The organism is Pseudomonas sp. TE31087 (assembly GCF_057284075.1).
The window spans coordinates 1-115,343 of the sequence record NZ_JBXVNN010000001.1; the positions used below are offsets into that span (position 1 = coordinate 1).

The 115,343-nt window shown below is 62.7% G+C and carries 93 protein-coding genes, 6 tRNA genes and 2 pseudogenes (1 of these 101 running past the window's edge); 88 read left to right on the forward strand and 13 right to left on the reverse strand.

What is annotated here, in order from left to right; translation table 11 throughout:
- From ACZ899_RS00005 to mgtE, 10 genes are all read left to right on the forward strand, one after another.
- Positions 1 to 696 (forward strand): succinylglutamate desuccinylase (locus ACZ899_RS00005; protein WP_485627100.1); only part of this gene is annotated, 696 nt, incomplete at its 5' end.
- Positions 697 to 1,129: 433 nt separating this feature from the next.
- On the forward strand, positions 1,130 to 3,754 hold the full coding sequence (gene alaS, locus ACZ899_RS00010; protein ID WP_234561799.1) for an alanine--tRNA ligase: 2,625 nt from the start codon (positions 1,130 to 1,132) through the stop codon (positions 3,752 to 3,754).
- An 83-nt stretch (positions 3,755 to 3,837) separates the two neighbouring features.
- Positions 3,838 to 5,073 (forward strand): aspartate kinase, encoded by a 1,236-nt coding sequence (locus tag ACZ899_RS00015; RefSeq protein ID WP_028691060.1) that lies wholly within the window; start codon positions 3,838 to 3,840, stop codon positions 5,071 to 5,073.
- 168 nt (positions 5,074 to 5,241) lie between these two features.
- Complete coding sequence (csrA, locus tag ACZ899_RS00020; RefSeq protein WP_003254503.1) at positions 5,242 to 5,430, forward strand: carbon storage regulator CsrA; 189 nt, start codon at positions 5,242 to 5,244, stop codon at positions 5,428 to 5,430.
- A gap of 72 nt (positions 5,431 to 5,502) precedes the next feature.
- Positions 5,503 to 5,593: transfer RNA gene (locus ACZ899_RS00025), tRNA-Ser, on the forward strand.
- A gap of 48 nt (positions 5,594 to 5,641) precedes the next feature.
- Positions 5,642 to 5,718: transfer RNA gene (locus ACZ899_RS00030), tRNA-Arg, on the forward strand.
- Between the two features lie 70 nt (positions 5,719 to 5,788).
- Positions 5,789 to 5,865, forward strand: a tRNA-Arg gene (locus ACZ899_RS00035).
- A gap of 72 nt (positions 5,866 to 5,937) precedes the next feature.
- A tRNA-Arg gene (locus ACZ899_RS00040) sits at positions 5,938 to 6,014 on the forward strand.
- Positions 6,015 to 6,085: 71 nt separating this feature from the next.
- Positions 6,086 to 6,162 (forward strand) — tRNA-Arg (locus ACZ899_RS00045).
- Positions 6,163 to 6,561: 399 nt separating this feature from the next.
- Positions 6,562 to 8,004 (forward strand): magnesium transporter, encoded by a 1,443-nt coding sequence (gene mgtE, locus ACZ899_RS00050; protein ID WP_110738608.1) that lies wholly within the window; start codon positions 6,562 to 6,564, stop codon positions 8,002 to 8,004.
- Positions 8,005 to 8,236: 232 nt separating this feature from the next.
- Here the strand turns inward: mgtE and ACZ899_RS00055 are convergent, their stop codons facing one another.
- Positions 8,237 to 8,563, reverse strand: a complete 327-nt coding sequence (locus tag ACZ899_RS00055) for an Arc family DNA-binding protein (protein ID WP_003254499.1) — start codon at positions 8,561 to 8,563, stop codon at positions 8,237 to 8,239.
- Between the two features lie 346 nt (positions 8,564 to 8,909).
- Between ACZ899_RS00055 and phnN the strand changes: the two genes are divergently transcribed.
- Both phnN and ACZ899_RS00065 read left to right on the forward strand, forming a co-directional pair.
- Positions 8,910 to 9,533, forward strand: coding sequence for a phosphonate metabolism protein/1,5-bisphosphokinase (PRPP-forming) PhnN (gene phnN, locus ACZ899_RS00060; protein ID WP_234561795.1), 624 nt, complete (start codon positions 8,910 to 8,912; stop codon positions 9,531 to 9,533).
- A gap of 74 nt (positions 9,534 to 9,607) precedes the next feature.
- A tRNA-Arg gene (locus ACZ899_RS00065) sits at positions 9,608 to 9,684 on the forward strand.
- 23 nt (positions 9,685 to 9,707) lie between these two features.
- Here ACZ899_RS00065 and ACZ899_RS00070 read toward each other — a convergent pair.
- Positions 9,708 to 10,910: a benzoate/H(+) symporter BenE family transporter gene (locus ACZ899_RS00070; protein ID WP_234561793.1), complete on the reverse strand. Its 1,203-nt coding sequence runs from the start codon at positions 10,908 to 10,910 to the stop codon at positions 9,708 to 9,710.
- 360 nt (positions 10,911 to 11,270) lie between these two features.
- Here ACZ899_RS00070 and ACZ899_RS00075 point away from each other — a divergent pair, with 360 nt between their 5' ends.
- Together ACZ899_RS00075 and ACZ899_RS00080 are read left to right on the forward strand one after the other, a co-directional pair.
- The gene (locus ACZ899_RS00075) at positions 11,271 to 12,662 is read left to right on the forward strand and encodes an aminotransferase-like domain-containing protein (RefSeq protein WP_234561791.1); all 1,392 of its coding nucleotides are present in this window, start codon (positions 11,271 to 11,273) and stop codon (positions 12,660 to 12,662) included.
- Positions 12,663 to 13,042: 380 nt separating this feature from the next.
- Positions 13,043 to 14,041 (forward strand): diguanylate cyclase domain-containing protein, encoded by a 999-nt coding sequence (locus ACZ899_RS00080; RefSeq protein ID WP_234561789.1) that lies wholly within the window; start codon positions 13,043 to 13,045, stop codon positions 14,039 to 14,041.
- Positions 14,042 to 14,106: 65 nt separating this feature from the next.
- Here ACZ899_RS00080 and lpdA read toward each other — a convergent pair whose 3' ends face one another.
- From lpdA to ACZ899_RS00100, 4 genes are read right to left on the reverse strand one after another with little or no spacing between them, the layout of a single operon-like run.
- Positions 14,107 to 15,486, reverse strand: a complete 1,380-nt coding sequence (lpdA, locus tag ACZ899_RS00085; RefSeq protein WP_203651566.1) for a dihydrolipoyl dehydrogenase — start codon at positions 15,484 to 15,486, stop codon at positions 14,107 to 14,109.
- Between the two features lie 2 nt (positions 15,487 to 15,488).
- Positions 15,489 to 16,757, reverse strand: coding sequence for a dihydrolipoamide acetyltransferase family protein (locus tag ACZ899_RS00090; protein ID WP_234561787.1), 1,269 nt, complete (start codon positions 16,755 to 16,757; stop codon positions 15,489 to 15,491).
- A complete protein-coding gene (locus tag ACZ899_RS00095; RefSeq protein WP_186714872.1) occupies positions 16,758 to 17,816 on the reverse strand; it encodes an alpha-ketoacid dehydrogenase subunit beta in 1,059 nt (352 codons plus the stop codon).
- A 1-nt stretch (position 17,817) separates the two neighbouring features.
- Complete coding sequence (locus ACZ899_RS00100) at positions 17,818 to 19,050, reverse strand: 3-methyl-2-oxobutanoate dehydrogenase (2-methylpropanoyl-transferring) subunit alpha (RefSeq protein ID WP_234561785.1); 1,233 nt, start codon at positions 19,048 to 19,050, stop codon at positions 17,818 to 17,820.
- A gap of 198 nt (positions 19,051 to 19,248) precedes the next feature.
- Between ACZ899_RS00100 and bkdR the strand changes: the two genes are divergently transcribed.
- The 3 genes from bkdR to ACZ899_RS00115 all read left to right on the forward strand — a co-directional run bounded on the left by bkdR (position 19,249) and on the right by ACZ899_RS00115 (position 22,636).
- Positions 19,249 to 19,737: an Lrp/AsnC family transcriptional regulator gene (gene bkdR, locus ACZ899_RS00105; RefSeq protein ID WP_203651586.1), complete on the forward strand. Its 489-nt coding sequence runs from the start codon at positions 19,249 to 19,251 to the stop codon at positions 19,735 to 19,737.
- 204 nt (positions 19,738 to 19,941) lie between these two features.
- Positions 19,942 to 21,183, forward strand: a complete 1,242-nt coding sequence (locus ACZ899_RS00110; RefSeq protein ID WP_234561817.1) for a glutamine synthetase family protein — start codon at positions 19,942 to 19,944, stop codon at positions 21,181 to 21,183.
- Positions 21,184 to 21,313: 130 nt separating this feature from the next.
- Complete coding sequence (locus ACZ899_RS00115; protein ID WP_203651588.1) at positions 21,314 to 22,636, forward strand: MFS transporter; 1,323 nt, start codon at positions 21,314 to 21,316, stop codon at positions 22,634 to 22,636.
- Positions 22,637 to 22,841: 205 nt separating this feature from the next.
- Here ACZ899_RS00115 and ACZ899_RS00120 read toward each other — a convergent pair whose 3' ends face one another.
- From ACZ899_RS00120 to flgA, 4 genes are all read right to left on the reverse strand, one after another.
- Positions 22,842 to 23,585, reverse strand: coding sequence for a flagellar brake protein (locus tag ACZ899_RS00120; protein WP_232857533.1), 744 nt, complete (start codon positions 23,583 to 23,585; stop codon positions 22,842 to 22,844).
- An 81-nt stretch (positions 23,586 to 23,666) separates the two neighbouring features.
- Positions 23,667 to 24,134: a flagella synthesis protein FlgN gene (locus ACZ899_RS00125; protein WP_186735519.1), complete on the reverse strand. Its 468-nt coding sequence runs from the start codon at positions 24,132 to 24,134 to the stop codon at positions 23,667 to 23,669.
- Positions 24,135 to 24,181: 47 nt separating this feature from the next.
- Entirely contained in the window at positions 24,182 to 24,496 is a 315-nt protein-coding gene (gene flgM, locus ACZ899_RS00130) for a flagellar biosynthesis anti-sigma factor FlgM (protein WP_203651596.1), read from the reverse strand.
- A 177-nt stretch (positions 24,497 to 24,673) separates the two neighbouring features.
- A complete protein-coding gene (gene flgA / locus ACZ899_RS00135; protein ID WP_186714868.1) occupies positions 24,674 to 25,423 on the reverse strand; it encodes a flagellar basal body P-ring formation chaperone FlgA in 750 nt (249 codons plus the stop codon).
- Positions 25,424 to 25,486: 63 nt separating this feature from the next.
- Here flgA and ACZ899_RS00140 point away from each other — a divergent pair, with 63 nt between their 5' ends.
- Complete coding sequence (locus ACZ899_RS00140) at positions 25,487 to 26,416, forward strand: chemotaxis protein CheV (protein ID WP_050706714.1); 930 nt, start codon at positions 25,487 to 25,489, stop codon at positions 26,414 to 26,416.
- A 51-nt stretch (positions 26,417 to 26,467) separates the two neighbouring features.
- The gene (cheR, locus tag ACZ899_RS00145) at positions 26,468 to 27,295 is read left to right on the forward strand and encodes a protein-glutamate O-methyltransferase CheR (protein ID WP_050706713.1); all 828 of its coding nucleotides are present in this window, start codon (positions 26,468 to 26,470) and stop codon (positions 27,293 to 27,295) included.
- Between the two features lie 76 nt (positions 27,296 to 27,371).
- On the opposite strand, the gene ACZ899_RS00150 is transcribed toward cheR, so the two are convergent.
- Complete coding sequence (locus ACZ899_RS00150) at positions 27,372 to 29,972, reverse strand: autotransporter family protein (protein WP_234561783.1); 2,601 nt, start codon at positions 29,970 to 29,972, stop codon at positions 27,372 to 27,374.
- Positions 29,973 to 30,306: 334 nt separating this feature from the next.
- Between ACZ899_RS00150 and flgB the strand changes: the two genes are divergently transcribed.
- The 69 genes and pseudogenes from flgB to ACZ899_RS00495 all read left to right on the forward strand — a co-directional run bounded on the left by flgB (position 30,307) and on the right by ACZ899_RS00495 (position 110,944).
- Positions 30,307 to 30,714 (forward strand): flagellar basal body rod protein FlgB, encoded by a 408-nt coding sequence (gene flgB, locus ACZ899_RS00155; protein ID WP_203651598.1) that lies wholly within the window; start codon positions 30,307 to 30,309, stop codon positions 30,712 to 30,714.
- 2 nt (positions 30,715 to 30,716) lie between these two features.
- Positions 30,717 to 31,160, forward strand: a complete 444-nt coding sequence (gene flgC, locus ACZ899_RS00160; protein ID WP_198743001.1) for a flagellar basal body rod protein FlgC — start codon at positions 30,717 to 30,719, stop codon at positions 31,158 to 31,160.
- 15 nt (positions 31,161 to 31,175) lie between these two features.
- A complete protein-coding gene (flgD, locus tag ACZ899_RS00165) occupies positions 31,176 to 31,874 on the forward strand; it encodes a flagellar hook assembly protein FlgD (protein WP_234561781.1) in 699 nt (232 codons plus the stop codon).
- 30 nt (positions 31,875 to 31,904) lie between these two features.
- Entirely contained in the window at positions 31,905 to 33,278 is a 1,374-nt protein-coding gene (flgE, locus tag ACZ899_RS00170) for a flagellar hook protein FlgE (protein WP_203651599.1), read from the forward strand.
- A gap of 72 nt (positions 33,279 to 33,350) precedes the next feature.
- Positions 33,351 to 33,536, forward strand: coding sequence for a hypothetical protein (locus ACZ899_RS00175; protein WP_050706708.1), 186 nt, complete (start codon positions 33,351 to 33,353; stop codon positions 33,534 to 33,536).
- A 118-nt stretch (positions 33,537 to 33,654) separates the two neighbouring features.
- Positions 33,655 to 35,385: a type I secretion system permease/ATPase gene (locus ACZ899_RS00180; protein ID WP_234561779.1), complete on the forward strand. Its 1,731-nt coding sequence runs from the start codon at positions 33,655 to 33,657 to the stop codon at positions 35,383 to 35,385.
- Entirely contained in the window at positions 35,382 to 36,695 is a 1,314-nt protein-coding gene (locus tag ACZ899_RS00185) for an HlyD family type I secretion periplasmic adaptor subunit (protein WP_234561777.1), read from the forward strand. Before ACZ899_RS00180 ends, ACZ899_RS00185 begins: the two co-directional genes overlap by 4 nt.
- Before the next feature lie 66 nt (positions 36,696 to 36,761).
- The gene (locus ACZ899_RS00190) at positions 36,762 to 41,165 is read left to right on the forward strand and encodes a beta strand repeat-containing protein (RefSeq protein WP_485627114.1); all 4,404 of its coding nucleotides are present in this window, start codon (positions 36,762 to 36,764) and stop codon (positions 41,163 to 41,165) included.
- 217 nt (positions 41,166 to 41,382) lie between these two features.
- Positions 41,383 to 42,123 (forward strand): flagellar basal body rod protein FlgF, encoded by a 741-nt coding sequence (locus ACZ899_RS00195; RefSeq protein ID WP_186714861.1) that lies wholly within the window; start codon positions 41,383 to 41,385, stop codon positions 42,121 to 42,123.
- A gap of 48 nt (positions 42,124 to 42,171) precedes the next feature.
- Positions 42,172 to 42,957 carry a flagellar basal-body rod protein FlgG gene (gene flgG / locus ACZ899_RS00200; RefSeq protein WP_050706704.1) on the forward strand — a complete coding sequence of 262 codons (786 nt, stop codon included), beginning with the start codon at positions 42,172 to 42,174 and terminating at the stop codon, positions 42,955 to 42,957.
- Positions 42,958 to 43,036: 79 nt separating this feature from the next.
- Positions 43,037 to 43,732, forward strand: coding sequence for a flagellar basal body L-ring protein FlgH (gene flgH, locus ACZ899_RS00205; protein ID WP_050706703.1), 696 nt, complete (start codon positions 43,037 to 43,039; stop codon positions 43,730 to 43,732).
- 12 nt (positions 43,733 to 43,744) lie between these two features.
- Positions 43,745 to 44,854 (forward strand): flagellar basal body P-ring protein FlgI, encoded by a 1,110-nt coding sequence (locus ACZ899_RS00210; protein ID WP_408005613.1) that lies wholly within the window; start codon positions 43,745 to 43,747, stop codon positions 44,852 to 44,854.
- An 11-nt stretch (positions 44,855 to 44,865) separates the two neighbouring features.
- A complete protein-coding gene (flgJ, locus tag ACZ899_RS00215) occupies positions 44,866 to 46,059 on the forward strand; it encodes a flagellar assembly peptidoglycan hydrolase FlgJ (protein ID WP_234560351.1) in 1,194 nt (397 codons plus the stop codon).
- A 12-nt stretch (positions 46,060 to 46,071) separates the two neighbouring features.
- A complete protein-coding gene (gene flgK, locus ACZ899_RS00220) occupies positions 46,072 to 48,120 on the forward strand; it encodes a flagellar hook-associated protein FlgK (RefSeq protein WP_232856516.1) in 2,049 nt (682 codons plus the stop codon).
- Between the two features lie 13 nt (positions 48,121 to 48,133).
- Positions 48,134 to 49,702, forward strand: a complete 1,569-nt coding sequence (locus ACZ899_RS00225) for a flagellar hook-associated protein 3 (protein WP_234560350.1) — start codon at positions 48,134 to 48,136, stop codon at positions 49,700 to 49,702.
- Positions 49,703 to 49,825: 123 nt separating this feature from the next.
- Positions 49,826 to 53,398, forward strand: coding sequence for a glycosyltransferase (locus tag ACZ899_RS00230; RefSeq protein WP_234560349.1), 3,573 nt, complete (start codon positions 49,826 to 49,828; stop codon positions 53,396 to 53,398).
- A gap of 54 nt (positions 53,399 to 53,452) precedes the next feature.
- Positions 53,453 to 56,191: a glycosyltransferase gene (locus tag ACZ899_RS00235; RefSeq protein ID WP_234560348.1), complete on the forward strand. Its 2,739-nt coding sequence runs from the start codon at positions 53,453 to 53,455 to the stop codon at positions 56,189 to 56,191.
- A 443-nt stretch (positions 56,192 to 56,634) separates the two neighbouring features.
- Entirely contained in the window at positions 56,635 to 57,063 is a 429-nt protein-coding gene (locus tag ACZ899_RS00240; protein ID WP_186714854.1) for a hypothetical protein, read from the forward strand.
- Between the two features lie 805 nt (positions 57,064 to 57,868).
- Positions 57,869 to 58,639, forward strand: coding sequence for a glucose-1-phosphate cytidylyltransferase (rfbF, locus tag ACZ899_RS00245; RefSeq protein ID WP_234560347.1), 771 nt, complete (start codon positions 57,869 to 57,871; stop codon positions 58,637 to 58,639).
- The gene (rfbG, locus tag ACZ899_RS00250; protein ID WP_234560346.1) at positions 58,621 to 59,697 is read left to right on the forward strand and encodes a CDP-glucose 4,6-dehydratase; all 1,077 of its coding nucleotides are present in this window, start codon (positions 58,621 to 58,623) and stop codon (positions 59,695 to 59,697) included. The genes rfbF and rfbG overlap by 19 nt, the downstream gene beginning before the upstream one ends.
- Positions 59,690 to 61,012: a lipopolysaccharide biosynthesis protein RfbH gene (gene rfbH, locus ACZ899_RS00255; protein ID WP_234560345.1), complete on the forward strand. Its 1,323-nt coding sequence runs from the start codon at positions 59,690 to 59,692 to the stop codon at positions 61,010 to 61,012. The genes rfbG and rfbH overlap by 8 nt, the downstream gene beginning before the upstream one ends.
- A 68-nt stretch (positions 61,013 to 61,080) precedes the next feature.
- Positions 61,081 to 64,593: a glycosyltransferase family 2 protein gene (locus ACZ899_RS00260; RefSeq protein WP_234560344.1), complete on the forward strand. Its 3,513-nt coding sequence runs from the start codon at positions 61,081 to 61,083 to the stop codon at positions 64,591 to 64,593.
- 149 nt (positions 64,594 to 64,742) lie between these two features.
- Positions 64,743 to 65,852 (forward strand): N-acetylneuraminate synthase family protein, encoded by a 1,110-nt coding sequence (locus ACZ899_RS00265; RefSeq protein ID WP_186714849.1) that lies wholly within the window; start codon positions 64,743 to 64,745, stop codon positions 65,850 to 65,852.
- 2 nt (positions 65,853 to 65,854) lie between these two features.
- A complete protein-coding gene (locus tag ACZ899_RS00270; RefSeq protein ID WP_234560343.1) occupies positions 65,855 to 67,699 on the forward strand; it encodes a thiamine pyrophosphate-binding protein in 1,845 nt (614 codons plus the stop codon).
- Positions 67,692 to 68,825, forward strand: coding sequence for an FkbM family methyltransferase (locus ACZ899_RS00275; RefSeq protein ID WP_234560342.1), 1,134 nt, complete (start codon positions 67,692 to 67,694; stop codon positions 68,823 to 68,825). The genes ACZ899_RS00270 and ACZ899_RS00275 overlap by 8 nt, the downstream gene beginning before the upstream one ends.
- Complete coding sequence (locus ACZ899_RS00280) at positions 68,822 to 69,787, forward strand: NAD-dependent epimerase/dehydratase family protein (RefSeq protein ID WP_234560341.1); 966 nt, start codon at positions 68,822 to 68,824, stop codon at positions 69,785 to 69,787. The genes ACZ899_RS00275 and ACZ899_RS00280 overlap by 4 nt, the downstream gene beginning before the upstream one ends.
- A 48-nt stretch (positions 69,788 to 69,835) precedes the next feature.
- The gene (locus tag ACZ899_RS00285) at positions 69,836 to 70,726 is read left to right on the forward strand and encodes a class I SAM-dependent methyltransferase (RefSeq protein ID WP_234560340.1); all 891 of its coding nucleotides are present in this window, start codon (positions 69,836 to 69,838) and stop codon (positions 70,724 to 70,726) included.
- A 271-nt stretch (positions 70,727 to 70,997) separates the two neighbouring features.
- Positions 70,998 to 71,934: pseudogene (locus ACZ899_RS00290) on the forward strand (ketoacyl-ACP synthase III).
- Between the two features lie 249 nt (positions 71,935 to 72,183).
- Positions 72,184 to 73,038 (forward strand): flagellin domain-containing protein, encoded by an 855-nt coding sequence (locus ACZ899_RS00295; protein WP_186714844.1) that lies wholly within the window; start codon positions 72,184 to 72,186, stop codon positions 73,036 to 73,038.
- Positions 73,039 to 73,110: 72 nt separating this feature from the next.
- Positions 73,111 to 73,470, forward strand: a complete 360-nt coding sequence (locus tag ACZ899_RS00300) for a flagellar protein FlaG (protein ID WP_234560338.1) — start codon at positions 73,111 to 73,113, stop codon at positions 73,468 to 73,470.
- 78 nt (positions 73,471 to 73,548) lie between these two features.
- Positions 73,549 to 74,958: a flagellar filament capping protein FliD gene (gene fliD / locus ACZ899_RS00305; protein WP_234560337.1), complete on the forward strand. Its 1,410-nt coding sequence runs from the start codon at positions 73,549 to 73,551 to the stop codon at positions 74,956 to 74,958.
- A 131-nt stretch (positions 74,959 to 75,089) separates the two neighbouring features.
- Positions 75,090 to 75,485, forward strand: coding sequence for a flagellar export chaperone FliS (gene fliS / locus ACZ899_RS00310; RefSeq protein ID WP_203651643.1), 396 nt, complete (start codon positions 75,090 to 75,092; stop codon positions 75,483 to 75,485).
- A gap of 14 nt (positions 75,486 to 75,499) precedes the next feature.
- Positions 75,500 to 75,796, forward strand: a complete 297-nt coding sequence (gene fliT / locus ACZ899_RS00315) for a flagellar protein FliT (protein WP_186714840.1) — start codon at positions 75,500 to 75,502, stop codon at positions 75,794 to 75,796.
- A 166-nt stretch (positions 75,797 to 75,962) separates the two neighbouring features.
- The gene (gene fleQ / locus ACZ899_RS00320; protein WP_186734750.1) at positions 75,963 to 77,438 is read left to right on the forward strand and encodes a transcriptional regulator FleQ; all 1,476 of its coding nucleotides are present in this window, start codon (positions 75,963 to 75,965) and stop codon (positions 77,436 to 77,438) included.
- Positions 77,439 to 77,598: 160 nt separating this feature from the next.
- Complete coding sequence (locus tag ACZ899_RS00325) at positions 77,599 to 78,816, forward strand: sensor histidine kinase (protein ID WP_050706676.1); 1,218 nt, start codon at positions 77,599 to 77,601, stop codon at positions 78,814 to 78,816.
- A complete protein-coding gene (locus tag ACZ899_RS00330; protein ID WP_234560336.1) occupies positions 78,813 to 80,189 on the forward strand; it encodes a sigma-54-dependent transcriptional regulator in 1,377 nt (458 codons plus the stop codon). The genes ACZ899_RS00325 and ACZ899_RS00330 overlap by 4 nt, the downstream gene beginning before the upstream one ends.
- A 107-nt stretch (positions 80,190 to 80,296) precedes the next feature.
- Positions 80,297 to 80,629 carry a flagellar hook-basal body complex protein FliE gene (gene fliE / locus ACZ899_RS00335; protein WP_234560335.1) on the forward strand — a complete coding sequence of 111 codons (333 nt, stop codon included), beginning with the start codon at positions 80,297 to 80,299 and terminating at the stop codon, positions 80,627 to 80,629.
- A 15-nt stretch (positions 80,630 to 80,644) separates the two neighbouring features.
- The gene (gene fliF, locus ACZ899_RS00340) at positions 80,645 to 82,423 is read left to right on the forward strand and encodes a flagellar basal-body MS-ring/collar protein FliF (RefSeq protein WP_050706673.1); all 1,779 of its coding nucleotides are present in this window, start codon (positions 80,645 to 80,647) and stop codon (positions 82,421 to 82,423) included.
- Positions 82,416 to 83,435, forward strand: a complete 1,020-nt coding sequence (fliG, locus tag ACZ899_RS00345) for a flagellar motor switch protein FliG (protein WP_023631000.1) — start codon at positions 82,416 to 82,418, stop codon at positions 83,433 to 83,435. Before fliF ends, fliG begins: the two co-directional genes overlap by 8 nt.
- 190 nt (positions 83,436 to 83,625) lie before the next feature.
- Positions 83,626 to 84,399: a flagellar assembly protein FliH gene (gene fliH, locus ACZ899_RS00350; RefSeq protein WP_203651645.1), complete on the forward strand. Its 774-nt coding sequence runs from the start codon at positions 83,626 to 83,628 to the stop codon at positions 84,397 to 84,399.
- Positions 84,389 to 85,744, forward strand: a complete 1,356-nt coding sequence (gene fliI, locus ACZ899_RS00355; protein ID WP_234560334.1) for a flagellar protein export ATPase FliI — start codon at positions 84,389 to 84,391, stop codon at positions 85,742 to 85,744. The genes fliH and fliI overlap by 11 nt, the downstream gene beginning before the upstream one ends.
- 6 nt (positions 85,745 to 85,750) lie before the next feature.
- Positions 85,751 to 86,203 (forward strand): flagellar export protein FliJ, encoded by a 453-nt coding sequence (gene fliJ, locus ACZ899_RS00360; RefSeq protein WP_203651649.1) that lies wholly within the window; start codon positions 85,751 to 85,753, stop codon positions 86,201 to 86,203.
- A gap of 84 nt (positions 86,204 to 86,287) precedes the next feature.
- The gene (locus ACZ899_RS00365) at positions 86,288 to 86,593 is read left to right on the forward strand and encodes an STAS domain-containing protein (protein ID WP_203651651.1); all 306 of its coding nucleotides are present in this window, start codon (positions 86,288 to 86,290) and stop codon (positions 86,591 to 86,593) included.
- 8 nt (positions 86,594 to 86,601) lie between these two features.
- On the forward strand, positions 86,602 to 88,293 hold the full coding sequence (locus ACZ899_RS00370) for a fused response regulator/phosphatase (protein ID WP_203651653.1): 1,692 nt from the start codon (positions 86,602 to 86,604) through the stop codon (positions 88,291 to 88,293).
- Between the two features lie 50 nt (positions 88,294 to 88,343).
- Positions 88,344 to 88,691: an Hpt domain-containing protein gene (locus ACZ899_RS00375; RefSeq protein WP_203651656.1), complete on the forward strand. Its 348-nt coding sequence runs from the start codon at positions 88,344 to 88,346 to the stop codon at positions 88,689 to 88,691.
- A 67-nt stretch (positions 88,692 to 88,758) separates the two neighbouring features.
- Positions 88,759 to 90,105, forward strand: a complete 1,347-nt coding sequence (locus ACZ899_RS00380; protein WP_234560333.1) for a flagellar hook-length control protein FliK — start codon at positions 88,759 to 88,761, stop codon at positions 90,103 to 90,105.
- Positions 90,106 to 90,253: 148 nt separating this feature from the next.
- The gene (gene fliL, locus ACZ899_RS00385) at positions 90,254 to 90,751 is read left to right on the forward strand and encodes a flagellar basal body-associated protein FliL (RefSeq protein ID WP_050706666.1); all 498 of its coding nucleotides are present in this window, start codon (positions 90,254 to 90,256) and stop codon (positions 90,749 to 90,751) included.
- Positions 90,752 to 90,761: 10 nt separating this feature from the next.
- Positions 90,762 to 91,730 carry a flagellar motor switch protein FliM gene (gene fliM / locus ACZ899_RS00390; RefSeq protein ID WP_050706665.1) on the forward strand — a complete coding sequence of 323 codons (969 nt, stop codon included), beginning with the start codon at positions 90,762 to 90,764 and terminating at the stop codon, positions 91,728 to 91,730.
- 46 nt (positions 91,731 to 91,776) lie between these two features.
- Entirely contained in the window at positions 91,777 to 92,241 is a 465-nt protein-coding gene (gene fliN / locus ACZ899_RS00395; protein ID WP_050706705.1) for a flagellar motor switch protein FliN, read from the forward strand.
- Between the two features lie 9 nt (positions 92,242 to 92,250).
- Positions 92,251 to 92,688: a flagellar biosynthetic protein FliO gene (gene fliO / locus ACZ899_RS00400; protein ID WP_267967042.1), complete on the forward strand. Its 438-nt coding sequence runs from the start codon at positions 92,251 to 92,253 to the stop codon at positions 92,686 to 92,688.
- Entirely contained in the window at positions 92,688 to 93,443 is a 756-nt protein-coding gene (fliP, locus tag ACZ899_RS00405) for a flagellar type III secretion system pore protein FliP (RefSeq protein WP_186714830.1), read from the forward strand. Before fliO ends, fliP begins: the two co-directional genes overlap by 1 nt.
- Before the next feature lie 21 nt (positions 93,444 to 93,464).
- Positions 93,465 to 93,734, forward strand: a complete 270-nt coding sequence (fliQ, locus tag ACZ899_RS00410; protein ID WP_050706662.1) for a flagellar biosynthesis protein FliQ — start codon at positions 93,465 to 93,467, stop codon at positions 93,732 to 93,734.
- A 7-nt stretch (positions 93,735 to 93,741) separates the two neighbouring features.
- Positions 93,742 to 94,518, forward strand: a complete 777-nt coding sequence (gene fliR, locus ACZ899_RS00415; RefSeq protein ID WP_198742974.1) for a flagellar biosynthetic protein FliR — start codon at positions 93,742 to 93,744, stop codon at positions 94,516 to 94,518.
- A gap of 2 nt (positions 94,519 to 94,520) precedes the next feature.
- Positions 94,521 to 95,663, forward strand: coding sequence for a flagellar biosynthesis protein FlhB (gene flhB, locus ACZ899_RS00420; protein ID WP_234560332.1), 1,143 nt, complete (start codon positions 94,521 to 94,523; stop codon positions 95,661 to 95,663).
- A 912-nt stretch (positions 95,664 to 96,575) separates the two neighbouring features.
- The gene (locus ACZ899_RS00425) at positions 96,576 to 96,794 is read left to right on the forward strand and encodes a hypothetical protein (RefSeq protein WP_234560331.1); all 219 of its coding nucleotides are present in this window, start codon (positions 96,576 to 96,578) and stop codon (positions 96,792 to 96,794) included.
- Positions 96,776 to 98,905, forward strand: a complete 2,130-nt coding sequence (gene flhA / locus ACZ899_RS00430) for a flagellar biosynthesis protein FlhA (protein ID WP_232856538.1) — start codon at positions 96,776 to 96,778, stop codon at positions 98,903 to 98,905. The genes ACZ899_RS00425 and flhA overlap by 19 nt, the downstream gene beginning before the upstream one ends.
- Before the next feature lie 11 nt (positions 98,906 to 98,916).
- Positions 98,917 to 100,230: a flagellar biosynthesis GTPase FlhF gene (gene flhF, locus ACZ899_RS00435; RefSeq protein WP_234560330.1), complete on the forward strand. Its 1,314-nt coding sequence runs from the start codon at positions 98,917 to 98,919 to the stop codon at positions 100,228 to 100,230.
- Between the two features lie 114 nt (positions 100,231 to 100,344).
- On the forward strand, positions 100,345 to 101,178 hold the full coding sequence (fleN, locus tag ACZ899_RS00440) for a flagellar synthesis regulator FleN (RefSeq protein WP_016393812.1): 834 nt from the start codon (positions 100,345 to 100,347) through the stop codon (positions 101,176 to 101,178).
- Positions 101,175 to 101,915 carry an RNA polymerase sigma factor FliA gene (gene fliA / locus ACZ899_RS00445; protein ID WP_050706656.1) on the forward strand — a complete coding sequence of 247 codons (741 nt, stop codon included), beginning with the start codon at positions 101,175 to 101,177 and terminating at the stop codon, positions 101,913 to 101,915. Before fleN ends, fliA begins: the two co-directional genes overlap by 4 nt.
- Before the next feature lie 104 nt (positions 101,916 to 102,019).
- Complete coding sequence (locus tag ACZ899_RS00450; protein WP_023630863.1) at positions 102,020 to 102,394, forward strand: chemotaxis response regulator CheY; 375 nt, start codon at positions 102,020 to 102,022, stop codon at positions 102,392 to 102,394.
- A 19-nt stretch (positions 102,395 to 102,413) separates the two neighbouring features.
- The gene (locus ACZ899_RS00455) at positions 102,414 to 103,202 is read left to right on the forward strand and encodes a protein phosphatase CheZ (RefSeq protein WP_203651664.1); all 789 of its coding nucleotides are present in this window, start codon (positions 102,414 to 102,416) and stop codon (positions 103,200 to 103,202) included.
- A 12-nt stretch (positions 103,203 to 103,214) separates the two neighbouring features.
- Positions 103,215 to 105,440 carry a chemotaxis protein CheA gene (locus tag ACZ899_RS00460; protein ID WP_234560329.1) on the forward strand — a complete coding sequence of 742 codons (2,226 nt, stop codon included), beginning with the start codon at positions 103,215 to 103,217 and terminating at the stop codon, positions 105,438 to 105,440.
- Positions 105,441 to 105,485: 45 nt separating this feature from the next.
- On the forward strand, positions 105,486 to 106,610 hold the full coding sequence (locus ACZ899_RS00465; RefSeq protein WP_234560328.1) for a protein-glutamate methylesterase/protein-glutamine glutaminase: 1,125 nt from the start codon (positions 105,486 to 105,488) through the stop codon (positions 106,608 to 106,610).
- A complete protein-coding gene (locus tag ACZ899_RS00470; RefSeq protein ID WP_186735477.1) occupies positions 106,610 to 107,350 on the forward strand; it encodes a flagellar motor protein in 741 nt (246 codons plus the stop codon). The genes ACZ899_RS00465 and ACZ899_RS00470 overlap by 1 nt, the downstream gene beginning before the upstream one ends.
- Before the next feature lie 3 nt (positions 107,351 to 107,353).
- Positions 107,354 to 108,211 (forward strand): flagellar motor protein MotD, encoded by an 858-nt coding sequence (gene motD / locus ACZ899_RS00475; RefSeq protein WP_203651670.1) that lies wholly within the window; start codon positions 107,354 to 107,356, stop codon positions 108,209 to 108,211.
- Between the two features lie 78 nt (positions 108,212 to 108,289).
- Positions 108,290 to 109,080: pseudogene (locus tag ACZ899_RS00480) on the forward strand (ParA family protein).
- Positions 109,080 to 110,000 (forward strand): CheW domain-containing protein, encoded by a 921-nt coding sequence (locus ACZ899_RS00485; protein ID WP_234560327.1) that lies wholly within the window; start codon positions 109,080 to 109,082, stop codon positions 109,998 to 110,000. The pseudogene ACZ899_RS00480 and the gene ACZ899_RS00485 overlap by 1 nt, the downstream one beginning before the upstream one ends.
- A 67-nt stretch (positions 110,001 to 110,067) precedes the next feature.
- Positions 110,068 to 110,547 (forward strand): chemotaxis protein CheW, encoded by a 480-nt coding sequence (locus ACZ899_RS00490; protein WP_003254393.1) that lies wholly within the window; start codon positions 110,068 to 110,070, stop codon positions 110,545 to 110,547.
- Between the two features lies 1 nt (position 110,548).
- Positions 110,549 to 110,944, forward strand: coding sequence for a DUF2802 domain-containing protein (locus ACZ899_RS00495; protein WP_023630608.1), 396 nt, complete (start codon positions 110,549 to 110,551; stop codon positions 110,942 to 110,944).
- 32 nt (positions 110,945 to 110,976) lie between these two features.
- Here ACZ899_RS00495 and ACZ899_RS00500 read toward each other — a convergent pair whose 3' ends face one another.
- Together ACZ899_RS00500 and ACZ899_RS00505 are read right to left on the reverse strand one after the other, a co-directional pair.
- Complete coding sequence (locus tag ACZ899_RS00500; protein ID WP_234560326.1) at positions 110,977 to 113,682, reverse strand: dermonecrotic toxin domain-containing protein; 2,706 nt, start codon at positions 113,680 to 113,682, stop codon at positions 110,977 to 110,979.
- Between the two features lie 117 nt (positions 113,683 to 113,799).
- Positions 113,800 to 115,343 carry the 3' portion of a dermonecrotic toxin domain-containing protein gene (locus ACZ899_RS00505; RefSeq protein ID WP_234560353.1) on the reverse strand. It continues 1,165 nt past the right edge of the window, so only the last 1,544 of its 2,709 coding nucleotides appear in the window; its start codon lies beyond the right edge, outside the window; its stop codon occupies positions 113,800 to 113,802.

Genomic DNA, 115,343 nt, shown 5'->3' on the forward strand with positions numbered 1-115,343 from the left:
GAGCAGGACATCAACCGCCTGTTCAATGGCCGCCACGAACTCTCCAGCGGCTTCGAGGCGCTGCGCGCCGCCGAGCTCGAGCAGTTCGCCCGGGTGTTCTTCAGCAAGCCTGAGCGCACCCGTCTGCATTACGACCTGCATACCGCCATTCGCGGGTCCAAGATCGAGCAGTTCGCCTTGTATCCCTACAAGGAGGGCCGCACGCATTCCCGGCGTGAACTGGCGCGCCTGGCTGCGGCAGGGATGGAGGCAGTGCTGCTGCAGAGCAAGCCTTCGATTACCTTCAGTGCCTTCACCTATGAGCAGCTGGAGGCCGAGGCCTTTACCCTTGAACTGGGCAAGGCGCGGCCATTTGGGCAGAACGAAGGCGTCAATCTCGACAAGCTCGAAGAACGCCTCATCCAGATCATCGAAGGTACCGAGCCTGAGACCGGCGACTCGCTCGACGGCCTGAAGCTGTTCAGCGTCGCCCGCGAGATCATCAAGCACAGCGACAGCTTCCACCTGCACCTGCCGGCGGACATCGAGAATTTCTCCGAGCTCAGCAAGGGCTACCTGCTGGCCGAAGACCTGGCCGAGACGCGCTGGGTGGTGGAGGAGGAGGGCGCGCGGATCATCTTCCCCAACCCCAAGGTGAAGAACGGGCTGCGCGCCGGCATCCTGATCGTGCCGGATTCGGGCCAACGGCTGGCTTGATGCTACCCTCAAGCCTTGCGCGATTTCTGTAGGAGCGGCCTTGTGTCGCGAAAGGGTCGCAAAGCGACCCCGGCGATCTTTGCTCACCATTGAAATCCCGGGGCTGCTACGCAGCCCTTTCGCGACACAAGGCCGCTCCTACAGTCGAGCTCTGCCCCGTCCTGTTTTGGATCCCTTTGGTGATGAAATTCTTTTAATTCACCAACCTGTTAATTTTCCCCGCCCCGGGACCGTAATTGGCTTGCCAGTAGCGAAACGCTGGCTTTAGCATCGCGGTCATGCCGTTTTCAATTGCTGTAGTCCGACAAACCGTCCATTCGACGGTTTCTATCGCATAAACACACTGCACCGAGACTGCAGGACCGATATAATGCGGCCCTTTGCCGTCGTTTCGTCGATTCGACGTGTGGCCGCCGTTTCCGTGGAAGAACCTATGAAAAGCGCAGAAATCCGTGAAGCCTTCCTCCGCTTCTTCGAAGAGCAGGGACATACTCGCGTTGCCTCCAGCTCCCTGATCCCGGGCAATGACCCGACCCTGCTGTTCACCAACGCCGGCATGAACCAGTTCAAGGACTGCTTCCTCGGCCAGGAAAAGCGCGCCTATACCCGCGCCGTGAGCAGCCAGAAGTGCGTACGCGCCGGTGGCAAGCACAACGACCTGGAAAACGTCGGCTACACCGCCCGTCACCACACCTTCTTCGAGATGCTGGGCAACTTCAGCTTCGGCGACTATTTCAAGCGCGATGCCATCACCTTCGCCTGGACCTTCCTGACTTCGGACAAGTGGCTGAATCTGCCGAAGGAAAAACTGTGGGTCACCGTCTACGCCAGCGACGACGAGGCCTACGACATCTGGACCAAGGAAGTCGGCGTGCCGGCCGAGCGCATGGTGCGCATCGGTGACAACAAGGGCGCCCCGTACGCCTCCGACAACTTCTGGACCATGGGCGACACCGGTCCGTGCGGCCCGTGCACCGAGATCTTCTACGACCACGGCGCCGACATCTGGGGCGGCCCACCCGGCTCGCCGGAAGAAGACGGCGATCGCTACATCGAGATCTGGAACAACGTCTTCATGCAGTTCAACCGCACCGCCGATGGCGTCCTGCACCCGCTGCCAGCGCCGTCGGTGGATACCGGCATGGGCCTGGAGCGCATCAGTGCGGTGATGCAGCACGTGCACTCGAACTACGAGATCGACCTGTTCCAGAGCCTGCTGGCCGCTGCCGCCAAAGCCATCGGTTGCGCCAATGACGACCAGCCATCGCTGAAAGTGGTTGCCGACCACATCCGTTCCTGCGGCTTCCTGATCGCCGACGGCGTGCTGCCGTCCAACGAAGGCCGCGGCTACGTGCTGCGCCGCATCATTCGTCGCGCCTGCCGCCACGGCAACAAACTGGGCGCCAAGGGCAGCTTCTTCCATAAGATCGTCGCCGCGCTGGTGGCCGAGATGGGCGAAGCCTTCCCTGAACTCAAGAGCCAGCAGGCGCATATCGAGCGCGTGCTCAAGACCGAGGAAGAGCAGTTCGCCAAGACCCTCGAGCAGGGCCTGCGCATCCTCGAGCAGGACCTGGCCCAGTTGCAGGGCCAGGTCGTGCCGGGCGACGTGGTGTTCAAGCTGTACGACACCTACGGCTTCCCCATGGACCTGACCGCCGACATCGCCCGCGAGCGCGAGCTGACCATCGATGAAGCCGGCTTCGAGCGCGAGATGGAAGCCCAGCGTGAGCGTGCCCGCTCCGCCAGCGCCTTCGGCATGGACTACAACAGCCTGGTCAAGGTCGACACCGCCACCGACTTCCTCGGCTATGACGCCACCGAAGGTCAGGGCAAGGTCATCGCCCTGTACAAGGACGGCCAGGCCGTCGAGCAACTGGCTGAGGGCGAGGAGGGCGTCGTGGTCCTCGACCGCACCCCGTTCTACGCCGAGTCCGGCGGCCAGGTCGGTGACTGCGGCTACCTGCAGGCCGGCGCCGTGCGCTTCGACGTGCGCGACACCACCAAGACCGGCGGTGCCTTCCTGCACCACGGCGTGGTCGCCAGCGGCGCGCTGACTGTCGGTGCCGCAGTTGATGCCCGCGTCGATGCCGAGGTGCAGCACGCCACCTCGCTGAACCACTCCGCCACCCACCTGCTGCACGAAGCCTTGCGCCAGGTGCTGGGCGAGCACGTGCAGCAGAAGGGCTCGCTGGTCGATAGCCAGCGCCTGCGTTTCGACTTCAGCCACTTCGAGGCGGTCAAGCCAGAACAGATCAAGGCCCTGGAAGACATCGTCAATCGCGAAGTGCGTCGCAACACCGAGGTACAGACCGAGCTGACCGACATCGAGACCGCCAAGGCCAAGGGTGCAATGGCGCTGTTCGGTGAGAAGTACGGCGACACCGTGCGCGTACTGAGCATGGGCGGTGACTTCTCCGTCGAGCTGTGCGGTGGCATCCACGCCAAGCGCACCGGCGACATCAGCCTGTTCAAGATCATCAGCGAAGGCGGCGTGGCCTCTGGCGTGCGCCGTATCGAAGCGATCACCGGCGCCGCCGCGCTGGCCTACCTGAACACTGCCGAAGAGCAGGTCAAGGAAGCCGCGCAGCTGGTCAAGGGCAATCGCGACAACCTGATCGACAAGCTGTCGGCTGTGCTCGAGCGCAACCGCCAGCTGGAAAAGCAGCTCGAGCAGCTGCAGGCCAAGGCCGCCAGCGCCGCCGGGGATGATCTCTCCAACGCGGCCGTTGAGGTCAAGGGTGCCAAGGTCCTCGCCGCCCGCCTGGATGGGCAGGATGGCAAGGCGCTGCTGGCGCTCGTCGATCAACTGAAGAACAAGCTCGGCCACGCAGTGATCCTGCTGGGCAGCGAGCATGAGGGCAAGGTCGTGCTGGTGGCTGGCGTGACCAAGGACCTCTCCAGCCAACTCAAGGCTGGCGACCTGATGAAACAAGCTGCTGCGGCGGTCGGTGGCAAGGGCGGCGGTCGTCCTGACATGGCCCAGGGCGGTGGCGTCGACGTCGCCGCGCTGGACCAGGCGCTGGCCCTGGCCGTGCCGTTCGCCGAGCAGGGACTTTGAGATGGAGGGGGCGCCGGTCTAGTCGGCGTCCCCGCCATGTTGGATTGTTTTTTGGGGCCCTTGAGGGCTGAGGCACCTTTGAAATGGCGTTGATCGTACAGAAATTTGGCGGTACCTCTGTCGGTTCCATCGAGCGGATCGAGCAGGTTGCCGACAAGGTCAAGAAATTCCGCGAGCAAGGCACCGACCTGGTGGTTGTGCTGTCGGCGATGAGCGGGGAAACCAATCGCCTGATCGACCTGGCGAAGCAGATCACCGACAAGCCCGAACCCCGCGAGCTGGACGTGATCGTCTCGACCGGCGAGCAGGTTACCATTGCCCTGTTGTCCATGGCCCTGATGAAGCGCGGCGTGCCGGCGGTGTCCTACACCGGCAACCAGGTGCGCATCCTCACCGACAGCGCGCACAACAAGGCGCGCATCCTGCAGATCGACGACCAGAAGATCCGCGCCGACCTCAAGGCCGGCCGTGTTGTGGTGGTCGCCGGTTTCCAGGGCGTCGACGAGCACGGCAACATCACCACCCTCGGCCGTGGCGGCTCCGACACCACCGGCGTGGCCCTGGCGGCGGCGCTGAAGGCCGACGAGTGCCAGATCTACACCGATGTCGATGGCGTCTACACCACCGACCCGCGTGTGGTGCCCCAGGCTCAGCGCCTGGAGAAGATCACCTTCGAGGAGATGCTGGAAATGGCCAGCCTCGGCTCCAAGGTGCTGCAGATCCGCTCGGTGGAGTTCGCCGGCAAGTACAACGTCCCGCTGCGCGTGCTGCACAGCTTCAAGGAGGGTCCGGGTACCCTCATTACCATTGATGAAGAGGAATCCATGGAACAGCCGATCATTTCCGGTATCGCCTTCAACCGTGATGAGGCCAAGCTGACCATTCGTGGCGTCCCGGATACCCCAGGTGTCGCCTTCAAGATCCTCGGCCCGATCAGCGCCGCCAACATCGAAGTCGACATGATCGTGCAGAACGTCTCGCACGATAACACCACCGACTTCACCTTCACCGTGCACCGCAACGAGTACGAGAAGGCGCTGAGCGTGCTGGAGAACACCGCCCGCGAAATCGGCGCGCGTGAAGTGATCGGCGACACCAAGATCGCCAAGGTGTCGATCGTCGGCGTCGGCATGCGCTCCCACGCGGGCGTTGCCAGCCGCATGTTCGAGGCCCTGGCCAAGGAGAGCATCAACATCCAGATGATCTCCACCTCCGAGATCAAGGTCTCGGTAGTGATCGAAGAGAAGTACCTGGAGCTGGCCGTACGCGCGCTGCACACCGCGTTCGAACTCGACGCTCCCGCCCGACAGGGTGAGTGACACGCTGCCTGGAGGGGCGCGGCTTGCCGCGCCCTTCGCGTTTCTGGCCGCTGCGGCTGTCCCTGTCCAGGCAGCCGTGGTGGTCGATCCGGGCCAGTGCCGTCGTCCCCGGCCAGGCCCTGCTTTTCAAAGACTGTTGTCCCTGAAGATTCATGTGAGGAGAAAACTATGCTGATTCTGACTCGTCGGTGCGCCGAGAGCCTGATCATTGGTGACGGTGAGATCACCGTGACGGTCCTGGGTGTCAAAGGCAACCAGGTGCGTATTGGCGTTAGCGCGCCCAAGGAAGTGGCTGTTCACCGCGAGGAAATCTACCTGCGGATCAAGAAAGAGAAGGACGAGGAGCCAAGCCTTTAATTTTTTTGAAGTTTTTTTCAAAAAAAGGGTTGCAAACGAGGAAGGGTGTGTTTAATATTCGCCTCGTGTTGCGGTGAGGTGGCCGAGTGGCCGAAGGCGCTCCCCTGCTAAGGGAGTATACCTCATAAGGGTATCGGGGGTTCGAATCCCCCCTTCACCGCCATTATTTGCCTGGAGCGCTTAAAGCGATCCGAATGGCACAGCAAGACACGGACTCATAGCTCAGCTGGATAGAGTACTCGGCTACGAACCGAGCGGTCGGAGGTTCGAATCCTCCTGAGTCCGCCACTTTTGAAGTGGCTTTGCCTGCAAGGCTGCTTCAATCCACCAGTGGTAATCTGGTCTAAAACTACCCCACGGACTCATAGCTCAGCTGGATAGAGTACTCGGCTACGAACCGAGCGGTCGCAGGTTCGAATCCTGCTGAGTCCGCCACTTTTGAAGTGGTTTTGCTTGCAAAGGCACTTCAACAAGCCAGTGGTAATCTGGCCTAAAACTACCAAACACGGACTCATAGCTCAGCTGGATAGAGTACTCGGCTACGAACCGAGCGGTCGCAGGTTCGAATCCTGCTGAGTCCGCCACTTTTGAAGTGGTTTTGCTTGCAAAGGCACTTCAACAAGCCAGTGGTAATCTGGCCTAAAACTACCACCACGGACTCATAGCTCAGCTGGATAGAGTACTCGGCTACGAACCGAGCGGTCGCAGGTTCGAATCCTGCTGAGTCCGCCACACATCAAGAAGCCCGCTCGTTAGAGCGGGCTTTTTGTTTTTCTGGCGCGCTGAATTGTCACGGATGTCCATCTACGCTGTTCTGTAGATGTTCCCGAAAGGGGCCAGGCGCCGCAAATCGAACCAGCGCAAGACGAATGTGCTTTTCACGCCAGAGCGACCGTCGCACTGATGGCTTCGAGCGTTGTCACAGCTTTAGCGCGCAAACGATTGTTCTGGCCAAAAATTTAAGCGATCCGACAGCTTGCACAGTGTATGATTGCGCCCGTCAGCCCCGCCGGGGCTTGTGGAATCCCACCATGGACTTACCCAGTAGTTACTCGCCAACACGCTTCATACAGCCTGATCTGACCGATTGATTCTCCCGGCGTGCTCCGCTGCTGGGAGTGGAGTTCGCCTATGACCGAAATCGAAGTAAAGAAAGCCCAAGACAGCCTGCAGGATCGCCTGGCCCAGGTGATCGAGCTGCTGCAGCGCCAGCGGGTGGTCGAGGACCTGACGCACCGTCAGGAAGGTCACCACCATGACCTGGTGGAAAACCTCGTCCACCGCCAGAACCTCGTCGAACTGCAGCGCAAGCTCGACGACCTGCACCCCGCCGACATCGCCTATATCCTCGAAGCCTTGCCGCTGGACGACCGCCTGACGGTCTGGCAGCTGGTGCGCTCGGATCGCGACGGCGACATCCTGCTCGAAGTCTCCGACGCCGTGCGCCAGACCCTGATCGCCGACATGGACGATCACGAGTTGCTGGCCGCCGCCAAGGAAATGGACGCCGACGAACTTGCCGACCTGGCGCCGGAGCTGCCTCGCGACGTCGTGCACGAGCTCATGGAAACCCTCGATGCCCAGCAGCGCGAGCGTGTGCGCTCGGCCCTGAGCTATGACGAAGAGCAGGTCGGTGCGCTGATGGACTTCGAGATGGTCACCATCCGCGAAGACGTCAGCCTCGAGGTGGTATTGCGCTACCTGCGCCGGCTCAAGGAGCTGCCAGGGCATACCGACAAGCTGTTCGTCGTCGATTACGATGGCATTCTCAAGGGCGTGCTGCCGATCAAGCGGTTGCTGGTCAACGACCCGGACAAGAAAGTCGCGGAGGTCATGGCCAATGACCCGGTGACCTTCCACCCCGAGGAAGATGCCTACGACGCCGCCCAGGCCTTCGAGCGCTACGACCTGGTTTCCGCCCCGGTGGTGGACAAGAACGAGCGGCTGATCGGCCGTCTGACCATCGATGAAATGGTCGACCTGATTCGTGAAGAGAGCGAGAGCGAAGTGCTCAACATGGCCGGTCTGCGCGAGGAGGAAGACATCTTCGCCTCGGTCTGGCGCTCGCTGCGCAACCGTTGGGCGTGGCTGGCCATCAACCTGATCACCGCCTTTGTCGCCTCGCGGGTGATCGGCCTGTTCGAAGGCTCCATCGAAAAGCTGGTAGCGCTGGCGGCGCTGATGCCGATCGTGGCGGGTATTGGCGGCAACTCGGGCAACCAGACCATCACCATGATCGTGCGCGCCATGGCCCTCGACCAGGTGTCGCCGGGCAATACCAGCCGCCTGATGCGCAAGGAGCTGGCGGTGTCGCTGCTCAATGGCCTGATCTGGGGGGGCGTGATCGGTGTCGTGGCGTTCTGGCTTTACGGTAGCTGGTCGCTGGGTCTGGTGATGACAGCTGCGATGACCCTGAACCTGTTGCTGGCCGCCTTGATGGGCGTACTGATCCCGATGACGTTGACGCGCCTGGGGCGTGATCCGGCGATGGGGTCGAGTGTGATGATTACGGCGGTCACCGACAGTGGTGGTTTCTTTATCTTCCTTGGGCTGGCTACGCTGTTCCTGCTGTAAGCGTTGGGTTCAGGTCATGCGCAACCCCCTGTAGGAGCGGCCTTGCGCCGCGAAAGGGCCGCAAAGCGGCCCCGGCGATCTTTGCATCAATGCTGAAATCCTGGGGCCGCGATGCGGCCCTATCGCGACACAAGGCCGCTCCTACAGGGGGCGTGCGGTACCCCACCGCAATCACCAGATGCAAAAAAGCCAGCTTGCGCTGGCTTTTTTGTGTGCGGTGTCGCTGCCTGGATCAGGACGCGTCGGCGGCCATTTCCACATCGTGAGCGATGAGGGCGACCAGGGCATTCTGCTGGCGGTGGGACAGTTGGCGGAAGCGCTGCAGCAGTTCACGTTCGTGGAGGCTGAGCTCTGGGCTGTCCAGGCGCATGCTCAGTTCATCACCCAGGGCGCCTTCCTGGATAAGGCTCTGCTCCAGGCGGGCGATGATCTCGGAGTTCATGCTGCGGTGGTGGTTGCGCGCTACCTCGGCAATGCGCTCACGCATCCCGTCTGGCAGGCGGACGACAAACTTGTCAGCGGTGCGGCTCGAATAGATAGCCTGTTTCATTGGGCGCATATAAATTGACCGGTTGTTCTGGTTCAGGGGGAGCGGTTCGCAAATTGGCCGCACGGTGGAAGTACGACCGCGGCGACGACAAAATGTTCAACCGTGATGTGATTTTGGTTCTTCATCTTGCCTCAGGGTCGCCGTTTCCTTGGCGTCAATTCTGTGACAAATAGTGATCTCGATAAAGGCTTTTTGCCAGTACCAATTATCAGAAATGAGCACTGGTTTGAAAAGTTTCACATTCATCGAATTACACCGGTGTCAGACAAATGCCGTCAAAATCTGGTAAAAGACGGTAAAGGCCTAGGGAAAATCCTGGAATAGGCTGGTTTCCCATACATTGAGCATAGTGGCTATGCAATATGACGCAAGCGGTGGGGCAACCTCAAGGGGGCGCCTTGTATTCCTCATGGGACCGTCGGGTTCGGGAAAAGATTCCCTGATCGATGCGGCGCGTGAGCGATTGTTCACCCTAGGTGTCGAAGTCGCCCGGCGGGTCATCACGCGCTCAGCCGAGGCCAAGGGCGAAGCTGCCCTCGGAGTGAGCGTCGAGCGCTTCGAGGCGATGCGCGAGGCGGGGGCCTTTGCCCTGGACTGGCAGGCTAACGGCTTGAGCTATGGCATTCCTGTTCAGCTGGACGCATGGCTCGCTGCGGGTCGGTCGGTGCTGGTCAATGGTTCGCGTGCCTACCTGGCCAATGCCCGGCAGCGCTATCCCGACCTGGTGGCCGTGGGGCTGACCGTTTCACAGCAGGCGCTGCGCCAGCGTCTGCTGGCCAGGGGGCGAGAGAGCAACGAAGAGATCGAACAGCGCCTGGCCCGCAACTTCAGGTTGCAGGCGTATGATCCCGGCGTGCATGTCGTGGACAACTCCGCTTCGCTGGCCAGCGCGGTCGAAGCGTTGCTCGCGCTGTTGCGCAGCGAAGGTGTGATCGCTGACGCGCAGGGGAAAAAGCCGACGTGCAAAACGCCCGATTGATACATGACAAATGCCCGCACGCTGGTTAACATGCTCGCCGTCCCCGCCGCACAGCGTCTGTTGTCGGCTTCAGTGTCTCAGTAGCTCAATTGGATAGAGCATCCCCCTCCTAAGGGGAAGGTTGGCAGTTCGAACCTGCCCTGGGACGCCATTTCCCCATTCCCCTTGTCTTCTTCACCGTACCTGAACGCTTGCCTGCGGCTGTTGGGCCGTGCGGCTGTAGCTCAGGGCGAAGTGTGCCGCCAGCCCGAAGATCAGCCCCCAGAACGCGGCGCCAAGACCGAGCAGGCTCATGCCCGATGCGGTGACCAGGAAGGTGATCAGCGCCGGCTCCCGCTGTTTCTCGTCACTCATGGCGCCCGCCAGGCCGTTGGCAATGGCACCGAACAGTGCCAGGCCGGCGAGGGCGGCGATCAGTTCCCTCGGCAGGGCGGCGAACACCGAGGCCAGGGTGGCGCCAAAACTGCCCATCAGCAGGTAGAAGGCACCACAGGCCATGCCGGCGATATAGCGTTTATCCGGGTTCTCGTGGGCCTCGCGGCCGGTGCAGATGGCAGCGGTGATCGCCGCCAGGTTGACGCCGTGGCAGCCGAACGGCGCCAGCAGCAGCGAACCCAGGGCGGTGACCGAGACGATCGGGCGTGCCGGCACCTGGTAGCCGGAGGTGCGCAGTACGGCGATGCCGGGCACCGACTGGCCGGTGAGCGATACCAGGGCCAGGGGCAACCCGATATTGACGATGGCCTGCCAGCTCCACTGCGGGCTGGTCCAGGTCGGGATGGTCATTTCCAGCACCAGCGCCTGGGTGTCCAGTTGGCCCTGGCCGGCGGCGAGGCCGCAACCGACGATCAGCACCGAAAGAATCGCGTAACGCGGCGACAGGCGCTTGAACAGCAGGTAGCTCGCCAGCATCGACAACACCAGCACGGGCTGCAGGCGGATCGAGCTGAACAGCTCGGCGCCGAAGCGGAACAGGATGCCGGCCAGCATCGCCGCGGCAATGGCCTTGGGCAGGCGATTCATCAGCTTGTCGAAGGCGCCGCTCAGGGCGATCGCGGCAATCAGCAGCGAGGCGACGATATAGGCGCCCACCGCCTGGGCCAGTGACACACTCGGCAGCATCGACACCAGCAGCGCCGCGCCGGGCGTGGACCAGGCGGTGATCACCGGCACCCGCAGTTTCCAGCTCAGCAGCAGGCCGGTCAGGCCGCTGCCGATGGAGATGGCCCAGATCCACGAAGCGGTCGCTGCGTTGTCCAGACCTGCCTGGTCGGCGGCCTGGAACACAATGATCAAGGGGCCTGCGTAGGAGATGATCACGGCGATCAGGCCGGCGACCAGGGCGGAGAGGGAAAAATCCTTTCTGAGGTTGTCCATGGCGAGTCCAGGTGAGTTGATTGATTCGATTGAGTCGATTCAAATTGAATCTATACGTTAAAGGGTCCTGAATTCAAGTGGGGCTGCTCTCCAGCCCATCGCGGGCACGTTCACTCCTCATGGAGCAAGCTGTAACTTGTTGATTCAGTGAGTACCTGTGGGAGCGGGTTTAGCCGCGAAGCATGCGGCGCGGTGGATGGCACCGGCTCCGCCGGTGTTCGCGGGCAAGCCCGCTCCCACAGAGGGACAATTTCATCCGTGATTTCATGGCAGGAAGGCACAACTTGAATCGCTCGGAGGATCGACTCAAGTCGGCCTGTGTGTTCAAATTTCAATCATTTTCAGCCCGGTAGCCGTCTCATGTGGGTTCCACGGATCAGCGAAAGCAATCAGCCTGTCTACCTGTCCATCGCCGATGCGCTGGCGCATGACATTGCCAGCGGCGCGCTGCGGCGTGGCGAGCGCTTGCCGACGCTGCGCGAATTGGCGCAGGCGCTGGATGTCACGCCCGGCACCATCAGCCGCGCCTATACCGAGGCGTCGCGCCGTGGCCTGACCCAGGGCGAGGTGGGGCGTGGCACCTACGTCCTTGACCGGATCGCCGAGACGGACGAGGCCCCCGTTGCCGCCCGTGCTGCCCCCGCGGTCCGCAGCGAAGTGCTCGACCTGTCGATCATCAAGCCCTACGGCGAAACCCTGCAGTACTGGTTGCGCAACGCCTTGACCGAGCTGGCCAATACCTCACGGCTGGAGCAGGTGCTGGACTACGCCCCCGACGGCGGCCATCCGGCGCATCGCGAGGCGGGCGCGCAATGGTTGCGCCAGTGGCTACCGGGTGCGCAGTGGCAGCAGGTGGTCATCACCAGCGGTGCCCAGCATGGGCTGATGGTGGCGATCAGCGCCCTGACCGGGGCGGGCGACCTGATACTGTGCGAGTCGCTGTGCTATCCGGGCATCATTTCCGTGGCCCATGGCCTGGGCCGCCGTCTGCGTGGCGTGCCGATGGACGAGCAGGGCATCATCCCCGAGGCCTTGCGCGAGATCTGCCAGCGTGAGCGGCCCACCATGCTGGTGTGCGTGGCGACCTGCCAGAACCCGACCACGGCAATCATGTCCAACGAGCGGCGCGCCCAGATCGCGGCGCTGGCGGAGGAGTTCGACTTCCTGCTGCTGGACGATGACATCTACGGCTTCCTTGCCACCGACCCGCAGACCCGGCCGCTGGCGACCTTCGCCCCGGAGCGTTCGATCTACCTCACCAGCCTGTCCAAGTCGGTCATGCCGGCGCTGCGCATCGGCTACCTGTACAGCCCGCCAAAGCTGCTGTCGCGCCTGACCGCCATGGTGCGCAGCACGGTGTGGATGCCTTCGCCATTGACCGCGCAATTGGCCAGCCATGTGATCGGCGAAGGGTTGGACAGCCAGTTGATCCGCATGCACCGCGCCGAGGCGGCGGCACGTCAGGCCATCGCCCGTGAAGTCTTCGGCAGTGCGTCGCTGCAGAGCCAGTCGCACTGCTATCACCTCTGGCTCAACCTGCCCGAGCCGTGGCGCAGCGACGAGTTCGCCTTGCTGGCGCGGGCCAATGGCGTGGTGGTCATGAGCGCCAGTCAGTTCCAGGTGGAGCGCACGGGCGATCCACGTGGCGTGCGGGTCGTGCTGATGGCGCCGACCAGTCGGGAGGAGTTGCGCTTCGCCCTGACCCAGTTGGCCAGCCTGCTTGAGTCAGGGGATCCGCAGCGCTTTTACTGACGGATGCTCAGGGCTACAGCTTGGCGCTGTACTTACGCTCGGTGTCCCTGTCATCCGCCGAGGTCATGGCGCCCTGGGCGCGCTGCGCTTCCTGATCGTTTCATCTCGGTCTCCTCCTGCATGCGTTGGGCGATCTGTCGAGCGATCGCGGTGATAAGCATGATGGCTCCCGGGATGGAGCTGAAGACACGACGAAAGGGGCAAAAGCAGTACCAGTAGTGGTACCGGGGCGAAATAGGCCGTCAGGGCTATTCCGGCAGCCAGTTGCTCGGAATATGCTTGCCCGGCATAGGAACAGGATTGCCGCTTGCGGCAAATACAAGCATGTGTCGGCAGCACCGGATACGGGGCGCAGTTGCTGGACAACAGGGAGCGCGTCCATGAGTCAGGCAACAAAGCCGCTACCGGCTGGCTTCACCGAGCAGCAATTGCACACCTTGTTCGATCTGATCAGCGACGGTATCTGGGACTGGGATGCCAACAGCGGCTATGTCTACCGCAACCCGGGCTGGTACGCGATGTTGGGCTACGCCAGCCATTCGCTGGACAATTCCGTGCTGACCTGGGAAAGCGTGATTCACCCCGAGGATTACCCGCGGGTGATGGCGCATTTCGAGGCTTACATCAACCAGCGCAACGAGCGCTATCTCATCGAGTACCGTTGCCGCTGTCAGGATGGCAGCTATCTGTGGATCGAGGACAGCGGCCATGTCATCGCCCGTAACGCCGACGGTTCGGTGGCGCGGATGCTCGGCGCCCACCGCAATATCGACGCGGGCAAGCGCCTGGTCGCCGAACTCGAGCAGCGCAACCTGTCCCTGGAAGGCCTGGTGGCCGAGCGCACCCGCGAACTGTCGTGGGTCAACCAGCAGTTGCAGCGCCAGCTCGACGAGAATCGCGAGTTGGCCGAACGCGACGCCCTGACCCGTACCGCCAATCGCTATCGCCTGGAAAAGACCCTCGAGGAGGCGTGCGAGCGCGCCCGGCGCTTCCGTGAACCGCTGGCGTTGATCGCCATGGACCTGGACGACTTCAAGCCGATCAACGACCTGCACGGCCACGCCCGTGGCGATGCCGCACTGGTCGAGGTTACCGAACGGATCCGTCGGTGTCTGGGCGAGCAGGACTTGTTGGCACGTTGGGGCGGCGATGAATTCGTGGTGGTCTTGCCGCGAACTTCGCAGGAGCAGGCACGTGAAGCGGCGCAGCGAATCCAGGAGGCCTTGGCCAAAGTGCCGCCGATAGGCCAGTGCCAGCTGACCATGAGCTATGGCGTGGTGCAGTGGCGCGAAGGGGAGGACCGTCAGGGGTTGCTGGGCCGTGCCGACAAGGCGCTGTACCGGGCCAAGGCAGCCGGCAAGAACGTCGTCGCCGAGTGAAAAAAAGACCCGCTGCGCCAGGGGCGTAGCGGGCCAAATACGGCGATTGCCGCTTCAGTGTCAGGTCAGATGTGCAGGGCGTGGCCCAAGGCGCGCAATGCCGCTTCCTGCACCGCCTCGCCCAGGGTCGGGTGGGCGTGGATGGTGCCGGCGATGTCTTCCAGGCGTGCGCCCATCTCCAGCGACTGGGCGAAGGCGGTGGACAGTTCCGACACCGCCACGCCCACGGCTTGCCAGCCGAGGATCAGGTGGTTGTCACGGCGGGCCACCACGCGCACGAAGCCGGTCTTTGATTCCAGGCTCATTGCCCGGCCGTTGGCGGCGAAGGGGAACTGCGCGACGATGCAGTCCACGCCCTGCTGGCTGGCTTGTTCCGGGGTCTGGCCGACCACCACCACTTCCGGGTCGGTGAAGCACACCGCGGCGATTGCGCTCGGCTCGAAGCGTCGGCTCTTGCCGGCGATGATCTCGGCGACCATCTCGCCCTGGGCCATGGCCCGGTGCGCCAGCATCGGCTCGCCGGCCACGTCGCCGATGGCCCAGACGTTGCGCATGCTGGTCTGGCAGCGCTCGTCGATGGCGATGGCCGCGCCGTTCATCTTCAGATCCAGGCTTTCCAGGCCGAAGCCTTTGGTACGAGGGCGACGGCCCACGGCCACCAGCACCTGGTCAGCCTCAAGGCGCAGCTGGCCACCTTGGCCATCGCTGGCCAGCAGGCAGCCGTCGGCATAGCCTTCGACACTGTGGCCCAGGTACAGGGCGATGCCGAGTTTCTTGATCGAGTCGGCCACCGGCGCGGTGAGTTCGGCGTCGTAGGTCGGCAGGATGCGTTCGCGCGCTTCCACCACGCTGACCTTGGCGCCAAGCTTGCGGTAGGCGATGCCCAGTTCCAGGCCGATGTAGCCGCCGCCGACCACCACCAGGTGCTGAGGCAGCGCCTTGGGCGCCAGGGCCTCGGTGGACGAGATGATCGGCCCGCCGATCGGCAGCATCGGCAGTTCGACGCTGTTCGAGCCGGTTGCCAGCAGCAGGTGCTCGCACTGGATGCGCTGGCCATCGACCTCGACGCTCTTGCCGTCGAGGATCTTCGCCCAGCCATGGATCACCTTCACGCCGTGCTTTTTCAGCAGGGCGGCGACGCCGCTGGTGAGGCGGTCGACGATGCCGTCCTTCCACTCGACGCTGCGCGTGATGTCCAGGCGCGGCGAGGATACGCTGATACCCAGCGGCGAAGGTTCGGTGAAGCGACTGGCCTGGTGGAACTGCTCGGCCACATGGATCAGCGCCTTCGAGGGAATGCAGCCGATGTTCAGGCAGGTGCCGCCCAGGGCCTGGCCTTCGACCAGCACGGTGGGGATGCCCAGTTGCCCGGCGCGGATGGCGGCCACATAACCGCCGGGGCCGCCGCCGATGATCAGCAGGGTGGTGTTGATGAGCTCTTGCATGATCACTCCACGAACAGGCAGGCAGGCTGTTCCAGCAGACCGCGCACGGCCTGGATGAACAGGGCGGCATCCATGCCGTCGACCACGCGGTGGTCGAACGAACTGGACAGGTTCATCATCTTGCGCACGACGATCTGGCCGTCGATCACCACCGGCCGTTCGACCATGCGGTTGACGCCGACGATCGCCACTTCCGGGGTGTTGACCACCGGGGTGCTGACAATGCCGCCCAGGGCGCCGAGGCTGGTCAGGGTGATGGTCGAGCCGGTCAGCTCTTCGCGGCTGGCCTTGTTGTTGCGCGCGGCGTGGGCGACGCGGGCGATCTCGCCGGCGTTGCTCCACAGGTTGCCGGCTTCGGCATGACGCAGTACCGGCACCATCAGGCCGTTGTCGCCCTGGGTGGCGATGCCGACGTGCACCGCGCCGTGGCGGGTAATGACCTGGGCCTCGTCGTCGTAGGTGGCGTTGATCTGCGGGAAGTCGCGCAGGGCGACGACCATGGCGCGCACCAGGAACGGCAGCAGGGTCAGCTTGCCGCGGCTGTCGCCGTACTTGGCGTTGAGCTGCTGGCGCAAGGCTTCCAGGTTGGTGACGTCGATTTCCTCGACGTAGCTGAAGTGGGCGACGCGACGCTTGGCGTCCTGCATGCGCTGGGCGATCTTGCGGCGCAGGCCGATCACCGGTACCTGCTCGCTGTCGGTGCGCTTGCCGTAGCCGCCCGGTGCCTGGCCGGCGCCGGTCTGCGGCTTGCTGATGAAGGCGTCGAGGTCTTCATGCAGGATGCGCCCGGCCGGGCCGCTGCCATGTACGTAACGCAGCTCGATCCCGGCGTCCAGGGCGCGCTTGCGCACGGCCGGGGACGCCAGTGGCTTGTCGTGGGCTTCGCGCGGCACGATAGGCGCGGTGGCATGGGCCGCAGCAGCCTGGGGTTGTGCCTCGATGCGTGGCTCGGGCTGGGCCACGGCCTTGACCGGCGCGGCTTCCGGCTCAACCGGCTTGGCCTGTGGCGCGTCGACATGGTTGCCACTGCCTTCGACCTCGATGCGGATCAGCTCGCTGCCGACCGCCATCACTTCACCCGGCTGGCCGCCCAGGGCCAATACCTTGCCGCTGACCGGCGAGGGAATTTCCACGGTGGCCTTGTCGGTCATGACATCGGCCACCACCTGGTCCTCGGCGATCATGTCGCCGACCTTGACGAACCATTCCACCAACTCGACTTGCGCGATGCCTTCACCGATATCCGGCATCTTGATGACGTGCGTGCCCATTCAGACCTCCATGACCCGTTTCAGTGCCGCGCCTACCCGCGAAGGGCCGGGGAAGTAGGCCCATTCCTGTGCGTGGGGGTAGGGCGTGTCCCAGCCGGTGACGCGCTCGATTGGCGCCTCGAGGTGATGGAAGCAGTGCTCCTGGACCAGCGACACCAGTTCGGCGCCGAAGCCGCAGGTACGGGTGGCCTCGTGCACGACCACGCAGCGACCGGTCTTCTTCACCGAGGCGACGATGGTCTCCAGGTCCAGCGGCCAAAGGCTGCGCAGGTCGATGACCTCGGCGTCGACGCCGCTCTCCTCGGCGGCCACTTGCGAGACATACACGGTGGTGCCGTAGGTCAGCACGGTGACGTCATTGCCTGGGCGGGTGATCACCGCCTTGTCCAGCGGCACGCTGTAGTAGCCATCAGGCACTGCGCTGTGCGGGTGCTTGGACCACGGCGTTACCGGTCGGTCGTGGTGGCCGTCGAACGGGCCGTTGTACAGGCGCTTGGGCTCGAGGAAGATCACCGGGTCGTCGCATTCGATCGAGGCGATCAGCAGCCCCTTGGCGTCGTACGGGTTCGACGGCATCACGGTGCGCAGGCCGCAGACCTGGGTGAACATCGCCTCGGGGCTCTGGCTGTGGGTCTGGCCGCCATAGATGCCACCACCGCAGGGCATGCGCAGGGTCAGCGGCGAGATGAACTCGCCGGCCGAGCGATAACGCAGGCGGGCCATCTCCGAGACGATCTGGTCGGAGGCGGGATAGAAGTAGTCGGCGAACTGGATCTCGACCACCGGACGCAGGCCATAGGCGCCCATGCCCACGGCGGTGCCGACGATGCCGCTCTCGGAGATCGGCGCATCGAACACGCGGGACTTGCCGTACTTGGTCTGCAGACCTTCGGTGCAGCGGAACACGCCGCCGAAGTAGCCAACGTCCTGGCCGTAGACCACCACGTTGTCATCGCGCTCGAGCATGACATCCATGGCCGAGCGCAGGGCCTGGATCATGGTCATGGTGGTGGTGGACATGGCGTTTTCCAGATGGATGCTGTTGTTGTGATCGTTCATCTCAGACCCCCAGTTCCTGGCGCTGACGGCGCAGGTGGTCGGGCATTTCCTTGTACACATCCTCGAACATCGAGGCGGCGCTGGGGATATGGCCATTGCTCAGGGTGCCGAACTGCTCGGCGTCCTTCTGCGCCTTGATCACCTCGGCCTCGAGCTCGGCGGTGACCGCCTGGTGCTCTTCCTCGGACCAGTGGCCGAGCTTGATCAGGTGCTGCTTGAGGCGGGCAATCGGGTCGCCCAGCGGGAAGTGGCTCCAGTCGTCGGCCGGGCGGTACTTGGACGGGTCGTCCGAGGTCGAGTGCGGGCCGGCACGGTAGGTGACCCACTCGATCAGCGTCGGGCCCAGGCCGCGGCGGGCGCGTTCGGCGGCCCAGCGCGAGGCGGCGTAGACGGCGATGAAGTCGTTGCCGTCGACCCGCAGCGAGGCGATGCCGCAACCCACGCCACGGCCGGCGAAGGTGGTCGACTCGCCACCGGCGATGGCCTGGAAGGTCGAGATCGCCCACTGGTTGTTGACCACGTTGAGGATCACCGGGGCGCGGTAGACGTGGGCGAAGGTCAGGGCGGTGTGGAAGTCGGACTCGGCGGTGGCGCCGTCACCGATCCACGCCGAGGCGATCTTGGTGTCGCCCTTGATCGCCGAGGCCATGGCCCAGCCGACCGCCTGGACGAACTGGGTGGCCAGGTTGCCGCTGATGGTGAAGAAGCCGGCTTCGCGCACCGAGTACATGATCGGCAGCTGGCGGCCCTTGAGCGGGTCACGGGTGTTGGACAGCAGCTGGCAGATCATGTCCACCAGCGACACCTCGCGGGCCATCAGGATGCTCTGCTGGCGGTAGGTGGGGAAGCACATGTCGCTGCGGTTCAGGGCCAGGGCCTGGCCGCTGCCGATGGCTTCCTCGCCCAGGCTCTGCATGTAGAAGGACATCTTCTTCTGGCGCTGGGCAACCACCATGCGGCTGTCGAAGATGCGCGTCTTGAGCATGGCGTGCATGCCCTGGCGCAGTACCTTCGGCTCGATGCCCTCGGCCCAGGGGCCGACGGCGTCGCCGTGCTCGTTGAGCACGCGCACGAGGCTGTAGGAGAGGTCCGCCGTGTCGGCAGGCTCCACATCGATAGGGGGTTTACGGACTTGACCGGCGTCGTTCAGGCGCAGGTAGGAGAAATCGGTCTGGCAGCCTGGCCGGCCTGTAGGCTCGGGCACATGCAGACGCAGGGGGGCGTACTCGTTCATGCTTTTTACGCTCGCTCGAATGTTGTTTTTGTGAGCTTTGAAGCGGCCGCCGCTGACTGCCGGCTCGTGACTGGCAGGTCAGCGTCTTTTTACATCATAGGGGGACGGCAGGAGAATTTTTCTCTCAAGTTCATTGCCTTTGTCCGGCGGCGCAGATAAACATTCCGTACAAACACAAAAACCAGGTCAATTTCTCTCATGCGTAAACTGGATCGAACGGATATCGGCATCCTCAACAGCCTGCAGGAAAACGCCCGGATCACCAATGCAGAGCTGGCGCGCTCGGTCAACCTGTCGCCCACGCCGTGCTTCAACCGGGTCAAGGCCATGGAGGAGCTTGGGGTGATCCGCCAGCAGGTCACGCTGCTGTCGCCCGAGGTGCTGGGGCTGGATGTGAATGTGTTCATCCACGTCAGCCTGGAAAAGCAGGTGGAGCAGTCGCTGCACCGCTTCGAGGAGGAGATCGCCGAGCGTCCGGAGGTGATGGAGTGCTACCTGATGACCGGGGATCCGGATTACCTGCTGCGGGTACTGCTGCCGAGCATCCAGGCGCTGGAGCGCTTCCTCGATTACCTGACGCGGTTGCCCGGGGTGGCGAACATTCGCTCCAGCTTTGCCTTGAAGCAGGTGCGCTACAAGACCGCGCTGCCATTGCCGGCCAATGGTATGACGTTGCGTGAGCAATGATCCGGGCGCGGTGCCTGGGGTGCTTGATATTTTAAACACCCCCGGCCTATGTTGTGTGCGTCGCCACTCCCGGCATGCGAACACAACAAGAAGGACAGCGTCATGACGACCGAAGGCCCGCGCAACCAGGCAGCGTTCCTCAAGGGCATCGATGAAATCGAGTGCGTCACCCCGGACCTCAACGGCGTCCCCCGCGGCAAGGTGATGACCGCCGAGGGCTTTCTCGAGGGCCGCCGGCTGCAGATGGCCCGCGGGGTCCTGCTGCAGTGCATCATGGGCGGCTACCCGGCGGCCAAATATTACGGCAGCGACGACGGCGACCTGGCGCTGGTGGCCGAGCCCTCGCAGATCCATCGCCTGCCCTGGAGCGACGAGCCTCGGGCACTGGCGATCTGCGACGCGGTGGAGCTTGATGGCACGCCCTCGGGGCTGTCCAGCCGTGGCCAGCTCAAGGCGGTGATCGCCCGCTATGCCGAGCGCGGGCTGGCGCCGGTGGTGGCGACGGAACTGGAGTTCTTCGTCTTCGCCGCCAACAGCGATCCGACCCAGCCGTTCCAGCCGCCGCTGGGCAGGGACGGGCGCCGGGAAATGGGTCATTCGGCCTTCAGCGTCAGCTCCAACAACGGCCTGCGCCCGTTCTTCAACGAGGTGTACCGCTGCATGGCCGCGCTGGGCCTGCCACGCGACACCTTCATGCACGAGATGGGCGTCAGCCAGTTCGAGATCAACCTGCTGCACGGCGATCCCTTGCTGCTGGCCGACCAGACCTTCCTGTTCAAGCACCTGCTCAAGGAGGTCGCGCTCAAGCATGGCCTGACCGTGGTGTGCATGGCCAAGCCGCTGGCGCACACCCCCGGCAGCTCGATGCATATCCACCAGAGCCTGGTCGACAGCGCCAGCGGGCGCAACGTGTTCAGCGACGAGCAAGGCAGGGCGACCGACACCTTCCACCATTTCATTGGTGGACTGCAGGCCTGCCTGGCCGACTTCACCGTGCTGTTCGCGCCGAACGTCAATTCCTACCAGCGCCTTTGTCATCCCTATGCCTCGCCGAACAATGCCTGCTGGTCCGAGGACAATCGCGCCGCGGGCCTGCGCATCCCGGCCAGCTCGCCTGCGGCGCGGCGGGTGGAGAACCGCCTGCCGGGTGCCGATGCCAACCCCTACCTGGCCATCGCCGCCAGCCTCGCCGCCGGCCTGCATGGCATCGAGCGGCAGATCGCGCCGACGCCGGCGATCCAGGGTGAGTTCGAGGTGCCCGAGCACCTGAGCCTGCCCTGCACCCTGCACGCCGCGCTGGAGCGCCTCAAGCGCAGCAACCTGGCGCGGGAACTGTTCGGCAGGGAGTTCATCGAAGGCTACATCGCCACCAAGACCCTGGAGCTGAGCGATTTCTTCGATGAGATCACGCCCTGGGAGCGCCGCGTGCTCGCCGCGCAAGCCTGAGCGCGACACGACCGCTACTGGATGCGCCCCCGGCGGCCGATTTCGCCGTCTGGGGCCTGCGCCGCGATGGATTTGCTTTTATGCTTGGCAGCAACCCCGCGCCACCAGATCAAGGAGCTTGACGGGACGTATGCGAAATATCTGGAAGCCGTTTCAGTCGTTGTACTTCGCCGCCCTGATGATGCTGATCGGTTCGGGCCTGCTCAGTACCTACCTGGCCCTGCGCCTGGCCGCCGACCATGTCGACAGCCTGTGGATCGGTGCGTTGATGGCGGCCAACTACTTCGGCCTGGCGGTGGGCGGCAAGGTCGGCCACCGGTTGATCGGCCGGGTCGGGCATATCCGCGCCTACGCCACCTGTGCCGGCATCGTCGGCGCGGCGGTGCTCGGGCACGGGCTGACCAGCTGGCTGCCGGTGTGGATCGGGCTGCGGATGATCGTCGGCCTGGGGATGATGTGCCAGTACATGGTCATCGAGAGCTGGCTCAACGAGCAGGCTGATGCCAAGCATCGCGGCGCGGTGTTCAGCGGCTACATGATCGCCTCGTATCTTGGGCTGGTGCTTGGCCAGTTGATCCTGGTGGTACATCCGCAGCTGGGGCCTGAGTTGCTGATGCTGGTGGCGATGTGCTTTGCCCTGTGCCTGGTGCCGGTGGCCATGACCCGGCGCATCCACCCCGCGCCGTTGCGGCCGGCGCCGATGGAGCCGAAGTTCTTCATCAAGCGCGTGCCGCAGTCGTTGTCCACGGTGCTCGGCTCGGGTCTGATCGTCGGTTCGTTCTATGGCCTGGCGCCGCTGTATGCGTCCAGCCAGGGGCTGTCCACCGAGCAGATCGGTCTGTTCATGGGCAGCTGTATTTTTGCCGGCCTGCTGGTGCAGTGGCCGCTGGGCTGGTTGTCCGACCGTTATGATCGCGCCGTGCTGATCCGCAGCGTGGCGATCGGCCTGGCGCTGGCCTCGGCGCCGCTGGCGATCCTGCCAGGCGTGCCGTTGGCGCTGTTGTTCGGCATCGGTTTCGTCATATCGCTGTTGCAGTTCTGCCTGTATCCGCTGGCGGTGGCGTTCTCCAACGACCATGTGGAAAGCGAGCGGCGGGTCTCGTTGACCGCCATGCTGCTGGTCACCTATGGCGTGGGCGCCTGCATCGGGCCGCTGGCGGCGGGGGTGCTGATGAAACTGCTGGGTGCGCAGATGCTGTACGCCTTCTTCGTGTTCTTCGCCCTGGTGCTGGTCTGGCGCATTCGGCCCAAGGCGGTCACCGGGCTGCACCAGGTCCAGGATGCGCCTCTGGGGCACGTGGCCATGCCGGCGGCGGGGTCGCCCTTGTCGGCGGCCCTTGACCCTCGGGTGGACGAGCAGACCGTGCAGGAGGTGATGCAGGCGCCGGTGGCGGCGGAGGATACCGAAGAGGAGGCCGGCGCGGAGCGGGAAAGCGAGATGAGCAAATCCTAGCCAGTCAGTTAAGCCAATTGGGGTCGCTGCGCGACCCTTCGCGGGTAAACCCGCTCCCACAGGATCGCGCAGATGCTGAATCGAGCGCTGTACCTGTGGGAGCGGGTTTACCCGCGAAGGGCTGCAAGCAGCCCCAATAAGTGCGATCAAGCGCTAACTGCCTGGCATTAACCCGTGGGGTGGCGTTTTCGTGCCCTGCTGACGCTCAATAGTCGTCTTTGTCGAACCGCCGCGCCTCGCGCTGCAGTTGATAGACGAAACTCTCGATCTTGCGCTGCGCCTGACCGTTGAGGTTATGGAAGCGCACCCCGGCGAAGGTGGTGTTGATACGCTCCTCGAAGTGCAGGTGGCGCAGTTCGACCAGGGTGTCGGTCAGCCCCAGTGGGTTGCTGGCCTTGAAGCGCTCGTAGACCTGGCCCAGTTGCAGGCGGTCCTCGACGTTGCCGTCGAAGCGCAGCTTGCAGCCGGTGGCGGAAATGTCCAGCAGCTTGCCGCGCAGGGCGCCGTTGCCCTTGAGGTGGGCGCCGTCGAGGACGATGTCGACCAGTTGCGACAGCTTCAGCGCGGCGCGGAAGGCGTTGCGGCGCTGGTGGTAAGTCACTTCCTCGGGCAGCGGGCCACGGTAGCAGCGGTGGCCGTCGATCTCGCCGATGGTCAGCGCCGTGTTGGATTCCCAGGCGATACGCACACCGTCATGGAAGCCTTCGACACGGAACGGTTCGCCGTTCTCGATGTACTTCTCACCGTCGCGGGGGATCATTTCATCCAGCGCCAGGACGCCGCTGTCCCGGTCGACATGCACCACGTAGCTTTGAAACCGCTGGCTGCGCTCATGGAAGCTGATGATCAGCGGGTCGTGGCTCTCCAGCAGTTGGCGCAAGTTGGCCGTGATCTCCAAAGGGGTGCTCAGCACCTTTGGTGGCTGGGGAGCATCGGATTCATTGAACACAGGTAATCAATCTCCAGGCGAATACGGCACACGCAAGTAACGGCATTATGCCAGTATGTTCCGTGCCTTGATCAGGGTCAATCAGACTTGGCCGATGGCCCTGGGCTTGTCCATTGGCGAGGTGGCGCCGCGGCTGTCATAGAGCGACGGCGAGTCGCCGCCCATGAGGATTCTGATCTGGTTGGCCGTGGCGTACTGCTGCATCTGGATGATCCGGCCGTTGTTCTCGTTGACCTTCTGGCAGGCATCCATCAGTTGGGTGAGCTCATTGAGCTGCTGCATGATGAGTTCGCCGTTGGGCGACTGGTCGGCCACCGCCTGCACGCCTGCGCGGTCGGCGCTGAGGCCGAGATCGATGAGCAACTGGTTGCGCCGTTGTCCCTGCTGCTCGAGCAGCACGACCAGCGACTGCTTGCGGGCAAGGATATGCTCCAGCGCCATGATTTCCCGGCCATGCAGGGAAACTGCCTCCTTTTGCAGAAGGTCGAGCAGTTCCTGGGTCGGCGCGATGTCGTCTTCGATCAGTTGCAGCAGGGTGATGTCGTGCATGGCTAACTCTTGGCGTTTTGCGTCCTTGAAGTCAGCGCCCCTGGAGGTCAGCGCTGGGCTTCGAAATCAAGCAGTTTGCTGGCGACCCGGTCGGCATCGACCTTGTAGCTGCCGTCCGCGATGGCCTGTTTCAACTCGGCCACGCGGGCGCTGTTGACGGTCGGCTGATCGCGCAGCTTGTCGCTGATCTTCTGCAATTGCTGGGCCTCTGGGCTCAGGTGTACCGCTTCTCCGCTGACACTGGCGTGCTTGGGCGCTGCGCTGGCCTCGCCGGCTTTATCGGCGTTGCCCGGCGCGGCATTGCCGCGAACGCCGCCCGTGACGGACGGAGAGTTGTTGAGACGACTGAAGTCGATGACCATGTTCAGAACCCCTGGGAATTAGGACGCATGCCTTGCTTTCGGCCTACCCGAGCAAAACTTTAGGCGTGAATGCATCACCGCCTCTCGGCACACGTGCGCAACCCGATCTGTGACACAGTTTAGGGGGCGCGGTTCCACATCGCCAGCGTTGCGTCACTATCCCGACGCAGTGCAGCCCTACATGGCCACCTCGACCTGCCCCGGGCCCGTGACGCGGGCCTTGACCACACGTTTCGAATTCAGGTTGCGTACCCGGATCTGCGTCTGCAGGCCACCTTTGTCCAGGGCCTCGCCGGGCATGCGTACGCTCAAGCTGCCGCTGCGGGCGATGATCACCACGTGATCACCCTTGCGCACCACATCGGCCTGCTCCAGGTGCTGTTGCGTCAGCACCTGGTCGAGCACCGTGGGTCGCAACAGCTTCAAGCCCACGGCCTGGTCAAGCTGGGTCAGGTAGCCGACGCCGAGGGTGCCCACATCGCGTTCGCGCAGGGCCACATCACCTTCACCCACCACGCTTTCACGTTTCAGGGGGCGAGTCATGACCACCACGTCGCGCATCAGGCGCACCTGGGCGGGGACGAATACCGTCCAGGGCGCCGTGCCGTCGCAGCGGACCCGTACCGTGACCCGTCCCAGGGGCGTCGAACCTTCCAGTGAAGCGTCAAGCTGCTGGCTGCACAGCGGCATGCGCAGGCGTGGGTCGAGGTTGTTGACCTGGATCTCGTAGCGGCCTGGGGTCTGGGTGGTCGCCAGGTAATCCTCCACGGTGAATTCAAGAAACCCTTGAGTGACACCGATAAGCTGTTCAGGCAAGGTAAAAGAGTCCGCCAGCGTACGAATGCCGGGTGCCAGCAGGCACAGGGCGGCCAGTGAGCCGGTCAACAGGCGCGTCAGTCGTCGGAAATTTGTCGTTTTCGTGTACATGGCGTTCAAAAAAGCAAAGCCCGTGCCGATTCGGTACATAGGCAATCGTTGAAGGAGTCTGGCATGGCTGGAGTGATGGATTCGGTCAACCAGCGCACGCAACTGGTGGGGCAGAATCGCCTGGAGCTGCTGTTGTTTCGCCTCAATGGCGATCAGCTCTACGGCATCAATGTGTTCAAGGTGCGGGAGGTGCTGCAGTGCCCGGACCTGACGCTGCTGCCCAGGTCCCACCCGGTGGTGCGCGGCGTGGCCAACATTCGGGGGGCGACCATCCCGATCCTGGACCTGTCGATGGCCACCGGCCTTCCGCAGTTGAAGGAAGAAACGCGCAACAGTTTCGTGATCATCACCGAGTACAACACCAAGACCCAGGGCTTCCTGGTGCATTCGGTCGAGCGCATCGTCAACATGAACTGGGAAGAGATCCATCCGCCACCCAAGGGTACCGGACGTGATCACTACCTGACCGCCGTGACCCGGGTCGACAACCGCATGGTCGAGATCATCGATGTGGAGAAGGTGCTGGCCGAGGTGGCGCCTTCGTCCGAGTCGGTGTCCGATGGCGTGATCGATGCCGAAGTGCAGGACAAGGCGGTGATGCTGCGGGTGCTGACGGTCGATGACTCGTCGGTGGCGCGCAAGCAGGTGAGCCGTTGCCTGCAGACCGTGGGGGTCGAGGTGGTGGCGCTCAACGACGGTCGCCAGGCCCTGGATTACCTGCGCAAGCTGGTGGACGAGGGCAAGCGTCCGGAGGAGGAGTTCCTCATGATGATTTCGGATATTGAAATGCCGGAAATGGACGGCTATACCCTCACGGCGGAGATCCGCAGCGATCCGCGCATGCAAAAACTGCACATCTGCCTGCATACTTCGCTGTCCGGGGTATTCAACCAGGCGATGGTCAAGAAAGTCGGTGCCGATGACTTCCTGGCCAAGTTCAGGCCGGATGACCTCGCTCAGCGCGTGGTCGACCGGATCAAGGCAAGTCATTGAAACGGCCGGGGCCCGTCCCCGGCGCTAGCGATTTAAGAAGAGGCGGCAGCATTGTCTACGGGTAATTTGGATTTCGAACAGTTCCGGGTCTTCCTGGAGAAAGCCTGTGGCATCCTGCTGGGCGAGAATAAGCAGTACCTGGTCTCCAGCCGTCTCAACAAGCTGATGGAGCAACAGGGCATCAAGTCGCTGGGCGAGCTGGTGCAGCGCATCCAGACCCAGCCACGCAGTGGTCTGCGCGAGCAGGTGGTCGATGCCATGACCACCAACGAGACGCTGTGGTTTCGCGACACCTACCCGTTCGAGGTGCTAAAGAGCAAGGTGATCCCGGAGTTCATCAAGAACAACCCGGGCCAGCGCCTGCGCATCTGGTCGGCGGCCTGTTCGTCCGGTCAGGAGCCGTACTCGATCTCGATGTCGATCGACGAGTTCGAGCGCACCAACCTCGGCCAGCTGAAGATGGGTGCGCAGATCGTCGCCACCGACCTGTCGGGCGCCATGCTCAACAACTGCAAGACCGGCGAGTACGATAGCCTGGCCATCGCCCGCGGCTTGTCGCAGGAGCGTCTGCAGCGCTACTTCGACCCCAAGGGTCCGGGGCGCTGGGCGATCAAGTCGCCGATCCGCAGCCGTGTCGAGTTCCGTTCGTACAACCTGCTCGACAGCTATGCGCCGCTGGGCAAGTTCGACATCGTGTTCTGCCGCAACGTGCTGATCTACTTCTCGGCCCAGGTCAAGAAGGACATCCTCATGCGCATTCACGGCACCCTCAAGCCCGGTGGCTACCTGTTCCTGGGGGCGTCCGAGGCGCTCAACGGCCTGCCTGACCATTACCAGATGGTCCAGTGCAGCCCGGGGATCATCTACCAGGCCAAGTAAGGCTGGGCGAAAAAAGGCCGGTATCCTGCGATACCGGCCTTTTTGTTTTCGCTGCGGGCTTGCCTGTGATGGCGTGTCAGAACGCGTAGCGCAGCCTGGCCGAGAACACGTCGGCATCGAAGCCCGACTTGCCCACGTAGTCATAGCTGACGCCGACGCTCACCGCGCCCAGCTTGTAGTCCGCTCCCAGCCCGGCCTCGTAGCTGTTGCGCGCGACGCTGGCGCCGTGGCTGACGAACGGCGTGGTGCCCAGCACGAAGGTCGCGGTGTTCTGCACAGGATCCGCGGCAAAGTCGTGGTAGGCCATGACTTTCACCTGCGGCTCCAGGATGCCGGCGCCGAGCGGCAGTTGGCTGGCCACGCGCACGCCGGCGCCCAGCTCGATGGCCTCGTAGCGCTGCGCCTCGACCTTGAGTGCGGCGGCCGAGCCTTTCTCGTTGAAGCGGTCGATGTCGACGCGGCTGTAGCGCGCTGCCAGGCGCGGCTCGACCAGCAGTCGCGGATTCAGCTGCCAGCTGTAGCCGCCGACCAGATTCAGGCCCAGCAGGTTGCTGTCATAGTCCGACTTGGCCCGTGTGCCCGCGACCTCTCGCTTGCCTTGGTTATCGTTGAAACCGTAGGTCAGGCTGGCATCGACGAAGTAGTTGTCCAGGGTGTAGCTGCCATACAGCGAGAAGGCGTGGCTCTGCACCTGGGTCTTGTTGCCGCGTTTGCCGTTGATGTCGGTGTCGATGAAGCTGTAGGCCGCACCTAGGGTGAGCTGGTCGTCCAGCTGGCCATCGGCGCCGACCGCCACGCCGCGGCTGTAGGCGTTGTAGCCGGCAATGCCATCGCGCTGCTGCTGGCTGGCGTCGCTGTACAGCGACTGCATCCACACGCCGGAGGCGCGGCGTGCTTCGTCGGCGCGAAGGGCGCGCAGGCTGCTGGAGCGGTTGTCGATGGCGTTGCCGATCAGTCGCTGGCTGGCCATGGCGGCCTGGCGGGCGCCGTCGCTGACGTCCGGCGCCAGTTGCTCGGCGAGCCTGGCCAGTTGCGCCTCGTCGGCGCTGGCGGCGGCGAGGAACAGTGGGTCCTGGTTGCCCAGGCGTGCCAGCAGGCCGGCTTCGGCCAGGTTGCCCAGGGCACGCTGTGCATTGCTGTCGCCACCCTGTTGCGCGACGATCTGCTCAAGGTCCTCGGTCGGCTTGGTGCTGACGGTGACGTAGACCTTGTTGTCATCGAGCGTGCTGCTCAGCACGTTGAGCATGGCCGAGGTGCTGGCGACCTGGGGCTTGGCGTTGACCTGCAGGCCTTTGGCGTCGAGGACCTGCACCTGGCCGGCCTCGAGCAGCAGGTAGCGGCTGCCGCTGGCTTCGAAGTCGGTGTCCTCCGGCTCCATCAGGATCCGCGCGTTCTGGGCGAACTCGGCGATGCCGCTGACCTTGAGCACCGCCGTGTTCGGGTCGGTACTGCTTGCCAGCCACAGGCCCAGCGCCGAGTTGTCGGCAATCCTCAGGTTGCCGTCGAGGGTGGTGTGAAGGCTGTGCAGGGTGAAGGTAGTGGGTGGCTCGCTGCTGTCGCCCACATCGATCCAGCCACCGTTTGCCAGGCGGATGCTGTTGCTGCCGGGGGGGCCGTAGGCGACGCCATAGGTGCTGTCGCCTTCGACCTCGATGTTGGCCAGGCCGACGAGGTCGCCGTAGATCTTGCTGCCCTGGCGCATGATCAGCTCGACCGGGCGGTTGCTGGTGGTGGCGTCGATGGCGACTTTGGCCCAGATCTCGCCGCTGTTGAAGATGTTCAGGTCACCGTTGGCCTTGTACCCGGGTTGCAGGCCGGGGCCGTCAAAGGCGGTATTGCCAATGCGGATAGCGGTGTCGCCGGCCACGATCCTGCCGCTGTTTTCGACATGGCGTCCCAGGCTGTCGAACAGGGTCGCGCCGTCGAGCACGATGGCCTGGGAGCCTTGGTCACCAGCGAAAATCTGGCCCTGGTTGTCGATGCCGGCCAGTACGGTCGGCCGGTTGGCGGCATCCGTGGTGGCGTGGATGGCGATGGCGCCCGGGCCCGTCGCGCTGATCTCGCCGCGGTTGACCACCCGCTCTTCCAGGTTCGCCCCTGCCAGGTTGATGGCCCGTGAGTTGCGGCCGGTGGCGATGATGCGGGCGCCTGCGGTATTGATCAGGCCGCCGTGGATGCGGCTGATGTTGCTACCGGGGCTGGACAGGTCGATGCCGTAGGTGGGGCCGCCATTGTTGTACGAGAAGCTGGTGCCGGCCTTGAGCAACCCTTCGTTGGTCAGGTCGTCGTCGACGGTGCTGGCGCTCAGGCGCAGGGCGGCACCGTCGAGGCTGGTGGTGACAACATTGCCGCGGTTGGTCAGGAAGCCGCCGATGTTGGTGCCGCTGATACGGATACCGTCGCTGCGATGGATCAGGTCGACAGCGTTCGTGTCGCTGTCGTTGATTGCACTGCCAAGCGTCATGTTGCCCGCCACCAGGCTGTTCGCGAGGGCGATCGCGTCCTGCTGGTAGCCGGTGAAGCTGCCGGTGAATTCGAGGTCGTCGGCAAAGGACTGGTGGTCACCCCTGTAGCCAGCATGGGTGAGTGCAATGGTCTGGGGCAAAGCCAGGGCGGGGGCGGGAATGGCGCCGATCAGGAGGGCCAGGAGGGTCTTGCGCAGGTTAAGCGGTGGCACGGTTTCGTTCCTTTGAAATCGTAATGAAAGCGGCGCGCATCCATGCGGGCGACAACCGTGATGGCGTGGGCTGGTGCGCGAGGACGCGGATGCTATCGCGATTGGTGGCTAAATGACATGTCGAATTGACGTCAATTTTTTGTTTTGCCGCTTTTGCCGCCTGGCAATTGCCGCTTGCCGAGTTGGATGCGGAAGCACATTGCCGCTTTTCTGGCATCGCCAGTGTCCTGATATCTGGCTAGCCCCCGCTTTACTGGGGTTGCGCAGGTTGGCACAGCCCTTGCTAAAGCCTAAGCCAACGAAACTCTGGTCAACCTTTGAAGGTTTCCCCGATATGAGCATCAGCTTCGACAAGGCGCTTGGCATCCACGAAAAGGCATTGGGCTTCCGTGCCCAGCGTGCCGAGGTGCTGGCCAACAACATCGCCAACGCCGACACGCCCAACTACAAGGCGCGTGACATGGACTTCTCGTCGGTACTCGCCGCCGAGGCCGACAAGCAGCAGAAGGGGCGCATAGCCCTGGACCGCACCAACAACCGCCACATCGAGGCCGAAGGCCTGGCGATGATGGACGACACCCTGCAGTACCGTACGCCGATGCAGCCGTCGATCGACCAGAACACCGTGGATGCGCAGATCGAGCAGTCGAACTACGCGGAAAACGCCGTTGGCTTCCAGGCCAGCTTCACCCTGCTCAACAGTAAATTCAAAGGGCTGGTATCGGCCCTGCGTGGAGAGTGACCATGTCCCTTGCCAGTGTCTTCAACATCGCCGGTAGCGGCATGAGCGCGCAGAACACGCGCCTGAACACCGTTGCCTCGAACATCGCCAACGCCGAGACGGTGTCCTCGAGCATCGACCAGACCTACCGCGCCCGCCATCCGGTGTTCGCCACCACCTTCCAGAACGCGCAGAACGGCATGGGCCAGTCGCTGTTCGAGGAGCAGGGCGAGGCCGGGCAGGGCGTCCAGGTCAAGGGCATCATCGAGGACCAGAGCAACCTCGAGGCACGTTACGAGCCCAATCATCCGTCGGCGAACAAGGACGGCTACGTCTACTACCCGAATGTCAACGTGGTCGAGGAGATGGCCGACATGATCTCCGCCAGCCGTGCGTTCCAGACCAACGCCGAGCTGATGAACACCGCCAAGACCATGATGCAGAAAGTACTGACCCTGGGTCAGTGATAAGGAATCCCGACCATGGCAGTCGAAAACCCCAGCGTGAACCTCAATGATGTGCTGACAAAATCCGGGGTCAGCACCGGCACCAAGAAAACCACCACCGAGCCTGTCGACAAGAATGCGCTGGGCAAGGATGCGTTTCTCAAGCTGCTGGTCACCCAGATGCAGCACCAGAACCCGCTGGATCCCCAGGACAACGGTCAGTTCATCGCCCAGCTGGCGCAGTTCAGCAGCCTGGAAGGCATCCAGACCCTGAACAGCTCGGTCAACTCGATCATCAGCGGCATGGGCTCGTCCCAGGCGCTGCAGGCCTCCTCCCTGGTAGGGCGTTCGGTGATCGTGCAGAACGACAAGGCCCTCTTCGATCCGAAGGAAAGCCTCAATGGCCAGGTGGTCGTGCCGCAGAACATCACCGACGGCAAGGTGACCATCAAGGACAAGGATGGCAACGTGGTCAAGACCATCCAGTTGGGCGAGCAGAAGAAAGGCACCGCCGATTTCATCTGGGACGGCACCAACGACAAGGGCGAAAAAGTCGAGGCGGGTACCTATAGCTTCACCGCCACCACCACTGTCGACGGCAAGTCGCAGGAGATGTACACGATGCTGCCGGCCAAGGTCACCAGTGTCAGCTTCCAGAACGGCGGCGAGATGATGCTCAACCTTGCCGGGATCGGCAAGCTGGGCATCTCCAAAGTACAAACCATCGGAATCTAAGGCCGCTAGCACGGCATAAGGAGTGAATGCATGTCTTTCAATATCGGCCTTAGCGGTCTGTACGCAGCCAACAAGAAGCTGGACGTCACCGGCAACAACATCGCCAACTCCGAGACCGTCGGCTTCAAGTCGTCGCGCGCCGAGTTCGCCGACGTCTACGCCGGCGCCAACCGCCTGGGCGTGGGCAAGAACCAGGTCGGCAACGGCGTGCGCCTGGCCACGGTTTCCCAGCAGTTCGGCCAGGGCGACGTCAACAACACCGGCAACGTACTGGACATGGGCATCCAGGGCCAGGGCTTCTTCGTCCTGTCCGACAACGGCTCGCTGAGCTACACCCGCGCCGGAGCGTTCCAGACCAACAAGGACGGCTATGTCGTCACCTCCGATGGCCTGGGCCTGCAGGGCTATGGGGTCGATGCCAATGGCAAGATCATGAAGGGCGTGCTGACCGACCTGCGGATCGATACCTCGGCAATGGCGCCGAAGGCGACCACCCTGATCGACCAGGGCATCAACCTGAACTCCTCGGCCCCCGATATTCCGCTGCAGGTCCCGGACAATTCCACGCCGCCCGTGATGGTGCCGAACAAGCCGTTCGACCCGAAGGATCAGAGCACCTACACCAAGTCGTTCCCGACCAAGGTGTACGACAGCCAGGGCAACGAACACGTCATGGAGCAGTTCTACCGCAAGACCGGCGAGAACCAGTGGACCATGTACACCCTGGTGGAAGGTCGCAACCCTTACGATCCGAGCAAGACCACGCCGCTCATTGGCAACATCGACTTCAACCCCGATGGCAGCGTCAAGGCCATGACCGCCAGCCCTGACAACGTGCCGACCACGCCGGTGGGAGCGTTCGACTGGAGTGTGGTCAACAACACCTTCACCATGAAGGGCTGGATCCCGGCCGCCAAGGACGCCGCGGGCAACTGGGGTTCCAACGGCTCGGTGGGTAACGCCGACGGTATGCGTCTGTCGATGAACAGCACCACCTCCTACAACCTCGAGACCGCGCGCAGCTCGCAGTCCCAGGACGGTTATGCCACGGGTGTCCTGTCGAACCTGTCGATCGACTCCACCGGCGTGATGTTCGCCAGCTTCAGCAACCAGCAGTCCCGCGCCATCGGCCAGGTAGCCATTGCCAGCTTCGCCAACGAGCAGGGCCTGCAGCAGGTCGGCGGTACCCGCTGGAAGGAAACCTTCTCCTCGGGTATTCCAGGTATCGACGCGCCAAAAACTGGCACCCTGGGCTCGGTGGAGTCCAACTCGCTGGAGGCTTCCAACGTCAACCTGACCAAGGAGCTGGTCGAGCTGATCAAGGCGCAGAGCTTCTACCAGGCCAACGCCAAGACCATCTCCACTGAAAGCACCATCATGCAGACCACCATCCAGATGACCTGATGGTCGCTGGCTGAGCGTTTGTCGACGAACCCCTTTGCACGAAGGGGTTCGTCGTTTTCGAGGAGAGGCTCCATGAAAAAGCTGGTCGCTGCCGCTGTTGCGGCGCTCTGCCTGCTCCAGGCGCAGGCCGCGATGGCCCCCTGGTGGCGCTGGGAGAGCCAGGCCGATGGGCGTCTGGTGTGTTCGCAATGGTCACCTGGCGAGGGCTGGAAACGCTTTGCCGGGCCGTTCGACAATGCCGGTTGCAGGTCGCTTTGACCCAAGGCAAAAATTGATGGCTTGAGGCCATCGATTGGCGGATTTGCTTCAGGTATGATCCGCGTCATTCCACTCGTTCGAGTGGCTGGCAAGCGTCATTTTCCAAGGATCGGAACTCTTGAAAAGCAGTAAGGATACTGGCGCGCGCGTGCTGCCGGCGCCGCTTCGCGTGGCCTTGAAAAAGGGCCTGGTCGGCGCAGCCCTGTTCTCTGGCGTGATCAACCTGCTGGCGTTGATCGGCCCCCTGTTCATGCTCGAGGTCTATGACCGGGTCATCCCCAGTCGCAGCCTGCCCACCTTGGTGGCGCTGGGGCTGCTGGTGGCGGGTGCGTACCTGGTGTTCGCCGTGCTCGACATCATTCGCTCGCGGGTCATGTCGCGTATCGCTGGAGCTGTGGACGGAGCGCTTTCGACGCAGGTGTTCAGGATCATCGCCGGCACGCCGCTGAAGATCGCCCTGGACCAGGATCCGCTCAAGCCCGCCCAGGAACTCGAACAGATCCGCGCCTTCATCGCCGGCCCCGGGCTCATGGCGTTCTTCGACCTGCCGTGGATGCCGGTGTACCTCGCGGTCAGCTTCTACATCCATCCATCACTGGGCTGGCTGGCGTTGGGCATGATCGTGCTGATGGTACTGCTGACCTGGCTCACCGACCGTGGCACGCGCCGGGCCATGCGTGACAGCGCGGTACTGGCCAGCCAGCGCAATCGCCTGGGCCAGCAGGCCCATGTCGGCGCTGAAGTGCTCGCCGCGATGGGCATGACCGAGCGTGCCGCTGCACGTTGGCAGGTGCTGCAGGAGCAGTACGCCACGTTGCAGCGGCGCAGCGCCGATGTCGGCAGCTTCTATGGCGGGATCACCAAGGCCCTGCGCCAGTTGGTGCAATCGGCGTCCCTGGGTGTGGGTGCCTGGTTGGTGATCGGGGGCGATCTCAGCGGCGGTGCGATTGTCGCCGCCTCGATCATCGTTGCCCGCACCCTGGCCCCGGCCGAGCAGATCATTGGCACATGGCGCAGCCTGGTGTCCGCGCGATTTGCCTGGCAGCAGTTGCGCGGCGTGCTGGCGATCTTTCCGGCGCCCGCGCACAGGACTGCGCTGCCGACTGCTCGCAGCCAGCTGCTGGTGAGCGGCCTGTGTGTGGCGCCGCCGGGCGTGCAGCGGCTGGTGCTGCAAGGGGTGAATTTCAGCCTGGCTGCCGGCGGCTCGCTGGCGGTGATCGGCCCCAGCGCCTCGGGCAAGTCGTCGCTGGCGCGGGCCTTGGTCGGCGCGTGGCCGGCGCTGCGCGGCCAGGTCTGCCTGGATGGCGCGGCACTGGAGCTCTGGCCGGATGCGGCGCGGGCGGTCATGACCGGTTACCTGCCGCAGAGCGTCGATCTGTTCGAGGCGAGCGTGGGGCAGAACATCGCGCGTCTGGATCCGCAGGCCGATGCCGCGGCGATTGTCGCGGCGGCGCGTCAGGCCGGCGTGCACGAGTTGATCCTGCAACTCCCGCAGGGCTATGACACGCCGGTCGGCGAGGGCGGCGTCAATCTTTCGGCAGGGCAGCGCCAGCGTATCGGCCTTGCCCGCGCGTTGTATGGCGAGCCGTTCCTGGTGGTGCTCGACGAGCCCAATGCCAACCTTGATGCCGAGGGCGAACGGGCGTTGGCCCGGGCGATCGAGGGCGTCAAGGCGCGCGGCGGGGTGGTGGTGGCCATCGCCCACCGTTCCGGGCTGCTGGCGGTGATGGACCAGGTGCTGGTGCTTGAGCAGGGGGCGCAGGCGGCATTTGGCCCGCGCGATACCGTGCTGGCGCGACCGGTGACGCTCGCCGAGCCGCGAGTGGTCAAGGGAGGTGTGCAGGCATGATGCGGATCGATGATGAGCAGGGGCTGCTGCGTTCGCTGCGTGGCCACCTGTGGGCCGGTGCCGGGGTCGTGGTGGTGGTGCTGGGCGGCGCGCTGACGTGGTCGGCCGTCACTGAACTGGCCGGTGCGGTGATTGCGCCGGGGGCGGTGGCGGTGCAGGACAGCGTGAAGAAGGTCCAGCATCCCAGTGGTGGCGTGGTGGCGCAATTGCTGGTTGGCGAGGGGCAATCGGTGCACGCCGGTGACGTGTTGCTGCGACTGGACGCGACCTTGCAGGAGGCCAGTCATGCCATCGTCGCCAAGGCCCTTGACCAGGCCTTGGCGCGTCAGGCTCGGCTCGAGGCGGAGCGCGATGGCCTGGCGCAGGTGGACACGCCGTCACGGCTTGTCGCGCGCGAGGGTGAGGCACAGGTGCAGGCGGTGCTGGCCAGTGAGCGGCAGTTGTTCGTCGACCGCCGCCAGTCGCGGGATGGGCAGAAGCAGCAATTGCGCGAGCGTATCGAGCAACTGATCCAGACCATCGCCGGTCATGACCTGCAGCAGCGCACCAAGGGCGAGGAAATCCGCCTGATTGACGAGGAATACCAGGCCGTCAAGATCTTGCAGAAGAAGGGCCTGATGACCCTCGACCGAGTCAATGCCCTGGCCCGCGGCATCGCTCGCCTGCAGGGCGAACGTGGCCAGTTGGTCGCGGCCATCGCCGAGGCGCGGGCGCGCATTGCCGAAACCCGTCTGGAGCTGTTGCAGGTGGACCAGCGGTTCCGCGAACAGGTTTCCGGCGAGCTGCGTGACCTGATGGCGCAGCAGGGCGAATGGGTGGAGCGCGAGGTCGCTGCGGCCGACCAGCTCAAGCGCATAGAAGTGCTGGCGCCCAGTGCCGGGCGGGTCCAGCAGTTGGCGGTACACACCGTGGGCGGTGTGATCTCGCCGGCCGAGACCCTGATGCAGATCGTCCCGCTGGACGACGAACTGTTGGTCGAGGCGCGCATCAGCCCGCAGGACATCGATCAGGTCGTGCTCGGCCAGGAGGCGTTGCTGCGCTTCAGTGCGTTCAATCGCGCGACCACCCCCGAAGTGCTCGGGCGGGTGGTGCGTCTCTCCGCCGACCTGGTGACCGACCCGCAGAGCGGGCTCGGCTTCTACCGCGCCGGCATTCATATCGACAAGGCCGAGCAGCGCAAGCTGGACGGCCTCACGCTGGTGCCGGGCATGCCGGTGGAGTCGATGATCCAGACGGGTCATCGCACCGTGCTGTCCTATCTGCTCAAGCCAGTAGGCGACCATGCGCAACGGGCATTCAGGGAAGGATGAGCGCCGACCGGAGGGTGGGCGCTGTCATGCAGGGATTGTTCAACCATTGGCAAGGAATCAGTAGACATGGCTGTTATCCAGGGAACCGAAGGCGCCGACAATCTGGTCGGCACCAGTGCGGACGATCAGATTTTTGGCAAGGGTGGCGATGACATCATCAATGGCGGTGATGGTAACGACACGCTATACGGTGGCGCGGGTGCCGATCGCTTCATCGGTGGTGCGGGCAACGACACCGTGTCGTACACCGATGCCAGCGCCGGCATCACCCTGAACTTCAAGACCGGCGTGCATACTGGCATTGCTGCCGGCGATACCTTTGAAAGCATCGAGGTGTTCCAGGGCTCGAACTACGCCGACACCTTCATCAGCGATGCGCGCGCGCAGACCTTCAATGGCGGCCTGAACGACACGATGGACTACTCGCTGTCCGACCAGGCGGTGACGATCACCATCGACAACACCGGCGGCAAGGGCCAGGGCGGCGATGCCGAGGGCGACAAGTTCACCGGCATGTACAGTGTCATCGGCAGCAGCCAGAACGACACCTTCATCATGCAGGCGACGGGGTCGAGCAAGAGCTTCGCCGGTGGTGCCGGCAACGACGTGTACTACCTGCATGGCGCTGCCGGCGTGTTCGAGCAGGCCGGCGGCGGCATCGACGAGGTGCGCACCTCCCTGGCCAGCTACACCCTGACCAACGAAGTGGAAAACCTGACCTACATCGGTAGCGGCAACTTCACCGGTGTCGGCAACGCCAGCGACAACATCATCACCGGCGGCAGCGGCAATGACGTGATGCGCGGTGGCGCCGGTGGCGACCGCTTCATCGGCGGCGCGGGCAATGACACCGTGTCGTACACCGATGCCAGCGCCGGTATCACCCTGAACTTCAAGACCGGCGTGCATGGTGGCATCGCCGCTGGCGACACCTTCGACAGCATCGAGGTGTACCAGGGGTCGAACTACGCCGACACCTTCATCAGCGACGCGCGCGCGCAGACCTTCGATGGCGGCCTGAACGACACGATGGACTACTCGCTGTCCGACCAGGCGGTGACGATCACCATCGACAACACCGGCGGCAAGGGCCAGGGCGGCGACGCCGAAGGCGACAAGTTCACCGGCATGTACAGTGTCATCGGCAGCAGCCAGAACGACACCTTCATCATGCAGGCGACGGGTTCGAGCAAGAGCTTCGCCGGTGGTGCCGGTGACGACGTGTACTACCTGCATGGCGCGGCCGGCGTGTTCGAGCAGGCCGGCGGCGGCATCGACGAGGTGCGCACCTCCCTGGCCAGCTACACCCTGACCAACGAAGTGGAAAACCTCACCTACATCGGTAGCGGCAACTTCACCGGTGTCGGCAACGCCAGCGACAACATCATCACCGGCGGCAGCGGCAACGACGTGATGCGCGGCGGTGCCGGTGGCGACCGCTTCATCGGCGGCGCGGGCAATGACACCGTGTCGTACACCGATGCCAGCGCTGGCATCACCCTGAACTTCAAGACCGGCGTGCATGGCGGCATCGCCGCTGGCGACACCTTCGACAGCATCGAGGTGTACCAGGGCTCGAACTACGCCGACACCTTCATCAGCGATGCGCGCGCGCAGACCTTCGATGGCGGCCTGAACGACACGATGGACTACTCGCTGTCCGACCAGGCGGTGACGATCACCATCGACAACACCGGCGGCAAGGGCCAGGGCGGCGATGCCGAGGGCGACAAGTTCACCGGCATGTACAGTGTCATCGGCAGCAGCCAGAACGACACCTTCATCATGCAGGCGACGGGTTCGAGCAAGAGCTTCGCCGGTGGTGCCGGCAACGACGTGTACTACCTGCATGGCGCTGCCGGCGTGTTCGAGCAGGCCGGTGGCGGAATCGACGAGGTGCGCACCTCCCTGGCCAGCTACACCCTGACCAACGAGGTGGAAAACCTGACCTACATCGGTAGCGGCAACTTCACCGGTGTCGGCAACGCCAGCGACAACATCATCACCGGCGGCAGCGGCAACGACGTGATGCGCGGCGGCGCCGGTGGCGACCGCTTCATCGGCGGCGCGGGCAATGACACCGTGTCGTACACCGATGCCAGCGCCGGTATCACCCTGAACTTCAAGACCGGCGTGCATGGCGGCATCGCCGCTGGCGACACCTTCGACAGCATCGAGGTGTACCAGGGCTCGAACTACGCCGACACCTTCATCAGCGATGCGCGCGCGCAGACCTTCGATGGCGGCCTGAACGACACGATGGACTACTCGCTGTCCGACCAGGCGGTGACGATCACCATCGACAACACCGGCGGCAAGGGCCAGGGCGGCGATGCCGAGGGCGACAAGTTCACCGGCATGTACAGTGTCATCGGCAGCAGCCAGAACGACACCTTCATCATGCAGGCGACGGGTTCGAGCAAAAGCTTCGCCGGTGGTGCCGGCAACGACGTGTACTACCTGCATGGCGCGGCCGGCGTGTTCGAGCAGGCCGGCGGCGGCATCGACGAGGTGCGCACCTCCCTGGCCAGCTACACCCTGACCAACGAGGTGGAAAACCTCACCTACATCGGTAGCGGCAACTTCACCGGTGTCGGCAACGCCAGCGACAACATCATCACCGGCGGCAGCGGCAACGACGTGATGCGCGGCGGCGCCGGTGGCGACCGCTTCATCGGCGGCGCGGGCAATGACACCGTGTCGTACACCGATGCCAGCGCCGGTATCACCCTGAACTTCAAGACCGGCGTGCATGGCGGCATCGCCGCTGGCGACACCTTCGACAGCATCGAGGTGTACCAGGGCTCGAACTACGCCGACACCTTCATCAGCGATGCGCGCGCGCAGACCTTCGATGGCGGCCTGAACGACACGATGGACTACTCGCTGTCCGACCAGGCGGTGACGATCACCATCGACAACACCGGCGGCAAGGGCCAGGGCGGCGATGCCGAGGGCGACAAGTTCACCGGCATGTACAGTGTCATCGGCAGCAGCCAGAACGACACCTTCATCATGCAGGCGACGGGTTCGAGCAAAAGCTTCGCCGGTGGTGCCGGCAACGACGTGTACTACCTGCATGGCGCGGCCGGCGTGTTCGAGCAGGCCGGCGGCGGCATCGACGAGGTGCGCACCTCTCTGGCCAACTACACCCTGACCAACGAAGTGGAAAACCTCACCTACATCGGCTCTGGCAATTTCACCGGTTATGGCAATGCCAGCAACAACGTGATTGTCGGTGGCGCTGGCAATGACACCTTGTTTGGCGGTGCCGGTGCCGACCGATTCGTCGGTGGCGCGGGTATCGACACCGTTTCGTATGGCGACAGCACGGTCGGCATTCTCCTGAATCTCAAGACCGGCGTGCATGGCGGTATCGCCGAGGGCGATACCTTCGAGGGCATCGAGAAGTTCGTCGGCTCGTCGTCGGGCGATGTCTTCGTGGCCAACGACCAGCCCAACGACTTCAATGGCTCGCTAGGTGTCGATCTGTTGACGTTCGCCGGCGAGGGCGCCGGGTTTACGCTCGATCTGAACGCTACCGGTAATGACCTGTTCACCAGTATCGAGAGTTTCGAGGGTACGGCGTTCAACGATACGTTCGTGGGGACCACTGCGAACGAGAACTTCATTGGCGGTGCTGGCGCGGATGTGATCAATGGTGGGGCCGGTCGGGATTCGGCCTGGTACATCTCGAGCAATGCCGGCGTGTCGATCGATCTTGCCGCAGGTACTGTGGCTGGCGGGCATGCCGAGGGTGATGTGCTGAGTGGAATCGAAGGGCTGGCGGGCTCCGCGTTCGCCGATGTGCTCAATGGCGATGCCGGTGCGAACACGCTCTATGGCGCCGAAGGCGACGATGTCATCAATGGCGGTGCGGGCAATGACATCCTCTACGGGGATGGCATCTACTCCACCGATTTCGGTGCCCTGGCGCGCCCGGCGAACACCCAGGTCGCCCAGGCGGATGTCGTCAATGGCGGTGACGGCGACGACACCATCACCGGTGCGCTGAACGACACGGGTTCCGTCTACCATGGTGATGCCGGCAACGACACCATCCAGACCACCAACGGCAAGGCGTATGGCGATGATGGCAACGATCGCCTGGTTGGTAACGGTTTTGCCTACGAACTCTATGGTGGCGCCGGCGCCGACCGCCTGGACATGATGTCGGCCGGTTACGCCTTCGGTGGCGAGGGCAGTGATGTCTACACGATCTACTCCAAGGCGGGCGTGGTGATCCAGGATACCGGTAGCGCAGGTGTCGACGTGGTGGTGCTGAAGAACATCCAGACCTTCCAGGATGTCGTGGTGCAGAACGATGGCGTCAATGCCTTCATCTTCTCCAAGGCTGACTGGAATGCCGGCAACCTCGATTCGGGGGTGATGCTCAGCAACTGGTACGCCGGCTCGAATACCATCGAGTCGTTCCAGACCAACAACGGCGACACCTTCACCATCACCTGACAGGCAAGCGGCGTCTGACAGCGTCCGCAGGCGGCCAAGCCTTGCCGCTGTCAGGCACCCGCCGCCGAGATTTTGTCTCTCTGACAGCGTGCTTTTCGGCAAAGGCCCCGTAAACCGGGGTCTTTGTCGTTTCTGTGGTAATTGGCGCGAAACTTGCTCGAAGCTTCGTACAGCCACGGCGACCGGCAATCGATCGCCCGTGCAGCGGAGGATGACTGTGGACAAGATGCTTTACGTGGCCATGACCGGCGCCAGCCAGAACGCGCTGGCGCAGAAGGCCCATGCCAACAACCTGGCGAACGTTTCCACCAACGGCTTCCAGCGTGATCTGGAGCAGGCCCGTTCGATGCCGGTGTTCGGCGACAGCTTTCCGGCGCGTGCGTTTGCCATGAGCGAACGGCCGGCCACCGATTTCAGTGCCGGTCCGCTGGTGGAAACCGGTCGCGAGCTGGACGTGGCGGTCAGCGGCAACGGCTTCATTGCCGTGCAGGCCCCCGATGGCAGCGAGGCCTACGTGCGCACTGGCGGCCTGAACATTGACGCCCTCGGTGTGTTGCGCGCCGGCAACGGCATGGCGGTAATCGGCAATGGCGGTCCGATCGCCATACCACCGGAGCAGAAGGTCGAGATCGGCGATGACGGCACCATCAGCATCCGCGCCATGGGCGAGGACCCGCGGGTGATGGCCGAGGTCGACCGGATCAAGCTGGTCAACCCTGACATCAAGGGCATGACCAAGGGCCAGGACGGGCTGATCCGTACCGCCAGCGGCCAGCCGGCCGACATGGACGTGAACGTGCGCGTGGTGTCGGGATTCCTCGAAGGCAGTAACGTCAATGCCGTGGAGGAAATGACATCGGTGCTGGCGCTGTCCCGACAGTTCGAGTTGCACGTCAAGATGATGAAAGCGGCCGAGGAAGGCGATCAAGCCATGGCTCGGGTTTTGCAGATCGGCTAATCACATTTGAACGGGTGCCGTAAAACAGGCGCACGAGGAGAACACTAAATGCTTCCGGCTCTTTGGGTCGCTAAAACCGGCCTTTCCGCCCAGGATACCAACCTGGCGGTCATCTCGAACAACCTGGCCAACGTCTCGACCACTGGCTTCAAGCGTGATCGCGCCGAGTTTCAGGACCTGCTGTACCAGATCAAGCGCCAGCCCGGTGCGCAGTCCACCCAGGACAGCGAGCTGCCTTCGGGCCTGCAGGTCGGTACCGGTGTACGTATCGTCGGCACCCAGAAGAACTTCCAGACCGGCAGCCTGCAGACGACCGAGAATCCGCTGGACATGGCCGTCAACGGTCGTGGCTTCTTCCAGGTGCTGCAGCCTGACGGCACCGTCTCCTATACCCGCGACGGTACCTTCCACCTGAACTCCGACGGCCAGGTCGTCACCGCCAACGGCTTCGCCCTGGAACCTGCGGTCGTCGTACCGCCGGATGCCCAGACCTTCACCGTCGGCCAGGACGGCACGGTGTCGATCACTACCCCCGGCAACCCGGCCGCGCAGGTCATCGGCAACATCCAGACCGCCGACTTCATCAACCCGGCGGGCTTGCAGGCCATCGGCGGCAACCTGTTCCTCGAGACCGCCGCCAGCGGCGCGCCGCAGATCGGCACGCCTGGCCTGAACGGTTTCGGCCCCACCCTGCAGAAAACCCTGGAGGCGTCCAACGTCAGCACCGTGGAAGAAATGGTCAACATGATCACCACCCAGCGTGCCTACGAGATGAACTCCAAGGTCATCTCCGCCGCCGACAAGATGCTGTCGTTCGTCACCCAGCAGCTGTAAGCCCTGGCGGCCCGATCAAGGCGGGCCGCTGATCATCCGCTCGCTGTTGCAGCGCCTGTTTCACCATGAGGTAAGTGTCATGAGCCGTCTGTTGTCCGTATTCGCCCTGGGGGGGGTGGTGTTGCTGGCTGGTTGCGTTGCGCCGACGCCCAAGCCAAACGACCCGTATTATGCGCCGGTCCTGCCGCGCACCCCGTTGCCGGCGGCGGCCAACAACGGCTCGATCTACCAGGCCGGTTTCGAGCAGGGTCTGTACACCGATCGCAAGGCGTTCCGGGTCGGTGACATCATCACCATCACCCTGAACGAGCGTACCTCGGCGAGCAAGAACGCCGGTTCCCAGATCCAGAAGAACAGCAAGGCCGATATCGGCCTGACCTCGCTGTTCGGCACCGTGCCCAACACCAACAACCCGCTGGGCAGCGGCGACCTCACGCTTGAAGCCGGTTACAGCGGCGACCGCTCCACCAAGGGCGACAGCAAGGCCACCCAGGGCAACACCCTGACCGGCTCCATCACGGTGACCGTGGCCGAGGTGCTGCCCAACGGCATCATCGCCGTGCGCGGCGAGAAGTGGATGACGCTGAACACCGGCGAGGAACTGGTGCGCATTGCCGGCCTGATCCGTGCCGACGACATCGCCACCGACAACACCGTGCCGTCCACTCGCGTGGCCGACGCGCGCATCACCTATTCGGGCACCGGCTCGTTCGCCGATGCCAGCCAGCCCGGTTGGCTGGACCGTTTCTTCATCAGCCCGCTCTGGCCTTTCTGAGTACGGATGACCATGTTCAACGCTAGGCGGTTGATTGCCGCGACCCTGCTTCTGTCCTGTGCGTTCGGTGCTCACGCCGAGCGCCTGAAGGATATCGCCAGCATTTCCGGCGTGCGCGCCAACCAGCTGATCGGCTACGGCCTGGTGGTGGGCCTCAACGGCACGGGTGACCAGACCACCCAGACACCGTTCACCCTGCAGACCTTCAACAACATGTTGTCGCAGTTTGGTATCAAGGTGCCGCCGGGGTCGGGCAACGTGCAGTTGAAGAACGTTGCCGCCGTGTCGGTGCATGCCGACTTGCCGGCATTCGCCAAGCCCGGCCAGGTGGTCGATATCACCGTGTCTTCCATCGGCAACTCCAAGAGCCTGCGTGGCGGCAGTCTGTTGATGACGCCGCTCAAGGGTATCGACGGCAACGTCTACGCCATCGCCCAGGGCAATCTGGTGGTGGGTGGCTTTGATGCCGAAGGTCGCGACGGCTCGAAGATCACCGTCAACGTTCCGTCGGCCGGTCGCATTCCCGGCGGGGCCTCGGTCGAGCGCGCGGTGCCGAGCGGATTCAACCAGGGCAATAGCCTGACGCTCAATCTCAATCGTCCGGACTTCACCACCGCCAAGCGCATCGTCGACAAGGTCAACGAGCTGCTCGGCCCGGGCGTGGCCCAGGCCGTCGATGGCGGTTCGGTGCGGGTCACCGCGCCGATGGACCCGAGCCAGCGCGTGGACTACCTGTCCATACTCGAGAACCTCGAGATCGACCCGGGCCAGGCGGTGGCCAAGGTCATCATCAACTCGCGCACCGGGACCATCGTCATCGGCCAGAACGTCAAGGTGTCGCCGGCGGCGGTTACTCACGGCAGCCTGACCGTGACCATCACCGAAGATCCGATCGTCAGCCAGCCGGGGCCGTTCTCCAATGGTCAGACCGCGGTGGTGCCGCGTTCGCGGGTCAACGCCGAGCAGGAAGCCAAGCCGATGTTCAAGTTCGGCCCGGGCACCACGCTGGATGAGATCGTCCGTGCGGTGAACCAGGTCGGCGCGGCGCCGAGCGACCTGATGGCCATCCTCGAAGCGCTGAAGCAGGCCGGTGCGTTGCAAGCCGACCTGATCGTGATCTGAGGACGCCAGGGATGAATTCGAAGAGTCTTGTTTCCAGTCAGGCCGACAGCGGCGCCTACACCGACCTCAATCGCCTGGGCTCGCTCAAGCGCGGGGATCGCGACAGCGAGGGCAACATCCGCAAGGTGGCCCAGGAGTTCGAGTCGTTGTTCATCAGCGAGATGCTCAAGGCGTCGCGCAAGGCCAGTGATGTGATGGCTGACGAAGACAGCCCGATGAACAGCGACACGGTCAAGCAGTACCGCGACATGTACGACCAACAGATGGCCGTGAGCATGTCGCGCGAAGGGGGTGGTATCGGCCTGCAGGACGTGCTGGTGCGCCAGCTGTCGAAGAACAAGGCCGCGCGCCCGAACACCAGTCCGTTTCCCCGGATCGAGGGGCAGGCGCCGGCATTGTGGGCCTCGAAAGTGGCCGAGCCCGCGCACATGGTCGAGAGTGCCGCTACGCGTAACGATGTGGCTGCGCTCAATGCGCGGCGCCTGGCGCTGCCTGGCAAGCTCACCGATCGCTTGCTGTCCGGCATCGTGCCGTCCGCTGGCAATGCCGCCGCCAACGCCACGGCGCTGCCTGGGCGTGGCGATCTCCCGCCCGGTGGCGTGGCCGTCGGCGACTGGGAGCCGGCGCGCAGCTTCGCGGCGCCAGGAGGCAACCTGCAGATTCTCGGTCGGGCCGTGGCCCAGCCGCCGCTGGCACCGAAAAAGGCCTTCGCCGACAGCGACGCCTTCGTCGCCACCATGCTGCCGATGGCCGAGCAGGCCGCCAAGCGCATCGGTATCGATCCACGCTACCTGGTGGCCCAGGCCGCGCTGGAAACCGGCTGGGGCAAGTCGGTCATGCGCAACCCCGATGGCAGCAGCAGTCACAACCTGTTCGGCATCAAGGCCACCGGCAGCTGGCAGGGCGGCGAGGCGCGGGCGATCACCAGCGAGTTCCGCAACGGCCAGTTCGTCAAGGAGACTGCGGCGTTCCGTTCCTACGACAGCTACCAGGACAGCTTCCACGACCTGGTGAGCCTGTTGCAGAACAATTCGCGCTATCAAGATGCGGTGCGGGCGGCCGATAAACCAGAACAGTTTGTGCGGGAGTTGCAGAAGGCCGGTTACGCCACCGACCCCAACTACGCCAGCAAGATCTCGCAGATCGCAAAACAGATGAAGTCGCAGCAGAGCTACGCAATGCTCGGTACCACCACGAAACTTTAAGGGCAGGAAACCATGGCGAGTTTGATCAATATCGGTATGTCTGGCCTGGGCGCCGCCCAGTCCGGGATGTACACCCTGGGTAACAACATCGCCAACGCCGATGTGGAAAGTTACTCTCGCCAGCAGATCGTCCAGAAGACCAAGGGTGGCCAGCAGGTCGGCCAGGTGTTCATCGGTACCGGCACCACGCTGTCCGATGTGCGCCGGGTGTACAACGCCTTCCTCGAGAACCAGCTGCGTTCCACCACGTCGCTGTCCAGCGACGCGAACGCCTACCTCAACCAGATCGGCCCGCTGAACAATGCCCTGTCCAGCGCCGATACCGGTATCACCGCGGCGCTCAAGAGCTTCTTCAGCGCAATGCAGGACGCCTCGGCCAAGCCCACCGAGGATGCCTCGCGGCAATTGCTGCTGACCAGCGCCCAATCGCTTGCCAAGCGTTTCAACAGCCTGTCGGCGCAGTTCAACCAGCAGAACAGCAACATCAACACCAACATGGCGGCGACGGCCGACCAGATCAACAAGCTGACCGCGACGATCTCCGAGTACAACCAGCAGATTGTCAAGATGACCGCCATCACCGGCAAGCCCAACGACCTGCTCGACCAGCGCGACGGCGCGGTGCGCGAGTTGAACAAGCTGATCGGCGTGGACGTGGTCGAGCGTGACGGCAACTACGACATCTACCTGAAGAACGGCCAGTCGCTGGTGCTGGGCAACACCACCCAGACCCTGGGCGTGGAGCCTGCGGCGACCGACCCGTCGCGGATGAACCTGGTGCTCAATCGCGGCTCGACCAAGATGGACATCACCGACAGCACCACCGGCGGCGAGCTGGGCGGTCTGCTGCGCTACCGCAAGGACACCCTGGACCCTGCGCTCAACGAGCTGGGCCGTGTGGCCCTGGTGGTGGCCGATGCGATCAACAGCCAGCTGGCCCAGGGCATCGACAAGAACGGCGAGTTCGGCGCGACCCTGTTCGGCGACATCAACAGCGCCGCCGCCATGGCCGGGCGCAGCGTGGCCAAGCTGGGTAACAGCCCCGGTTCCGGCAACCTCGATGTGAACATCAAGGATACCGGCAAGCTGACCACCAACGACTACCAGGTGACGTTCACCAGCGCCAACGAGTTCACAGTACGTCGTCTGCCTGACAACACCGAGATGGGCAAGTTCGACATCACTGCCACTCCGCCACCGGTGATCGACGGCTTCAGCCTCAATTTGCGCGGTGGCACGCCGATCGCTGGTGATAGCTTCAAGATCACCCCCACCCGCAATGCCGCGGCCAGCATCGAGACGGTGCTCACCGATCCCAAGCGCCTGGCGATGGCCAGCCCGCTGACCGCTACCAGCGGCTCGGGCAACAAGGGCACCGGGCAGATCGGCCAGCCCACGCTGACCTCCGAGCTGGACATCTACGATGCCGCCCAGCGCGCCGACCTGCAGACGGGGCTCAAGTACTCGACGCCGGTCAAGCTGGTGTTCGGTGACGAGAAGACCTCGCCCCAGACCTACACCATGTTCGATGCCAAGGGCAGCCCCATCGGCAGCGGCACGATCATCCCCGGCCAGGAGAACAAGCTGCAGCTGTCCGTGCCGATGGTCGATGGCAGCGGCAACCCGATCAACGACGCCAGCGGCACGCAGAAGAAGTTCACCTTCGAGATGACCGTCGCTGGCGCCCCGAAGGGCGGCGACAACTACACTGTCTCGCTGACCGGTGCCGGCTCGGCCGACAACCGCAACGCCCAGTCGGTGATCAACCTGCAGACCAAACCCACCGTCGATACCGGTGCCGACGGCAAGGGCATCAGCTTCACCGATGCCTACGCCAAGCTGGTGTCCAACGTCGGTGGCAAGACCAACCAGGCCGAGATGGACAGCAACGCCACCCAGGCGCTGCAATCCTCCGCCCTGACCAGCCGCAACTCGAGCTCCGGCGTGTCCGTGGACGAAGAGGTCGGCAACCTGGTCAAGTTCCAGCAGTACTACACCGCGTCGTCGCAAATCATCAAGGCGGCCCAGGAAACCTTCGCCACTTTGATCAACAGCCTTTAAGGAGCCGTAGACCGTGCGCATCTCCACCCCGCAGTTCTACAACAGCAGCAGCGCCAACTACGAGCGCACCTTCGGCAACGTCAACAAGACGACGCAGGAAGCCAGCGACTTCATTCGCGTGCGCACCGCCGCCGACGATCCGGTCGGCGCCGCGCGCCTGCTGCAGCTCGAGCAACAGCAGAACATGCTCGGCCAGTTCAAGGGCAACATCACCAACGTGCGCAACGCGCTGGGCAGCAGCGAAAGCACGCTCAATGCCATTGGTACCGTTCTGCAGCGGGTCAACGAACTGGCCGTCAGCTCCGGTAACGCGAGCTTTACCGACGCCGACCGCAAGGCCAATGCACAAGAGCTGGCCTCGCTGGAAGACCAGCTGTTCTCGTTGATGAACAGCAAGGACGAGAACGGCAAGTACCTGTTCTCCGGCTCCAAGGGCGATACCCAGCCTTACGTGCGCAACTCCGATGGCACCTACAGCTACCAGGGCGATCAGAGCAACCTGATGCTGCAGGTCGGCGACATGCTCAGCCTGGCCGCCAACGAGACCGGCTACAGCGCCTTCGAGCAGGCGCTCAACACCAGCCGCAGCGAGACCCGCCTGACCGCGCCGGCCACCGATGACGGCCGGGTCAGCCTGTCCAACGGCCAGGTGTCCGGCAACACCACCTACAATGACCGTTTCCGCAGCGGTGAACCCTACAGCGTCCAGTTCACCAGCAGCACCGAGTACAAGATCCTCGATGCCGGCGGCAACGATGTGACGCTGGAAGCCAGCCAGGGTGGCAAGTTCGATCCCAATGGCACGAACATGGCCATCAGCTTCCGCGGTGTCGACCTGCGTCTGAAGATCAGCTTCAAGCCGGGTGACGAAGCCAACCCGGATGCCGCCATCGCCGGTCACACCTTCAACCTGAGCTCCAAGGCCGATTCGATCGCCGGCACCCGCAGCCCGGGCAACACCTCGTCGGCGCAGATCACCGATGCAAACATCAGTGACCCGGCCGCCTACAAGGCCGCGTTCCCCGGTGGTGGCGCGGTGCTGAAGTTCACCAGCGCCACCGATTTCGAACTGTATGCTTCGCCAATGACCGCCGACAGCCGTCCGATCTCCAGCGGCACGCTCAGCGGCACCACGGCCACCGCCGCCGGTGTGACGTTCGACCTGGCCGGTGCCCCGAATGCTGGCGATTCGTTCGCGGTCAAGGTGGACACCCATCAGAACCAGAATATCCTCAACACCATCAGCCAGTTGCGCACCGCGTTGAATACCCCGCAGGACAACGATCCGGTGGCCAAGCAGAACTTCCTCGCCGCCCAGGATGCGGCGCTGGGCAATATCGCCAGCGGCATGAACCAGGTGTCGTCGTCGATCTCGTCCATCGGTGGTCGCGGTCAGGCGCTCGATGTACAGGCTGAAACCAACGAGGCGCTTGCCGGCGAGAATACCAAGACTCAGAGCTCGATCCGCGAGAGCGACCCGGCCGAAGTGATGCTGCGCCTTGAAATGCAGAAAAACATGCTGCAGGCCTCGATGCAGTCCTTTGCCAAGATTGCCGGCCTGTCGCTGGTCAACTACATCTGATCGATCCTGCCCAAGGCAACGGCCTTTTGCCGTTGCTTTGCCCGTTACCCAGCGCAATGCTGGGCAGCGGGCTGGTCTGAGCCAGAGGCCTGGCTGTTCGAACCATTGCCTGAGTGAGCCTCCGTGGACGCACAACCTCTTGTCACTATCGCCATTCCAGCGTTCAATCCCGACTTCTTCCGCAGTACGCTGAACAGCGCGTTGACCCAGGACTATCCAAACCTGGAGATCGTGGTATGCGATGACAGTGCCGGAAGTGAGATCGAGGCTATCTGCCATGGGTTGACCGAGGGCTCGAGCCGCGTCCTGCACTACGTGCGCAACCCTCGCAGGCTTGGTTTTGCCTGCAACCTGATGGCGTGCCTGGAGCAATCATCGGGGGACTACATCAAGTTCCTCTGCGATGACGACACGTTGCTCGGGTATTGCGTCGGCCTGCAGGTCAATGCGCTGGAGGGCCGGCCCGAGGTCAGCATGGTAATAGGCCAGCGGCTGGTGTGCGCCGCTGACGATGTGCTCCTGCCGTCACGCCCGCTCAACTTCATCATCTCTCCTGAAAGCGCGGTGTTGAAGGGGACGGATCTGCTCGACAGTATCGCCGACAACGTACCGAATCTGTTCGGCGGTATCAGTCACGCTTTGTTCCGCAGGGCGCAGGTCGAAGAGTATCTGCCGACGCTGGTGCAGGAGGGCCATGGGTTCATTGCGCGACTGGATCTGGCGTTGTACACCTGCCTGTTGCGCCGCGGTGACTTGTGCAGCCTTGAGCAGATCCTCAGTCTCGAGCGCGTTTACCCGGGCCGGCTCAGTCATCAGTCCTCAATGACCGAGGCGGCCAAGGCCGAGACCGAATGGTTGCGGCAAATGCTCGCGGCCCGTACGGGTGAAGCGGCGCCAGCGGTCGGCTGGGTGCGTTACCTGCCGCTTGCATCCTATCCCGCAGGAGAAGGGCAGGCGTGGGAAGAGGTTGACATGCGTGCGGCCTTTTCCAAGCAAATGGCCAATTACAATCAGCAGGTCGGTACCTACAGTCTCGATTTCACCGAGCTCTATGAGCAGTGGCTGGCGCACCGTGAACTATCGCCGGGCCAGGCCCGCCTACTGCCCAAGCGACTGGAGCAATGGCCTGTCCTTCCGCGTATCGTCGCCGTGGTGTTGTGCAACGAAGGTGAGGAGGAGGCATTGCGTGCCACTCTGGACAGCCTGGCTGCGCAATCCTATGCAGCGAGTCGCATCCTGATGGTCGCCCCGGCAGTCGTCGAGGGGGTGACTGAAGAGGTACGCTTCATCCGGCGGCGTGGTCACGGTTTTGCCGAACTTGAGCAGTGGCTTGACGGCAATGAGCAGGCCGAGTGGGTCTACCTGCTGCGAGCCGGTGACCGGCTGCATTCTCATGCGCTAGTGATCATGGCCGAGCGCATGGCGCTGCGTGCCGACTGTGCCTGCCTGTACAGCGACGAGGGCAGTCATGATGGGCTGGCGCCTTCCCACCCTATCCTGAAACCCGACTTCAATCTCGACTTGATGCGCAGCCTGCCCTATGTGGGGCGCCTGCTGGCATTTCGATGTTCGGTATTGCGTAGCCTGGGTGGCTTCGATGAGCGTTTCGCTGCCCTGGCGCCCCACGACCTGCTCTGGCGCATAGTGGAGCAGCACGGCTTGCAGGCGGTGGAGCACGTCGCAGAGGTGCTGGTGCATTGCAAGGAAACCTACGCGAACTGGCTGGGCCACCCGGAAGGCGGGGGGCAGGCTGTGCAGGTGGTAGAGGCGCATCTGCAGCGCCTTGGGGTTGGTGCGCAGGTTGCCGGTGTCGAGGGCGGCATGGTCTCTCGCGTGACCTATCTGCATGACTACACAGCGAGCGTTTCGATCCTGATCCATGCGGGCACGCAGTTGTCGGTGTTGATGCGTTGCCTGCAGTCGTTGCTGGCCAATACCGCCTATGCTGGCTTTGAAGTGCTGCTGGTGGCTGACGAGCAGACTCCGGCCGATGTACTCGACTGGCTCTCGGCAATGGCTGGCATGGGTAGTGAACAACTGCGTGTGACTCGGGTCGCAGGTCGGGGCCGGGCGCATAGTCTCAACCTGGCCTGCCAGCAGGCGCGCGGTGAGTATCTGTTGTTGCTGGAAAGCACCTGTGTGGTGTACGAGTCGCAATGGCTGCAGGAGTTGATGCAACATGCCCAGCGACCGGAAGTCGGCGTGGTCGGACCCAAGCTTTTCTCCAGCGATGGCAACGTGGTGTCTGCAGGTCTCGTGCTCGGACTCAACGGCCTGGTGGGTAGTGCATTCGTCGGCTGTGCAGTGAATGCCGAAAGCTACATGAATCGTCTGGGCATGGTGCAGAACTGGAGTGCCCTGAGCCTCGATTGCCTGGTAATACGGCGGGAGCTGTTCACCGAGCTGGGTGGCCTGGATACGGCATCCCTGGAGCAGTCGCTGTTCGATGCAGATCTATGCCTGCGGGTTCGTGAAAAAGGCTACCTGGCTGTCTGGACGCCTTTCTCGAAGGTGGTCAGATTCCCCTCTGCACCGCACGAGGGAGAGGTGGTGCAGCTCGGATCCGCCGACAGCGATGTCTTCTTCGAGCGTTGGCTGCCGTGGATAGCCCGGGATCCGGCGTACAACCGCAACCTGAGCCTGAAACTGGCGAATTTCAACTTCGAGCCCGGCCTGCGATCGGGCTGGGACCCCTTCATGGCGCGGGCGATGCCGTCAGTGCTTGGCTTGCCGAGCAACACCTCGGCGATTGGTCACTACCGCGTGGTCCAGCCGTTTACTGAGCTTGAGCAGCGCGGTTGGATCCAGGGGCGGATCAACTACAGCACGCCGGGCCTGATCGAGCTGGAGCGGGAGAAGCCTGATGTGCTCATTCTGCAATGTCGCTACATGCCGCACAGCATCAGGGAGCTGAGCCAGCTCAAGCGCTATTCTGGCGCACGGCGCATCTACGAGCTCGATGACTACGTGATCGAGCCTTCGCAGAAGAATGACCATGTGCGCAACCTGCCAGGGAATATCCGCGAGCTGGTCCGTGAGGGCGTCGGCCTGTGCGATCGGGTGGTAGTTTCCACCGAGCCTTTGGCCGATGCGCTTTCTAGCATGCACCATGACATCCGGATTGTGCCGAACATGCTCTCGGCCCCCTTGTGGACTGGATTGACCAGTGAGCGTCAGACAAGCGCCAGGCCGCGTGTCGGTTGGGCTGGGGGGACCAGTCACCGTGGCGATCTGGAGTTGTTGCTGGAAGTCATCAAGACACTGGCCAATGAGGTCGACTGGGTGTTCTTCGGCATGTGCCCGGAAATGCTGCGACCCTACGTCAAGGAGTTCCATCCGGGCATCTCGTTTGCAGACTATCCGCGCAAGCTGGCCAGTCTCAATCTTGACCTCGCTCTGGCACCGCTCGAACAGAACCTGTTCAACGACTGCAAGAGCAACTTGCGGTTACTGGAGTATGGCGCATGTGGTTTTCCGGTGATCTGTACCGACACCAAGGCCTATGCGGGCTATCTGCCGTGCACCCGGGTGAAGGACAACAGCAGCGGGCAATGGCTGGAGGCGATTCGCATGCACCTTGCAGACCCGCAGGCCAGCTACCGGCAGGGCGACGCCCTGCGCGAGGCGGTATTGCGCGACTATTTACTGACACCGCATCACCTGCAGCATTGGGCCAATGCCTGGCTCGCGGACTGAATCTGGTAGCTGCGGGATGACCGCGCTCCGAACCGACATTTTGAAGAGGGCACTATGGCCGAAATCACAACTGCACCGTGCACCAAGGTGACTGTCGTATTGCTGGGGCAGGAGCAGGCTGACTACCGGGCTCGTGCGCAGCACTATTACCAGAGGGCCGGCGTCCAGTGCTTGTCGCTTGACGTGCAGCCTCAAAATCAGGCGGCGCAGCATTACAGCGAGCTTCTGGGGCAATTGTTGCAGCAGGTGACCACTCCCTACGTGGTGCTTGCCCACGAGTCTGACTTTGCGCTGGTTCCAGCCCTGCAGGCCGCCGTTGTTCAGCTGGAGGCGCAGTCGAGTGCCATTGCAGCCCAAGGCCATGCGCTGGGCTTCAGGACGGGCAATGCCCAGCTGACGTACCACAAGGTGGGGGGAGCAATTCCCGCACTGGAGGGCGAAGGGGGGCTGGCGCGTCTACGCCAGTATGGTCAGGCCCGCCGTCAGGCATGGCGTGCCGTCACCCGGCTGCCAGCCATGCTGGCGGCGCTGGATCAGACCCCAGCGGGCGATGATCCGGCCGTGTTCTGTCTGGGGCTGTCATATGCGATCCTCGCCCAAGGCGAAGTCGCCTTGCTCGAACAGACCGATGTGCTGTGCAGCCTGGAATCCGAGGGCTGCGATCAGGTCTTGCGCGAGGAGCGCATGAATCGTGCGTTGTTCGCTCTTCGTCAATGGGATGCCCAGGGGCAGGCCCTATGCGTTGGCGAAGGTGAATTTGCAGTACTCCATCGCTTCGTTCGCGGGACCTATGATCACGGCGAGGCGCCCCTGCTGTTCACTTCCACCTGGAGCAGCGTGATCGATGATCCTGAACGGCTTTTCGAGCCGCGCCAGTATGTCGAGATGCCTTACTACAACAGCGCCCTGTTTACCCAACTGGCAGCGCTGGAGTTTCTCTGCCATGCCTTGCCGGCTGGCAAGGCGCAGCACGCGGCACTGGAAGGCCGCTGGGTACGCCAGCGTGACCTGTTGCAGGTGCATCCCAATGACACGCCCGCCAGTTTGCAATTGCGTTACTGGCAAGCGCTGGCGCTCGGACTGTTCGACCCGCAGCTCTGTCAAAAGCTTGTGGAGACGTTGGACGCAGAACGCGATGGTGATCAATTGCGTGAGATACGCAATTGGCTCGAGCGTTTGCGACAAGTGCCGGGGGTTGATCACCAGCCGCGCTTGCAGGCCACCCCGTCCGGGCAATTGCTGGCGAGTATTGGCGCGGCGACGCCTGACGCTGCGGCGCGTCAGCAGGTGTTGAATCACCTGTCCAGCCATCCCGCTGCGCAGATCGCCTTCGTGGTACTGGATCTGGAGAACGATGATGCGGCGTTGCAGGCTACTTTCGACAGCCTGCTGGCCAGCGGTATTCGCGACTTCAAGCTGGTGGTCCTCAAAGGTGGCAAGCCGCCGGTGATCACCACTGCGCGCGATACCTTGCACTTTATCCAGGTCAATGACGGCAACTGGTTGGCGCATCTGAACCAGGTGGTGCGCCAGTTGCCGAGCGAATGGTTGCTGTTGTTGCAGGCAGGAGACGAACTGCAGACGGGTGGATTGCTGCACCTTCTGGTGGAGCTGGCCGAGTCGCCTGCTTGTCAGGCGATTTGTGCCAACGAAGTGCAGCGTGACGAGGAGGGGCGTCTACATGCCGTGATGCGTCCTGGCGCGGACCTGAATCTGTTACGTAACCAGCCGGGCCTGATGTCCCGGCACTGGCTGTTGCGTCGTCAGGCGGTGGTCGATCTGGGTGGCTACAGCGAAGCCCACCGGCAAGCCCTGGAGTTCGACTTGCTGCTGCGACTGATCGAGGCGCAGGGGGTCGGTTGTCTTGCGCACCTGGATGACTATCTCGTCATCACGCAGCAAGCTACGGCTGCACTGATGGATGCGGCGCAAGGTGCGCTCAATCGTCATTTGACCCACCTGGGGTATCGCGCCCAGGTGAGCGAACAGCCGAACACAGGGTTGCGTATCGATTTTCGGCATGCGGCAACACCGCTGGTGAGTATTCTGGTGGCCAGTACGGGTGACCATGCCCAGCTCGAGGCCTGCCTGACCAGTGTCCTGCAACGTACCCGATACCCGCGTTACGAGGTGCTGGTGGTGTGCGCCGAGGAGGAAGTGGAGGCGTTGCAGCTCCTGGGGGGGCGCGTACAGGTGTTGGTGGGCGAATCTGCTGGCTCGCGCAGTGCCTGGCTGAACCAGGCCGCAGGGCGGGCGCGCGGTGAGTACCTGGTGCTGTTGTCGGCGCAATGCCAGGTCATCACGCCAGCCTGGATCGAAGCGTTGCTCAATGAGGCGCAGCGCCCGGAAGTGGGTGTGACGGGGGCGGCGCTGCGTACCGTCGATGGCGCCCTGGCACATGGCGGCTATGCCCTATTGGAAGGGCCGCAAGTGGCGGTGCCTTGGCAGGGCATGTCGGACGAGGAGTGCCGCAATGCCCGCTGGCCGGAGGCCGTGCGCGGTTGTGCTGCCGTTTCGGCTGACTGCCTGATGGTTCGCCAGGAGGTGTTCGCCCATTGCGGTGGCTTGCAGATCGTGGGGGGGGGGGCCGACCTTGACCTGTGCCTGGCGGCGACTGAAGCTGGCCAGTTAGTGGTGTGGACGCCTCAGGCACAGCTGCAGGTGAGCGCGTTGTCTGTACCGGCCGAGGGCCTGGCGCTCGAGCTGCAGGCTCGCTGGCCGGCGGCGTTCAGTGGCCGAGACGTACAGGTTCCTGCTTTGGCCTGGCTCGACCAACTCCGCCAGGGCTTGTAAGCCAGGCGGTTTATTGACGGGGTGCGGCGCCAGTCGCCGTATCCCCGTTTCGCGTCACCTTCTCCTCCCGGCATGCTTCGATGCTGCGCAGTTGCATCCCTTCTCCTGTCCTTCGGCAAAACCTCCAAAACCCTTCGTGCGACTGAGTGGTGACGAAATGAGGGCTGAGGCTATCCGTTGCGAGTCAGCAATAGCGACACCCGTCCCATCCGCAACCCAGCCCGAATTGCTCCAGGCAATCAGTGGTCGCCTGCATTTTGTGCTAAGCGAATCCAGCGACAAGATCGAGGCAGTAAGAGTATCCATAAAGACTTATGCGTTTATGCATTGATTAAAAATGCTGTAACGCATAATATACTGTGACCGGCGCTTGTGGGGCGCCGGGGTGCGATCAATCATCTGTGATTGGCACGGAGCTCGCGCAGAAAATACAAGGAAAATTAATGATGAAGAAAATGTTGAGCCGGTTATCTGTTCTGGGCATCGCTTTAGGGGTGGCTTTCTCTGCACAAGCAGGTGAACCGCAATTAGGGTACTGGAAGCTGACCACCTTTCATGTTTCCAACGGTGCTGTCGCCACCATTCAAATGCTCTGTTTCAAGCCCGATAAGACCTGGTATTCCACTACTGAAGCCAAATGGAATGGTGCATGGTTTGCGAGCGGAGATGAAATCCATTGGTATGGCAGCGTTCCGTTGGCCGGTTATGGCAACGTAGCGACCATTGGCATGGGAGAGCTGTTGGGGCCTGCCAGTATGTCGGGAAAGTATGCTGAGTGGTCTGCACCAGGTAGTACGCCCTACAGTTTTGACAGGCATTACACGTACACGCTGACTTATCAGCAGGCAGAATGTCCTCCCCCCAAGCTGTAAGCGTTAGCGCGGGGTAACCTCAGCTGGATCTGCGGGTTCAGATTGTCTATACCAGGCTCATTGATCTAGGGATCGCTTGGTCGCTTGGGGTGTCGATAATGGGCGAAGGGTGCCTTGATACGCATTGTTTCGCGGCTTGAGGGTGCCCTGTAGGTGGCGATTTATTGACAGATTCAGGTTGTTGGATGATTTGCGTATCAAATGATTTGGAGCTATCTGTCCAGCATGCTGCGTACCGGGGGAGAGCCCCTGGCCCTTTAAGTAATTCCTGAAGAGCAAGACGGCGTTGAGTGGCGTGGCCGACATACATCTTTCCTTTGTTCTTCGTTGAGCAGGGCAACGGTAACGCCGTTCCAGGCGGGTGAGACGCGGTTGCCGGTTCTGCACTGCCCTGTATCAAGAAACCTTTCACCGGGTAGAAGGCGTTCAAGCAGGGTGATGTGGCATCCAATGAGCACGAAGACGGTCAGCCGGTGGGCGATTCGGTCAACGTGCTGGTAAGGATAAGTGACCTGCACGATGCCGATTGCGATGGCATTGCATGGTTGCTGAATCTTGATGGCACGACGGTGCAGCCCGGGAGCCATTTGACAATCAATTGAGCTGATTGAGCTATCCAATGCCCGGCATCCAGCCGGGCATTGGCATTCAGGCTTGTCGGGGCAATTTCCTGCGAGCGAATCGCTCGGTGGTACTTTGCCTGGGCGCGAGTTGGCAGTCTTTTTGCTAAGTCTGCCCAAGTAGCTGAATTGGTCAGTATTTTGTCAGCCCGTCCAGGGCCGCGGCCTTCCAAGGTAAGTCGACAATGAAAACAGTCATCCTGGCCGGCGGCCTGGGTACACGCATCAGCGAAGAATCACACCTTCGCCCCAAGCCAATGATCGAGATCGGCGGCAAGCCGATCATCTGGCACATCATGAAGATCTACTCCCATCACGGGATCAACGATTTCGTGATTTGCCTGGGCTACAAGGGCTACGTGATCAAGGAATACTTCGCCAACTACTTCCTGCACATGTCCGACGTGACTTTCGACATGTCGGAAAACCGCATGCACATTCACAACCGCAATGCCGAGCCGTGGCGAGTAACGCTGGTGGACACCGGTGAGAACACCGCCACCGGCGGGCGGATCAAGCGCGTGCGTGACTACGTGGGCGACGACACCTTCTGCCTCACCTATGGCGATGGCGTGGCCGACGTCGATATTCCGGCGTTGATCGACTTCCACAAGAGCCACGGCAAGCTGTCGACGGTAACTGCGGTGCAGCCGCCTGGGCGCTATGGCGCGCTCGATGTGCGGGGCGAGCAGGTGCGGGGTTTCCAGGAGAAGCCACTGGGCGACGGTGGTTGGATCAACGGCGGTTTCTTCGTGCTGGAGCCTGGCATTTTCGACTACATCGACGGTGACGACACCACCTGGGAATACGAACCCATGCGCGCGCTTGCGCAGGACGGTCAATTGATGAGCCACACCCACCGGGGCTTCTGGCAAGCGATGGATACCCTGCGTGACCGCAATTACCTCGAAGAGCGCTGGAAGTTGGGAGAGGCGCAATGGCGGGTATGGCCGTAAGCCGCGAATTCTGGGCCGGGCGTCGGGTATTCCTGACCGGCCACAGCGGCTTCAAGGGTGGCTGGCTGGGTTTGTGGCTCAGCGAGCTTGGTGCTGAAGTGTACGGATATTCGCTTGCCCCGCAGACCCAGCCGGCATTGCACCAGAGCATTCGCCTGGCTGAGTGCCTGGCGGGCGAGTTCGCCGATATTCGCGACGCCGAGCAACTGCGTCGCAGCCTTCAGGCATTCCGTCCCGAAGTGGTCCTGCACCTCGCCGCGCAACCTCTGGTACGGGAGTCTTACCGGACCCCAGCGGACACCTACGCCACCAACGTCATCGGCACCCTCAACCTGCTCGAGGCCGTGCGCCAGTGCGACACGGTGCGCGCTGTGCTGGTGGTGACCAGCGACAAGTGCTACGAAAACCGCGAGTGGCTATGGCCCTATCGTGAGCAGGACGCCCTCGGTGGTCACGACCCTTACAGCAGCAGCAAGGCCTGTGCCGAGCTGCTCTGTGTCTCATGGCGTGACTCCTTCCTGCGCGAGCGCGGTGTCGCGCTGGCGACCGCCCGCGCCGGCAATGTGATCGGCGGCGGCGACTGGTCGGCCGACCGGTTGCTGCCGGACATCCTGCGTGCTTGGGATGCGGGCGAGTCGTTGACCCTGCGCTATCCGGGCGCGGTGCGTCCGTGGCAGCACGTGCTCGACCCGCTGCAAGGCTATCTGCTTCTGGCCCAGGCGTTGGTCGAACAGGGTCAGGCGGTTGCCCAGGCCTGGAACTTCGGCCCCGACAGCGAAGGCACGGCCACCGTTGGCGAGGTGGTCCAGGCCATGGCCGAGCGGTGGTCCGGCGATGCGCGCTGGGCGGTCGAATCGCTCGACCAGCCCCATGAGGCGGGGCTGCTCACCCTCGATTCATCCCGGGCCCGCCAACGGTTGGGCTGGCGCCCGAGCTGGGACTTGCCGCAGGCCCTGCAACGAACCCTCGATTGGCATCGTGCCTGGCGCGACGGCCAGGACATGCAGCAATACAGCCGTGCACAGATCGCGGAACATGAAGGCGAAAACAATGACTGATCAAACGGCGCAGCAGTTGCGCCAGCAAATTGCCGAGCTCGTGGGCCGCTATGCGGAGCTGGAACTGGCGACCCCGCAATTTGTACCCGGGCAGCATGCCATACCGCCGTCGGGCAAGGTCATCGGGGCGCCGGAGCTGCAAGCCATGACCGAGGCGGTGCTCGATGGCTGGCTGACCACCGGCCGTTTCAACCAGGCCTTCGAAAAGCGCCTGGCCCGCTATCTCGGCCGACGCGGCGTACTGACTGCCAACTCCGGGTCATCGGCCAACCTGCTGGCGTTTTCCGCGCTAACCTCGCCGCGTCTGGGTGACCGTGCCATTCGCAAGGGTGACGAAGTCATCGGTGTCGCTGCCGGTTTCCCGACTACGGTCAACCCGATCCTGCAGTTCGGCGCGGTGCCGGTGTTCGTCGATATCGAGATGGGCACCTACAACATCAACCCGGCGTTGATCGAAGCGGCTATCGGCCCGCGTACCAAGGCAATCATGCTGGCCCACACGCTGGGCAACCCGTTCAACCTCAAGGTGGTGCGCGAGCTCTGCGACCGCTATGGCCTGTGGCTGATCGAGGACTGCTGCGACGCCCTGGGCGCCACTTATGACGGTCGCCAGGTTGGCAGCTTCGGTGACCTGGGAACGCTGAGCTTCTATCCGGCGCACCACATCACCATGGGCGAGGGCGGGGCCGTGTTCACCGACTCGCCTTTGCTCAAGCGCATCGTCGAGTCGTTCCGCGACTGGGGGCGGGATTGCTATTGCGGTCCAGGCGAGGACAACACCTGCAGCAAGCGCTTTTGCTGGCAGCTTGGCGACCTGCCGCAAGGTTACGACCACAAGTACACCTACTCGCACCTGGGCTACAACCTCAAGATCACCGACATGCAAGCCGCCTGCGCCTTGGCGCAGATGGATCGGGTGGATGACTTCATCGCCGCGCGCAAACGCAATTTCGCCTGGCTCAGCGATCGCCTCGCCGGGTGCGCCGAACAGCTGATCCTGCCCCACGCGACCCCCAACAGTGATCCCTCCTGGTTCGGCTTCCCGTTGACCCTGCGCGACAATTGCGGCACCGATCGCCTGGACCTGCTGCGCCACCTCGATGCACACAAGATCGGTACGCGTTTGCTGTTTGCCGGCAACCTGACCCGCCAGCCCTATATGAAGGACCAGCAGTACCGCGTGGCCAGCGATCTACATGTCACTGACAAGGTGATGAAGGACACGTTCTGGACGGGTTTGTGGCCGGGGCTCGGCGAAGAGCATCTTGAGCACGTTGCCAGCACGATCGAACAGTACGTGCGCAGGTTGCGTTGATGAACTGCTTCGAACAGACGCGTTTCAAGCTCAATCGTCCACCGAAGCAGAGGCTCGAAGGATAGTTCATGGCCAGCCGCACCTACCCGCCGTTGCACACGGCACCGAAGCGTCCGTACTACATCTACGCTCCGGATTACCGTCAGACCTCGGCGGGCATTCGTGTGACCCACCTGATCTGCCATCTGCTCAATCGTTGCGGGCAGGATGCGTATCTGCTGTTCGCCAAGCAGACCAATCCGCTGTGGCATACGCCCCTGCTGACTGACATCCTGGAGCAGCAACATGCTGAGGCGGGGCGTCAACCGATCGTGGTGTATCCGGAGGTGGTGCGGGGTAACCCTGCCAATGGGCAATCGGTCGTGCGGTACTTGCTGAATGTGCCAGGATTGTTGGGGGGCGACAGCGAGTTCCCCGCCACGGACATGATTTTCGCGTATGGCGAGAACCTGCTTCCTGAAGGGCTTGGTGACGACCACATTCTGTTCATGCCGCCCATCGATACGTCGATTTTCAACAACCAGGCTAACAGTTTCGATCAACATCGAAAGGGCTGGTTGCTGTATCCAGGGCGTTACATCGATGCCTTGCAGCAGTACCCAGAGCTGGCTGCGAAATGCACCATCATCACGAGCAAGTGGCCCGCTACGCCGGAGGAAATGGCTGAGCTTTTCCGGCGCAGTGAGCGCGTCTACTGTTTCTCATCCACGGCCATTGCGCTGGAAGCAATGCTATGCGGTTGCCCGGCAGTGATTCTCAAGTCACCCTTTTTTGACGGTGTGCCTATTGGTGGTGGCGAGTTCGGTACTCACGGTCTGGCCTTTGAGGATTCTGATGAAGCAGTCGCTCAGGCCGTTGCCGGGCTGGATATTGTTTCGCAGACCTATGCCAGGCTGCAGAATCGCTTCTGGGAACAGTTTGATATCTTTATTGCCAAGACACAGGCGATGCCGATCCAGCCGCGTTTGCTCAATGACGTTTCCGTGGAACAGGGTGCTGCGACGCCAGCGTTTGCGCATAGCCAGATGGTCAGGCAGTGGCTGCGCCAGCGTACCCCCAATGATGCCCAGGCTGAATTGATCATCCAGCGCCTGGAGGCATGCCAGCAAGCATTGCCTCGTTTCGATTTTATTCTCGTGCCGGATGGCCAGCCAGGTGCGGTTGAAGTCACGCGTCAAAGCTTGCTGGAGCAAGGTTACCCATTCATTGGTATCCATCTGCCGGGCGATGCCGAAGCTGAAACCCTTAACGAAGTCGCGCTGAATCAATGTCACGGACAGTGGTTGTGCTTCGTTCGCGCCGGGACGACGTTCACGACGTTTGGGTTGGCCCTCCTTGCCCTGGAATTACTGGCATCGGCGAATGTGCGCGCGTTCTACACCGATGAGGTCGTCCGCCATCCTTCCGGCGATATGGAAACGATACTGCGACCGGACTTCAACCTCGACATGCTACTGAGCGCGCCAGCAGACATGGCGTATCACTGGCTTTACAAGCGTGAGGTATTCCTCGACGCAGGTGGTTTTGACCCGGCATGTGCCGGTGCGATCGAGCTTGCCCTGCTACTGTGGTTGATTGAGGGCAGTGACGGCGTGGACGGCCTTGCGCATGTCAGTGAGCCGGTATTCATCACAGATGCCATCCGGCCGGCCCATAGTCCGCAGGCGCAGGCTGTTGTGGCCCAGCATCTGAACCGTCGTGGGTATACGCGCGCAAGGGTGCAGAAGCACCTTCCAGGCATTCATCGAATCCATTACGGCCACGAGGATGAGCCGCTGGTCTCGATCATCGTTCCCATTGGTGGGCAAGCTGGACAGATCCAGCACTGCATCACCTCGCTGATGGAAACAACCACCTATCCCCGCTATGAGATTCTCCTGCTGGACGATGGCGAGGCTGATTGGGCCACGCGGGTCTGGCTCGATGCTCTTGCGTCCCAGCAAGTGGGTGGCATCAGTGTGCTGACCGGCGGTGGTGCGGTGGCCATGCAGCGTGCTGTCCAGCATGCCCGAGGTGATTACCTGCTCATGTTGAGTAGTGACACAACGGTGGTCCACAGCGACTGGCTGGATGCATTGCTCAACCACGCGCAGCGCCCGGAGGTGGGAATTGTTGGCGGCAAGTTGCTGCACCCTGGTGGCACGGTGGAGCAGGCCGGCATGGTGCTTGGACTCAACGGTGCAGCAAGTACTGCCTTCAGTGGCCAGACCAATGGTTTGGGCTATATGCGCCGCCTCGAAATGGATCAGAACTACAGCGCGGTTTCCGCTGCCTGCCTGATGATCCGGCGCTCGCTTTTCGAGGCGTTGGGTGGCCTGGACATGCTGCAATTCAACGGCTCTGGCGCAGCCATCGACTTGTGCCTGAAGTCGATGCAAGCGGGCTATCTCACCGTCTGGACGCCTCACGCTGTTCTGTTCTGCGAGGGTCGTGATGTGTCCGGGCAGGAGGCTGCGACCAGTGACGAAGGGCAAGCGCAGCAAGATGCGCTGTTGCGAAAGTGGTTGCCTCTAATTGCTCATGATCCGGCGTACAACCGCAATCTGACTCTGCAAGGTTCTGGTTTTACGCTGGAAACCGATCCCGGGCTCGCCTGCCGTTATTTAAGCTGGCGTCCGCTGCCCGTGGTGTTGACGATGCCTGCGGATTTCGAAGCCAGTGGACATAGCCGCATCATCGATCCCGCGCTGGCCATGAGGAGCAACGGTCAGGCCGATATCCGTCTGGCCCTTCGCAATTATTCGCCGGTTGAGCTCGAACGTTTGCAGCCTGACGCATGGGTCATGCAGCCGCCTCGCCTCGAGACGCAGGTCGAGGCATTGCGGAAAAACGCACGGTTCACATCGGCATTCAAGGTGCTGGAGGTCGATACTCTGTATTGCACAGAGGCTGGGGATTCACTGTCGGCGCCGGTTGACGGAGCGCTGCGTCGCTTGTCTGCCATGGCCGACCGGTTGCTGGTGGCGACGTCGGGATTGGCCGAAGCGTTGCGCGATACCTGCGCGGATGTTCGTGTAATCCCTGATCGATTGAATCCGGCTCGCTGGAGCGGGTTGCGGAGTCAGCGGCGGTTCAGTGCTCGTCCTCGCCTCGGGTGGGTTGAAGGAGGGGGCGCGCAGGAGCAGGCATTGTTACTGGAGATCGTCCAGCAGTTGCATGGGGAAGTCGACTGGGTATGTCTGGGTCAGTGTCCGTCGCTTCTTCGCCCTTATCTTAGCGAGCAGCATGATGCGGTGTCGTTCGATGAATATCCGGTAAAGCTTGCCTCCTTGAATCTGGACCTGGCCATCGCGCCCTTGGCTCCGGGTTTGCTCGGCGAATGCCGAAGCCCGTCGCGCCTGTTGGAATATGCCGCGTGCGGAGTGCCTGTGGTCTGCAGTGACGTTTGGTCCCTGCAAGGGCTGTCTGTGATACCGGTCAGGAACATTTCCAGGGACTGGGTTGAAACCATTCGGATGTACCTGGCGGAGCCGGAGGCCAGCGCCAGGTGTGGCGATGCATTGCAGGAAGCGGTCCTGACGCAGTGGATGCTGGATGAGGACCATATCCAGACGCGACTAAAGGCCTGGCTCCCCGGCTGACGGGCGGGTACGCAACAGGCCGCGATTATCCACACAACATTTACAGGATCGGTGCACTGCAAGGTCATCATCCATTTGCGGTAGTCCAGACGGACCAAGATCTGGGCGCCGACATCCATTCAGTCATGCGAGTGAGCAGGGGAGCTTTAATGAAAACCATCAGCCAACGTGACAAAGATCTGTTCGAAAACCTGTTCGTGCTTGAACTGGCCAACAATCACTGGGGCAGCCTGGAGCGGGGGCTGAAGATCATTCGAGATCACGGCGCAATCGCACGCTTCAACAATGTCAAGGCTGCGATAAAACTGCAGTTTCGCGACGTCGATGAATTCATCCACCCGGACTTCAAGGGTACGACAGAGCTGCGCTATGTGAAGAAGACCGAGGACACTCGACTGAGCAAGGCCGAGTTTGCCCGGATGGTTGAGGAAGTCCGCAATCTGAGTTGCATTCCCATGGCTACCCCGTTCGACGAGGCCTCGGTAGACCTGTGCGTCGAGTTCGACATGCCGATTCTCAAGATTGCCAGTTCTGACATGAATGACTGGCCATTGATCGAGAAGATCGCCTCCACGCGCCGTCCGACCATCATCTCGACTGGGGGGGCATCGGAGAAGGACCTCGATGACGTAGTTCGATATTTCGAGAAGCGTGACATCCCGCTTTCGATAAACCACTGCGTTTCGCTCTACCCCAGTGAAGATGATGAACTGCACCTGGATCAGATCGACTATCTGCGCAATCGCTATCCAGGTCACGTGATTGGCTTGTCTACCCATGAGTATCACGATTGGCATTCGTCGATGCTGATCTCCTACGGCAAAGGAGCCCGTACCTGGGAGCGTCATATCGACATACAGTATGAGGGCGTTCCGGTCTCCAACTACTGCTCGCTGCCGGAGCAGTGCGACAGTTGGTACAAGGCATTCCACAAGGCCAAGGAAATGTGCGGGGGCGTGAGTGCCAGCCGACGCATCATCTCGCGCAAGGAAACCGAGTATCTCAACGCCCTCGTGCGCGGCGCCTATGCGCGACGTGACCTGGAGCCTGGTTATGTGCTGACGCGTGACGAATTCGAAAAGGATTTCTATCTGGCCATCCCGTTGCATAAAGGGCAGCTGTCGTGCCGTGAGGTGATGAATGGCGAGCGTCTCTTGCAGTCGATCAAGGCCAACGAGCGCTTGACTATCGAGCATATCGACGGCCCCTACAGCGAAACGCCCGCGCTCAAGAACCTGATCCTGAACAGGGGGCTTTGAGCATGAAGCGTGTTTCCGAGCAGATCGCTCAGTGGTTGGTGCAGCAGGGTGTCGAACAAGTCTTCACTGTCACTGGCGGCGGTGCCATGTTCCTCAATCAGGCGCTTGGTGGGCATGAGGGCCTGCGTTGCACTTTCATGCACCATGAGCAGGCATGTGCCATGGCTGCTGAGGGGTACGCACGGGTCACCGGCAAGCCTGCGGTGGTGATGCTGACCACCGGGCCGGGTTCGATCAATGCTCTCAATGGTGTGCACGGCGCATTCACCGACTCGATTCCGATGATCGTGATCTCTGGTCAGATCAAGCGTGAAACCTGTGTTTCCTTCCAGGACGTGCCGGGCCTGCGGCAGTTGGGTGACCAGGAGGGGCCGACCATCGCGATGGCCAGTCCGGTTTGCAAATATGCCCGGATCGTGCGCAGCGAAAAAGACCTTGAGGACATGCTGCCCACCGCCTACGCCGAGGCAGTTGGCGGACGTCCTGGGCCGGTATGGCTTGATATTCCCCTGGACATCCAGCAGTCGACCGCGTCGATCAATATTCCCGCCCCGGTTCTGACTCGGCCTGCTCCGGCCGAAGGTCTGAGGAGCGCCTGCACGCAGATCGCCCGTCGTTTGCTGCAGTCGCATCGACCGCTGATCCTGGGTGGTACGGGGGTTCGGCTTTCGGCTACGGAGAAGCGCTTGCTGGCCTTGGTCGAGCGCTACCGTATCCCTCTGGCCACTGCGTGGACTCACGACCTGATTGCCAGTGACCACCCGCTGTTTGCCGGGCGCCCTGGCACCATCGGTACGCGCTCTGGCAACTTCTGTCTGCAAACCGCTGATTTCGTGCTGGTGTTGGGGTCACGGTTGAATGTGAGACAGACGAGCTACAACTGGCAGGCCTTTGCGAGAAACGCCTGGGTCGCTCAGGTGGATATCGATGCTGCGGAACTGAACAAGCCCACCGTTCGTCCAGACCTCGGGGTTGTCGCAGACCTGAATGATTTTCTGGATATGTTCGAGGAGGAGCTGGCGCGTTGCGTCCTGCCGAACTTCTCCGCTTGGGTGCAATGGTGCAAACGCATTGGCGAGACCTACCCGGCTATTGCGGAGCATCGCCAGCAAGCTGGGGCGGCGCTCAATCCCTATGTCATGGTAGAGCGTATCTTTGCTCAGATGCGTCCTGACGACATTGTTGTCTGTGGCAATGCTTCTGCGTGCATCCTGCCGTTCCAGGTGGGAGCGCTACAGTCTGGTCAGCGTTTGTTCAGCAACTCCGGCTCGGCCTCCATGGGGTATGACTTGCCGGCGGCCCTGGGTGCTGCAGCGGCTGCTGCTCAGGAGAATGGGCGGCGGGTGATCTGCTTCGCGGGCGATGGCAGCCTGCAGATGAATATCCAGGAGTTGCAGACGCTGAAAACCGTCGCGGCCAATCTCATCGTGATTGTTCTGAACAACCGTGGCTATCTTTCCATCTGGCAGACGCATGAGAACTTCTTCGGTCGTGTGATTGGCGCAACTCCCGAATCGGGAGTGGAGTTCCCTGATTTCACCGCCGTTGCTCGCGCCTATGGTTTGCGGGCCGAATCGATCCACGGTGAGGAGGATCTGCGCCGGCTCGATGAGCTCTTGGGCTGTAATGGGCCGCTGCTCATCGACTTGCACGTTGATCCTCGGCAAGAGTTCGTGCCGCGCATCAAATCTCGCGTCGATGCTAACGGTGCATTCGTGACGCCAGAGCTGGACGACATGCACCCGTTCCTTGAGCAGGCGACACTCGAGCAGTTACGCAACGAGGCCCTGGCCATACGCGCAATCCCCCATACCGTCACTGACTCAGGAGCCAACGGCAATGGTTGACAAGACTTATCGCACTGCTGATTTCAATGCCCTGCGTGAGCAGGCGGCCGGTTTGCCGCGGACACATATCGAACCAGGCAGCGTCATCTGGATTTTTGGTGCGGGCAACTTCGGTCGAAGCCTGGCGGCGGCGATGCAGAAGCAAGGTATTGTCGTGGCGGGCTTTGTCGAGACCGCTCCCCGTGTGGCAACCGTGCTTGACCTGCCTGTGCTGGACTGGCGGGCATTGGCGCGGGAGCATTCGGGAGCGCGGCTGGCGCTTGGGATCTTCAATCGCGATACGCCGTATGATGAGCTGCTGACGATTGCCGCCGAGGCAGGTTTCGCACCGCCGTTGATGCCGTGGATGCTGTACGAGCAATTTTCCCAAGATCTTGGCTGGCGATTCTGGCTCAGCGCCCGTTCGTTCCTGTTAGAGGCAATGGGACGAATTGCTGGAGTGGCCGAGCAATTGGCTGATGAGCAAAGTCGGGAAATCCTGTATCGCATGTGCGCGTTCCGTCTTGGTCTGGATATGGAATACGCCAGCTACCTTTCCAGCGAGGCGCGCTACATCAATGAATTGACCTTGCCTGCGTTGCGGGGCCACGGTATCACCTACGTGGACTGCGGTGCCTATGATGGTGACAGTTACGAAGAGCTGATAGCGTGTCCCGACATTACCTGCAAGCAAGCGTTTTTGCTGGAGCCTGATGCGGAAAACTTCAGTCGTCTGGTAAGGCAGGTAGCGCTTGGCGGTACCAACGCCGTTTGCTTGCCCATGGCCGCTGCCCAGACCTACAGTATCCTGACATTCAACGCCGGACAGGGAGAAGCTTGCTCCCTGAGTCAGGATGGTGCTGGCACTTCGATCGCAGCGGTGGCCTTGGATCAAATGCTGCCCTGTATGCCGGTTGACCTCATCAAGCTCGATGTCGAAGGGGCAGAGGCTCAGGTACTGAGGGGAGGCGAGCAGATCATTCGTCGCAGCCGTCCAACGCTGATCGTATCGCTCTACCATAACCCGGAAGATCTCTGGGAGTTGCCGGAGCTGCTGTTCAATTTCTGCCCGAACTACCGTTTCTACATCCGCCAGCATTGCCCGAATACATTCGAGTCGGTCCTCTACGCTGTACCCAACCCATGAACGTGTTACTGACCGGGGGTACTGGATTTTTCGGGCGCGCATTGTTGCGGCATTGGCAGGAATGTGCAGATGCCGGCGCCCAGGTACCCAAGGTTACTGTGCTAAGTCGGATGCCGTATGCATTCCTTGAGCGGTACCCTGAGTTTGCGGGCCAGCCTTGGCTGCGCCTGCATGAAGGTGACATTCTGGTGCCGGATTCGCTGCCGGTATCACGGAATTTTACGCATGTGCTGCATGCGGCTGCTGACTCGACAACCGGGCCTGCCCTCGGCCCGCTGGAGCGCTATCTGCAGATCGTCGACGGAACCCGGCATCTGCTGGACTATGCCGTTGCCAATCGTATTCCGCGTTTCCTGCTGACAAGTTCTGGTGGCGTTTATGGGCCTCAGCCGCAAGGCATGGGGAGCATCGTGGAAAGTTACAATGGCATGCCGGATCCGCTCGAGCCAGGACATGCATACAGTGTGGCCAAACGTTGTGCCGAGCATCTTTGCGCCCTGTATGGCCATCGGCACGGGCTTGATGTTGTGATTGCCCGCTGTTTTGCTTTTGTCGGGCGTGACTTGCCTCTGGATGTGCATTTCGCCATCGGCAATTTCATCAGGGATGCGCTTGGCTCACCCATCATTGCAGTGAATGGCGATGGTACGCCCGTGCGTACCTACATGGATCAGCGAGATCTGGCGCACTGGCTAGAGGTGCTCCTGAGTAGCGGGAAGCCAGGGCAAGCCTACAACGTAGGCTCTGATGAGGTCATTACGATCGGTGAACTGGCACACTTGGTTCGCGACACACTCGCGCCCGGGAAGCTTGTGCGCATTGCTCAGCGTGAAGAGTCGCCTGGAAGTTTCCGGAATCGTTACGTGCCAGCAATCAGCAAGGCGCGTGATGAACTGGGGCTATCCCTGCGTTACAACCTGGCAAGGTCGATACGGGATGCGGCGGAGCATGTGGGTCGTTGACCGGTACGTAATGACTCTCTTCTTCTTTGATGTATCAGGAATGCAAGCATGAACAACGACTTCCCTGCTTCGTTGCGACGTGAGCGCGTGGCTCAACAGTGCATCTGCTGTGGTGGTGTGCAACTGCAACGGTCGCCGGCTATTCTCATGCCGTTCGTTTCCCATCGGGCATTGGGGCTGGCGCCTGTTCTCATTGATGAGCAGTGGGGGCTGAAATCCATTCCTCAAGGTATGGCGTATTGCCTGTGCAATACACTTCATTGTTCACAATGTGAATTGTTGTTCTTGGATATTCGTTTTTCCGACCGCGAGATGGCCTGCCTGTATGACGGCTACTACGGTGAGGCATACGAAGCGCTTCGAGAACACTATGAACCCGGCTTCAAGGCGCGAAATCTTGCCCTGAGGGCGCCTAGCGAGCTAATGGGGCTGACGATCGATTACATTCTGCAGTACCTCAGCCCCGTGCGCATCCTTGATTGGGGAGGGGGAGATGGCACGAACACTCCGTTCAAGGGGGATGGGTACCAGACTGACATCTTCGATATCGACCGCAAACCTACCGTGGTGGGTACTCGCAGCGTCGCAAAGGGAGATGTTGAAGGCGTCGCTTACGATCTCATTGTCTGCCGCCAGGTGCTTGAGCATGTTCCCTATCCAACGGATGTGCTTGCCGAGATCCGTCAATGCATGGGGGATGAGACTTTGCTCTACGTGGAGTTGCCGCATGAGGCGCTCATGGTCGGCAACCAGGCGCTTTCACCGTCGCAAAAGCGGCATTGGCACGAACATATCAACTTTTTCTCACCCGCTGCGCTCGCTAACCTCTTCCTGGCCTGCGGTTTCAAATTGTTGAATGTGCAATCGACTCCTATAGGGAGTGACCCACGATTGAGCTCAGCCTCTCGGATTCTGCAGGCCATGGTAAGGAAGGCATAAGTACTGCGGGTAATGTCGCAGTGGCATTGGCATTGAAATGAAAGCCGGTGGTGCAATGCCGCCGCCTGACACCGTGAGGTCTTCGGGCGCTTCAATAGCGCAGGTGGCATTGCGTGGATCACAGGATTGGTCGTATAACCGTGACCTGGCAGTCAAAACGTGCATCACACATGCATTGAGTCTGCGGGCAGCCATGTCGACATGCCAGGCCAGGCGTATGGTTCTGGTCGCCAGCCCCGTGATTTTTCGTCATTTCCATTGGGAAGCCACAATGATTGGCATTAAAAGCATCGCCAGTTACGTACCTGTGGAGGGCGTCGACAACTACGCCCAAGGTGCGAAATTCGGCAAGGATCAAGAATTCATTTTCGGCAAGATCGGTTCGACCTTCCTGCCGCGCAAGGGCGACACCCAGGAAACCTCCGACCTGTGTGTCGAGGCCGCGAAAAATCTGTTCGCTGCCAATCCGGCTCTGGACCCGGCGTCCATCGATGTCGTCATTGTCGTCACCCAGAACGGTGACGCGCAAGGCCTGCCGCACACGGCGGCCATCGTTCAGCACAAGCTTGGGTTGTCGACCGCCCTTGCCGCGTTCGACATCTCGCTGGGCTGCTCGGGCTATGTCTATGGGCTGTACGCGATGAAGGGCTTCATGGAGGCCGCAGGCCTGAAGAACGGCTTGTTGCTGACCGCTGACCCTTATTCGAAGATCGTCGACCCAGAGGATCGCAACACCACCATGCTGTTCGGCGACGCCGCTACCGCCACCTGGATGGGGTGATGGGGCGATCTGGCAATTGGGCAAGTCGCTGTTTGGCAGTGATGGTGCCGGTGCCGAGCATCTGCGTACCACCGACGGCAAGTTCTTCATGAACGGTCGTCAGGTCTACAACTTCGCCCTGGTCAAGGTGCCTGCGCACTTGCAGCAGTTGCTCGAGGCCAGTCAACTGAAGGCCGAGGATGTCGACCTGTACTGCCTGCATCAAGGCAGCGCTGCGATTGTCGATGCCGTTTCCGCGCGGTTCTGTGAAGGCAAGCACAAGGCCAGGTTCGTCAAGGACATGGTCGAAACCGGCAATACCGTTTCGTCGAGCATCCCGCTGCTGCTGGAGAAGCATGTGCTCGGATCGCAGTACCAGCGCGTCGCCCTGAGTGGCTTTGGCGTGGGCCTGTCCTGGGGGTCGGCCATTATCGAGCGCGCCACTTGACCGAAAGTGGGTGTTCAGCAGAAGCGCCGACCACAAGTGGTCGGCGTTTTTTTTTGTTCTGGGGTTGAGTTTCTGGCGTCAAATCCCTGAATTCATTGAGGGTGGCAGGGTGCCAGTAAAAAATTTGAGAATTCGCCCTAAAGCAAACTGCCCTGGCGACGATAAACATTACGAAGGTTCTCTAGGCCAACCACCCGGCGAATTGCCAAGGCCGGAAGCCGTAGTACCCAATCCAACGAGGAATTCGTCATGGCTTTGACTGTAAACACTAACACCACCTCTCTGGGCGTTCAGAAGAACCTGAACCGTGCTTCCGACGCACTCAGCACTTCGATGACCCGTCTGTCCTCCGGCCTGAAAATCAACAGCGCCAAAGACGACGCCGCCGGCCTGCAGATCGCTACCCGCATGACCTCGCAGATCCGTGGTCAGACCATGGCTATCAAGAACGCCAACGACGGTATCTCCATCGCCCAGACCGCTGAAGGCGCGATGCAAGAGCAGACCAACATGCTGCAGCGCATGCGGGAACTGGCCAACCAGTCGCGAAACGACTCCAACAGCACCCTGGACCGTGAAGCACTGGACAAAGAGTTCCAGTCGATGCTGAAGGAAATCGACCGTATCGCCAGCAGCACCGAGCTGAACGGCAAGAAGCTGCTCAACGGTAGCTCCGGTGTCATGACCTTCCAGGTTGGTTCCAACATCGGTAGCGACAACCAGATCACCATCAGCCTGAGCTCCTCGATGAGCACCGGCACCGGTGGCGCTCTGAGCGGTCTGAACGGCAAGGCCATCACTGGCACCAGCGCCAACATCGAAGCCAACTTCACTGCTGCCATGAGCGCCATCGACGACGCTCTGCAGGCAATCAACACCTCGCGTGCTGACCTGGGTGCTGCCCAGAACCGTCTGACCAGCACCATCAACAACCTGCAGAACGTCAACGAGAACGCCGAAGCTGCTCGTGGCCGTGTACAGGACACTGACTTCGCTGCTGAAACTGCCCAGCTGACCAAGCAGCAGACCCTGCAGCAAGCTTCGACCTCGGTTCTGGCCCAGGCCAACCAGCTGCCGTCGGCAGTCCTGAAGCTGCTGGGCTAATCTGCCTGATAGCTGATGGCGGGGAAGTGCTCTCCAGGCACTTCCCCGCCTTTTCATTGTGAGGTGGTGGACATGGACATGAGCGTCAAGCTGAACCTGTCTTACCCGGCCGCAAGGATGGCCGAGCAGGTTGCCGATAAACCGGTTGCCCGGTCTGTGAATGTTCCCGGCGACGGCGAAAAAAGGCAGGATCCGGCCAAGGTGCAGGGCGCCGACAAGGTCAAGGACGCTGTCTCGGAAATCGAGAAGTTTTTGAAGGAAACGCGACGTAACCTGGAATTCGTCACTGACGAAGAATCCGGTAAGATCGTGGTCAAGGTCATCGCCAGCGAAACGGGCGAGTTGATCCGACAGTTGCCCTCCGAAGAGGCCCTGCGGATTGCTCACAGCCTGAGCGATGTCAAGAGTGTTCTGTTCGACGCCAAGGTCTGACCGGCGGCGAACACCATCATGTAATTCAAGTTGGCCTTGCAGGAGCGGGGCTGACGCATTGAAGAGAGGAGCAACAGCATGGCAAGCCCGATTACTACCAGCACGGGTGCAGGCTATGGGCTCGACATCGCCAACATCGTCAAAGTGTTGGTGAATGCCGATACATCGGCCAAGGCCAATCAGATTGCCCGGCAGACGAGCAACAACTCGGCGATGATCTCCGGCATCGGCTCCCTGCGCAGCGCCCTCACGGCGTTCCAGGATGCGATGAAGAAGCTCAACGACAAGGATGCTCCTTCTTTCAATGCATTCGCCGGCACGTCCGCCGACGAAAAAGTGGTCAAGATCAAGTCTGGCAACACTGCGGTTGCCGGTGCCTACGATATCAAGGTCGACAAGCTGGCCACTGGTTCCAAGGTCGCCAGCCAGAAGTTCGTCGGTGGAGCGGCGACGCCGATCGATGCCGGGGAGTTGGTGATCAGTCAGAATGGCAAGGACTACAAGGTCAACGTTGCCAGCGGCGCCACACTGCAGACCGTGCGTGATCAGATCAACAAGGAAATGAGCACCAAGGGGATCACTGCCAACATCATCAACGAGGCAGGTGGTTCGCGGCTGGTGTTCAGCTCCACCACGACTGGTGCAGGTAGTGATATTTCTGTTGGCGGTATTGCGGCACTGGCTATCGACGGTACCCAGCCGATTTCGGGAGGCGGTGCCGGTTACATCAGTGCGAAGGCCCAGGATGCGGAATTTTCCATCGATGGACTGAAACTGACCAGTCCGACCAATACCGTGGACAAGGCGATCAGTGGCCTGACCCTCGAGCTTACCGGTACCACTGCGCCGGGCGCCGCCACTGGCACCAAAGTGACTGTGGCCCTTGACAATCAAGGGCTGCAAAAGTCGGTACAGTCGTTCGTCGATGCCTACAACACCCTGCAGAAGGCTATCACTTCGCTGGTAACGCCAGAGAAGGACGCGAGTGGCAATGTCAAGAGCCTTGGTCCGCTGACCAACGATCCGACCACGCGTTCGTTGGTGGGTGACGTACGCAAGGTGCTGGCTGATGTAGGTGCCGGTGACAAGTTGACTACCCTCAGTCAGCTGGGTGTCAATACCAAGAATGATGGTACGCTTGAGTTCAACAGCACCAAGTTCAATGCTGCGCTGAACGACAAGAAGCTCGGTCCGGAAATCCAGGAATTGTTCTCTGGTACCAATGGCTTGTTCGAGCGAATGAACAAGGCGATTGATCCGTACAATGCGTCTGGTGGTACGCTGGATTCGCGCAAGAACAACCTCGACAAGGCGACCAAGGATCTGCAGAACCAGCAGGCCGCACTGGATCGTCGCACCGAGTTGCTGACAGCGTCGCTGACCAAGAAATTCTCCGCGCTCGACGCGGCCCTGGCCAAGATGAAGAAGCAGGGCGAGCAGATCACCTCGATCTTCGAGGCGATCAACGCCCAGGCCAAGAAGTCCTGATCGATCGCGCATGACAAAAGCCCGGCGGCGCCTCACAGGCGTGCCGGGCTTTGTCTTTTCCGGCTAAAGTTTTTTGACGCGGCGGCGATACAAGAGGTATATGCACCTTTTCGCTGCAACGAGGTAGATCCATGAACCCGATGTTGGCCCTTCGGCAATACCAGAAAGTCAATGGCGTGGCACAGACTTCCGAGGCCAGTCCGCACCGCCTGGTGCAGATGCTCATGCAGGGTGGTCTTGACCGCCTGGCCCAGGCCAAGGGCGCCATTGCCCGCAAGGATATCGCCCAGAAGGGCATTCTGATCGGCAAGGCCATCGATATCATCGGCGGCCTGCGCGAGGGTCTCGACCTGGAGAACCACGCCGACAGCCTGACCGACCTGGACAACCTGTACACCTACATGAGTCGTCGCCTGGTCGAGGCCAACGTCAAGAGCGACCCTGCGATCATTGACGAAGTCGCGCGTCTGCTGATCACGGTCAAGGAAGGCTGGGACGCGATCGGCGAACAGCAGCCGGCGCCCTGAACCAGGAGGTTGTCATGAGTGAGGTGATCGAGCGTATCGACCAGACCCGCGAGCTGCTGCTCGCCGCCCTGGCCAGTCGCGACTGGGAGGCGGTTGGCGAGCTGGATCTGGAGTGCCGCCTGTGCGTCGACGATGTGCTGGCCGAGGCGTTGTCGAACGAGGATGAGGTGCGTGCCAGCCTGGAGCAGCTGCAGGCTGTCTATCGGCAGCTAATCGAAGTTGCAAGTGGCGAGCGTCAATCAGTGGTCGACGAGATGGCGAAGATACGTCAGGCAGAAAACGCGACAAAGGTATACCATTTGTTCACCTGACCACAGGTTACACAAAAATCAGCGCGCCATAAATTTGACTGTGTGCCGTTTTTTGACTTTACTAGTGGCTGTTTTCGAAATTCAGACGTCCGAACACTGACCATTCAGTCGGAATGATGTCGTGCACGCCTTCGGGCGCCGATATGACTAGGGAAGTTGCTATTGCATGTGGCGTGAAACCAAGATTCTCCTGATCGATGACGACAGCGAACGCCGCCGCGATCTGGCGGTGGTCCTGAATTTTCTCGGCGAAGAAAACCTGTCCTGCTCCAGCGACGACTGGCAGCAGGTGGTCGAGGGTTTGTCTTCCAGCCGTGAAGTGCTGTGTGTCCTGATCGGTAGCGTAAATGCCCCGGCCAGCGTGCTGGGGCTCCTTAAGACAGTGGCCGGGTGGGATGAGTTCCTTCCGGTTCTGCTTCTGGGTGAAATTTCTTCCGCGGACTTCCCCGAGGACCTGCGCCGCCGTGTGCTGTCCAACCTCGAGATGCCGCCGAGCTACAGCCAGTTGCTCGACTCCCTGCACCGTGCCCAGGTCTATCGCGAGATGTACGACCAGGCCCGCGAGCGTGGTCGCCAGCGCGAGCCCAACCTGTTCCGCAGCCTGGTGGGCACCAGCCGTGCCATCCAGCATGTGCGGCAGATGATGCAGCAAGTGGCCGACACCGATGCCAGCGTGCTGATCCTTGGCGAGTCGGGCACCGGCAAGGAAGTGGTGGCGCGCAACCTGCACTACCACTCCAAGCGTCGCGAGGCACCGTTCGTGCCGGTCAACTGCGGGGCGATCCCCGCGGAGCTGCTCGAAAGCGAACTGTTCGGCCATGAAAAGGGCGCCTTCACCGGGGCGATCACCAGTCGTGCCGGGCGTTTCGAGCTGGCCAACGGCGGCACGCTGTTCCTCGACGAGATCGGCGACATGCCGCTGCCGATGCAGGTCAAGCTGCTGCGCGTGCTGCAGGAGCGTACCTTCGAGCGGGTCGGCAGCAACAAGACCCAGAGCATCGATGTGCGCATCATCGCCGCGACGCACAAGAACCTCGAGACCATGATCGAGGATGGGACCTTCCGCGAAGATTTGTATTACCGGCTGAATGTGTTCCCGATCGAGATGGCACCATTGCGTGAGCGGGTGGAAGACATCCCGTTGCTGATGAACGAGCTGATCTCGCGCATGGAGCACGAGAAGCGCGGCTCGATCCGCTTCAACTCGGCGTCGATCATGTCGCTGTGCCGTCACGGCTGGCCGGGCAACGTCCGCGAGTTGGCCAACCTGGTGGAGCGCATGGCGATCATGCATCCGTACGGGGTGATTGGTGTGGCGGAGCTGCCGAAGAAGTTCCGTTATGTGGATGACGAGGATGAGCAGTTGGTCGACAGCCTGCGCTCCGATCTCGAGGAGCGCGTGGCGATCAATGGGCATGCGCCGAACTTCGCCAGCCACGCCATGCTGCCGCCCGAGGGGCTGGACCTCAAGGACTACCTCGGCAGCCTCGAGCAGGGGCTGATCCAGCAGGCGCTGGATGATGCCAACGGCATCGTAGCCCGGGCTGCCGAACGACTGCGCATCCGGCGTACCACGCTGGTGGAGAAGATGCGCAAGTACGGCATGAGCCGCCAAGGTGGCGAGGAACAGGCGGACGACTGATCCCGTCTTGCCTGGACGCAATGGTCGGGGGCTGTGACAGTCCCGGCCATTGCCTTCGATCAACGATCCTGCAGTCGATTATCCCCATCTCCGGCACGGCTATTGCTACAGCGCAGGCAACATACCGTTTTTATGACGGTCAGCCATGCGAGAGAGCACGATGCCCCAGGCCGCCCACCGTTCCCATGCCGCCGATCCGCGCGGGCACACCCCGCTCGAGCAGGAAAGCCGGCAGGGTCTTGAGCAGGCGTTCGCCCTGTTCGATCAGGTTTCCAGCCAGCTGAGCCAGTCCTACACCATGCTCGAGACGCGGGTCAGCGAGCTCAAGGGCGAGCTGGCGGTGGTCAGTGCGCAGCGCATGGCCGAGCTCGATGAGAAGGAGCGCCTGGCCAATCGCCTGCAGAACCTGCTCGACCTGCTGCCGGGCGGGGTGATCGTGATCGACGCCGAAGGGTGCGTGCGCGAAGCCAATCCGGCGGCCTGCGAGTTGCTCGGCGAGCCGTTGATCGGCATGCGCTGGCGCGAGGTGATCGCCCGCAGTTTCGCGCCGCGTGACGATGACGGCCATGAGGTCTCCCTGCGTGACGGGCGTCGCCTGTCCATCGCGACGCGCTCGCTGGATGCCGAGCCGGGGCAGTTGGTGCTGCTCAACGACCTGACCGAAACCCGCCGTATGCAGGATCAGCTGGCGCGGCACGAGCGCCTGTCCTCGCTGGGGCGCATGATCGCGTCCCTGGCGCATCAGATCCGCACGCCGCTCTCGGCGGCGATGCTCTATGCCAGCCACCTGGCCGAACCGCAGCAGGTATTGACCGACGAAACCCGGCTGCGCTTTGCCGGCAACCTCAAGGAGCGTCTCCACGAGCTCGAACACCAGGTGCGTGACATGCTGGTGTTCGCCCGCGGGGAATTGCCGCTCAATGACCGGATCAGCCCGAAGGCGTTGTTCCAGGCGCTGCAGCAGGCGGCTCATGCCCATGTCGAGGGGCATGCGGTGCGCTGGCAGTGCGACAGTCGTCTCGGGGAGTTGCTGTGCAACCGTGACACCCTGGTCGGCGCCTTGCTCAACCTGATCGAGAATGCCCTGCAGGCCAGTAGTGGGCCGGCGAAACTCAAGGTGCACCTGTCGCGTCGCGACGACAATCTGCGCGTGTGCGTCAGCGATGCCGGTAGCGGTATCGACGAGCAGTTGCTGGCGCGCCTGGGGGAGCCATTCGTGACCACCAAGGCGACTGGCACCGGCTTGGGGTTGGCGGTGGTCCAGGCGGTGGTGCGCGCGCACCGCGGCACCCTGCAGCTACGCTCCAGGCTTGGCCGTGGTACCTGTGTCACCGTGCTGCTGCCGTTGATCGACGGCCGTGGGGAGGTAAATCAATGAGCGTCAAGGTACTGCTGGTCGAGGATGATCGGGTCCTGCGTCAGGCGTTGGCCGATACCCTGGAGATCGGCGGTTTCTGCCACCGTGCCGTCGGCAGTGCCGAGGAGGCCTTGCTGGCGGTGGCTGAAGAGTCGTTCAGCCTGGTGGTCAGCGACGTGAACATGCCGGGCATGGACGGCCATCAACTGCTCGCCCAGCTGCGTCGACAGCACCCGCAGCTACCGGTGTTGCTGATGACCGCCCATGCGGCGGTGGAGCGGGCGGTGGAGGCCATGCGCCAGGGGGCTGTCGATTATCTGGTCAAGCCTTTCGAGCCCGCAGCGCTGAACGGCCTGGTGGCGCGTCATGCCGTCGGCAGCGCTGCCGGCAGCGATGACGAAGGGCCGGTGGCGTGCGAACCGGCCAGCCGGCAATTGCTGGAATTGGCGGCACGGGTTGCGCAAAGCGACTCCACCGTGCTGATCTCCGGTGAGTCGGGAACCGGCAAGGAAGTGCTGGCGCGCTACATCCATCAGCAGTCGCGGCGGGCGGACCAGCCCTTCGTGGCGATCAACTGCGCGGCAATCCCGGACAACATGCTCGAGGCGACCCTGTTCGGCCATGAAAAGGGCGCCTTCACCGGCGCGATCGCCGCCCAGGCCGGCAAGTTCGAGCAGGCCGACGGCGGCACCTTGCTGCTGGACGAGATTTCCGAGATGCCGCTCGGCTTGCAGGCCAAGCTGCTGCGGGTGCTGCAGGAGCGCGAAGTCGAGCGCGTCGGTGGGCGCAAGCCCATCGCCCTGGACATCCGCATCCTTGCCACGACCAATCGCGACCTGGTGGGGGAGGTGGCGGCCGGCCGTTTCCGTGAAGACCTGTACTACCGCCTTTCGGTGTTCCCCATGGCCTGGCGCTCCCTGCGCGAGCGTCCTGCCGATATCCTGCCGCTGGCCGAGCGCCTGCTGGCGCGCCATGCCCGCAAGATGCGCCATGCCCAGGTGTGCCTGTCCAGCGAGGCGCGGGCGTGCCTGCAGGCGTATGCCTGGCCGGGTAACGTGCGGGAGCTGGATAACGCCGTGCAGCGGGCGCTGATCCTGCAGCAGGGCGGTGTGATCGAGGCGGCGGATTTCTGTCTGGCTGGCGCCATTCCATTGTCGGCGCCGAAAGTGGCCACTATTGAGCCATTACCTGTTGAGCCGGTTGCCGAGGTTGGCGGGCTGGGCGACGACATGCGGCGTCATGAGTTCCAGATGATCATCGATACCTTGCGTGCCGAGCGCGGCCGTCGCAAGGAGGCTGCCGAGCGCCTGGGGATCAGTCCGCGCACCTTGCGCTACAAGCTGGCGCAGATGCGTGACGCGGGCCTGGATGTCGAGGCCAGCCTGTTCGGTTGATGCGTCGTTTTGAATGATTTTCGGGTTGGCTGGCACTCCTCTTGCTAGTTCCAACCCATTCGCTGCACGAGTGTCAAAAAAAGTGCGGCAGCCGGAGAGAGAAGTCCATGACCCAAGGTGTTGAATTCAATCGTCTGATGTTGGACATGCGTGCCATGCAGGCCGAAGCCATGTCCCAGTCCAAGGCTGTCGCCGCGCCTGAACTGGCGCCAGGCCAGAGCAGCTTTGCCGACATGCTTGGCCAGGCCATTGGCAAGGTGCATGAAACGCAGCAGGCCTCCTCCCAGCTGTCCAACGCTTTCGAGATCGGCAAGAGCGGAGTCGACCTGACCGACGTGATGATCGCCTCGCAGAAGGCCTCGGTGTCGTTCCAGGCCCTGACCCAGGTGCGCAACAAGCTGGTACAGGCGTACCAGGACATCATGCAGATGCCGGTATAAGGGCGAGAGTGAGTCATGGCCGAAGCAGTCGTCGATAACGCCCCCGCCAAGAGTGGTCCGCCAGCGGCCAAGCCGCCGCTGTTCGGCATGGCATTCCTGGAAAACATCTCGCAGATGCCCATGCTGCGTCAGGTCGGCCTGCTGGTCGGCCTGGCCGCCAGCGTGGCCATCGGTTTCGCCGTGGTGCTGTGGTCGCAGCAACCGGACTACCGGCCGCTGTACGGCAGCCTGGCGGGCACCGACACCAAGCAGGTGATCGATGCCCTGACCGCCGCCGATATCCCCTATCGCGTGGAGCCGAACTCCGGTGCCTTGTTGGTCAAGGCCGACGACCTCTCCCGTGCGCGCCTGAAACTGGCCTCCGCCGGTGTTGCGCCAAGCGATGGCAACGTCGGCTTCGAGCTGCTCGACAAGGAGCAGGGCCTGGGCACCAGCCAGTTCATGGAAGCCACTCGCTACCGTCGCAGCCTGGAAGGCGAGCTGGCGCGTACCGTGTCGAGCCTGAACAATGTCAAGGCCGCCCGCGTGCACCTGGCGATCCCGAAAAGCTCGGTGTTCGTGCGTGACGAGCGCAAGCCCAGCGCCTCGGTGCTGGTCGAGCTGTACCCGGGCCGCGCCCTGGAGGCGGGCCAGGTCATGGCCATCGTCAACCTCGTGGCCACCAGCGTTCCGGAGCTGGACAAGTCCCAGGTGACCGTGGTCGACCAGAAGGGCAACCTGCTTTCCGACCAGTTGCAGGACACCGCCCTGACCATGGCGGGCAAGCAGTTCGACTACAGCCGCCGCATGGAAGGCATGCTCACCCAGCGCGTGCACAATATCCTCCAGCCGGTGCTGGGCAACGACCGCTACAAGGCCGAGGTGTCGACCGACGTCGACTTCAGCGCCGTCGAGTCCACCTCCGAGCAGTTCAATCCAGACCAACCGGCGCTGCGCAGCGAACAGTCGGTCAACGAACAGCGTGCCAGCAGCCAGGGCCCGCAAGGTGTGCCGGGCGCCCTGAGCAACCAGCCGCCGGCCGGCGCCTCCGCGCCCGAAAACGCCAAGGCCGCCGCCACGCCGGCCGGCGCCATCCAGCCTGGTCAGCCGCTGGTGGACGCCAACGGCCAGCAGATCATGGACCCGGCCACCGGCCAGCCGATGCTTGCGCCGTACCCGAGCGACAAGCGTCAGCAGAGCACCAAGAACTTCGAGCTGGATCGCTCCATCAGCCACACCCGTCAGCAGCAAGGTCGCCTGACCCGCCTGTCGGTGGCCGTGGTGGTGGACGACCAGGTCAAGCTCGACGCCGCCACCGGCGAAACCACCCGCACTCCGTGGGGTGCCGAGGACCTGGCGCGCTTCACTCGCCTGGTGCAGGACGCAGTGGGCTTCGATGCCAGCCGTGGCGACAGCGTCACCGTGATCAACGTGCCGTTCGCCGCCGACCGTGGCGACGAGCTGGTCGACATTCCGTTCTACTCGCAGCCGTGGTTCTGGGACATCGTCAAGCAAGTGCTGGGCGTGCTGTTCATCCTGGTGCTGGTGTTCGGCGTGCTGCGTCCGGTGCTCAACAACATCACAGGTGGCGGCAAGCAGGCTGCCACGGACAGCGACATGGAGCTGGGCGGCATGATCGGTCTGGATGGCGAACTGGCCAACGACCGCGTCAGCCTGGGTGGCCCGACAAGCATTCTGTTGCCGAGCCCGAGCGAGGGTTACGAGGCACAGCTCAACGCAATCAAGGGCCTGGTGGCCGAAGACCCGGGCCGCGTGGCCCAGGTCGTGAAAGAGTGGATCAACGCCGATGAGTGACAATCGAGCCATTACCGCCAAGCTGAGCCGCGTCGACAAGGCGGCCATCCTCCTGCTCTCGCTCGGCGAGACCGATGCCGCGCAGGTCCTGCGCCACATGGGGCCCAAGGAAGTGCAGCGGGTCGGTGTGGCCATGGCGCAGATGGGCAACGTCCATCGCGAGCAGGTCGAGCAGGTGATGAGCGAGTTCGTCGAGATCGTCGGCGACCAGACCAGCCTGGGCGTCGGTTCCGACGGTTATATCCGCAAGATGCTCAACCAGGCCCTCGGCGAGGACAAGGCCAACGGCCTGATCGACCGTATCCTGCTCGGTGGCAACACCAGTGGCCTGGACAGCCTCAAGTGGATGGAGCCGCGTGCCGTGGCCGACGTCATCCGCTACGAGCACCCGCAGATCCAGGCCATCGTGGTCGCCTACCTCGACCCCGACCAGGCCGGCGAGGTACTGAGCAACTTCGACCACAAGGTGCGCCTGGACATCGTCTTGCGCGTGTCGTCGCTCAACACGGTGCAGCCGGCGGCGCTCAAGGAACTCAACCAGATCCTCGAGAAGCAGTTCTCCGGCAACTCCAATGCCGCGCGCACCACCCTGGGTGGCATCAAGCGCGCCGCCGATATCATGAACTTCCTCGACAGTTCCGTGGAAGGCGCGCTCATGGACTCGATCCGCGAGATCGACAGCGACCTGTCGGAGCAGATCGAAGACTTGATGTTCGTCTTCAACAACCTGGCCGACGTCGACGACCGTGGCATCCAGGCGCTGCTGCGCGAGGTGTCTTCGGACGTGCTGGTGGTGTCGCTCAAGGGCGCCGACGAGCGGGTCAAGGACAAGATCTTCAAGAACATGTCCAAGCGTGCGTCGGAGCTGTTGCGCGACGACCTGGAGGCCAAGGGGCCGGTTCGGGTCAGCGACGTGGAGACGGCGCAGAAGGAAATCCTCACCATCGCCCGTCGCATGGCCGAGGCCGGCGAGATCGTGCTGGGCGGCAAGGGCGCCGAGGAAATGATCTGATCAGCGGGGCGACGCGGTCCCCTGTAGGAGCGGCCTCGCCGAGGCGTCGGACCGGCCGGAAAAGGCAAGGCTGCCCCGACAATTTTGCGGTGACATCGATATCGAGGGGCTGCTTTGCAGCCCTTTCGCGGCACAAGGCCGCTCCTACAGGGGCGCGTTGGTTGCAGATGGCTTTTGAGTACCTGAAAACATGTCCACCACCGAACACCCCAGCGACCTGATCCGTGCCCGCGACCTCGAGGGCGTGGATGTGTGGGCGCTGCCCAGCTTCGACCCCGAGCCCGAGCCGCAACCCGAGCCGGAGCCTGAGGTTATCGAGGAAGAAGTCGAAGAGGTGCCGCTGGAGGAAGTCCAGCCGCTGACCCTCGAAGAGCTCGAGGCCATCCGCCAGGAGGCCTACAACGAAGGCTTCGCCACTGGCGAGCGCGAAGGCTTCCACAGCACCCAGCTGAAGGTTCGCCAGGAGGCCGAAGTGGCCCTGGCGGCCAAATTGGCCAGCCTCGAACAGGTCATGAACCATCTGCTCGAGCCCATCGCCGAGCAGGACACCCAGATCGAGAAAGCCCTGGTGCAACTGGTCGCCAGCATGACCCGCCAGGTCATCGGTCGCGAGTTGCGCAGCGATTCGAGCCAGATCACCCACGTCCTGCGTGAGGCGCTGAAACTGCTGCCGATGGGTGCCGACAACATCCGTATCCACCTCAACCCGCAGGATTTCGAGCTGGCCAAGGCCTTGCGCGAGCGTCATGAGGAGAGCTGGAAGCTGCTTGAGGATGAGTCGTTGCTGCCGGGCGGCTGCCGGATCGAGACCGCTCACAGCCGTATCGACGCGACCATGGAGACTCGCATCGAAAAGGCCGTGATGCAGTTGTTCGACCAGTCCCACGATCAGGCCCTGCATCCTGCTGCGCCGGATATATCCGTCGAGCTGGACGTGCCGGCGGGTGAAGCCGATGCGCCTTGACCGGACCAGCTTCGGCAAGCGCCTGGAGGGCTATGCCGACGCGGTGAAGCTGCCCGACCAGCCGATCGTCGAAGGGCGCCTGCTGCGCATGGTCGGTCTCACCCTGGAGGCTGAAGGTCTGCGCGCTGCGGTGGGCAGCCGCTGCCTGGTGATCAACGACGACAGCTATCACCCGGTGCAGGTGGAAGCCGAAGTCATGGGTTTTTCCGGCAGCAAGGTGTTCCTGATGCCGGTCGGCAGCATTGTCGGCCTGGCGCCCGGTGCCCGCGTGGTGCCGCTGGACGACAGCGGCCGCCTGCCCATGGGCATGAGCATGCTTGGCCGGGTGCTCGATGGCGCCGGTCGCGCGCTGGACGGCAAGGGTGGGATGAAGGCCGAGGACTGGGTGCCGATGGATGGCCCGATCATCAACCCGCTCAATCGTGATCCGATCAGCCAGCCGCTGGATGTCGGTATCCGCAGTATCAATGGTTTGCTCACTGTCGGCCGCGGCCAACGCCTGGGCCTGTTCGCCGGTACCGGTGTCGGTAAGTCGGTGCTGCTGGGCATGATGACCCGCTTTACCGAGGCCGAGATCATCGTGGTCGGCCTGATCGGCGAGCGGGGTCGGGAAGTGAAGGAATTCATCGAGCACATCCTCGGAGAGGAGGGGCTCAAGCGCTCGGTGGTGGTCGCCTCGCCAGCGGATGACGCGCCCTTGATGCGTCTGCGTGCGGCGATGTATTGCACGCGCATTGCCGAGTATTTCCGCGACAAGGGCAAGAATGTCCTGTTGCTGATGGACTCGCTGACCCGTTTTGCCCAGGCCCAGCGCGAAATTGCCCTGGCCATCGGCGAGCCGCCCGCCACCCGCGGTTATCCGCCGTCGGTGTTCGCCAAGCTGCCCAAACTGGTGGAGCGGGCTGGTAATGGTGAACCGGGCGGTGGCTCGATTACCGCGTTCTACACGGTGCTGTCCGAAGGCGACGACCAGCAGGACCCGATCGCCGATTCGGCGCGGGGCGTGCTCGACGGCCACTTTGTGCTGTCCCGGCGCCTGGCAGAGGAAGGGCATTACCCAGCCATCGACATCGAGGCCTCGATCAGCCGGGTCATGCCCCAGGTGGTCGACCCCGATCACCTGCGTCAGGCGCAGAAGTTCAAGCAGCTGTGGTCGCGCCTGTCGCAGAGTCGCGATCTGATCAGCGTCGGCGCCTATGTGGCTGGTGGCGATCCGGAGACGGACCTGGCCATCGCCTTGCAGCCCAGGCTGGTGGACTTCCTGCGCCAGGGTCTGGATGAAAACGTCGGCATGGCGCAGAGCCGTGAAGAACTGGCCGCGGTGTTCGCGCCGCCGGCGGGCTGATAGGCCATGGCCCAGCCCAGCCGAGCGGCACGCCTGGTGCCGGTGGTGGACATGGCCGAGGAGGCCGAGCGCAAGGCCGCCCAGCGCCTGGGGCATTTCCAGAGGCTGCTCAGCGATGCCCAGGCCAAGCAGGCCGAGCTCGAGAGTTTTCGCGAAGCCTATCAGCAGCAGTGGATCAATCGCGGAAGCCAGGGCGTCGACGGCAACTGGCTGGTCAACTACCAGCGCTTCCTTGGGCAGTTGGAAGCGGCAATGACCCAGCAGCGCCAGAGCATGGCCTGGCACCAGAACAACCTGAACAACGCCCGCAACACCTGGCAGCAGGCCTATGCCCGGGTCGAAGGGCTGCGCAAGTTGGTCCAGCGTTATATGGACGAAGCGCGCAGGGCCGAGGACAAGCGCGAGCAGAAGCTGCTCGACGAGCTGTCCCAGCGCCTCCCGCGCCAGAGCCACCCCTGATCGGCGGACCTCGCCTTGCACCCGCCGCCAGCGGCTGCTAAACCTTCAGAAGTCGTATTCGCCATCATCGAAGGAATCGCTCGCATGGCAGTCGAATCTTTTTTTTCTCCGGACGAGAAAAAGCTGACTATCAAGATCAAGGGTCGCTTCGATTTTGGTCGGCATCAGGAATTTCGCAACGCCTATGAAAAGCAGCCCAAATCCGCAGATACGGTAGTGATCGATCTCAAGGAGGCGACCTATCTGGATAGCTCTGCGTTGGGGATGTTGTTGCTACTACGGGATTACGAAGGTGGGGAGGATGCCTGCATCAGCGTGATCAATACCAGTTCAGACGTGCGCAAGATCCTGGCTATTTCCAACTTCGACAAACTGTTCGACATCAGTTGACTGTCGTCATGTCCGCCGATCAGCCGTTGACCGTGCTGGTAGCCGAAGACGGCGCCGCGGACAGGCTATTGCTGGCGCAGATCGTCCGGCGCCAGGGGCATGAGGTGGTCACTGCCGAGAACGGCGAGCAGGCGGTGGCGCTGTTTGCCGAGCGGCGGCCGCAGCTGGTGCTGCTCGATGCGCTGATGCCGGTGATGGATGGCTTCGAGGCGGCGCGGCGGATCAAGGCGCTGGCCGGCGAGGCGCTGGTGCCGATCATCTTCCTGACCTCCCTTAATGAAGAGGAGGGGCTGGTGCGTTGCCTGGAGGCCGGGGGCGACGATTTCATGGCCAAACCCTACAGCGCCGTCATCCTGGCGGCGAAGATCCGTGCCATGGACCGCTTGCGTCGCCTGCAGGCGACGGTGCTGGAGCAGCGCGACCAGATCGCCCGCCATCACCATCACCTGCTCAACGAGCAGCGGGTGGCCAAGGCGGTGTTCGACAAGGTCGCCCACTCCGGCTGCCTGGGTGCCTCGAACATCCGCTACCTGCAATCGCCCTACGCGCTGTTCAATGGCGATCTGTTGCTGGCGGCGTTTACCCCTTCGGGCGACATGCATGTGCTGCTGGGGGATTTTACCGGCCATGGCCTGCCGGCCGCGGTCGGCGCCATGCCGCTGGCGGAGGTGTTCTATGGCATGACCGCCAAGGGCTACGGCCTGGTCGAAACGCTGCGGGAGATGAACGCCAAGCTCAAGCGCATCCTGCCTGTGGACATGTTCTGTTGTGCGCTGTTGCTCAACCTGAGTTTCCAGCGAGAAACCGTGGAGCTCTGGAACGGTGGCATGCCGGATGGCTATCGGTTGTCGGCGCAAGGCGAGGTGCTCGAGGTGTTGCCTTCGCGTCACCTGCCGCTGGGCATCCTGCCGCCCGAGCAGTTCGACGATACCACCGAGGTGAGGCCGCTTGCGGCGGGGGAGCGACTGTTCCTGCTGTCTGATGGCGTGGTCGACACCGGGGATGCCCGGGAATGCCTGTTCGGTGTGGAGCGTCTGTTGGCGGTGCTGGCGGCCAACCGCGATCCGGTGGTGTTGTTCGACGAGGTCATGCAGGCACTGGCGGGCTTCGGCGGCCAGTCTCGTGACGATATCAGCCTGTGCGATATCCGCATGTTGGCGCCTGAACATGTAGTACCGCAGGCGGTGGTGTACTCCGACAGTGGTCGTTCCAGTCCGTTGGACTGGTCGATGCAGTTCGAGTTGCGGGGCGAGAGCCTGGGGCGCTTCAACCCGGTCCCTTATCTGGTACAGCTGTTGCAGGAAATCCACGGCCTCAGGCCCAGCAGCGGCAAGTTGCACAGTGTGCTGAGCGAGCTGTACTCCAATGCGCTGGAGCATGGTGTGCTGGGGCTGGACTCGGCGCTCAAGCGCGACGCCGAAGGCTTCGCCGAGTACTATCGCCAGCGCGCCGAGCGCCTGGGGCGAGAGGTGCACGGCAGCGTCGGTATTGCCCTGCGGGTGGAGCCTCAAGGTGCGGGTGGGCGTCTGATCATCGAGGTCCGCGACAGCGGCGCGGGCTTCGACGTGGAGCGCCTGTCGGCCGCCACGCCAGTGGAACAGGGCTTCAGTGGGCGAGGGGTGGGCCTGGTGCGGCGGTTGGCCGGCAATGCCCAGTGGTTGGAGGGTGGACGCTTGGCGCGGGTGGCGTTTCAATGGTGAGCCGGTTTGCGCGGCTCGGGCCTAATCAGGCTTGATCAAGGAGTGAACAAGTGGCGGACATGCATATTGATCAGAAGGTGCTGAGTGATTTGCGGGAGGTCATGGAAGATGGCTACCTGCAGTTGCTGGAAACCTTCCTGGAAGACTCCGAGCGGCGCCTGAACCAGCTGCACGAGGCCAAGGATGCCGACGAGCTGGGCCTTGCCGCACACAGTTTCAAGGGCAGCAGCAGCAATATGGGGGCCGTGGGCCTGGCCGCGCTGTGTCAGCAGCTCGAGGAACGAGTGCGTCAACAACCCTTGTATGGCATCGAGGACCTGATCAACCGCATCGACCAGGAGTACCTGGAGGTACAGCGCTTTTACCGTGGCGAGCGTCAGCGAATCGCCGCCGAGTAAAGCTGGCGCGAGTTTTGCTTTTCTTCGCACAGATGCACTTTACCAGTTCTGCTGCGGAGACCTTTCAATGCCTGTCGCATCCAATCCATTGTTGCAAGCCGGCCTCGTCAATACGGCGTCGCGCCCGGCTGCCGGAGTGGCGGACAAGCCGCTGCAAGCCCCGGCCAGCCAGGGCGGTGGCTTCGACCAGGTCATGGCTCGGCAGGGTCGCGACAATACCCCTTCCCGTGATGTCAAGGTTGCCAAGGACACCGCCCCGGCCAAGCCCAAGGAGCAGGCAGCCCCCGCCAATGGCGGCAAGCCGGCGGATGCCAGCAAGCCAGCGGTTGCCGATGACGGCAAGAACTTGCCTGCGACGGCTGACACCAAGCCGGCCGGCGAAACGGACGAGTCGGCTGATAGCAGTAATACTCCCTCCCTCGATGCCAATCTGGTGGCAGGGCAGATCACCGATGCCCAGGCCGGCGCGCAGTTGATCCAGGCCCAGGCCGAAGCGGTCGCGCCGGTTTTGCAGGCGGCGATGCAGACGCCGCAACCCGCCGTGCCGGCTCCGCCGGTCGGTGAGGAGGTCCTCAAGGACGCAAACTTCGATCCGGAGGCCGACCCATTGGCCGATATGCCGACCTTGCGTCTGGCGTTGGAGCACGAGGCCCAGGCCAAGGGCACGACTTCGGCGCATGCCGCCAGCGCGCGCCCGGAAAATGGCCAGGTACCGGCCGACCCGGCCGCGACTGCCGTCAATACCTTGGCGAATGTGACAGAGAAGGCCGAGTCCGAGGCCGGGCACTCCGAGCGTGGCGACAAGGCGTTCGCCGGGCTGATCGACGATGGCCTCAAGGACATCAAGGAGGCCAGCAGCGACACGCGTGTGGATGACTTCGCCAATCGCCTGGCAAACCTGACGCAAGCGGCGACGCCCAAGACCGCCAACGCCGTGCCGGTAGCGCCGAACCCGCTGCAGCAGCCGCTGGCGATGAACCAGGGGGCCTGGACCGAAGGCCTGGTGAATCGGGTCATGTACCTGTCCAGCCAGAACCTGAAGTCGGCGGATATCCAGCTTGAACCTGCCGAGCTGGGTCGCCTGGACATTCGTGTCAATGTCGCGGCGGATCAATCCACCCAGATTCACTTCGTCAGCGGTCACGCCGGGGTGCGCGATGCCCTCGACAGCCAGGCCCACCGTTTGCGCGAGCTGTTCGCCCAGCAAGGCCTGGCGCAGCCGGACGTCAGCGTGGCCGATCAGTCCCGCGAGCAGCAGCAACAGCAGCAGGCGCAGCAGGGCGGGTCGAACCTGTCCGGCGTCGCGGCGCGGCGCGCTGAGGCGGCCGGGGAGGGTGGCGAACTGGCCGATGCCGCGCATCCCGTCGAGCAGCAGACGGTGATCGGCAGCAGCATGGTCGACTACTACGCCTGATCTTCCCCCCCGGCCCTGGCCATGCCCCGTCGGGCGGGTACTTTCCCGCGACGGGGCTGGTACTTTCCGACTCGGGCAGATTTGGCATAACACTTGCTCAAGCCACGTCATCCTTCCTTGAAACCCCGATGGACGACGGATTATTGGCATGGCGAAGAGTGACGCAGTGAAAGACCCCGCCACTAAAGGCAAACTCAAGTTGATCCTGCTGCTGGTGCTGGCCCTGCTCCTGGCGGTCGGCCTGTCGGTAGGCGCTACCTGGTTCTTCATGCACAAGAGCGAGTCGGCGCCAGCGCCTGACGCCGCGCAGAGCAATGTCAAGCTGCCGGCGATCTACGAGCCGCTGGCACCGGCCTTCGTGGTCAACTTCAACCAGAATGGCCGCCAGCGCTACATGCAGGTGAGCATCACCATGCAGGGGCGCAGCCAGGCCGACCTCGAAGCGCTCAAGGTGCACATGCCGGTGATCCGCAACAACCTGGTGATGATGTTCTCCGGCCAGGGCTTCGACACCCTTGCCGCCAGCCCCGTCGGGCAGGAGATGCTGCGCCAGAAGGCCACCGCGGTGGTGCAGGAAGTGGCGCAGAAGGAAGTCGGCAGGCCGGTCGTCGACCAGCTGCTGTTCACCAATTTCGTATTGCAGTAGGAGCACATAGATGGCCGTGCAGGACCTGCTGTCCCAGGATGAGATCGACGCCCTGCTGCATGGGGTGGACGATGGGCTGGTACAAACCGAGAGCGCTGGCGAGCCCGGCAGCATCAAGAGCTACGACCTGACCAGTCAGGACCGTATCGTGCGGGGTCGCATGCCGACCCTGGAAATGATCAACGAGCGTTTCGCCCGTTATACCCGTATCAGCATGTTCAACCTGCTGCGTCGCTCCGCCGACGTGGCGGTGGGCGGCGTGCAGGTGATGAAGTTCGGCGAGTACGTGCACTCGCTTTACGTACCCACCAGCCTCAACCTGGTCAAGATCAAGCCGTTGCGCGGTACCGCGCTGTTCATCCTTGACGCCAAGCTGGTGTTCAAGCTGGTGGACAACTTCTTCGGTGGCGATGGCCGTCACGCCAAGATCGAGGGTCGCGAGTTCACCCCGACCGAGCTGCGCGTGGTGCGCATGGTCCTGGACCAGTGCTTCGTCGACCTCAAGGAAGCCTGGCAAGCGATCATGCCGGTCAACTTCGAGTACATCAACTCCGAGGTCAACCCGGCCATGGCCAACATCGTCGGCCCCAGCGAGGCGGTGGTGGTCTCGACCTTCCACATCGAACTCGATGGCGGTGGCGGCGACCTGCACGTGACCATGCCCTATTCGATGATCGAGCCGGTGCGCGAAATGCTCGACGCCGGGTTCCAGTCCGACCTGGACGACCAGGATGAGCGCTGGGTCAAGGCCCTGCGCGAAGACGTGCTGGACGTCAACGTGCCGGTGTCGGCCACGGTCGCCCGTCGCCAGCTGAAGCTGCGCGACATCCTGCACATGCAGCCGGGTGACGTGATTCCGGTGGAACTGCCGGAGCACCTGGTGCTGCGCGCCAACGGCGTGCCGTCGTTCAAGGCGCGGCTGGGTTCGCACAAGGGCACCTTGTCGCTGCAGATCATCGACCCGATCGAACGCCGCTGACGGCGTGCCGGTCGCTCCAACGTATTGAATGCCTGTCGAGGAAATCATGGCTAACGAAAACGAGATCAACTCTCCCGAGGAACAGGCCCTGGCCGATGAGTGGGCTGCCGCCCTGGAAGAGACCGGTGATGCCGGTCAGTCCGACATCGACGCACTGCTGGCGGCCGACGCCGCTTCGGCCGGCGCCGGCCGCCTGCCAATGGAAGAGTTCGCCAGCTCGCCCAAGCCCAACGAGCATGTCAGCCTCGAAGGCCCCAACCTGGACGTGATCCTGGATATCCCGGTGAGCATCTCCATGGAAGTGGGCAGCACCGAGATCAGCATCCGCAACCTGCTGCAGCTCAACCAGGGCTCGGTGATCGAGCTCGACCGCCTGGCCGGCGAGCCGCTGGACGTACTGGTCAACGGCACGCTGATCGCCCATGGCGAGGTGGTGGTGGTCAACGAGAAGTTCGGCATCCGCCTGACTGACGTGATCAGCCCCAGCGAACGTATCAAGAAGCTGCGCTGAGTGAAGGGCATGCTGCGGAGCGTCACAGCCTTCGGTGCGTTGCTGGTCAGCGAGGTGGTGATCGCCGCCGCCGAGCCTGCTGCTGCCTCGACGGCGACGCCCGGTGGAATGGGCGCGCAGCTGGCGCAAACGGTGATCGGCCTGCTGCTGGTGGTGGGGCTGATCTTCTTCCTGGCCTGGCTGCTGCGACGCATGCAGGGCAGCGCGCAGCAGGGCGCCCAGGTGATCGAGGTCATCGGCACCCGGGCCATCGGTCCGCGTGATCGGCTGCTGCTGGTGCAGGTCGGCAAGGAGCAGATCCTGATCGGCCATACCCCCGGCAGCATCGAGGCCCTGCATGTGCTGGCCGAACCCGTGGATGTGCCCGCCTCGGCGCGCCAGGCCACGCCGGAATTCGCCCAGCGGCTGCTCGAGCTGATGGGCAAGGACCAGAAGGACAAAAAGTGATGAGCGGCGCAGTGCGCTTTCTGTTGACCCTGGCGCTGCTGCTGGCCGCGCCGCTGGCCCTGGCCGCCGATCCGTTGTCGATTCCGGCCATCACCCTGTCCAGTGGGGCGGACGGGCAGCAGGAGTATTCGGTCAGCCTGCAGATCCTGCTGATCATGACGGCGCTGAGCTTTATCCCGGCGTTCGTCATCCTGATGACCAGCTTCACCCGCATTATCATCGTTTTCTCGATCCTGCGTCAGGCCCTGGGTCTGCAGCAGACTCCTTCGAACCAGTTGCTTACCGGCATGGCGCTGTTCCTGACCATGTTCATCATGGCGCCAGTGTTCGATCGGGTGAACAAGGACGCCTTGCAGCCCTACCTGGCCGAGCAGATGACCGCCCAGCAAGCGATCGACAAGGCCCAGGTACCGTTGAAGGACTTCATGCTGGCACAGACCCGGCAGAGCGATCTCGACCTGTTCATGCGCCTGTCCAAGCGCACCGATATCGCCGGGCCCGACCAGGTGCCGCTGACGATCCTGGTGCCGGCGTTCGTCACCTCCGAGCTCAAGACTGCATTCCAGATCGGCTTCATGATCTTCATCCCGTTCCTGATCATCGACATGGTGGTCGCCAGCGTGCTGATGGCCATGGGTATGATGATGCTGTCGCCGTTGATCATCTCGCTGCCGTTCAAGATCATGCTGTTCGTCCTGGTCGATGGCTGGGCGCTGATCATGGGCACCCTGGCCGGAAGTTTCGGCGGTGTCTGACGCCGTCAAGGAGAGCCTCGCATGACACCTGAAGTCGCCATCGACCTGTTTCGCGAAGCGTTGTGGATGACCACCATGATGGTCGCCATCCTGGTGGTGCCGAGCCTGCTGGTGGGCCTTGTGGTGGCCATGTTCCAGGCGGCGACGCAGATCAACGAACAGACCCTGAGCTTTCTTCCGCGCCTGCTGGTGATGCTGGTCACGCTGATCGTCGTCGGTCCGTGGCTGACGCAGAAGTTCATGGAGTACTTCATCGGCCTCTACACCAGCATTCCGCAGCTGGTCGGTTGACGCCACGATGCTGGAATTGACCGACACGCAGATCGGCACCTGGGTCGCCACTTTCATCCTGCCGTTGTTCCGGGTGACCGCCTTGCTGATGACGATGCCGATCATCGGCACCAAGATGCTGTCGGCCCGGATACGACTGTACGTTGCCGTTGCCATCACCGTGGTGATCGTGCCGGCCCTGCCACCGCTGCCTGAAATCGACCCGTTGAGCCTGCGTGGCGTGCTGTTGTGCGCCGAGCAGGTGATTGTCGGGGCATTGTTCGGTTTTTCCCTGCAGTTGCTGTTCCAGGCCTTCGTGGTCGCAGGGCAGATCGTCGCGGTGCAGATGGGCATGGCCTTCGCCTCCATGGTCGATCCGGCCAACGGCGTCAACGTCGCGGTTATCGGTCAGTTCATGACCATGCTGGTGAGCATGCTGTTCCTGCTGATGAATGGCCACCTGGTCGCGTTCGAGATACTCACCGAGAGCTTCACCACGTTGCCGGTGGGGCACGCGCTGGTGGTCGATCATTTCTGGGAAATGGCCGGGCGCATGAGCTGGGTGCTGGGGGCCGGGTTGTTGCTGATCCTGCCGGCTATCGCCTCGCTGCTGGTGGTCAACATCGCCTTTGGCGTGATGACCCGCGCCGCCCCGCAGTTGAACATCTTCTCCATCGGTTTCCCGCTCACGCTGGTGCTGGGCATGGTGATCTTCTGGATCGGCCTGGCCGATATTCTTTCACACTATCAGGCACTGGCCAGCGAAGCGCTGCAGTGGCTGCGTGAGCTGGCACGGGCGCGCTGAGCATGGCTGAAAGCGAAAGCGGTCAGGACAAGACAGAGGAACCCACCGACAAGCGCAAGCGCGACGCGCGGGAAAAAGGTGAGATCGCCCGCTCCAAGGAGTTGAACACGGTGGCGGTGACTTTGGCTGGCGCCGGAGGGTTGCTGGCCTTCGGTGGCTACCTGGCTGAGGTGTTGATGGCGCTGATGCGCATGAACTTCAGCCTTACCCGTGAGGTGGTGGTGGACGAGGGGAGCATGGCGGCGTTCTTGTTGGCGTCGGGGAAGATGGCCATCTGGGCGGTGCAGCCGGTACTGATCTTGCTATTGGTGGTCTCTTTCGTCGCCTCCGTCGCGCTGGGTGGTTTCCTGTTCTCGGCCAATCTGCTGCAGCCAAAATTCAGTCGTATGAATCCCTTGTCGGGGGTCAAGCGCATGTTTTCGATGAATGCGCTGACCGAGCTGATCAAGGCGCTGGCCAAGTTTTTCGTGATCCTGATCGTGGCGCTGGTGGTGTTGGCCGGGGATCGCCAGGCGCTGCTGGCGATTGCCAACGAACCGCTCGAGCAGGCGATCATCCATTCGGTGCAGGTGGTGGGTTGGAGTGCGTTGTGGATGGCGGCTGGGTTGTTGCTCATCGCTGCGGCCGATGTGCCGTTCCAGCTGTGGCAGACCCACAAGAAGATGAAGATGACCAAGCAGGAAGTGAAGGACGAGTACAAGGACAGTGAGGGCAAGCCCGAGGTCAAGCAGCGTATTCGCCAGCTGCAGCGCGAGGCGTCGCAGCGCCGGATGATGGCGGCGGTGCCGGATGCGGATGTGATCATTACCAACCCGACTCACTATGCCGTGGCCTTGCAGTACGACCCCGAGAAGGGGGGCTCGGCGCCGCTGCTGGTGGCCAAGGGGACTGATTTTGTCGCATTGAAGATGCGGGAGATCGGGGTCGAGCATAACGTGCAGATACTTGAATCGCCGGCCCTGGCGCGGGCGATCTATTACTCTACCGAGATGGAGCAGGAGATTCCGGCGGGGTTGTACCTGGCGGTGGCGCAGGTGTTGGCCTATGTGTTCCAGATTCGGCAGTATCGGGCGGGCAAGGGGAAGGCGCCAGAGCCTTTGAAAGAGGATTTGCCGATTCCTGATGATTTGCGGCGGGATAGTTGAGTTGAGTTGAGTTGAGTTGAGTTGAGTTGAGTTGAGTTGAGTTGAGTTGAGTTGAGTTTGGTTTGGTTGTGGTTGTGTTGAAAGTTGTATGTGCATTCATTTGTGATGTCGACGCTTATTCACCTTTCCGCCCTTACGGCGGGTAACTTTTTGAAGGATCAAAAAGTCACCAAAAAATCCTCGCTCCATTCATCCGGCCCCTGCGCTTCGCTCCGGGGTCCCCTCACTCCGGCCTTGCTCCCGGGAGGGCCGCGCTGCAGGGCCCATCCTGGGCCCCAGCGCTTGACGGGCATCCATGCCCGTCACCTCCCTCCGCAAGTCCTGCGTTCGGCCTCCTGAAGTCGCGAAGTTACGAGCGGCGCCTGGACTGGCGCAGCTATCGCTAGTTGAAGCTTAATTAAGCTCTCGATTACATCGCGGGGCAAGCCCGCTCCCACGCAATAGTCGCCGTTATATAGATCCCTGTAGGAGCGGGCTTGCCCCGCGAAAGGGCCGGAACAGCCAATACATAATTAACTGTCAAATAACCAACTTCGAATTTCTTGCTCTTGCTCTTGCTCTTGCTCTTGCTCTTGCTCTTGCTTCTAAGCGCGCAATAGTCCAGGCGCCGCCAATTGCGACTTCAGGAGGCCGAGCGGAGTTCTTGCGTAGTGGGGCGACGGCCATGGATGGCCGTCGAGCGCTGCGGCCCAGGATGGGCCGTACAGCGCGGTACCCACGGGAGCAAGAACGGAGCGAGGGAACCCCGGAGCGAAGCGCAGGGGCCGGATGAATGGAGCGAGGATTTTTTGGTTCCTTTTTGATCCTTCAAAAAGGGACCCGCCGTAAGGGCGGAAAGGTGACTATGCGTCACCATCGCCAATGAATGCGCATAAAAAAATCAAAACAATAATCCTGAACCTGAACCTGAACTTGAACCTGAACCTGAACCTGAACCTGAACCTGAACCTGAACCTGAACCTGAACCTGAACCTGAACCTGAATCCGAACCCGAACCCGAACCCAGCCCAACCCCCCGAAAACCCCCACCCCCAGAAAAGTTGGAAAGCTTCTTGCAAAGGCAGCGCCAGCCGCCACACAGGCGTCAAAGTTTTGCTTGAAGAGGAATCGCGGTGGATCGCACTCAGTTAATCAGCAACGCCCGCAACAACCTGGCCGGTCTCGGCCGGGGCAACCTCGGCGTGCCGCTGCTCCTGCTGGTGATGCTGGCAATGATGATGTTGCCGATCCCGCCGTTCCTGCTCGACGTGTTCTTCACCTTCAACATCGCCCTGTCGATCGTGGTCCTGCTGGTCTGCGTCTACGCCCTGCGCCCGTTGGATTTCGCCGCGTTTCCCACCATCCTGCTGGTGGCAACGCTGCTGCGCCTGGCGCTGAACGTCGCCTCCACCCGCGTGGTCATGCTCCATGGCCAGGAGGGCCATGGCGCCGCGGGCAAGGTGATCCAGGCCTTCGGTGAAGTGGTGATCGGCGGCAACTACGTCGTCGGTGCGGTGGTGTTCGCCATCCTCATGATCATCAACTTCGTCGTGGTGACCAAGGGGGCCGGGCGCATCTCCGAGGTGAGCGCACGCTTCACCCTCGATGCCATGCCCGGCAAGCAGATGGCCATCGACGCCGACCTCAACGCCGGCCTGATCGACCAGGCCCAGGCCAAGTCGCGCCGCGCCGAAGTCGCCCAGGAGGCCGAGTTCTACGGCTCCATGGACGGTGCCAGCAAGTTCGTCCGCGGTGACGCCATCGCCGGCCTGCTGATCCTGTTCATCAACCTCATCGGCGGCATGCTGATCGGCATGCTGCAGCACGGCATGACCTTCGGCGACGCCGGCAAGGTCTACGCCCTGCTGACCATTGGTGACGGATTGGTGGCGCAATTGCCATCGCTGCTGCTGTCCACCGCCGCTGCGATCATGGTTACCCGCGCCTCGGGGTCCGAGGACATGGGCAAGCTGATCAATCGGCAGATGTTCGATTCGCCCAAAGCCCTGGCGGTCTCCGGTGCGTTGATGATCGTCATGGGCCTGGTGCCCGGCATGCCGCACATCGCCTTCCTCGGCCTGGGCGGGTTGGCCTGTGGTGGCGCCTACCTGGTGTGGAAGAAGCAGCAGAAGGCCAAGCTCGTGGCTGAGCAGGAGGTCCAGCGTCAGCAGGACCTGCTGCCTTCACCGCAGCGCGCCATGGACACCAAGGAGCTGGGCTGGGACGACGTCACGCCCATCGACATGATCGGCCTTGAGGTCGGCTATCGCCTGATTCCGCTGGTGGACCGCAACCAGGGTGGCCAGTTGCTGGCGCGGATCAAGGGCGTGCGCAAGAAGCTCTCCCAGGACCTGGGCTTCCTCATGCCGACCGTGCACATTCGCGACAACCTCGACCTGCAACCCAGCGCCTACCGCTTGACGCTGATGGGGGTGATCCTGGCCGAGGCCGAGATCTACCCGGATCGGGAGCTGGCGATCAACCCGGGCCAGGTGTTCGGCTCGGTCAACGGCATCGCCTCGCGCGATCCGGCCTTCGGCCTGGAAGCCGTGTGGATCGATGTCGGCCAGCGCGCCCAGGCGCAATCGCTGGGCTACACGGTGGTGGACGCCAGCACCGTGGTCGCCACCCACCTCAACCAGATCCTGCAGAAGCACTGCCACGAGCTGATCGGGCACGAGGAGGTGGTGCAATTGCTGCAGGTGCTGGCCAAGGTCTCGCCGAAGCTGGCCGAGGAGGTGGTGCCGGGTGTCATTTCCTTGTCGGGCCTGCTCAAGGTCCTGCAGGCGCTGCTCGCCGAGCAGGTACCAGTGCGTGACATCCGCAGCATTGCCGAAGCCATCGCCAACAACGCGGCGAAGAGTCAAGATACCGCCGCGCTGGTGGCGCTGGTGCGCGTCGGTTTGTCCCGCGCCATCGTGCAAAGCATTGTCGGCGTTGAGTCCGAGCTGCCTGTGATTACCTTGGAGCCAAGGTTGGAACAGATCTTGCTCAATAGTTTGCAAAGGGCCGGGCAGGGTCAGGAAGATGGTGTTCTTCTTGAGCCGAGCATGGCCGAGAAGCTTCAGCGTTCGCTGATCGAGGCGGCCCAGCGTCAGGAAATGCAGGGCCAGCCGGCCATCCTCCTGGTCGCCGGCCCGATCCGCGCCATGCTGTCGCGCTTCGGTCGCCTGGCTGTACCGAATTTGCATGTTTTGGCGTATCAGGAAATACCTGACAACAAGCAAGTCACCATTGTTGCCACCGTGGGCCCCAACGGCTGAGGTAGTGGGTTATGCAAGTTAAGCGTTTTTTCGCCGCCGATATGCGTCAGGCCATGAAGCTGGTCCGGGATGAGCTCGGCTCCGACGCCGCCATCATCGGCAACCGCCGCATCGCTGGCGGTGTCGAACTGACGGCCGCGCTGGACTACAAGCTGTCCGCCCTGGCCCCACGCGTGCCCAATGCGGAGCTCGAGGACGAGTTGCGCAAGACGCAGTCGCGCATCGTCACCGCCCAGGCCGAATTGACCGGGCGCGGTGATGCCGTCGAAGGCGGCAACCGGCAATTGTTTGCCGGCCAGTCGCTGACTGCGTCCGAGCCGTTGATCGAACCGCATGTCGATGAGCCGGTGGTCGCGGCTGTGCCGGCAGCGGCCCCCGTCGATCCGCGTCTGTTCGATGCCATGCGCTCCGAACTGACCGGCCTGCGCGAGCTGCTGGAAGTCCAGCTCGGTTCGCTCGCCTGGAGCCAGCTGCAGGGCAGCAAGCCACAGCAGGCCAACCTCTGGCGCCGCCTGCAGCGCCTCGGCCTGTCCGGTGGCCTGGCCCGCGAGTTGCTCGACCTCACTACCGAAATCGAAGACCCACGTCATGCCTGGCGCATGGTCCTGGCACACCTGGCGCGGATGATCGAAGTGCCCGAGATCGAACCGATCGAGGAGGGCGGGGTCATCGCCATGGTCGGCCCGGCCGGCATGGGCAAGACCACCACCCTGGCCAAGCTGGCAGCCCGCTACGTGCTCAAGTACGGCGCGAACAACCTGGCGCTGGTCAGCATGGACAGCTTCCGCATCGGCGCCCAGGAGCAGCTCAAGACCCTGGGGCGCATCCTCAACGTGCCGGTCACCTATGTCGACCCGGGCGAGTCGCTGGCCCAGGCGCTGGAACCACTGCTGCGCAAGCGCGTGGTGCTGATCGACACCGCCGGCCTGCAGGCCAGCGACCCGGCGCTGCGCATGCAGCTCGAGACCCTGGCCGGGCGCGGCATCGCCGCCAAGAATTACCTGGTGCTGGCAACCACCAGCCAGAAGCAGGTGCTCACCGCCGCCTACCACAGCTACAAGCGCTGCGGCCTGGCCGGTTGCATCCTGACCAAGCTCGATGAAACGGCATGCCTCGGCGAAGTGCTGAGCCTTGCCATCAGTCATGAACTGCCGGTGGCCTATCTGACCGATGGGCCGCGCATTCCTGACGACCTGCAACTGCCGCGCAAGCACCAGCTGGTGAGTCGCGCGGTCAGCGTGCAGTTGCAGGACGAGCCCAGCGACGAGGCCATGGCCGACATGTTCGCTGATCTCTACCACAACCCTGGCAAGCGTGCGGGTTGAGGGTGAATACTGTGCAAAGTACCTACATCATGGGGTTGCCCGGCCGGACCGTGGCCTTGAACGTTCAGCCCCTCATGTGGCCTGGGTCCAAGCGAGACAAGGTAAAGAACAGACATGGGTAGCATGCATCCCGTACAGGTGATCGCCGTGACCGGTGGCAAAGGTGGCGTCGGCAAGACTAACGTTTCAGTGAACCTGTCCCTGGCGCTGGCCGAACTCGGCCGCCGGGTCATGTTGCTGGACGCCGACCTGGGCCTGGCCAATGTCGACGTTCTGCTGGGGCTCACGCCCAAGCGCACCCTGGCCGACGTCATCGAAGGCCGCTGCGAGCTGCGCGATGTGCTGCTGCAGGGCCCCGGCGGCGTGCGTATCGTCCCGGCGGCTTCCGGCACCCAGAGCATGGTGCACCTGGCGCCCGCCCAGCACGCCGGCCTGATCCAGGCCTTCAGCGAGATCGGCGACAACCTCGACGTACTGGTGATCGACACCGCTGCGGGTATTGGTGACTCGGTGGTCAGCTTTGTCCGCGCGGCCCAGGAAGTGTTGCTGGTGGTGTGTGACGAGCCCACCTCGATCACCGACGCCTACGCCCTGATCAAGCTGCTCAACCGCGACTACGGGATGAATCGGTTCCGCGTGCTGGCCAACATGGCCCAGAGCCCGCAGGAAGGGCGCAACCTGTTCGCCAAGTTGACCAAGGTCACCGACCGCTTCCTCGACGTCGCCCTACAATACGTCGGCGCCGTGCCGTACGACGAGTGTGTGCGCAAGGCCGTGCAGAAGCAGCGGGCGGTCTACGAGGCCTTCCCGCGCTCCAAGTGCGCGCTGGCGTTCAAGGCCATCGCGCAGAAGGTCGACAGCTGGCCGTTGCCTGCCAACCCGCGCGGGCACCTGGAATTCTTCGTCGAGCGCCTGGTGCAGCCCACCAGTGCAGGGCCAGTGTTATGAACGCGAGTGGTTTCAAGATGTACAGCAAGGCCGCCAAGGACGCTCAGTACGAGCTGATCGAACGCTACGCGCCACTGGTCAAGCGTATCGCCTACCACCTGCTGGCGCGCCTGCCAGCCAACGTCCAGGTCGAGGACCTGATCCAGGCCGGGATGATCGGCCTGCTGGAAGTGGCCAACAAATACGATGCCAGCAAGGGCGCCAGTTTCGAGACCTATGCCGGTATCCGCATCCGCGGCGCCATGCTCGACGAGGTGCGCAAGGGTGACTGGGCGCCACGCTCGGTGCACCGCAACACGCGCATGGTCAGCGACGCGATTCGCTGCGTTGAAGCAAAGACGGGGCGCGACGCTAAAGATCACGAGGTTGCTGCCGAACTCCAATTGAGTCTCGATGATTACTACGGGATTTTGAACGACACCCTGGGCAGTCGCCTGTTCAGTTTCGACGACCTGCTGCAGGACGGCGAACACGAGGGGCTGCACGAGGATGGCGCCAGCAACCAGCTGGAGCCGGCGCGGGACCTGGAGGACGAGCGCTTCCAGGCCGCATTGGCCGAGGCGATCGCCAACCTGCCAGAACGCGAGCGCCTGGTGCTGGCGCTGTACTACGACGAAGAGCTGAACCTCAAGGAAATTGGTGAGGTGCTGGGGGTCAGCGAATCGCGTGTCAGCCAGTTGCACAGCCAGTGCGCGGCACGTCTGCGCAGTCGCTTGGGTGAATGGCGGGCGCGTTGAGCCAAGGTTCGATGCAGTCGTTTTTTTGTGGTGCCGAATTGATTGAGTGCGCGCTCGGCGCCGAGCGCGTTTAAGACTGCTTGGAGGTCTAATTGAACAAAGACATGAAAATCCTCATCGTTGACGACTTCTCGACGATGCGGCGGATCATCAAGAACCTGTTGCGTGATCTGGGTTTCACCAACGTCAAGGAAGCCGATGACGGCAACACGGCACTGCCGATGCTCACCAGTGAGCACTTTGACTTCCTGGTAACCGACTGGAACATGCCGGGCATGACCGGTATCGACCTGCTGCGCGCGGTCCGTGCCGACGAGCGCCTAAAGCACCTGCCGGTGTTGATGGTCACCGCCGAAGCCAAGCGCGAGCAGATCATCGAAGCTGCCCAGGCCGGCGTAAACGGCTATGTGGTCAAGCCTTTCACCGCCCTGGCGCTGAAAGAAAAGATCGAGAAGATCTTCGAACGCGTCAACGGCTGAGTCACGTCTGGGGGGCGCAATGGAGTCAACCAACAACTCTTTGGGTGAGTTTGAATCAACCCTGAAGAAGCATGCCCAGGAGCTGGTCGAGAGCCTCGAGCGCGGCCGGTTCGGTGATGCGGTGCAGCTGATCCACCAACTGAACCAGACCCGCGACCGCGGGCTGTACCAGGAGGTCGGCAAGCTCACCCGTGAACTGCACAGTGCAATCGTCAACTTCCAGATCGACCCGTCCATGCCGCAGGCCGAGGAAGTGTCGCAGATTACCGACGCCGCCGAACGCCTCTCCTACGTGGTTCGCCTCACCGAAGGTGCGGCCAACCGCACCATGGACCTGGCGGAGGCGTGCACCCCGGTGCTCAACGACCTCGCCGCCGAGGCCCAGAGCCTGTCCGCCGACTGGCAGCGCTTCATGCGCCGCGAGGTGGCAGCGCCGGAATTCCGTGAGCTGGTCAAGCGTGTGGACAGTTTCCTGGCGCACAGCGCCGAAGGTAACCAGAAGGTCGCCGGCCATCTCAACGATATCGTCCTGGCCCAGGATTATCAGGATCTCACCGGCCAGGTGATCAAACGGGTGACCGCGCTGGTCACCGAAGTCGAAAGCAATCTGCTCAAGCTCGTGCTGATGGCAAGCCAGGTCGACCGCTTTGCCGGGATCGAACATGACCACCAGCAGCTGCGCGCTGAAAAAGATCAAGAAAAACATCCGACTCGGGGTGAAGGTCCGCAGATTCATGCCGATAAGCGTGAAGACGTCGTGTCCAGCCAGGACGATGTCGACGATCTGTTGTCCAGCCTGGGTTTTTAAGGAGCACGTTTAATGAGCTTCGGCGCCGATGAAGAAATCCTTCAGGATTTCCTGGTAGAAGCCGGCGAAATCCTCGAGCAACTGTCCGAGCAATTGGTCGAGCTGGAAAGCCGGCCCGATGATGCGGACCTGCTCAACGCGATTTTCCGCGGTTTCCACACTGTAAAAGGGGGCGCCGGCTTCCTTCAGCTCAATGAGTTGGTGGAGTGCTGCCACATTGCCGAGAACGTGTTCGACATCCTGCGCAAAGGTGAGCGCCGGGTTGACGCGGAACTGATGGACGTGGTGCTCGAGGCCCTCGACACGGTCAACAGCATGTTCGGCCAGGTGCGCGAACGTACCGACGTCACGCCGGCCACGCCGGAGCTGCTGGCGGCGCTGTCGCGCCTGGCCGAGCCCGGTGGCGCCGAAGCGCCGGCCCCGGTGGTCGAAGCCGCGCCCGTGGTTGAAGCCGCGGCTGCCGAGCCCGACATCACCGATACCGAGTTCGAGCAGCTGCTCGACTCGCTCGATGCGGTCAAGGCCGAAGCCCAGGCTCATGAGCAACTGCAGGGTGAAGAAATCAGCGGCGGCGGTGACGAGATCACCGATGCCGAGTTCGAGTCACTGCTTGACCAGCTGCACGGCAAGGGCCAGTTCTCGGCCGATGCCGCCGTCAGCGCGCCTGCGCCAGCCGCCCCGGCCAGCGATGAGATCACCGACGACGAGTTCGAATCACTGCTCGACCAGCTGCACGGCAAAGGCACCTTCGCCGTCGACGCACTGCCAGGCGCCGCCGCGCCAGCGGCCAGCGCGGCACCCGCTGCTGGCGACGAGAGCATCAGCGAACACGAATTCGAGGCCCTGCTCGACCAGTTGCACGGCAAGGGCAAGTTCTCCGGTGACGCAGTCACCGCCGAAGCGCCTGCCGCTGCCGTTGCCGCACCTGTCGCGGCCAAGGCCGAGGTCAAACCAGTTGCCAAGCCGGCACCGGCCGCCGCGCCCGCCGCAGCTCCGGCTGCCGCCGCCAAGCCTGCCGCACCGGCCCGCGCTCCGGCGCCTGCCGCCGAGAAGCACGGCGCCAGCGAGGCGGAAACCACCGTGCGGGTCGATACCGCGCGCTTGGATGAGATCATGAACATGGTCGGCGAACTGGTGCTGGTGCGTAACCGCCTGGTGCGCCTGGGGCTCAACAGCGGCGACGAGGCCATGTCCAAGGCCGTGTCCAACCTCGACGTGGTCACCGCCGACCTGCAGACCGCGGTCATGAAGACCCGCATGCAGCCGATCAAGAAAGTCTTCGGCCGCTTCCCGCGCCTGGTCCGCGACCTGGCCCGCCAGCTCAAGAAAGAGATCAACCTCGAGCTGGTCGGTGAAGAGACCGACCTCGACAAGAACCTGGTCGAGGCCCTGGCCGACCCGTTGGTGCACTTGGTGCGCAACGCCGTCGACCATGGCGTCGAGATGCCCGATGAGCGCGAGGCCTCCGGCAAGTCGCGCATGGGCCGGGTGGTGCTGTCCGCCGAGCAGGAGGGCGACCACATCCTGCTGTCGATCTCCGACGACGGCAAGGGCATGGACCCGAGCATCCTGCGCGCCAAGGCCGTGGAGAAGGGCCTGATGGACAAGGACGCGGCCGATCGCCTGAGCGAGTCGGACTGCTACAACCTGATCTTCGCCCCGGGCTTCTCGACCAAGACCGAGATCTCCGATGTATCCGGCCGTGGCGTCGGCATGGACGTGGTGAAGACCAAGATTTCCCAGCTCAACGGCTCGATCAACATCTTTTCGGCCAAGGGCCAGGGCTCGAAGATCGTCATCAAGGTGCCGCTGACCCTGGCGATCATGCCGACCCTGATGGTGATGCTGGGCAACCAGGCGTTCGCCTTCCCGCTGGTCAACGTCAACGAGATCTTCCACCTCGACCTGTCGCGCACCAACGTGGTCGACGGCCAGGAAGTGGTGATCGTGCGCGACAAGGCGCTGCCGCTGTTCTACCTCAAGCGCTGGCTGGTCCAGGACCACGAGCACGAGGAGCAGCACGAAGGCCATGTGGTGATCCTGTCGGTCGGCACCCAGCGCATCGGCTTCGTCGTCGACCAGCTGGTCGGCCAGGAAGAGGTGGTGATCAAGCCACTGGGCAAGATGCTGCAGGGCACCCCGGGCATGTCCGGCGCGACCATCACCGGTGACGGGCGGATCGCGCTGATCCTCGACGTCCCGAGCATGCTCAAGCGTTACGCCGCCCGGCGTATTTGATTTCGGTGGCGCGCCCTGGCGGGTGCGCCGCCTAATGGAGTGTTTATGGCAGTCAAGGTCCTGGTGGTGGATGATTCCGGTTTCTTCCGCCGCCGTGTCTCGGAAATTCTCTCGGCGGACCCGACGATCCAGGTCGTGGGTACCGCGACCAACGGCAAGGAAGCGATCGACCAGGCGCTGGCGCTCAAGCCCGATGTCATCACCATGGACTATGAAATGCCCATGATGGACGGCATCACCGCGGTGCGGCACATCATGCAGCGTTGCCCGACGCCGGTGTTGATGTTCTCCTCGCTGACCCACGAAGGCGCTCGCGTCACCCTCGATGCCCTGGACGCCGGCGCGGTCGACTACCTGCCGAAGAACTTCGAGGACATCTCGCGCAACCCGGAAAAGGTCAAGCAGATGCTCTGCGAGAAGGTCCACACCATCTCGCGCAGCAATCGCCGTTTCAGCGCCTATTCCAGCCCGGCGCCGACTGCCGCGCCAGCTCCAGCCAGCAGTCATGCGCCGGCCAGCAGCTTCGCCAGCAGCGCACCTGCGCGCACGACCGCCCCGGTGCGTACCGCGGCACCGGCCGCCGCGCATTCGCCGGCGCCCAAGCGCAAGCCGTACAAACTGGTCGCCATCGGCACCTCCACCGGTGGTCCGGTGGCGCTGCAGCGGGTGCTGACCCAGCTGCCCGCCGGATTCCCGGCGCCGATCGTGCTGATCCAGCACATGCCGGCGGCGTTCACCAAGGCCTTCGCCGAGCGCCTGGACAAGCTGTGCAAGATCAGCGTCAAGGAAGCCGAGGACGGTGACGTGCTGCGTCCGGGCCTGGCACTGCTGGCCCCGGGTGGCAAGCAGATGATGGTCGACGGTCGTGGCACGGTGAAGATCCTGCCGGGTGACGAGCGCCTGAACTACAAACCTTGCGTCGACATCACCTTCGGCTCCGCCGCCAAGTCCTATGGCGACAAGGTGCTCTCGGTGGTGCTCACCGGCATGGGCGCCGACGGTCGCGAAGGCGCGCGTCTGCTCAAGCAGGGCGGCAGCACCGTGTGGGCACAGGATGAAGCCAGCTGCGTGATCTATGGCATGCCCATGGCCATCGTCAAGGCCAATCTGGCCGATGCCGTGTACAGCCTGGACGAGATCGGCAAGCACCTGGTCGAGGCCTGCGTCTGATGGATGTGTTGAGCCTTATCGGCCTGATCCTCGCCTTTGTCGCCATTGTCGGCGGCAACTTCCTCGAGGGTGGCCACGTCGGTGCGCTGATCAACGGCCCGGCGGCATTGATCGTGCTGGGCGGTACCCTGGCAGCGGCGTTGCTGCAGTCGCCGCTGTCGTCGTTCAAGCGCGCGCTGCAGATCGTGCGCTGGATCTTCTTCCCGCCGCGGGTGGACCTGCCCGGTGGTATCGACCGGGTGGTGAACTGGAGCCTGACCGCACGCAAGGAAGGCCTGCTGGGGCTGGAGGGCGTGGCCGACGCCGAGCCCGATCCCTATGCACGCAAAGGCCTGCAGCTGTTGGTCGACGGCGCCGAGCCCGAGGCTATCCGCAGCATCCTTGAAGTCGACTTCCTGACCCAGGAGGCCCGCGACATCCAGGCCGCCAAGGTGTTCGAGAGCATGGGCGGCTACGCGCCGACCATCGGCATCATCGGTGCGGTGATGGGCCTGATCCACGTGATGGGCAACCTGGCCGACCCGTCGCAGCTGGGCAACGGCATTGCCGTGGCCTTCGTCGCCACCATCTACGGTGTGGCCAGCGCCAACCTGATCCTGCTGCCGGTCGCCAACAAGCTCAAGGCCATCACCCTGCGGCAGTCGCGTTACCGCGAGATGCTGCTCGAAGGCCTGCTGTCGATCGCCGAAGGCGAGAACCCACGCTCGATCGAGCTGAAGCTGCAAGGCTTCATGGAGTAAGCCATGGCCCGTCGTCGCAAGATCGAAGAGCACGAGAACCACGAACGCTGGCTGGTCTCGTATGCCGACTTCATCACCCTGTTGTTCGCCTTCTTCGTGGTCATGTACTCGATCTCGTCGATCAACGAGGGCAAGTACAAGCAGATTTCCCAGGCACTGATCGGGGTATTCAACGACCCCGAGCGCAGCATGAAGCCGATCCCCATCGGTGACGAGCGGCCGTTGAGCGTCAAGCCCGCCGAGCCGCTGATCAAGGACAGCGAGCAGACCGATGCGGGCCTGGCCCAGACCAGCGCCGACCCGCTCAAGACCATCACCGACGATGTCCGCGACGCCTTTGGCGACCTGATCAAGTCCAACCAGATGACCGTGCGCGGCAACGAACTGTGGGTGGAGATCGAGCTCAACTCCTCGCTGCTGTTCGCCAGCGCCGACGCCATGCCCAGCGATGTCGCCTTCGAGATCATCGAGAAGGTGGCGAAGATCCTCAGGCCGTTCGCCAACCCGGTGCACGTCGAGGGCTTCACCGACAACCTGCCGATCCGCACCGCCCAGTACCCGACCAACTGGGAGCTGTCGTCGGCGCGGGCGGCGAGCATTGTCCGGCTGCTGGCCATGGAAGGGGTCAGCCCGGGGCGCATGGCCTCGGTGGGGTATGGCGAGTACCAGCCGGTGGCTGGCAACGACACCGCCGAAGGCCGTGCGCGCAACCGCCGGGTGGTGCTGGTGATCTCGCGCAACCTGGAGGTGCGCCGCAGCCTGACTGGCAGCGGCAGCGCCAATGCCACCCCGGATGCGGCGATGCGTCGGGCTGGCACACAAAGTGCACCAGCCTCGCCAGCGCCGTCGACCGGGGGCTGATTTCGTCAAATCCCCGTCACTGAATTTCACACCGTTCCCGGCAGGGCAGGCGGCCATACCGGGAGGAAGCAACGCACGATGAGAGTCTGGGCAGTAGCCAATCAAAAAGGTGGTGTCGGCAAGACCACCACCACCATCGCCCTGGCCGGCCTGCTGGCCGAGGCGGGCAAGCGCGTGGTCGTGGTCGACCTCGACCCGCACGGCTCGATGACCAGCTACTTCGGGCACAACCCCGATGCGCTCGAGCACAGTTGCTACGACCTGTTCCTGCACAAGGGCACGGTGCCGGAGAGGGGCTGCCGGGCCAATTGCTGCTGCCGACCAGCGACGAACGTATTTCGCTTCTGCCGTCAAGCACCGCACTGGCGGTGCTGGAGCGCCAGTCGCCGGGGCAGAGTGGCCTGGGCCTGGTGATCGCCAAGAGTCTGGCGCAGCTGTGGCAGGATTTCGACTTCGCCCTGATCGACAGCCCGCCGTTGCTGGGCGTGCTGATGGTCAACGCCCTGGCCGCCAGCCAGCAGTTGGTGATCCCGGTGCAGACCGAGTTCCTTGCGGTCAAGGGCCTGGAACGCATGGTCAGCACCCTGGGCATGATCAACCGTTCGCGCAAGCAGGCGCTGCCCTACCAGATCGTGCCGACCCTGTTCGACCGCCGCACCCAGGCGTCGCTGGGCACCTTGAAGGTGCTGCGTGACACCTATGGCGACCAGGTCTGGCAGGGCTACATTCCGGTGGACACGCGCCTGCGTGACGCCAGCCGCAATGGCGTCACGCCTTCGCAGTTCGACGGCAAGAGCCGTGGCGTGGTGGCCTACCGGGCGCTGCTCAAGCATATGCTCACCTACCGTTCCGCATTGCAGGTGGCGTGATGAACCAGGCACGGCAGATCACCACCAAGCCACAGATGGCCTTGCAGTCCTATCTCGATGGGCTGTTGCAGGAGGCCACCGAGTCGTTCGAGCTGCCGGCGGAGCTGGAGGCACCTGTCGAGGAGCCTGTCGAGCAGGCCCCCGGCGATGACTTCGAAGCCGCGGTCCGCGAGGAACAGGCTCGTGACGCCCTGCGTCAGGTGGCCCCGGCCCTGCCTGCGGCGCGGCCCTTTGCCGAGCCGCAGGCCAAGGTCCTGCCGACCGTGCTGCCGCCTGCCGCGCCGGTGGTGGAACCGGTGGTCGCCGTGGTCGAGACCGAGGTGGTGGCTGAAGCCAGCATCCCGGTCCTGAGTGAAACCCAGGCCATCGAGCCCGTGGCGCCGCTGGTGGAGCTCAATGTGACGGTGGCACCCGCCGCGCCTACACCGCCGGCCAGCGTCGATGGCCGTCCGGATTGGGCCGCCGAACCGTTCGAGTGCCTGCTGTTCGATGTCGCCGGGCTGACCCTGGCGGTACCGCTGGTGTGCTTGGGCTCGATCTACACCCTGGCCGGCCAGGAGCTGACACCATTGTTCGGCCAGCCGGACTGGTTCCTCGGCATCCTCAGCTGCCAGGCGGGCAACCTCAAGGTGCTCGACACGGCGCGCTGGGTGATGCCGGATCGCTACCGCGACGACTTCCGCCAGGGTCTGCAGTACGTGATTTCGGTCCAGGGCTACGAGTGGGGGTTGGCCGTGCACCAGGTCAGCCGCTCGCTGCGCCTGGACCCGAACGAGATCAAGTGGCGCAGCCAGCGTGGTCAACGCCCGTGGCTGGCCGGCACGGTGATCGAACACATGTGCGCGCTGCTCGATGTCGCCGAACTGGCCGAGCTGATCGCCAGTGGCGCGGTCAAGCAGATGAACACCAAACACAACTGAATCAACGCCGCTACTGCCGCGGCAACACAGAGCACACCGCCGATGGCGGATTTTGAGGGCTAGGGGAATGAAAAAGTCGTCTGCACAAGGTTCCGAAGATCCGATCCTGCAGTGGGTAACCTTCCGTCTGGACAACGAGTCCTACGGTATCAACGTCATGCAGGTGCAGGAAGTCCTGCGCTACACCGAGATCGCCCCGGTTCCGGGCGCCCCCAGCTACGTCCTGGGCATCATCAACCTGCGCGGCAACGTGGTGACGGTGATTGACACCCGCCAGCGTTTCGGCCTGATGCCGACCGAAGTCACCGACAATACCCGCATCGTCATCATCGAGGCGGACAAGCAGGTGGTCGGTATCCTGGTCGATAGCGTCGCCGAAGTGGTCTACCTGCGTCAGTCGGAGATCGAGACCGCACCGAACGTCGGCAACGAAGAGTCGGCCAAGTTCATCCAGGGCGTCTGCAACAAGAACGGCGAACTGCTGATCCTGGTCGAGCTGGACAAGATGATGACCGAGGAAGAGTGGTCCGAGCTGGAGAACATTTGAGTTGATCTTCGAGGTTGCTGTCATCTTCCTGGCGCTGCTCTGGGCGCTGAGCCTGTGGTTCTTCCTCAACTACAGCAAACGCCAGCGCGAGCTGGCCGCCCAGCAGGCCCAGGGCGATGCGCTGCGTGACCAGCGCATCAAGGACCTGGCCAAGCGCCTGGACGACTACCAGAACGGCACCGTGCGCATGGGCGAGGCGATCCATGAACTGCGCGCGGTGGTGGCGCCGTTGCCCGAGAAGCTCCAGCAACTGGAGCAGCGCGACCCCAACAGCGTCACCTTCGCCCAGGCCGCCAAGCTGGTGGGGATGGGCGCGAGCGTCGAGGAACTGACCCAGACCTGCGGGTTGACCCAGGCCGAGGCGCAGTTGATGAGCAAGCTGCACCGCGGCGAGTGATGATCCGGGCGACGCAAGTCGCCCGGCTTGTATCAGGGTTTCGCCCACGAGTTGTTGTTGCCTACCGTCACAAGGTCTCTCAGCGCCTGGTCGCTACCCTGCGCCTCGGAAATGGCGGCGTGGGCTGGACTTGTGAGGAAGGTGAAGTCTTTCTGAGGGACTGACTCCAGCTTGGTGATTTGTCGCAAGATACGCAGCCTGGACAGATCCTCGTAGTCCTCATCGTCAATCACATCGTTGAGGACGCCAGGTCCGGTCATCTCGTTCAGTTTCTTGGCGTAAGTCTCATGATCGGGGGCGCCATACAACGGTCTGCTGTTATAAAAGTTCGGGTTGTCCTCGAAGCGTTTGAGTATCTCATCGGAGATAGCGTCCAGCGTATCGTTCCCTGCATGACTGCCAATCAAGCTGCTCGAGTAGGCGCAATGCATGCCCAGGCGCGCATTGTCCATCGGGGCGCCCAGCACAAGACCATTTTGCGTCGCTTTCAAGGGCGTCGAGGCGATCATTGCATCGGCGTCCGGATGATCGCCAAGGGTGCGCAGGGTGTCGTCGATGTCTATATAAACGCCGCCTTCGCTGTTGAGTAGTTGGTAGCGAAGTACGTCGCAGGCCGAAGCATAATTTCCACCTTTGATGGCCTTCTCGTATTGCCCAAAGTAAGGACTGTCCTGGAAGTCATCGTAGAAGGCTTGCTCTTCCAGCGGCAGTATCTGCAGATTCTCAGCATGCTTGAGCAGCGCGGCATGGTTGAGGCTGTATACATTCGAATCGGCAGTGGACAGGTATATCCGGTAGGGGGTTCTGGAACGCAGCAAACCCCTGGCGTTGGCTTCCACGGTCTTCAGCAGATTGCCGGGGATGATTTTGTCACCGACCCAGATATTCAGGATCTGCTTGGGAAGTTCGAACATTTCGCTGGTGGGCGTTGGGATTTTGATGGGCAGTTGCAGGTCGACGCCCAGTGCGCGCAATGTCCTCATGCGCATGGCGTCAGTGACTGGGCGGTTTGTGACATCGATGACTTCCAGGTCGTTGCTCTGCTCGGAAACCTGATAATAGGTTGGCGATTCATTCTTGCTATTCGGCCTGCGGACGAATGCATCGTGTTCACTGTCGTAGCGTACTTCGAACCTCGCTTCTTCCAGGGTTGCCTCCATATGCTTTACGCCATTGCCATCAATGAATCGGGTGATCCAGTTGCCTAGATGGCTATCTTGTGGAAGTGCTATTGGCTCTGGAGGTGGGGCGAAGAATTGCGCGGCCCCCTCTTCGGGTAGCCTGGGCGGATCCATGGGGCTAAGACGGTAACCCAACTGATCGTTCACTCGCGTTGGCATGACGAATCGTGGGCTTTTGCCAGGGAACAGGATTTTCACGCGAGTCGCTTCTCGCAAGACCAGCGGGACGGCATTGAGCAGGCCGAACTCGATGTTGCTTACGCCGTTGGCCTTGTCCTCCAGCGTCTTGCCGTTGATTGCCTGGTCGATCCCCAGGCCAAATTGCGCGATGCCACCGACGGCCAGCAGCGGTATGAGTTCGGGCACCACCAGCGCCAGGGGCGCCAGCAGATTGATCGAGGTCACCAGGTAGTCACGCCAGCGGGCCTTGGTCACTTGCGTCCTGCTGGTGATGAGAAAGTCGGCGTCGGCATAGCTGCGCTTACGCTGGCGCAGCGTGAGGGCTTCGAACAAGTCGCCCTCTATCAACGGGCTGTACTTGTGGGGCTTGTAGTTGACGTAGTCCCTGGGAGGCCATGGACCATCGACGGTGAAGCCTGGCCGGTTGGGCGATCGCGTGTGGAAGCGCGGGAAGGTGCCAAGGCCATCCAGCGCGGTATCCAGCCCGCTGAAATCCAGGCCGTCGGGGGTGTCTGCCGCTTTGAAATACTGACGCAGGCGCTGGCGTTTTTCGCTGGTGCGGCACTGTTCAGCGAACCAGTCCTTCAGGGCATTCATGCCGTCGAACTCATGGAAGGGTGATGAATTTCCCGGCAGGTACAGCAGTACTGGCTGATGTGCTGGGTCAGCAATCTGGATGATGTCGGTGGCGGCGTAGCCATAGACATTCAGAGGCCTGATTTCCAGGCCGGAAGCTCTCGGCATGAGTCCCGCCGCTTGCCAGGCCAACTGACGGCCAGCGTCACTCAAGGAACCTTCCTGGACCTGTTTGTTGCAGGCTGCGATAAAGCTTATTTGCAGAGACTGTGGATGGGTTTTGCTGGTCTTTTGCCAATACTCGTCCAGCATCGAGACGAAGCGGGTGTGAACGTCCAGATCCCAGATGAACCGCTGCATGGCCTCGACATCCACTGGCAGGTGCGTGGTGCTGTCGTAGCGGGCCGGGGTGGACCTGCGGAAGACACCGTTGAAGACCGAGAACCGTGCGCTGTTGTCGAGCGGTCCGAGCGCTGGCAGATGTTCGACAATGGTCAACGGGCCGTCTGGCAAGGTACCTGCCCAGTTACCCGGGAATAGCTGGCCAACCAGGTCCTTGTTGTTTTCACCTTGCCAGTTCGAGAGCACCGCCTGGGTGAGTGAAAGGCGCTGGGCAATCATGACCTGATTGCCACGGTAGTGCAGGGTGACGACGTCGGTCTGGTCGGGGTCGAGTTGATGTTGCTCTTGTCCAGCCCATTCACGGATTGCCTTGGCGGCAAACAGGCTAGGCCTGGGAATATGCTGCAGGTGGCGGCGGATGAACTGTTCGCCCGCGTTATTTACGAAAGTGGAAGCCATTGGAATCGATCCGTGTGGATAAATGAGGCCCCACGGTAGCGACGGCGATGCTCCAAGCTTGCGTATATGTTTACCACCTGATGTAACAAGGGCGGCCGTCAGGCCGCCCTTGTTACATCAGGGCTTGGCCCACGAGTGGTAGTTTCCGACTTCGGCTACCTGGTTGAGCGGAATGTCGCCGGTCGCGGCTTCCCGCAAGGCCTGTTCGATCGGGGTCACCAGGTACATCGGATTGTGTTGCGGCAAGGCGTGCAGGTTGATGATCCGCCGTAGTGCCCGCAGCCGTGGCAGGTGCTGGTCGATGACATCGTTCAGCAGGCCGGGCCCGGTCATGTGGCTCAGGCGCAAGGCATAGGCATCGAATTCGGGGCCCTTCACTACTGGCCTGTTGCCGTAGAAGTCACGGTTGGCCAGGTAGCGCTCGTGCATGGTGTCCGAGATCGCCTGCAGCGTCGGGTTGCCGGCATGGCTGGCGATCATGTTGGTGTTGTACTGGCAGTACATCCCCAGGGCGTCGTTGTTCATCGGGCCACCTAAAATGAGGCTGTCCGGTGTGGTGGCCAGGGTCACCGAGTCGATCGCGGCGCGGTTGGGATTGTTCGGATGAACCGGGTCGGCAAGCAAGGTATCGTCGACGTCCAGGTACAATCCGCCTTCCTCGGCGAGCAGGGGATAGCGCAGGATGTCGGATGCCGAAGAGAAATTTGCACCTGCGCCGCCAACGGCATCTTGATACTGCTCGAAGTATTTGGTTTCGCGCAACCTTGCGAAGAACGGCTGCTCCTCAAGGGTCAGCACATCGAGATGCGGTGCGTGTGCGGCCAGTAGCCTCAGGTTCGCGCCGAAGGCCTGGGCATTGGCGTTGGACAGGAACAGTCGGTAGGCATACTGGCTGTTCGTCAGGCGTTGCTGATTGCGGACCAGCGTGGTCAACAGTTTGGGTGCGATCACCTTGTCGCCTACCCAGATGCTCGAGATCTTCCGTGGGATCGGCTGGCGCAGGTGTGCCTCGAAGGACGGGATTTCCAAAGGCAGTTGCACATCCACGCCCATGGCTCGCAGGCTGCTTATGCGCATCGGGTCGGTGACTGTGCGTGCGTTCAGGGGCATCTCGACAAGCCCATGGCCTTCTGGCGATACCTGGTAGTAGCTTGGCCTTATCTCGTTGGCCTCGGACTCAAGGATGAAAGCATCATGTTCACTGTCGTAGAGGACCAGTGTGTTGTAGCCATTCAACAGGGATTGAAGCTGCGCTTGCGAGTCCGCAGAGACCGGCACGTGCGCCAGCCATTGGGCAATGGCGGTGTCGCCGCCGGGCAAGGGGGGGACTGTCGAGCCGAACAGACCGGCCAGCTGGCGTTCGGGCAGTGCCGGGGGCGTCATCGGGCTCAATGGGTAGCCCAGTTGGTCGTTCACCCGACTGGGGAAGATAAAACACCTGTCTTTGGCGGGGTACAGCACTCGCGCTCGCGCCAATGGGCGCAAGGCAAGTGGTGCAGCGTTCATTAGCCCGAACTCGATGTTCGTCACGCCATCGGCCTTGTCTTCAAGTGACTTGCCGTTGATTGCCTGATCGATCCCAGCCGCGAACTGGGCAATGCCACCCAGAGCAAGCAGCGGCGCCAGTTCTGGCAGTACCACGGCCAAGGGGGCCAGCAGAT

Bases quoted from the DNA above. Each gene is read 5' to 3' on its own strand.
- alaS (WP_234561799.1), top strand. From the start codon at position 1,130: ATGAAAAGCGCAGAAATCCGTGAAGCCTTCCTCCGCTTCTTCGAAGAG.
- ACZ899_RS00015 (WP_028691060.1), top strand. From the start codon at position 3,838: ATGGCGTTGATCGTACAGAAATTTGGCGGTACCTCTGTCGGTTCCATC.
- csrA (WP_003254503.1), top strand. From the start codon at position 5,242: ATGCTGATTCTGACTCGTCGGTGCGCCGAGAGCCTGATCATTGGTGAC.
- mgtE (WP_110738608.1), top strand. From the start codon at position 6,562: ATGACCGAAATCGAAGTAAAGAAAGCCCAAGACAGCCTGCAGGATCGC.
- ACZ899_RS00055 (WP_003254499.1), bottom strand. From the start codon at position 8,563: ATGCGCCCAATGAAACAGGCTATCTATTCGAGCCGCACCGCTGACAAG.
- phnN (WP_234561795.1), top strand. From the start codon at position 8,910: ATGCAATATGACGCAAGCGGTGGGGCAACCTCAAGGGGGCGCCTTGTA.
- ACZ899_RS00070 (WP_234561793.1), bottom strand. From the start codon at position 10,910: ATGGACAACCTCAGAAAGGATTTTTCCCTCTCCGCCCTGGTCGCCGGC.
- ACZ899_RS00075 (WP_234561791.1), top strand. From the start codon at position 11,271: ATGTGGGTTCCACGGATCAGCGAAAGCAATCAGCCTGTCTACCTGTCC.
- ACZ899_RS00080 (WP_234561789.1), top strand. From the start codon at position 13,043: ATGAGTCAGGCAACAAAGCCGCTACCGGCTGGCTTCACCGAGCAGCAA.
- lpdA (WP_203651566.1), bottom strand. From the start codon at position 15,486: ATGCAAGAGCTCATCAACACCACCCTGCTGATCATCGGCGGCGGCCCC.
- ACZ899_RS00090 (WP_234561787.1), bottom strand. From the start codon at position 16,757: ATGGGCACGCACGTCATCAAGATGCCGGATATCGGTGAAGGCATCGCG.
- ACZ899_RS00095 (WP_186714872.1), bottom strand. From the start codon at position 17,816: ATGAACGATCACAACAACAGCATCCATCTGGAAAACGCCATGTCCACC.
- ACZ899_RS00100 (WP_234561785.1), bottom strand. From the start codon at position 19,050: ATGAACGAGTACGCCCCCCTGCGTCTGCATGTGCCCGAGCCTACAGGC.
- bkdR (WP_203651586.1), top strand. From the start codon at position 19,249: ATGCGTAAACTGGATCGAACGGATATCGGCATCCTCAACAGCCTGCAG.
- ACZ899_RS00110 (WP_234561817.1), top strand. From the start codon at position 19,942: ATGACCGCCGAGGGCTTTCTCGAGGGCCGCCGGCTGCAGATGGCCCGC.
- ACZ899_RS00115 (WP_203651588.1), top strand. From the start codon at position 21,314: ATGCGAAATATCTGGAAGCCGTTTCAGTCGTTGTACTTCGCCGCCCTG.
- ACZ899_RS00125 (WP_186735519.1), bottom strand. From the start codon at position 24,134: ATGCACGACATCACCCTGCTGCAACTGATCGAAGACGACATCGCGCCG.
- flgM (WP_203651596.1), bottom strand. From the start codon at position 24,496: ATGGTCATCGACTTCAGTCGTCTCAACAACTCTCCGTCCGTCACGGGC.
- flgA (WP_186714868.1), bottom strand. From the start codon at position 25,423: ATGTACACGAAAACGACAAATTTCCGACGACTGACGCGCCTGTTGACC.
- ACZ899_RS00140 (WP_050706714.1), top strand. From the start codon at position 25,487: ATGGCTGGAGTGATGGATTCGGTCAACCAGCGCACGCAACTGGTGGGG.
- flgB (WP_203651598.1), top strand. From the start codon at position 30,307: ATGAGCATCAGCTTCGACAAGGCGCTTGGCATCCACGAAAAGGCATTG.
- flgC (WP_198743001.1), top strand. From the start codon at position 30,717: ATGTCCCTTGCCAGTGTCTTCAACATCGCCGGTAGCGGCATGAGCGCG.
- flgD (WP_234561781.1), top strand. From the start codon at position 31,176: ATGGCAGTCGAAAACCCCAGCGTGAACCTCAATGATGTGCTGACAAAA.
- flgE (WP_203651599.1), top strand. From the start codon at position 31,905: ATGTCTTTCAATATCGGCCTTAGCGGTCTGTACGCAGCCAACAAGAAG.
- ACZ899_RS00175 (WP_050706708.1), top strand. From the start codon at position 33,351: ATGAAAAAGCTGGTCGCTGCCGCTGTTGCGGCGCTCTGCCTGCTCCAG.
- ACZ899_RS00185 (WP_234561777.1), top strand. From the start codon at position 35,382: ATGATGCGGATCGATGATGAGCAGGGGCTGCTGCGTTCGCTGCGTGGC.
- ACZ899_RS00190 (WP_485627114.1), top strand. From the start codon at position 36,762: ATGGCTGTTATCCAGGGAACCGAAGGCGCCGACAATCTGGTCGGCACC.
- flgG (WP_050706704.1), top strand. From the start codon at position 42,172: ATGCTTCCGGCTCTTTGGGTCGCTAAAACCGGCCTTTCCGCCCAGGAT.
- flgH (WP_050706703.1), top strand. From the start codon at position 43,037: ATGAGCCGTCTGTTGTCCGTATTCGCCCTGGGGGGGGTGGTGTTGCTG.
- ACZ899_RS00210 (WP_408005613.1), top strand. From the start codon at position 43,745: ATGTTCAACGCTAGGCGGTTGATTGCCGCGACCCTGCTTCTGTCCTGT.
- flgJ (WP_234560351.1), top strand. From the start codon at position 44,866: ATGAATTCGAAGAGTCTTGTTTCCAGTCAGGCCGACAGCGGCGCCTAC.
- flgK (WP_232856516.1), top strand. From the start codon at position 46,072: ATGGCGAGTTTGATCAATATCGGTATGTCTGGCCTGGGCGCCGCCCAG.
- ACZ899_RS00235 (WP_234560348.1), top strand. From the start codon at position 53,453: ATGGCCGAAATCACAACTGCACCGTGCACCAAGGTGACTGTCGTATTG.
- ACZ899_RS00240 (WP_186714854.1), top strand. From the start codon at position 56,635: ATGATGAAGAAAATGTTGAGCCGGTTATCTGTTCTGGGCATCGCTTTA.
- rfbF (WP_234560347.1), top strand. From the start codon at position 57,869: ATGAAAACAGTCATCCTGGCCGGCGGCCTGGGTACACGCATCAGCGAA.
- rfbG (WP_234560346.1), top strand. From the start codon at position 58,621: ATGGCGGGTATGGCCGTAAGCCGCGAATTCTGGGCCGGGCGTCGGGTA.
- rfbH (WP_234560345.1), top strand. From the start codon at position 59,690: ATGACTGATCAAACGGCGCAGCAGTTGCGCCAGCAAATTGCCGAGCTC.
- ACZ899_RS00260 (WP_234560344.1), top strand. From the start codon at position 61,081: ATGGCCAGCCGCACCTACCCGCCGTTGCACACGGCACCGAAGCGTCCG.
- ACZ899_RS00265 (WP_186714849.1), top strand. From the start codon at position 64,743: ATGAAAACCATCAGCCAACGTGACAAAGATCTGTTCGAAAACCTGTTC.
- ACZ899_RS00270 (WP_234560343.1), top strand. From the start codon at position 65,855: ATGAAGCGTGTTTCCGAGCAGATCGCTCAGTGGTTGGTGCAGCAGGGT.
- ACZ899_RS00275 (WP_234560342.1), top strand. From the start codon at position 67,692: ATGGTTGACAAGACTTATCGCACTGCTGATTTCAATGCCCTGCGTGAG.
- ACZ899_RS00280 (WP_234560341.1), top strand. From the start codon at position 68,822: ATGAACGTGTTACTGACCGGGGGTACTGGATTTTTCGGGCGCGCATTG.
- ACZ899_RS00285 (WP_234560340.1), top strand. From the start codon at position 69,836: ATGAACAACGACTTCCCTGCTTCGTTGCGACGTGAGCGCGTGGCTCAA.
- ACZ899_RS00295 (WP_186714844.1), top strand. From the start codon at position 72,184: ATGGCTTTGACTGTAAACACTAACACCACCTCTCTGGGCGTTCAGAAG.
- ACZ899_RS00300 (WP_234560338.1), top strand. From the start codon at position 73,111: ATGGACATGAGCGTCAAGCTGAACCTGTCTTACCCGGCCGCAAGGATG.
- fliD (WP_234560337.1), top strand. From the start codon at position 73,549: ATGGCAAGCCCGATTACTACCAGCACGGGTGCAGGCTATGGGCTCGAC.
- fliS (WP_203651643.1), top strand. From the start codon at position 75,090: ATGAACCCGATGTTGGCCCTTCGGCAATACCAGAAAGTCAATGGCGTG.
- fliT (WP_186714840.1), top strand. From the start codon at position 75,500: ATGAGTGAGGTGATCGAGCGTATCGACCAGACCCGCGAGCTGCTGCTC.
- fleQ (WP_186734750.1), top strand. From the start codon at position 75,963: ATGTGGCGTGAAACCAAGATTCTCCTGATCGATGACGACAGCGAACGC.
- ACZ899_RS00325 (WP_050706676.1), top strand. From the start codon at position 77,599: ATGCCCCAGGCCGCCCACCGTTCCCATGCCGCCGATCCGCGCGGGCAC.
- ACZ899_RS00330 (WP_234560336.1), top strand. From the start codon at position 78,813: ATGAGCGTCAAGGTACTGCTGGTCGAGGATGATCGGGTCCTGCGTCAG.
- fliE (WP_234560335.1), top strand. From the start codon at position 80,297: ATGACCCAAGGTGTTGAATTCAATCGTCTGATGTTGGACATGCGTGCC.
- fliF (WP_050706673.1), top strand. From the start codon at position 80,645: ATGGCCGAAGCAGTCGTCGATAACGCCCCCGCCAAGAGTGGTCCGCCA.
- fliG (WP_023631000.1), top strand. From the start codon at position 82,416: ATGAGTGACAATCGAGCCATTACCGCCAAGCTGAGCCGCGTCGACAAG.
- fliH (WP_203651645.1), top strand. From the start codon at position 83,626: ATGTCCACCACCGAACACCCCAGCGACCTGATCCGTGCCCGCGACCTC.
- fliI (WP_234560334.1), top strand. From the start codon at position 84,389: ATGCGCCTTGACCGGACCAGCTTCGGCAAGCGCCTGGAGGGCTATGCC.
- fliJ (WP_203651649.1), top strand. From the start codon at position 85,751: ATGGCCCAGCCCAGCCGAGCGGCACGCCTGGTGCCGGTGGTGGACATG.
- ACZ899_RS00365 (WP_203651651.1), top strand. From the start codon at position 86,288: ATGGCAGTCGAATCTTTTTTTTCTCCGGACGAGAAAAAGCTGACTATC.
- ACZ899_RS00370 (WP_203651653.1), top strand. From the start codon at position 86,602: ATGTCCGCCGATCAGCCGTTGACCGTGCTGGTAGCCGAAGACGGCGCC.
- ACZ899_RS00380 (WP_234560333.1), top strand. From the start codon at position 88,759: ATGCCTGTCGCATCCAATCCATTGTTGCAAGCCGGCCTCGTCAATACG.
- fliL (WP_050706666.1), top strand. From the start codon at position 90,254: ATGGCGAAGAGTGACGCAGTGAAAGACCCCGCCACTAAAGGCAAACTC.
- fliM (WP_050706665.1), top strand. From the start codon at position 90,762: ATGGCCGTGCAGGACCTGCTGTCCCAGGATGAGATCGACGCCCTGCTG.
- fliN (WP_050706705.1), top strand. From the start codon at position 91,777: ATGGCTAACGAAAACGAGATCAACTCTCCCGAGGAACAGGCCCTGGCC.
- fliO (WP_267967042.1), top strand. From the start codon at position 92,251: ATGCTGCGGAGCGTCACAGCCTTCGGTGCGTTGCTGGTCAGCGAGGTG.
- fliP (WP_186714830.1), top strand. From the start codon at position 92,688: ATGAGCGGCGCAGTGCGCTTTCTGTTGACCCTGGCGCTGCTGCTGGCC.
- fliQ (WP_050706662.1), top strand. From the start codon at position 93,465: ATGACACCTGAAGTCGCCATCGACCTGTTTCGCGAAGCGTTGTGGATG.
- fliR (WP_198742974.1), top strand. From the start codon at position 93,742: ATGCTGGAATTGACCGACACGCAGATCGGCACCTGGGTCGCCACTTTC.
- flhB (WP_234560332.1), top strand. From the start codon at position 94,521: ATGGCTGAAAGCGAAAGCGGTCAGGACAAGACAGAGGAACCCACCGAC.
- flhF (WP_234560330.1), top strand. From the start codon at position 98,917: ATGCAAGTTAAGCGTTTTTTCGCCGCCGATATGCGTCAGGCCATGAAG.
- fleN (WP_016393812.1), top strand. From the start codon at position 100,345: ATGGGTAGCATGCATCCCGTACAGGTGATCGCCGTGACCGGTGGCAAA.
- fliA (WP_050706656.1), top strand. From the start codon at position 101,175: ATGAACGCGAGTGGTTTCAAGATGTACAGCAAGGCCGCCAAGGACGCT.
- ACZ899_RS00450 (WP_023630863.1), top strand. From the start codon at position 102,020: ATGAAAATCCTCATCGTTGACGACTTCTCGACGATGCGGCGGATCATC.
- ACZ899_RS00455 (WP_203651664.1), top strand. From the start codon at position 102,414: ATGGAGTCAACCAACAACTCTTTGGGTGAGTTTGAATCAACCCTGAAG.
- ACZ899_RS00460 (WP_234560329.1), top strand. From the start codon at position 103,215: ATGAGCTTCGGCGCCGATGAAGAAATCCTTCAGGATTTCCTGGTAGAA.
- ACZ899_RS00465 (WP_234560328.1), top strand. From the start codon at position 105,486: ATGGCAGTCAAGGTCCTGGTGGTGGATGATTCCGGTTTCTTCCGCCGC.
- ACZ899_RS00470 (WP_186735477.1), top strand. From the start codon at position 106,610: ATGGATGTGTTGAGCCTTATCGGCCTGATCCTCGCCTTTGTCGCCATT.
- motD (WP_203651670.1), top strand. From the start codon at position 107,354: ATGGCCCGTCGTCGCAAGATCGAAGAGCACGAGAACCACGAACGCTGG.
- ACZ899_RS00485 (WP_234560327.1), top strand. From the start codon at position 109,080: ATGAACCAGGCACGGCAGATCACCACCAAGCCACAGATGGCCTTGCAG.
- ACZ899_RS00490 (WP_003254393.1), top strand. From the start codon at position 110,068: ATGAAAAAGTCGTCTGCACAAGGTTCCGAAGATCCGATCCTGCAGTGG.
- ACZ899_RS00500 (WP_234560326.1), bottom strand. From the start codon at position 113,682: ATGGCTTCCACTTTCGTAAATAACGCGGGCGAACAGTTCATCCGCCGC.